Annotated in this window: 99 protein-coding genes, 1 tRNA gene and 2 pseudogenes (1 of these 102 running past the window's edge); 39 read left to right on the forward strand and 63 right to left on the reverse strand. The window is 60.2% G+C overall.

The window, feature by feature from the left end; all coding sequences use genetic code 11:
* The 8 genes from dctM to AC07RO_RS15060 form a co-directional block, all read right to left on the reverse strand.
* A protein-coding gene (gene dctM / locus AC07RO_RS15025; RefSeq protein WP_065989499.1) for a C4-dicarboxylate TRAP transporter large permease protein DctM crosses the window boundary here: on the reverse strand, nucleotides 1–782 show its 5' portion. Its footprint begins 502 nt before the window's first position; 782 of the gene's 1,284 nt are visible here — the first part of the coding sequence; its start codon is at nucleotides 780–782; its stop codon lies off the left edge, out of view.
* Nucleotides 782–1,414: a TRAP transporter small permease gene (locus AC07RO_RS15030; RefSeq protein ID WP_495086397.1), complete on the reverse strand. Its 633-nt coding sequence runs from the start codon at nucleotides 1,412–1,414 to the stop codon at nucleotides 782–784. Before AC07RO_RS15030 ends, dctM begins: the two co-directional genes overlap by 1 nt.
* A 120-nt stretch (nucleotides 1,415–1,534) precedes the next feature.
* Nucleotides 1,535–2,533 (reverse strand): TRAP transporter substrate-binding protein, encoded by a 999-nt coding sequence (locus tag AC07RO_RS15035; protein WP_423574784.1) that lies wholly within the window; start codon nucleotides 2,531–2,533, stop codon nucleotides 1,535–1,537.
* Nucleotides 2,534–2,711: 178 nt separating this feature from the next.
* Nucleotides 2,712–3,536, reverse strand: coding sequence for an HpcH/HpaI aldolase/citrate lyase family protein (locus AC07RO_RS15040; RefSeq protein ID WP_495086398.1), 825 nt, complete (start codon nucleotides 3,534–3,536; stop codon nucleotides 2,712–2,714).
* A 67-nt stretch (nucleotides 3,537–3,603) separates the two neighbouring features.
* The gene (locus tag AC07RO_RS15045; RefSeq protein ID WP_495086399.1) at nucleotides 3,604–4,803 is read right to left on the reverse strand and encodes a CaiB/BaiF CoA transferase family protein; all 1,200 of its coding nucleotides are present in this window, start codon (nucleotides 4,801–4,803) and stop codon (nucleotides 3,604–3,606) included.
* Nucleotides 4,804–5,029: 226 nt separating this feature from the next.
* Nucleotides 5,030–6,379: an MmgE/PrpD family protein gene (locus AC07RO_RS15050; protein WP_495086400.1), complete on the reverse strand. Its 1,350-nt coding sequence runs from the start codon at nucleotides 6,377–6,379 to the stop codon at nucleotides 5,030–5,032.
* A 10-nt stretch (nucleotides 6,380–6,389) separates the two neighbouring features.
* A complete protein-coding gene (locus AC07RO_RS15055) occupies nucleotides 6,390–7,553 on the reverse strand; it encodes an acyl-CoA dehydrogenase family protein (protein ID WP_495086401.1) in 1,164 nt (387 codons plus the stop codon).
* A 63-nt stretch (nucleotides 7,554–7,616) separates the two neighbouring features.
* A complete protein-coding gene (locus AC07RO_RS15060) occupies nucleotides 7,617–8,456 on the reverse strand; it encodes an HTD2 family dehydratase (protein ID WP_495086402.1) in 840 nt (279 codons plus the stop codon).
* A gap of 129 nt (nucleotides 8,457–8,585) precedes the next feature.
* On the opposite strand from AC07RO_RS15060, the gene AC07RO_RS15065 reads away from it, so the two are divergent.
* Complete coding sequence (locus tag AC07RO_RS15065) at nucleotides 8,586–9,530, forward strand: LysR family transcriptional regulator (RefSeq protein WP_495086403.1); 945 nt, start codon at nucleotides 8,586–8,588, stop codon at nucleotides 9,528–9,530.
* Nucleotides 9,531–9,649: 119 nt separating this feature from the next.
* Here the strand turns inward: AC07RO_RS15065 and AC07RO_RS15070 are convergent, their stop codons facing one another.
* The 5 genes from AC07RO_RS15070 to deoC all read right to left on the reverse strand — a co-directional run bounded on the left by AC07RO_RS15070 (nucleotide 9,650) and on the right by deoC (nucleotide 14,556).
* Nucleotides 9,650–10,732: a hypothetical protein gene (locus tag AC07RO_RS15070; RefSeq protein WP_495086404.1), complete on the reverse strand. Its 1,083-nt coding sequence runs from the start codon at nucleotides 10,730–10,732 to the stop codon at nucleotides 9,650–9,652.
* A gap of 470 nt (nucleotides 10,733–11,202) precedes the next feature.
* A complete protein-coding gene (locus AC07RO_RS15075) occupies nucleotides 11,203–11,583 on the reverse strand; it encodes a cupin domain-containing protein (RefSeq protein ID WP_495086405.1) in 381 nt (126 codons plus the stop codon).
* A gap of 267 nt (nucleotides 11,584–11,850) precedes the next feature.
* A complete protein-coding gene (locus tag AC07RO_RS15080; protein ID WP_495086406.1) occupies nucleotides 11,851–12,690 on the reverse strand; it encodes an AraC family transcriptional regulator in 840 nt (279 codons plus the stop codon).
* A 67-nt stretch (nucleotides 12,691–12,757) separates the two neighbouring features.
* The gene (locus AC07RO_RS15085) at nucleotides 12,758–13,711 is read right to left on the reverse strand and encodes an alpha/beta hydrolase (RefSeq protein ID WP_495086407.1); all 954 of its coding nucleotides are present in this window, start codon (nucleotides 13,709–13,711) and stop codon (nucleotides 12,758–12,760) included.
* Nucleotides 13,712–13,875: 164 nt separating this feature from the next.
* Complete coding sequence (gene deoC / locus AC07RO_RS15090) at nucleotides 13,876–14,556, reverse strand: deoxyribose-phosphate aldolase (RefSeq protein ID WP_495086408.1); 681 nt, start codon at nucleotides 14,554–14,556, stop codon at nucleotides 13,876–13,878.
* A gap of 130 nt (nucleotides 14,557–14,686) precedes the next feature.
* Between deoC and deoR the strand changes: the two genes are divergently transcribed.
* Nucleotides 14,687–15,457 (forward strand): DNA-binding transcriptional repressor DeoR, encoded by a 771-nt coding sequence (deoR, locus tag AC07RO_RS15095; protein ID WP_192175005.1) that lies wholly within the window; start codon nucleotides 14,687–14,689, stop codon nucleotides 15,455–15,457.
* Between the two features lie 242 nt (nucleotides 15,458–15,699).
* Here deoR and AC07RO_RS15100 read toward each other — a convergent pair whose 3' ends face one another.
* The 5 genes from AC07RO_RS15100 to AC07RO_RS15120 all read right to left on the reverse strand — a co-directional run bounded on the left by AC07RO_RS15100 (nucleotide 15,700) and on the right by AC07RO_RS15120 (nucleotide 21,265).
* Nucleotides 15,700–16,785, reverse strand: a complete 1,086-nt coding sequence (locus AC07RO_RS15100; RefSeq protein ID WP_495086409.1) for an aldose 1-epimerase family protein — start codon at nucleotides 16,783–16,785, stop codon at nucleotides 15,700–15,702.
* Nucleotides 16,782–18,113 (reverse strand): L-fucose:H+ symporter permease, encoded by a 1,332-nt coding sequence (gene fucP, locus AC07RO_RS15105; RefSeq protein WP_495086410.1) that lies wholly within the window; start codon nucleotides 18,111–18,113, stop codon nucleotides 16,782–16,784. The genes AC07RO_RS15100 and fucP overlap by 4 nt, the downstream gene beginning before the upstream one ends.
* A gap of 68 nt (nucleotides 18,114–18,181) precedes the next feature.
* Nucleotides 18,182–19,102, reverse strand: coding sequence for a ribokinase (rbsK, locus tag AC07RO_RS15110; RefSeq protein ID WP_346629626.1), 921 nt, complete (start codon nucleotides 19,100–19,102; stop codon nucleotides 18,182–18,184).
* Nucleotides 19,103–19,589: 487 nt separating this feature from the next.
* The gene (locus tag AC07RO_RS15115; RefSeq protein WP_495086411.1) at nucleotides 19,590–20,540 is read right to left on the reverse strand and encodes a DUF979 domain-containing protein; all 951 of its coding nucleotides are present in this window, start codon (nucleotides 20,538–20,540) and stop codon (nucleotides 19,590–19,592) included.
* Nucleotides 20,537–21,265, reverse strand: coding sequence for a DUF969 domain-containing protein (locus tag AC07RO_RS15120; RefSeq protein ID WP_463583649.1), 729 nt, complete (start codon nucleotides 21,263–21,265; stop codon nucleotides 20,537–20,539). Before AC07RO_RS15120 ends, AC07RO_RS15115 begins: the two co-directional genes overlap by 4 nt.
* A 306-nt stretch (nucleotides 21,266–21,571) precedes the next feature.
* On the opposite strand from AC07RO_RS15120, the gene AC07RO_RS15125 reads away from it, so the two are divergent.
* Nucleotides 21,572–22,498 (forward strand): LysR family transcriptional regulator, encoded by a 927-nt coding sequence (locus tag AC07RO_RS15125; RefSeq protein ID WP_495086412.1) that lies wholly within the window; start codon nucleotides 21,572–21,574, stop codon nucleotides 22,496–22,498.
* A 6-nt stretch (nucleotides 22,499–22,504) separates the two neighbouring features.
* Here AC07RO_RS15125 and AC07RO_RS15130 read toward each other — a convergent pair whose 3' ends face one another.
* Nucleotides 22,505–23,392, reverse strand: a complete 888-nt coding sequence (locus AC07RO_RS15130) for a LysR family transcriptional regulator (RefSeq protein WP_495086413.1) — start codon at nucleotides 23,390–23,392, stop codon at nucleotides 22,505–22,507.
* Between the two features lie 119 nt (nucleotides 23,393–23,511).
* Between AC07RO_RS15130 and AC07RO_RS15135 the strand changes: the two genes are divergently transcribed.
* Both AC07RO_RS15135 and AC07RO_RS15140 read left to right on the forward strand, forming a co-directional pair.
* Nucleotides 23,512–24,000: a multidrug/biocide efflux PACE transporter gene (locus AC07RO_RS15135; RefSeq protein ID WP_495086414.1), complete on the forward strand. Its 489-nt coding sequence runs from the start codon at nucleotides 23,512–23,514 to the stop codon at nucleotides 23,998–24,000.
* Nucleotides 24,001–24,119: 119 nt separating this feature from the next.
* Nucleotides 24,120–24,557: a carboxymuconolactone decarboxylase family protein gene (locus tag AC07RO_RS15140; protein WP_346628285.1), complete on the forward strand. Its 438-nt coding sequence runs from the start codon at nucleotides 24,120–24,122 to the stop codon at nucleotides 24,555–24,557.
* A 15-nt stretch (nucleotides 24,558–24,572) separates the two neighbouring features.
* On the opposite strand, the gene AC07RO_RS15145 is transcribed toward AC07RO_RS15140, so the two are convergent.
* A complete protein-coding gene (locus tag AC07RO_RS15145) occupies nucleotides 24,573–25,724 on the reverse strand; it encodes an MFS transporter (protein WP_495086415.1) in 1,152 nt (383 codons plus the stop codon).
* Between the two features lie 718 nt (nucleotides 25,725–26,442).
* Nucleotides 26,443–27,084: an HD domain-containing protein gene (locus tag AC07RO_RS15150; RefSeq protein WP_495086480.1), complete on the reverse strand. Its 642-nt coding sequence runs from the start codon at nucleotides 27,082–27,084 to the stop codon at nucleotides 26,443–26,445.
* A 304-nt stretch (nucleotides 27,085–27,388) separates the two neighbouring features.
* On the opposite strand from AC07RO_RS15150, the gene rarD reads away from it, so the two are divergent.
* Entirely contained in the window at nucleotides 27,389–28,273 is an 885-nt protein-coding gene (gene rarD / locus AC07RO_RS15155; RefSeq protein WP_495008984.1) for an EamA family transporter RarD, read from the forward strand.
* 24 nt (nucleotides 28,274–28,297) lie between these two features.
* Here rarD and zapE read toward each other — a convergent pair whose 3' ends face one another.
* Both zapE and AC07RO_RS15165 read right to left on the reverse strand, forming a co-directional pair.
* Complete coding sequence (zapE, locus tag AC07RO_RS15160; protein ID WP_495086416.1) at nucleotides 28,298–29,419, reverse strand: cell division protein ZapE; 1,122 nt, start codon at nucleotides 29,417–29,419, stop codon at nucleotides 28,298–28,300.
* Nucleotides 29,420–29,428: 9 nt separating this feature from the next.
* On the reverse strand, nucleotides 29,429–30,637 hold the full coding sequence (locus AC07RO_RS15165; RefSeq protein ID WP_495086481.1) for an MFS transporter: 1,209 nt from the start codon (nucleotides 30,635–30,637) through the stop codon (nucleotides 29,429–29,431).
* A gap of 203 nt (nucleotides 30,638–30,840) precedes the next feature.
* Between AC07RO_RS15165 and AC07RO_RS15170 the strand changes: the two genes are divergently transcribed.
* The 3 genes and pseudogenes from AC07RO_RS15170 to AC07RO_RS15180 all read left to right on the forward strand — a co-directional run bounded on the left by AC07RO_RS15170 (nucleotide 30,841) and on the right by AC07RO_RS15180 (nucleotide 34,563).
* The gene (locus AC07RO_RS15170) at nucleotides 30,841–32,286 is read left to right on the forward strand and encodes a SulP family inorganic anion transporter (protein WP_495086417.1); all 1,446 of its coding nucleotides are present in this window, start codon (nucleotides 30,841–30,843) and stop codon (nucleotides 32,284–32,286) included.
* Nucleotides 32,287–32,766: 480 nt separating this feature from the next.
* Nucleotides 32,767–33,705: pseudogene (locus AC07RO_RS15175) on the forward strand (sensor histidine kinase); the annotation flags it as partial.
* 129 nt (nucleotides 33,706–33,834) lie between these two features.
* Nucleotides 33,835–34,563 (forward strand): methyl-accepting chemotaxis protein, encoded by a 729-nt coding sequence (locus tag AC07RO_RS15180; RefSeq protein ID WP_407073269.1) that lies wholly within the window; start codon nucleotides 33,835–33,837, stop codon nucleotides 34,561–34,563.
* Between the two features lie 6 nt (nucleotides 34,564–34,569).
* Here the strand turns inward: AC07RO_RS15180 and AC07RO_RS15185 are convergent, their stop codons facing one another.
* A complete protein-coding gene (locus AC07RO_RS15185; protein ID WP_495086418.1) occupies nucleotides 34,570–35,133 on the reverse strand; it encodes a cysteine hydrolase family protein in 564 nt (187 codons plus the stop codon).
* A gap of 112 nt (nucleotides 35,134–35,245) precedes the next feature.
* Nucleotides 35,246–36,169 carry a LysR family transcriptional regulator gene (locus AC07RO_RS15190; RefSeq protein ID WP_495086482.1) on the reverse strand — a complete coding sequence of 308 codons (924 nt, stop codon included), beginning with the start codon at nucleotides 36,167–36,169 and terminating at the stop codon, nucleotides 35,246–35,248.
* Between the two features lie 119 nt (nucleotides 36,170–36,288).
* Here AC07RO_RS15190 and AC07RO_RS15195 point away from each other — a divergent pair, with 119 nt between their 5' ends.
* The 10 genes from AC07RO_RS15195 to AC07RO_RS15240 all read left to right on the forward strand — a co-directional run bounded on the left by AC07RO_RS15195 (nucleotide 36,289) and on the right by AC07RO_RS15240 (nucleotide 44,296).
* Nucleotides 36,289–37,038 (forward strand): 3-oxoacyl-ACP reductase family protein, encoded by a 750-nt coding sequence (locus AC07RO_RS15195; protein WP_495086419.1) that lies wholly within the window; start codon nucleotides 36,289–36,291, stop codon nucleotides 37,036–37,038.
* A 164-nt stretch (nucleotides 37,039–37,202) separates the two neighbouring features.
* Nucleotides 37,203–37,292, forward strand: a tRNA-Ser gene (locus AC07RO_RS15200).
* A gap of 470 nt (nucleotides 37,293–37,762) precedes the next feature.
* Complete coding sequence (locus AC07RO_RS15205; RefSeq protein ID WP_192175023.1) at nucleotides 37,763–38,257, forward strand: helix-turn-helix domain-containing protein; 495 nt, start codon at nucleotides 37,763–37,765, stop codon at nucleotides 38,255–38,257.
* Between the two features lie 67 nt (nucleotides 38,258–38,324).
* Nucleotides 38,325–38,759, forward strand: coding sequence for a DUF4124 domain-containing protein (locus AC07RO_RS15210; RefSeq protein ID WP_495086420.1), 435 nt, complete (start codon nucleotides 38,325–38,327; stop codon nucleotides 38,757–38,759).
* A gap of 162 nt (nucleotides 38,760–38,921) precedes the next feature.
* A complete protein-coding gene (locus AC07RO_RS15215) occupies nucleotides 38,922–39,320 on the forward strand; it encodes a YybH family protein (protein WP_495086421.1) in 399 nt (132 codons plus the stop codon).
* A gap of 186 nt (nucleotides 39,321–39,506) precedes the next feature.
* Nucleotides 39,507–41,009, forward strand: coding sequence for a purine-cytosine permease family protein (locus tag AC07RO_RS15220; protein ID WP_495086422.1), 1,503 nt, complete (start codon nucleotides 39,507–39,509; stop codon nucleotides 41,007–41,009).
* 192 nt (nucleotides 41,010–41,201) lie between these two features.
* Nucleotides 41,202–41,495: a DUF6388 family protein gene (locus tag AC07RO_RS15225; RefSeq protein ID WP_122537871.1), complete on the forward strand. Its 294-nt coding sequence runs from the start codon at nucleotides 41,202–41,204 to the stop codon at nucleotides 41,493–41,495.
* Nucleotides 41,496–41,634: 139 nt separating this feature from the next.
* Nucleotides 41,635–42,324, forward strand: coding sequence for a crotonase/enoyl-CoA hydratase family protein (locus tag AC07RO_RS15230; RefSeq protein ID WP_122537869.1), 690 nt, complete (start codon nucleotides 41,635–41,637; stop codon nucleotides 42,322–42,324).
* A gap of 152 nt (nucleotides 42,325–42,476) precedes the next feature.
* The gene (locus AC07RO_RS15235; protein ID WP_495086423.1) at nucleotides 42,477–43,232 is read left to right on the forward strand and encodes a lysophospholipid acyltransferase family protein; all 756 of its coding nucleotides are present in this window, start codon (nucleotides 42,477–42,479) and stop codon (nucleotides 43,230–43,232) included.
* Between the two features lie 92 nt (nucleotides 43,233–43,324).
* Nucleotides 43,325–44,296, forward strand: a complete 972-nt coding sequence (locus AC07RO_RS15240; protein ID WP_192175029.1) for a magnesium and cobalt transport protein CorA — start codon at nucleotides 43,325–43,327, stop codon at nucleotides 44,294–44,296.
* 259 nt (nucleotides 44,297–44,555) lie between these two features.
* Here the strand turns inward: AC07RO_RS15240 and AC07RO_RS15245 are convergent, their stop codons facing one another.
* The 15 genes from AC07RO_RS15245 to AC07RO_RS15315 all read right to left on the reverse strand — a co-directional run bounded on the left by AC07RO_RS15245 (nucleotide 44,556) and on the right by AC07RO_RS15315 (nucleotide 60,725).
* Nucleotides 44,556–45,278 carry an amidotransferase gene (locus AC07RO_RS15245; protein ID WP_495086424.1) on the reverse strand — a complete coding sequence of 241 codons (723 nt, stop codon included), beginning with the start codon at nucleotides 45,276–45,278 and terminating at the stop codon, nucleotides 44,556–44,558.
* A gap of 149 nt (nucleotides 45,279–45,427) precedes the next feature.
* A complete protein-coding gene (locus AC07RO_RS15250; protein WP_495086425.1) occupies nucleotides 45,428–47,569 on the reverse strand; it encodes a 3-hydroxyacyl-CoA dehydrogenase NAD-binding domain-containing protein in 2,142 nt (713 codons plus the stop codon).
* A gap of 67 nt (nucleotides 47,570–47,636) precedes the next feature.
* Nucleotides 47,637–48,842, reverse strand: a complete 1,206-nt coding sequence (locus AC07RO_RS15255; protein WP_495086426.1) for an acetyl-CoA C-acetyltransferase — start codon at nucleotides 48,840–48,842, stop codon at nucleotides 47,637–47,639.
* 805 nt (nucleotides 48,843–49,647) lie between these two features.
* The gene (locus tag AC07RO_RS15260) at nucleotides 49,648–50,502 is read right to left on the reverse strand and encodes a transglutaminase family protein (RefSeq protein WP_495086427.1); all 855 of its coding nucleotides are present in this window, start codon (nucleotides 50,500–50,502) and stop codon (nucleotides 49,648–49,650) included.
* The gene (locus tag AC07RO_RS15265; RefSeq protein WP_065989404.1) at nucleotides 50,499–51,458 is read right to left on the reverse strand and encodes an alpha-E domain-containing protein; all 960 of its coding nucleotides are present in this window, start codon (nucleotides 51,456–51,458) and stop codon (nucleotides 50,499–50,501) included. Before AC07RO_RS15265 ends, AC07RO_RS15260 begins: the two co-directional genes overlap by 4 nt.
* Before the next feature lie 12 nt (nucleotides 51,459–51,470).
* A complete protein-coding gene (locus AC07RO_RS15270; protein ID WP_074891898.1) occupies nucleotides 51,471–52,880 on the reverse strand; it encodes a circularly permuted type 2 ATP-grasp protein in 1,410 nt (469 codons plus the stop codon).
* A 453-nt stretch (nucleotides 52,881–53,333) separates the two neighbouring features.
* On the reverse strand, nucleotides 53,334–53,672 hold the full coding sequence (locus tag AC07RO_RS15275) for a ribonuclease E inhibitor RraB (RefSeq protein WP_192175034.1): 339 nt from the start codon (nucleotides 53,670–53,672) through the stop codon (nucleotides 53,334–53,336).
* Between the two features lie 249 nt (nucleotides 53,673–53,921).
* Nucleotides 53,922–54,158 (reverse strand): hypothetical protein, encoded by a 237-nt coding sequence (locus AC07RO_RS15280; RefSeq protein ID WP_192175035.1) that lies wholly within the window; start codon nucleotides 54,156–54,158, stop codon nucleotides 53,922–53,924.
* Between the two features lie 167 nt (nucleotides 54,159–54,325).
* Nucleotides 54,326–56,398 (reverse strand): LTA synthase family protein, encoded by a 2,073-nt coding sequence (locus tag AC07RO_RS15285; RefSeq protein WP_495086428.1) that lies wholly within the window; start codon nucleotides 56,396–56,398, stop codon nucleotides 54,326–54,328.
* Between the two features lie 270 nt (nucleotides 56,399–56,668).
* Complete coding sequence (locus AC07RO_RS15290; RefSeq protein ID WP_495086483.1) at nucleotides 56,669–57,871, reverse strand: type II toxin-antitoxin system HipA family toxin; 1,203 nt, start codon at nucleotides 57,869–57,871, stop codon at nucleotides 56,669–56,671.
* Nucleotides 57,872–57,876: 5 nt separating this feature from the next.
* Nucleotides 57,877–58,128 carry a helix-turn-helix domain-containing protein gene (locus AC07RO_RS15295; protein WP_192175037.1) on the reverse strand — a complete coding sequence of 84 codons (252 nt, stop codon included), beginning with the start codon at nucleotides 58,126–58,128 and terminating at the stop codon, nucleotides 57,877–57,879.
* A gap of 125 nt (nucleotides 58,129–58,253) precedes the next feature.
* Nucleotides 58,254–59,114, reverse strand: a complete 861-nt coding sequence (gene speE, locus AC07RO_RS15300) for a polyamine aminopropyltransferase (protein ID WP_495086429.1) — start codon at nucleotides 59,112–59,114, stop codon at nucleotides 58,254–58,256.
* Nucleotides 59,115–59,295: 181 nt separating this feature from the next.
* A complete protein-coding gene (locus AC07RO_RS15305) occupies nucleotides 59,296–59,487 on the reverse strand; it encodes a PLDc N-terminal domain-containing protein (protein ID WP_037009073.1) in 192 nt (63 codons plus the stop codon).
* 109 nt (nucleotides 59,488–59,596) lie between these two features.
* Nucleotides 59,597–60,121: a hypothetical protein gene (locus AC07RO_RS15310; RefSeq protein WP_495008970.1), complete on the reverse strand. Its 525-nt coding sequence runs from the start codon at nucleotides 60,119–60,121 to the stop codon at nucleotides 59,597–59,599.
* Nucleotides 60,122–60,188: 67 nt separating this feature from the next.
* Nucleotides 60,189–60,725, reverse strand: coding sequence for an ankyrin repeat domain-containing protein (locus AC07RO_RS15315; RefSeq protein WP_122624151.1), 537 nt, complete (start codon nucleotides 60,723–60,725; stop codon nucleotides 60,189–60,191).
* A 513-nt stretch (nucleotides 60,726–61,238) separates the two neighbouring features.
* Here AC07RO_RS15315 and AC07RO_RS15320 point away from each other — a divergent pair.
* The gene (locus tag AC07RO_RS15320; RefSeq protein WP_074891912.1) at nucleotides 61,239–61,517 is read left to right on the forward strand and encodes a DUF3509 domain-containing protein; all 279 of its coding nucleotides are present in this window, start codon (nucleotides 61,239–61,241) and stop codon (nucleotides 61,515–61,517) included.
* Between the two features lie 156 nt (nucleotides 61,518–61,673).
* Here AC07RO_RS15320 and AC07RO_RS15325 read toward each other — a convergent pair whose 3' ends face one another.
* The 6 genes from AC07RO_RS15325 to aroC form a co-directional block, all read right to left on the reverse strand.
* Nucleotides 61,674–62,390 carry a helix-turn-helix transcriptional regulator gene (locus AC07RO_RS15325; RefSeq protein WP_282373315.1) on the reverse strand — a complete coding sequence of 239 codons (717 nt, stop codon included), beginning with the start codon at nucleotides 62,388–62,390 and terminating at the stop codon, nucleotides 61,674–61,676.
* A 322-nt stretch (nucleotides 62,391–62,712) separates the two neighbouring features.
* The gene (mtnC, locus tag AC07RO_RS15330; protein ID WP_495086430.1) at nucleotides 62,713–63,396 is read right to left on the reverse strand and encodes an acireductone synthase; all 684 of its coding nucleotides are present in this window, start codon (nucleotides 63,394–63,396) and stop codon (nucleotides 62,713–62,715) included.
* 5 nt (nucleotides 63,397–63,401) lie between these two features.
* Nucleotides 63,402–63,947 carry a 1,2-dihydroxy-3-keto-5-methylthiopentene dioxygenase gene (locus AC07RO_RS15335; protein WP_074891918.1) on the reverse strand — a complete coding sequence of 182 codons (546 nt, stop codon included), beginning with the start codon at nucleotides 63,945–63,947 and terminating at the stop codon, nucleotides 63,402–63,404.
* Between the two features lie 91 nt (nucleotides 63,948–64,038).
* Entirely contained in the window at nucleotides 64,039–64,668 is a 630-nt protein-coding gene (locus AC07RO_RS15340; protein WP_495086431.1) for a methylthioribulose 1-phosphate dehydratase, read from the reverse strand.
* Nucleotides 64,665–65,819 carry an MFS transporter gene (locus AC07RO_RS15345; RefSeq protein WP_495086484.1) on the reverse strand — a complete coding sequence of 385 codons (1,155 nt, stop codon included), beginning with the start codon at nucleotides 65,817–65,819 and terminating at the stop codon, nucleotides 64,665–64,667. Before AC07RO_RS15345 ends, AC07RO_RS15340 begins: the two co-directional genes overlap by 4 nt.
* 31 nt (nucleotides 65,820–65,850) lie before the next feature.
* Nucleotides 65,851–66,942, reverse strand: a complete 1,092-nt coding sequence (aroC, locus tag AC07RO_RS15350) for a chorismate synthase (protein WP_265386404.1) — start codon at nucleotides 66,940–66,942, stop codon at nucleotides 65,851–65,853.
* 127 nt (nucleotides 66,943–67,069) lie between these two features.
* On the opposite strand from aroC, the gene AC07RO_RS15355 reads away from it, so the two are divergent.
* Nucleotides 67,070–68,065 carry an alpha/beta hydrolase gene (locus tag AC07RO_RS15355; RefSeq protein ID WP_495086432.1) on the forward strand — a complete coding sequence of 332 codons (996 nt, stop codon included), beginning with the start codon at nucleotides 67,070–67,072 and terminating at the stop codon, nucleotides 68,063–68,065.
* Nucleotides 68,066–68,199: 134 nt separating this feature from the next.
* Nucleotides 68,200–69,000, forward strand: coding sequence for a hypothetical protein (locus tag AC07RO_RS15360; protein ID WP_495086433.1), 801 nt, complete (start codon nucleotides 68,200–68,202; stop codon nucleotides 68,998–69,000).
* Between the two features lie 259 nt (nucleotides 69,001–69,259).
* Here AC07RO_RS15360 and prmB read toward each other — a convergent pair whose 3' ends face one another.
* Nucleotides 69,260–70,168: a 50S ribosomal protein L3 N(5)-glutamine methyltransferase gene (prmB, locus tag AC07RO_RS15365; RefSeq protein ID WP_192175046.1), complete on the reverse strand. Its 909-nt coding sequence runs from the start codon at nucleotides 70,166–70,168 to the stop codon at nucleotides 69,260–69,262.
* Between the two features lie 253 nt (nucleotides 70,169–70,421).
* On the opposite strand from prmB, the gene AC07RO_RS15370 reads away from it, so the two are divergent.
* The 3 genes from AC07RO_RS15370 (at nucleotide 70,422) to AC07RO_RS15380 (ending at nucleotide 72,267) form a co-directional block, all read left to right on the forward strand.
* The gene (locus AC07RO_RS15370; protein ID WP_282373320.1) at nucleotides 70,422–71,045 is read left to right on the forward strand and encodes a cysteine hydrolase family protein; all 624 of its coding nucleotides are present in this window, start codon (nucleotides 70,422–70,424) and stop codon (nucleotides 71,043–71,045) included.
* A 234-nt stretch (nucleotides 71,046–71,279) separates the two neighbouring features.
* A complete protein-coding gene (locus tag AC07RO_RS15375; protein WP_192175048.1) occupies nucleotides 71,280–71,600 on the forward strand; it encodes a hypothetical protein in 321 nt (106 codons plus the stop codon).
* A gap of 106 nt (nucleotides 71,601–71,706) precedes the next feature.
* Entirely contained in the window at nucleotides 71,707–72,267 is a 561-nt protein-coding gene (locus AC07RO_RS15380) for a Smr/MutS family protein (protein WP_065989376.1), read from the forward strand.
* Nucleotides 72,268–72,343: 76 nt separating this feature from the next.
* Here AC07RO_RS15380 and AC07RO_RS15385 read toward each other — a convergent pair whose 3' ends face one another.
* Entirely contained in the window at nucleotides 72,344–72,532 is a 189-nt protein-coding gene (locus tag AC07RO_RS15385; protein WP_205484118.1) for a hypothetical protein, read from the reverse strand.
* A gap of 632 nt (nucleotides 72,533–73,164) precedes the next feature.
* On the opposite strand from AC07RO_RS15385, the gene folE reads away from it, so the two are divergent.
* Together folE and AC07RO_RS15395 are read left to right on the forward strand one after the other, a co-directional pair.
* Entirely contained in the window at nucleotides 73,165–73,710 is a 546-nt protein-coding gene (gene folE, locus AC07RO_RS15390) for a GTP cyclohydrolase I FolE (protein WP_065989346.1), read from the forward strand.
* A gap of 79 nt (nucleotides 73,711–73,789) precedes the next feature.
* On the forward strand, nucleotides 73,790–74,155 hold the full coding sequence (locus AC07RO_RS15395; RefSeq protein ID WP_282373082.1) for a glutathione S-transferase N-terminal domain-containing protein: 366 nt from the start codon (nucleotides 73,790–73,792) through the stop codon (nucleotides 74,153–74,155).
* A 488-nt stretch (nucleotides 74,156–74,643) separates the two neighbouring features.
* Here the strand turns inward: AC07RO_RS15395 and AC07RO_RS15400 are convergent, their stop codons facing one another.
* From AC07RO_RS15400 to AC07RO_RS15410, 3 genes are read right to left on the reverse strand one after another with little or no spacing between them, the layout of a single operon-like run.
* Nucleotides 74,644–75,030, reverse strand: coding sequence for a lysozyme inhibitor LprI family protein (locus AC07RO_RS15400; protein WP_495086434.1), 387 nt, complete (start codon nucleotides 75,028–75,030; stop codon nucleotides 74,644–74,646).
* Nucleotides 75,031–75,063: 33 nt separating this feature from the next.
* The gene (locus tag AC07RO_RS15405) at nucleotides 75,064–75,666 is read right to left on the reverse strand and encodes a glutathione S-transferase family protein (protein ID WP_369306134.1); all 603 of its coding nucleotides are present in this window, start codon (nucleotides 75,664–75,666) and stop codon (nucleotides 75,064–75,066) included.
* A 60-nt stretch (nucleotides 75,667–75,726) separates the two neighbouring features.
* Complete coding sequence (locus AC07RO_RS15410; protein WP_495086435.1) at nucleotides 75,727–76,893, reverse strand: aminotransferase-like domain-containing protein; 1,167 nt, start codon at nucleotides 76,891–76,893, stop codon at nucleotides 75,727–75,729.
* 81 nt (nucleotides 76,894–76,974) lie between these two features.
* Here AC07RO_RS15410 and AC07RO_RS15415 point away from each other — a divergent pair, with 81 nt between their 5' ends.
* Together AC07RO_RS15415 and AC07RO_RS15420 are read left to right on the forward strand one after the other, a co-directional pair.
* Nucleotides 76,975–77,418, forward strand: coding sequence for a MarR family transcriptional regulator (locus AC07RO_RS15415; RefSeq protein ID WP_192175054.1), 444 nt, complete (start codon nucleotides 76,975–76,977; stop codon nucleotides 77,416–77,418).
* A 127-nt stretch (nucleotides 77,419–77,545) separates the two neighbouring features.
* Entirely contained in the window at nucleotides 77,546–78,733 is a 1,188-nt protein-coding gene (locus AC07RO_RS15420; RefSeq protein ID WP_495086436.1) for a benzoate/H(+) symporter BenE family transporter, read from the forward strand.
* A gap of 412 nt (nucleotides 78,734–79,145) precedes the next feature.
* Here AC07RO_RS15420 and AC07RO_RS15425 read toward each other — a convergent pair whose 3' ends face one another.
* From AC07RO_RS15425 to AC07RO_RS15435, 3 genes and pseudogenes are all read right to left on the reverse strand, one after another.
* Nucleotides 79,146–80,027 carry a methyl-accepting chemotaxis protein gene (locus tag AC07RO_RS15425; protein WP_495086485.1) on the reverse strand — a complete coding sequence of 294 codons (882 nt, stop codon included), beginning with the start codon at nucleotides 80,025–80,027 and terminating at the stop codon, nucleotides 79,146–79,148.
* A gap of 27 nt (nucleotides 80,028–80,054) precedes the next feature.
* Nucleotides 80,055–81,116: pseudogene (locus AC07RO_RS15430) on the reverse strand (HAMP domain-containing protein); the annotation flags it as partial.
* Nucleotides 81,117–81,281: 165 nt separating this feature from the next.
* The gene (locus tag AC07RO_RS15435) at nucleotides 81,282–82,211 is read right to left on the reverse strand and encodes a S66 peptidase family protein (RefSeq protein ID WP_495086437.1); all 930 of its coding nucleotides are present in this window, start codon (nucleotides 82,209–82,211) and stop codon (nucleotides 81,282–81,284) included.
* Between the two features lie 222 nt (nucleotides 82,212–82,433).
* On the opposite strand from AC07RO_RS15435, the gene AC07RO_RS15440 reads away from it, so the two are divergent.
* Both AC07RO_RS15440 and AC07RO_RS15445 read left to right on the forward strand, forming a co-directional pair.
* Nucleotides 82,434–82,910, forward strand: a complete 477-nt coding sequence (locus tag AC07RO_RS15440; RefSeq protein WP_495086438.1) for a hypothetical protein — start codon at nucleotides 82,434–82,436, stop codon at nucleotides 82,908–82,910.
* A gap of 26 nt (nucleotides 82,911–82,936) precedes the next feature.
* Complete coding sequence (locus AC07RO_RS15445) at nucleotides 82,937–83,464, forward strand: hypothetical protein (RefSeq protein ID WP_495086439.1); 528 nt, start codon at nucleotides 82,937–82,939, stop codon at nucleotides 83,462–83,464.
* 396 nt (nucleotides 83,465–83,860) lie between these two features.
* On the opposite strand, the gene AC07RO_RS15450 is transcribed toward AC07RO_RS15445, so the two are convergent.
* Both AC07RO_RS15450 and AC07RO_RS15455 read right to left on the reverse strand, forming a co-directional pair.
* A complete protein-coding gene (locus AC07RO_RS15450) occupies nucleotides 83,861–85,315 on the reverse strand; it encodes a hypothetical protein (protein ID WP_495086440.1) in 1,455 nt (484 codons plus the stop codon).
* Nucleotides 85,264–90,240 carry an NACHT domain-containing protein gene (locus AC07RO_RS15455; RefSeq protein ID WP_495086441.1) on the reverse strand — a complete coding sequence of 1,659 codons (4,977 nt, stop codon included), beginning with the start codon at nucleotides 90,238–90,240 and terminating at the stop codon, nucleotides 85,264–85,266. Before AC07RO_RS15455 ends, AC07RO_RS15450 begins: the two co-directional genes overlap by 52 nt.
* Nucleotides 90,241–91,078: 838 nt before the next feature.
* Between AC07RO_RS15455 and AC07RO_RS15460 the strand changes: the two genes are divergently transcribed.
* The 4 genes from AC07RO_RS15460 (at nucleotide 91,079) to AC07RO_RS15475 (ending at nucleotide 94,391) form a co-directional block, all read left to right on the forward strand.
* A complete protein-coding gene (locus AC07RO_RS15460) occupies nucleotides 91,079–92,659 on the forward strand; it encodes a hypothetical protein (RefSeq protein ID WP_495086442.1) in 1,581 nt (526 codons plus the stop codon).
* A gap of 312 nt (nucleotides 92,660–92,971) precedes the next feature.
* Nucleotides 92,972–93,457 (forward strand): YrhB domain-containing protein, encoded by a 486-nt coding sequence (locus tag AC07RO_RS15465; RefSeq protein ID WP_495086443.1) that lies wholly within the window; start codon nucleotides 92,972–92,974, stop codon nucleotides 93,455–93,457.
* Nucleotides 93,458–93,578: 121 nt separating this feature from the next.
* Nucleotides 93,579–93,884 carry a hypothetical protein gene (locus tag AC07RO_RS15470; protein ID WP_495086444.1) on the forward strand — a complete coding sequence of 102 codons (306 nt, stop codon included), beginning with the start codon at nucleotides 93,579–93,581 and terminating at the stop codon, nucleotides 93,882–93,884.
* Between the two features lie 168 nt (nucleotides 93,885–94,052).
* The gene (locus AC07RO_RS15475; RefSeq protein WP_495086445.1) at nucleotides 94,053–94,391 is read left to right on the forward strand and encodes a hypothetical protein; all 339 of its coding nucleotides are present in this window, start codon (nucleotides 94,053–94,055) and stop codon (nucleotides 94,389–94,391) included.
* 526 nt (nucleotides 94,392–94,917) lie between these two features.
* On the opposite strand, the gene AC07RO_RS15480 is transcribed toward AC07RO_RS15475, so the two are convergent.
* The 5 genes from AC07RO_RS15480 to sseB all read right to left on the reverse strand — a co-directional run bounded on the left by AC07RO_RS15480 (nucleotide 94,918) and on the right by sseB (nucleotide 98,237).
* Nucleotides 94,918–95,208, reverse strand: a complete 291-nt coding sequence (locus AC07RO_RS15480) for a T6SS immunity protein Tdi1 domain-containing protein (RefSeq protein ID WP_495086446.1) — start codon at nucleotides 95,206–95,208, stop codon at nucleotides 94,918–94,920.
* A 402-nt stretch (nucleotides 95,209–95,610) separates the two neighbouring features.
* A complete protein-coding gene (locus tag AC07RO_RS15485) occupies nucleotides 95,611–96,174 on the reverse strand; it encodes a hypothetical protein (protein WP_495086447.1) in 564 nt (187 codons plus the stop codon).
* A gap of 151 nt (nucleotides 96,175–96,325) precedes the next feature.
* Entirely contained in the window at nucleotides 96,326–96,772 is a 447-nt protein-coding gene (locus AC07RO_RS15490; RefSeq protein WP_495086448.1) for a GNAT family N-acetyltransferase, read from the reverse strand.
* Nucleotides 96,773–96,922: 150 nt separating this feature from the next.
* A complete protein-coding gene (locus AC07RO_RS15495) occupies nucleotides 96,923–97,363 on the reverse strand; it encodes a hypothetical protein (RefSeq protein ID WP_495086449.1) in 441 nt (146 codons plus the stop codon).
* An 82-nt stretch (nucleotides 97,364–97,445) separates the two neighbouring features.
* On the reverse strand, nucleotides 97,446–98,237 hold the full coding sequence (gene sseB / locus AC07RO_RS15500; RefSeq protein WP_495086450.1) for an enhanced serine sensitivity protein SseB: 792 nt from the start codon (nucleotides 98,235–98,237) through the stop codon (nucleotides 97,446–97,448).
* 270 nt (nucleotides 98,238–98,507) lie between these two features.
* On the opposite strand from sseB, the gene AC07RO_RS15505 reads away from it, so the two are divergent.
* Nucleotides 98,508–100,709 (forward strand): TonB-dependent receptor, encoded by a 2,202-nt coding sequence (locus AC07RO_RS15505; protein ID WP_495086451.1) that lies wholly within the window; start codon nucleotides 98,508–98,510, stop codon nucleotides 100,707–100,709.
* 200 nt (nucleotides 100,710–100,909) lie between these two features.
* On the opposite strand, the gene AC07RO_RS15510 is transcribed toward AC07RO_RS15505, so the two are convergent.
* Together AC07RO_RS15510 and AC07RO_RS15515 are read right to left on the reverse strand one after the other, a co-directional pair.
* Complete coding sequence (locus AC07RO_RS15510; RefSeq protein ID WP_495086452.1) at nucleotides 100,910–102,382, reverse strand: mechanosensitive ion channel domain-containing protein; 1,473 nt, start codon at nucleotides 102,380–102,382, stop codon at nucleotides 100,910–100,912.
* A gap of 90 nt (nucleotides 102,383–102,472) precedes the next feature.
* Nucleotides 102,473–103,234, reverse strand: a complete 762-nt coding sequence (locus AC07RO_RS15515) for an SDR family oxidoreductase (RefSeq protein ID WP_074892538.1) — start codon at nucleotides 103,232–103,234, stop codon at nucleotides 102,473–102,475.
* A gap of 252 nt (nucleotides 103,235–103,486) precedes the next feature.
* Here AC07RO_RS15515 and AC07RO_RS15520 point away from each other — a divergent pair, with 252 nt between their 5' ends.
* The 3 genes from AC07RO_RS15520 (at nucleotide 103,487) to AC07RO_RS15530 (ending at nucleotide 106,621) form a co-directional block, all read left to right on the forward strand.
* A complete protein-coding gene (locus tag AC07RO_RS15520; protein WP_495086453.1) occupies nucleotides 103,487–104,491 on the forward strand; it encodes an NADP-dependent oxidoreductase in 1,005 nt (334 codons plus the stop codon).
* A 136-nt stretch (nucleotides 104,492–104,627) separates the two neighbouring features.
* Nucleotides 104,628–105,971 (forward strand): CDP-diacylglycerol--serine O-phosphatidyltransferase, encoded by a 1,344-nt coding sequence (gene pssA / locus AC07RO_RS15525; RefSeq protein ID WP_192174743.1) that lies wholly within the window; start codon nucleotides 104,628–104,630, stop codon nucleotides 105,969–105,971.
* Nucleotides 105,972–105,976: 5 nt separating this feature from the next.
* Nucleotides 105,977–106,621 carry a TetR family transcriptional regulator gene (locus AC07RO_RS15530; RefSeq protein ID WP_346628331.1) on the forward strand — a complete coding sequence of 215 codons (645 nt, stop codon included), beginning with the start codon at nucleotides 105,977–105,979 and terminating at the stop codon, nucleotides 106,619–106,621.
* Nucleotides 106,622–106,961: the final 340 nt, after the last annotated feature.

Genomic DNA, 106,961 nt, shown 5'->3' on the forward strand with positions numbered 1-106,961 from the left:
AAGCTCATGTCCTTGTAGACGAACAGCGCGATGAACGCCGAATACACCGCCGCCACCGCCGCGGCTTCGGTCGGGGTGAACATGCCGCTGTAGATCCCGCCGAGGATGATGACCAGCAGCATCAGGCCCCAGAACGCCCGTTGCGCTGTGTGCAGCCATTGGCGGAACGTAACCCGTGGCTGGGCCGGGAGTTTCTTGACCCGGGCGACGATGTAGATCACCACCATCAGGATCACGCCGAGCAGGATCCCGGGCACCACACCGGCAATGAACAACTTGCCGACCGAGGTCTCCGTGGCAGCGGCGTACACCACCATCACGATGGAAGGCGGAATCAGAATCCCCAGCGTACCGGCGTTGCAGATGATGCCCGCGCCGAATGCCTTCGGGTAACCGGAGCGCACCATGCCGGCGACGGCTATCGAACCCACGGCTGCAACGGTCGCGGGCGATGAACCGGACAGCGCCGCAAACAGCATGCACGCCAGCACCGCCGCAATCGCCAGACCGCCGCGGATGTGACCGACGCAGGCGTTGGCAAAGTCGATCAGCCGCTGCGCGACCCCGCCCGTGGTCATGAAGGCGCCGGACAAGAGGAAGAACGGGATCGCCAGAAAGGTGTAGCTGTCGGAGGTTTCGAACAGCTTGATCGCCAGCGAACTCAACGAGTCCGGGCTGAACAGCAGGATCGAAACGGCGCCGGACAAGCCCAGGGAAATGGCGATGGGCACGCCCAGGAACATGAAAACGAACAGCAGCAGGAACAGGCAGATAACGGTCATCAGTGCTGCTCCTCGGCAGGGTTGGCGAGTTTGCTCGCTTCAGCCGCTTCATCGGCCAGACCCAGCCCGGTCTGCCGGTGCGTCCAGATGCGGTAGAGGATTTCCAGGTAACGGGCGATAACCAGAGCAAAGCCGATCGGCACGATGACCGCGATGTACGCGACCTTGATGCCGTAACGATCCAGGTCTTCGGCACCGATGCCGGCCACGAACAACGCTGACACCCACTTGTAACTGGCAACGAGGAGCAGACCGGCGTACGCCAGGCAGCAGGCACAGGCCAGCATCGCCAGAATTCGCTGAACCGGCTTGCTGGTTTTCTTGACCAGCGCGTCGACCCCCAGGTGGCCCGCCGTGCGCACGCCGTAGGAAATCCCGAAGAAGATCAGCCAGCCAAACAGCGCTTTGGTCAGCGCCACGCTCCAGGTCATGCCTTGGGCGTAGCCCATCAAGTGGTCGCCGATGGCGGCGAAAAAGTCGCTGCTCACCGTCCATTGATCGCTGAGGGAATAAAACAGGGTGTAGATGTTGTTCAACGCCATGTAGACGAAAGTCACGAGGGTCATGGCAGCCAGCAGGAAGGCAATGATGCCCTCCTCCAGATGCTCCCAGAGTCGCGTCAGCGGGTGCATAAGCATTCTCCGAACGAAGCCGAATGTAGCCGGGCAGAGCGACGGCCGTGGAGGCAGACCACCCGCGAAACGGGTGGCCGCCGGGCCGTCACGGTCTGTATCGAGAAGCGTAGGAAGGGCTCAAGGCGCCTTGTTCGAATCGTCGGCGGCCTTGATAAGGTCGGCACCGATCTCTTCGGAGAATTTGTCCCAGACCGGCTTCATGACGTCACGCCATTTGGCGCGCTGCTCGGGGGTGAGCGTCACGATTTCGCTGGTTTTGGAATCGATGATTTTTTGCTTGGCCGTCTGGTTCAGCGCCTCGGCCTGCTTGTTCACCTCGACGGTGACCTGATCCATGATCTTTTGCAGTTCGTCACGCACGTCCGCCGGCAGGCCGTTCCAGAACTTGGAGTTGGTGATCACCATGTAGTCGATCAGGCCATGGTTGGACTCGGTGAAGAACGGCTGCACCTCGTTGACCTTCTGGCTTTCGTAGTTCGACCAAGTGTTTTCGGTGCCGTTGACCGTGCCGGTCTGCAAGCCCTGATAGACCTCGGCAAAGCTCATCTTGCGCGGGTTGGCGTGCAGGGCGACGAATTGGGCTTCGAGTACGCTGGAGGCTTGAACGCGAAACTTCAGGCCGCGGGCATCTTTCGGTTCAACCAGCTTTTTGTTGGCGGACAATTGCTTGAGGCCGTTGTGCCAATAGGCCAGGCCATGAATGCCCTTGTCGTCCATTGCGGTCAGCAACGCTTTGCCTTGAGGGCCCTGCTGGAAGCGGTCAACGGCGGCGAGGTCGTTGAACAGGAACGGCAGGTCGAATATCTGCACTTTCTTGGTGTACTGCTCGAATTTCGCCAGGGACGGCGCCAGCATCTGCACGTCGCCGAGCAGCAGGGCTTCCATTTCCTTGCCGTCACCGAACAGCGAAGAGTTGGGATAGACCTCGACTTTGACCTTGTCCTTCAAGGCCGGGTCGGCGGCGACCATCTTCTGGAAAAGCAGCGCGCCCTGCCCCTTCGGCGTGTTTTCCGCCACCACGTGGGCGAACTTGATCGTGATCGGGTCAGCGGCCTGTGCAAGGCCGGCCATAGACACCGCAGCCGCGCAGAAGAGCGCTTGGGTCAGCTTCAACATCGATATCACCTTTTTATTTTTGTAGGAGCTTATGTTTGAAGGAGCAGGTGGAGCGCATGAGCATAGTGCAACCCCACGATGACGAAGCCCCGGTGTTTAGAGAATCAGCATTTGTGTAAGCCGGCGTTCGGGGTTGATGAACGCGATGACGCGTTAACGCGATCGCCGGAGATGGGATTTACCCTGCCGCCAGCGCCAGCAACCGTTGAGCCCTGAGCAGCACCGGCGCGTCGACCATCTGCCCTTCCAGCTGAAACGCGCCTGCCCCATTGGCCGCTGCGCTGGCATTAATCACCTTCTGCGCCCAGTTCAGGTCATCAGTGCTGGGGGCCAGGGCGGCATGGATCACCGGCACCTGGGCGGGATGGATGCACAGCGCGCCGCCGTAACCCATGTCGTAAGCGTGGCGAATGGCGCGGTGCAGGCCTTGGGGGTCGCCGATGGCCGGGTGCACACCGTCCAGCGGTGGCAGCAAATCCGCGCCCCGTGAATGCAGTTGCACCGACATCCGCGCCTGATCGAGAAACATCTGCGCGGCGTGGGTACCGCTGTTGAGGTTCAGGTCCAGCGCCAGGTCGAGCCCGCCAAACGACAAACGCTCGACACCCTCGGCACGGGCGATCTGCTCCAGGGCCAGCAGGCCCTTGGCGCTTTCGATGATCGGCAGGACCGGTTTGCCTGTCTGCCAGACCGCCGCGACGTGAGCAGCGCTTTCGACCTTCGGCAGCAGCACCCCGGCGACGCCCGAGTGGTGTCGGCAAAACGCGAGATCATCGGCGTGTTCGGCATGAGTCGGCGCATTGACCCGCACCCACACAGAGGCTTGGGGGTTGTCGTTCAGGAAGGTCGCGAGATTGTCCCGCGCCTGGCGCTTGAGAGGTTCTTCGACGGCGTCTTCGAAATCGACGATAACCGCATCGGCGCCGGCCGCCAGCGCTTTGGCAAAACGATCGGGGCGACTGCCGGGGACGAACAGAGCGGAGCGGATGAGGGTATGGGCCATGTCGGTGTCCTGAGAATGTCCTGTAGGAAGGGTGCGCCGCGAAAAGAGCCTTTTGCAGAAACAGGCGCTAGACCACCCCGCCCGCCGCCATTCGCGTCTGGTCTTCCGCCGAAAACCCCAGCTCGCCAAGAATGCTGCCGGTGTGTTGGCCCAATCCCGGCACGCCGTCCATGCGCGGTGTGAACGCGGTGTTATGGCCGGGCGGCAGCAGCGACGGCAGCGGGCCGGACGGGCTGTCAACTTCGCGCCAGCGATCGCGGGCCTTGAGCTGCGGGTGGTCCCAGACACCTTGCATGTCGTTGACCCGCGCATTGGCGATCTGCGCGTCTTCCAGACGGGCCACCACGTCATCGACGCTCAAGGACGCGAAGCCGTCGACGATGATCTGCCGCAGCACCTCACGGTTTTCCGAGCGTTTGAAATTCGCCGAAAAGCGCTCGTCAGTGGCCAGCGCCGGATCAAGCAGGACCTTCTCGCAGAACAGCGCCCACTCGCGTTCGTTCTGCAGCCCCAGCATGATCGTGCCGCCCCCGCCGGTGGGAAACGGCCCGTAGGGATAAATCGTCGAGTGGGACGCACCGGCCCGTGGCGGTGGCGGCGCGCCGTTGTAGGCGTAATACATCGGGTAGCCCATCCACTCCACCAGACTTTCGAGCATGCTGACGTCGATGCGGCTGCCCTCTCCGGTCTTGTCCCGCAGCATCAGCGCCGACAGAATCCCGGTGTAGGCGTACATGCCGGCAGCGATATCGGCGATGGAACAACCGGCCTTGGCCATCTCGTCTTCGCCAGGGCCTCCGGTGACCGACAAAAAGCCGCCCTCGCTCTGGATCAACAGGTCGTAGGCCTTCTTCTTCTCGTAGGGCCCGCCTTCGCCGTAGCCGGAAATGTCGCAGACGATCAGGCGCGGGAAGCGTTCGTGCAGGGCGTCGAACGACAAGCCCATGCGTGCAGCGGCGCCGGGTGCCAGGTTCTGCACCAGCACGTCGGCCTTGGCGAGCAGGGACCCCAGAATGTCGCCGGCCTCGTCCTGCTTGAGGTCCAGGGTCAGGCTTTCCTTGGAGCGGTTGGTCCAGACGAAATGCGAGGCCAGGCCGTCGACGCGCTGGTCGTAGCCGCGGGCGAAATCGCCGACGCCGGGGCGCTCGATCTTGATCACGCGGGCGCCCAGATCCGCCAGTTGGCGGGTGCAGAACGGCGCCGCGATGGCGTGCTCGAGGCTGACGACGGTGATGCCGTCCAAAGGACGCGGGGGTTGTTGAGTCATGTTCGTAAACCTCATAGCCCATGGCGGGCAACTCACTCGCGGGAATGGTGGCTCTCATCAAGCGCCGTATGTGCCGCGCAATGAGCAGACGCCAAATAAACTGTGGGAGTGAGCTTGCTCACGAAGAGGCCGGTACATCCGGCACACCACTGCTCCTGATCCACTGCATTCGTGAGCAAGCTCACTCCCACAGAGACCGCATTCCCACAGCTAACCCTGTTTGCTGTTAGATCAAGCCGCTCAAATCCTGCGCATCGCGCAGCTGCCAGACCCGCTGAATCAATGCCGTGCCCTGCTCCACCGTGCGTGCGCCGGAGAACGCCAGCAGGCGCTGAACCTTGTCCTCCAGCTCAGGCCGCGACAGGGTGTTGCCCGGATCGCCTTTCGGCTCATCAATGCCGGCGCTAAGGGTGCGGCCATCGGTGGTGGTCACGATCACTCGACCCAACCAGCGCCCGGGATAGGCGCCATCCACTTCCGGGTCCAGCTCCATCGTGACCTTTTCGCGGAAAGCGGCGACGTCGGCATCGGTCAGGGCCAGGTCGCGGAATTCGATCAATTGCGCGCTGCCGTGAACGGCGATCAGCCCGAGCACCGCGCCCATGGAAAACTTGGCCTGGTGCACGGTCTGCGGCACATCGACCCGGCCGAGCACATCAATGGCGCCTTGATGAACCCGCGTGACCACCTTGGCGATCTGGTCATGGCGCAAGCCTTCGCGCTGCATCAGGTGGAGCAGCGCATCCGCAGCCGGATGGGTGTGGCGGCACGAAGCGTGAAACTTGAACGAGGTCTCGACCAGCGCCCAACGGCTGCCGAGGCGATCGGACAGCTTCGCGGAATCGGTGTCGCTGGACATCCCTGCAGCCATGCCCTGATCGCCTTCGAGAATATTGCGCGCGCCGGTGAGGCCGTCTTCGGTGAGGTACGCTGCCAGCAGGCCATCGGCCGCCGCCTTGGCGGTGTGCAGCTGTTTGGAATCGGCGGCATCACGGAGAAACTCCCACAGCCCGGCGGCCTGGGTGCCCGCCGTGCCCAGCAGGTTGATGAACTGCTCTTTGTCGAAGTTCAGCAGCTTGCCCACGCCCACCGCCGCAGCGAGGGTGCCGACGGTGGCGGTGGTGTGGAAGATGCGGTAGTGGGAGCGGCCCATGAACTCGCCGATGCGAATACCGGCTTCGTAACCGGCGACCGAGGCCAGCAATAAATCCTGCCCGGTCTTGCCGAGGTCCTGGGCCGCTGCGAGCACCGCCGAGAACACCACTGTCGCGGGGTGCAGCACCGAACTGTTGTGCAGATCGTCCTGCTCAACCAGGTGCGAAGACGCCCCGTTGACCAGCGCGGCGAAGTACGCCGAGGTGCCGCGACCGCTCACCAGAATTTTCGCCTTGCCCTCTCGCGGGCCCATGCGTTCGGCGTAGCGCTCAAACAGCGGGATGGGCCGCGCGCCCTGGCTGGCCAGCGCCGAACCGATCCAGTCGAGGAACAGGTCTTCGGTGCGGTCCAGCACGACGCCGGGAATCTGCTCGTAGGTCAGCTCGGCGAGGAAACCCGCCAATGCCTGGGTATGGCTCATTTCGGCGTCCTCAGAAGCTGCGTGGCAGGTCGAGCAGGTGCTCGGCGACGTAGGAAAGAATCAGGTTGGTGGAGATCGGCGCCACCTGATACAGACGGGTCTCGCGGAATTTGCGCTCCACGTCGTACTCGCAGGCGAAGCCAAAACCGCCATGGGTTTGCAGGCAGGCATTGGCCGCTTCCCACGACGCTTTTGCCGCGAGGTATTTGGCCATGTTGGCGCTGGCACCGGCGTTCTTGCCGCTGTCGTATTCCTCGCAGGCGCGCCAGCGCATCAGGTCCGCCGCTTCGATTTCGATGTGCGCCTCGGCGATGGGGAACTGCACACCCTGGTTCTGCCCGATCGGACGGCCAAACACCACGCGATCACGGGCATAGGCTGCGGACTTTTCAATGAACCAGCGGCCGTCGCCAATGCACTCGGCGGCAATCAATGTGCGCTCGGCGTTGAGGCCGTCGAGGATGTAGCGGAACCCTTTGCCTTCCTCGCCAATCAAGCTGTCGGCGGGCAGTTCGAGGTTGTCGAAGAACAGTTCGTTTGTTTCGTGGTTGACCATGTTGGCGATGGGCTGAACGGTCAGGCCGTTGCCGATGGCGTCGCGCAGGTCGACGATGAAGATCGACATGCCTTCGGACTTTTTCGTCACTTCCGCCAGCGGCGTGGTGCGCGCCAGGAGGATCATCAGGTCGGAATGCTGCACGCGGGAGATCCAGACCTTCTGGCCATTAATCACGTACTTATCGCCCTGCTTCACCGCCGTGGTCTTGATCTTGGTGGTGTCGGTGCCGGTGCTGGGCTCGGTCACGCCCATGGACTGCAGGCGCAGTTCGCCGCTGGCAAGTTTGGGCAGGTAATAGCTTTTCTGCGCGTCGCTGCCGTGACGCAACAGGGTGAACATGTTGTACATCTGGCCGTGCACGGTGCCGGAATTGCCGCCGCAGGCGTTCACTTCTTCGAGGATCACCGAGGCTTCCGCCAGGCCCAGGCCGGAGCCGTCGTATTCCTCAGGGATCATCGCCGACAGCCAGCCCTCATCGGTCAGCGCCTTGACGAAGGTTTCCGGGAAGCCTTTCTGCTCATCGATCTTGCGCCAGTATTCGGCCGGAAACTGGGCACACAGCGCGCGCACGCCGTCACGGATGGCATTGAGGTCTTCGTTTTCGTAGGGATTCATGGTGTCCACTCGCATCGGCCGGCGCCCAAGGGGTTGGCGCGCCTGACTGTATAAAGGAAGGATTCAGTCAAAAACGACTTCGGCGCTCTGGGCGACGCCGGCGTCATTGCCGGCCCACAGCTGCGCCTTGCCCGGCTCGACGATTCGTCCGCCGACGCGGAAGGCAGCAGGCACGTTCAACGGGCGCACGCCGCGATAGGCGAAATGCCGCACGCGCTTATCGGGGTTGGCACGAATGAATGCGCGCAGGTTGAAGGTGGCGATCATCGGCCCGTGCACGACCAGCCCGGAATAACCCTCGGTGTTGGTGACGTAGGGGTAGTCGTAGTGAATGCGGTGGCCGTTGAAGGTCACGGCGGAGTAGCGAAACAGCAGCGTCGGCGTCGGCTCGATGACCTCGCTCCAGTCGCCCTGCTCCAGGGCGTCGCCGCTGTTGAGTTTCGGCGGATTGGGCTCGCGGTAAACGATGTCCTGCTCTTCACGCACGCACAGCTCGCCGTGTTGCGAGTAGTCGTGGCGCACCGTCACGAACAGCAGCGAGCCGGTACGACCGTGCTTTTCCTCGATGTGCAGAATGGTCGACAGGCGATGGGCATCGGCGCCGACTTTCAGCGGCTGAATGAACTCGACGCGGCCACCCGCCCACATGCGGTTGCGGTTGTCCGCGGGGGGAAGAAAGCCGCCACGGGCCGGGTGGCCGTCACCGCCGAGTTGCGCTTCGAACACCGGCTCTTGAAAAAAGCACCACTGCCACAGCGGCGGCAACGGGTCGCCGACAGCGGGCGTGGGCTCGCCAAAGGTGGCTGCGATGCGCTTGATCAGGTTTACGCTCAGATGATCCTGGGCTTGTTCGGTGCGGCCAATCCAGTCCGTAAAATCCACGGATGACTCTGCAGCGCTCATGGGCGGGAACCCTCTGGGTTTGTTGTTATGGCCCGATCATGGAAGTGCGCCGGCATTCTGTGAATTTGCATTTGCGTATAGCGGCGTTCGGGTATGCTGAACGCCTTCTGCAACGTCCGGACACCTCCCATGCATTTCGACCTGGCTGACTTGCGCCTCTTCATTCATATCGGCGAATCACCGAGCCTGACCCAGGGCGCGCGCCGGGCGTTTCTCTCTCCAGCAGCTGCCAGTGCGCGGATCAAGGCGCTGGAAGGCCAACTCGGCACGCGCCTGCTGTACCGCGACAGCCGCGGCGTCGAACTGACCCCCGCCGGCCAGCGCCTGCTCAAGCACGCGCGGCTGATCATGAGCCAGGTGGATTACCTGAAAAGCGAGTTCACCCGGTACGGGACTGATTCGGCCGGGCACATTCGTATCTTCGCCAACACCACCGCTGTCACCGAGTTTCTGCCCGAAGTGCTGGCCGGGTTTCTGGCGAAACGGCCCGGCGTCACGGTGGACCTGCAGGAGCGTCTGTCCCGGGACATCGTGCGCGGCGTGCTCGACGGCAGCACCGACATGGGCATCATCGCCGGGCCGGTGGAAGCGGCGGGTTTGCAGGTCATCCACTTCAGCACCGACCGGCTGTTACTCATCGTGCCCGTGGGCCATGAGCTGGCGGCCGAGAAAAAGGTCACCTTCAAGCAGACCCTGGCGTTCCAGCACATCGGCCTGCACGAAGGCAGCACGTTGCTGAGTTTTCTGCGCGATCACGTTGAGCGGCTGGGGCAGAGCCTGTCGTTGCGGATTCAGGTATCGAGCTTCGAGGCAATCTGCCGGATGGTGGAAGCCGGGGTGGGCATCGGGGTGATCCCGGAGTCGGCGGCGTCGCGGCACAGTCGGACGATGGAGCTGGTGACCATCGAGCTCGACGAGCCCTGGGCGGTGCGCGAACGGAGCATTCTGGTCCGCGAACTGGACGCCCTCCCGGGGGTGGTCAGGGCGTTGATTTCGGTGTTGCTGCCCGATACAAGCCCGCCGACGCCGATGCCGATGCCGATGCCGATGCCGATGCCGATGCCGATGCCATAGCAACACGACTTACCTGCCGTGGCGATTCCCCAATGCCACCGGCAACTTGGCTTCTACGAGGCGACGCTTTACCCAATGCTCAGCCCGTATTCATTTGATGTCTCGACGACGAGCACAATTTAAACAACCACTATGTTTATGTCGTGAGTCATCATGAACCCCATGTATTTCAGACGAGTAGCGCCAAATATCCATGTCAACCACTCACCGGACAGGAGTGTGCCGGACCTCACAAACCCTATTTTATAGAACTCAATCCTATTCGTCGTATTGGCATTAGAGTAGGTCGCAACGGGAAGTATGACAGGACCAGGATTACCCGGTGCGCCGGTGTGATAAATGAACTTGAACCCTATGCCCTCAACGTTAGTTGGCCAGATCTCCGACAGAGCCCAGGGTTGAGGGCCTCTTTGATTCACGATTAAACTTGAGCCCGGTTCGTCAAAGCGAACTTGCGTAACAGCAGTGGGTGCGACATTCGCGGTCGTGCCTAACAGGGTGCCGTTGCTCAGCGAGTTGCTCACAACGATTTCACCGGCCGAATATGAAAATGTGTAGTAGGAAGTCGTATACCCTTCAACAAAGTTGGGATGCCCCACTAAAGAATCATAAGTCACCTGAAAAAGGAGCACCGGTGAGCTCACTGGACTTATTTCACCTACTGGAGTAACCGTATAAGACACCCGGACATTCATGCCAATGTTTTCATCGATATAGACTCGGGGGACGACGAAGACCAAATCCACGTTACTTTCAACCAACTTTGTCTGGGACGTAGAAGAGGCCGCCCCATTCCAGTTCATCGTTACACTGTCTCCCACCTGCATATAGGCATATTCGACGACAACGGTTGCAGAGTTGGTGACTTTGGCTAAGTTCAGCGAATTGCCGAATCCGGTCCCACTGTCCATGAACACTTCAACGACCTTCGGCGCTAAGAGTTGCAACGCTTCGCGTACCGTCAGGTTCCATGCATCACTGACGAGCGCATTCGACCTGGCGGTAAAGCGATGCTCACCGGTGGCCAGTGCAGAAGCAGTGAACTGCCATGCGCCATTTACCACCGGCGCTGTTCCAACTTTTGTATCACCATCATATATATCGACTGTGTCCACCAGGATTTGCGCACCCCTGCCAGCAAGGTACGTCCAGGCTGACCCCGGATCATTTGCCACTTCGCAGGCATCGCCGTTATCTACCATTTTTCACCTCTACACGGTAATCAGGATCGATCATTGATGTTACTGTCGCCCACGCAATGACCAAAGCCGGTCTGTATTTGTCGTCAGCCACTGTTTTATCTCGAATCAAACCTTCGAAGTGGTTGCTTCACGCTGCTATCCGGCCATCAACAAATATTTAACGACCTTCCCGACCAATCTAACTTCGTACCGGCAGTACGACTACTGTCATAAGTGACAGTCGCATAGCCATGCACACCGGACGCGTAGCAAAAACTCCGAAAATCAACAGCTTAACTGAACATAAGTGCCATCGAACTAACCCCTAGTCCGAAAAGATCTTAAGGATTGCCAAGTTCAGTAGAGTCAAGTGCAGCTGGTTTGGAAAAATAATGGCTGGTCGACTGAGATGGAGAGAGGCAGCCGGTAGCGTTGCGCGCCTACCACCTCAGACTTCTATATAAGGTCGGCCGAAGTCTCTACATAGCTCTTCATATCCAGACGTCGTTCTGCGCGGTGCGCTCGTTGGTGTCGTCACCGGTGTTGATCACGCCGCTGGGCTCGATCAGCATCAGCTTCACTTCCTTCTCGGCGTAGGGTTTGTGCTCGACGCCCTTAGGGACTACGTACAGCTCGCCCGCGTTGAGCTCGACGAAACCGTCGCGAAAATCGATGCGCAAAAGGCCTTCGAGCACGATGAAGGTTTCGTCGGTGTCAGCGTGGCTGTGCCAGAGAAACTCCCCTTCCAGCCGCGCCAGCTTGAACTGGTAGTCGTTCATCTGCGCGATGACTTTGGGCTGCCACTGCTCGGTGAACAGGCTGTATTTCTGGGCGAAATTGACGGGGGTGTGTTGGGTGGTGGACGTGGACACGAGGGCGGCTCCGAGGGGATTGATGTGGGGCCAATCTAGAGCGCGGGGGTGGGTGGGGTCTTGTACGTTATTGCAGAGTGACGGGTGGGTTGGTGTTGCGGTGCTTCAACTGACGCCTTCCCGGCTAAAGCCAGTCCTACAAAAAGCGCGCGGTGTGTCAGGAGGGATTTTGCGGTGCGACGTCTGACGCCTTTCCGGCTGAAGCCGGTCCCACAAGGTGTACAGCCTTCCCAGCCAAGGCCAGTCCCACCAAGGGCGTTCGATCCGCTATGCGCCTGCTCGCAACATCTTCAACCACCGCCCCGGCGGATAGCCGAAGGTCTTCACGAAATGCCGTGTCATGTGGCTCTGGTCGGAGAACCCCGCCATCACCGATGCGTCGCTCAGCGAAACCCCCAACGCTATCGAATGCCGCACCAGGTCCAGCCGGCGCAGGGTCAGGTAGCGATAGGGCGTGGTGCCGAACAGCACGCGGAAATCCCGCGACAGGCGCCAGCGATCGGTGTCGCTGGCCTGTTCCAGATCGGTGAGGCTCACGCCCTGCTCCAGACTGGCCATGAGCATTTCCCGCGCACGTTGCGCGCCGGCATAGTTGACGCTCTGGCGGCATTTGCGCACTCCGGCGGCCGCTTGCAGCGCAACGGCGAGGTCGTAGATCGCGTCGTCCAGTTCCAGAGGGTCCAGCGCGTTGTTCAGGTCGGAAAGCAGCGCCTGCGTTGCCCTGAACAGGCGCGGATCACTGGACGCCCCGCCCTTGATGAACGGCAGCGGCTTGCCGCCGAGCACCTGCTGAATCATCGCCGGTTCCAGGTAGAACATCCGGTAGCGAAAGCCCTCTTCGGTCCCGGCGTGGCCATCATGGGCCTCGTCGGGGTGCAGCACCATCGTCTGCCCTGGCAGGTTGTTGACTCGTTCCTTGCCGTACTGAAAGCTCTGCACGCCTGACATCGTGTGGCCGATGGCGTAGGTGTCGTGGCGGTGCATCTCGAAGCCGTGGCCATGAAAGTACGCCTCGATCCGCTCGATCTGCGGCAGCGGCGCGGCACGCAGTACCCAATCCCGCGTGGAAGGGGTCGGGTGAGCGTCTTCGTCTGCATGTGTGTCCATCGGCAGCGCTCGCGGCAGTGGACGGCAGGTACTTTGAGAGGACACCGGCCGCCGTCGTGAAAAAGGGCTAACCGGGCTGCTTGAGCAACGCCGCCGATGCATTGGACGCGTGCACCGCCGGAGGCTTCTCGTTGAGCAGGTTCTGGATCGCCTGGCTGTAGGCCTCGCGCCCCAGATTCATGCTGTTGTTGTGGTTGCCGCCCGGCACCATCAGCAGGTTCTTCGGCTCCTGCGCCGCGTCGAACAGCGCTTCGCTGAACTGCGGCGCGACGAACTGATCCGCCGTGCCATGCACGATCAGCACCGGCATATGCACGTCGGCGATCTTGTCGATGGAGTCGAATTTCTGCGAGACCAGCCAGCGCACCGGCAACGAGGTGCGTTTGCTGGCGACGGAGGACGCAGCGTCGGCGAGGTTGGTGAAGGTCGATTCGATGATCAGCCCCCGCGCCTGAATGGGCTCATCACCTTTTTGCGCATCCCGGCCCAGTTCGGCGGCGAGGTCGACCGCCACGGCGCCACCCAGCGAATGCCCGTAGATCAGGCGCTTTTGCGGGTCGGGTTGAATCTGCTTCAAGCGTGCCCAGGCAATGCGCGCGTCTTCATAAACCGACGCTTCCGACGGCAACTGGCCCTTGCTCTGGCCGAAGCCGCGGTAATCGATGGCGAGGATGGAAAACCCAAGCGCCCGCAGTTGTTCAATGCGGAACAACTGGCCGGTGAGGTTCCAGCGCGCGCCATGCAGATAAAGAATGGCGGGAGCGTCCTTCTTCTCCGAAGGCCACCACCATGCATGGATGTTCTGCCCGAGGCCGAACGATGGCCCCTTGAGTTCAAGCTCTTGCACGTCGGACGGCAGGCCGTGGTACCAGCTCGCCGTGCCGGGCTCGATCATGAAGACCAGTTCACGCTCCTTGTGCTGCAGCGCCGCGCAACCGACCGGCAGACCAACGACGATCAGCACCATGCACAGCCAGAAGAACCAGCGGGCCTTGAGCCGCGCCAGGGAGAATGTTCGCATTGAGAAAGGTGTCCGGTGCAGAAGTGAGTGCACCGGCAGTTTGCCAGTCATTGGCGGGGCGGGTCCTGCTCTTTTCGGCGAACGGCCTTCTGTCGAAACGCCGCCGCCTGATCGGGGACGGTGTCACGCCGCAGGCTGCACCGAAACCTGACTCCGCAGCTGAATCAGTAACCCGAGCCCGACGCCGCCGCACCACTGACGATCGCGATCCCGGAGCTGGTCCCCAGCCGCGTCGCGCCCGCTTCGATCATCGCCACGGCCGTCGCGTAATCGCGTACGCCACCGGACGCTTTCACGCCAACGCCCTGCCCCACGACCTTGCGCATCAGGGCGACGTCTTCCAGGGTCGCGCCGCTGCGGCTGAAGCCGGTGGAGGTCTTGACGAAGGCCACGTTGAGGTCACGGCAGATCTCGGCGGCGCGGTTTTTCTGCGCATCGTCCAGCAGGCAGGTTTCGAAGATCACCTTCAGCGGCACCGCGCCACAGGCATCTTTGACGGCAGCGATATCGTCGCGCACGTCGTCAAACAGGCCGTCTTTTAACCAGCCGATGTTCAGGACCATGTCGATCTCGCCCGCGCCAGCGGCGATGGCCTGCTTCGCCTCGAAAGCCTTGGTGTCGCTCAGCCCGGCGCCCAACGGGAAACCGACCACGGCGCAGACCTTGACGGCCTGGCCTTCCAGCAACGAGGCGGCATAGGGCACCTGGCCAGAATTCACGCACACCGAATAGAATCCGTGCTCCTGCGCCTCGCGGCACAGCGTGGCGATCTGCTCGCGGCTGGCGTCGGCGGCCAGCAAAGTGTGGTCGATGTACTGGGCGAGTGCTGCGGGTTCGATCTTCATGGCCAATCGGTTCCTGATAGTGAGGCGGTAACCAGCGACACGCTTTAAGCTTCATGCCTGAGCGCATCATTCTATGTTGTAAATATAACAATGAATGTTATTTTTTTACCATATCCATTCGACAATCGGAATGCCCGTGGACAGTAAAAAATCCGACCGTATCAAGTTGATCCAGCAAGCCCTGCAAGATCAGAAGGCCATTCACCTGAAGGAAATGGCCGCCCTGCTGGACGTTTCGGAGATGACCCTGCGTCGCGACCTGACCCGGCACCCCGACAAATTCCACCTGTTGGGTGGGCATATCACCCTGGCGTTTGATCCGTCAGAGGCCAGTGATTACAAAGTCACGGAACAAGGCACCCGCCACGTCGAGGAAAAGCGCCGGGTCGGCAAGCTCGCCGCAGCGTTCATTCAACCCGGCGACACGGTATTTTTCGACTGCGGCACGACGATCCCTTTCGTCATCGACTTCATCCCGGACGAGCTGGAATTCACTGCGGTGTGCAATTCCCTCAACGTCCTGCTCAAGCTGCAGCAGAAGCCTAACTGCTCCATCGTGCTGTGCGGCGGCACCTTTCATCGCAAGAATCAGGTGTTCGAGCACCACAGCGAAGCGACCATTCTCGACGGCATCCGCCTGACCTGGGCATTCGTGTCAGCGGCCGGGGTCAGCGACGAGCTGGGCGTGACCTGCTTCAACTTCAACGAAGTGGAGGTCAAGCAAAAGGTCCTGCGCCAGGCCCGGCACTGTATGTTGCTGGCCGATCATTCCAAATTTGATGCCGTGCGCACGGCGCATTTCGCCACGTTGCAGGACTTTCATGTGGTGGTGAGCGACAAGAAGCTGCCCAAGGTTTATCGGGATTTGATTGAGGGGTATGGGGCGCGGTGGGTGGTGTAATCGGCCCTGAATGTGTGTCGCCTGCGCCATTGCATTCGTGAGCAAGCTCACTCCCACCGGGTCGATGTCTATCCGCAGATAAGGCAGCGACCCACGCAACGGTGGTCGCTGCCTGATCACCGATTCAGCAGCACGAGCAAGTCAACGCCCACAGGGTGTCGCGTACAGCCGGATTCCCGCGTCGGATACAACATTTGTGGGAGCGACCGGGGTGGCGCTCCACCTTGCTCGCGAAGAGTCCTTCAGCGTTTCAACCCGTTTTCCAGCTGCAACACCTCTTCAGCCCCCAGATAGCCCGTCGTCACGCTAAAAGACGCGCTCTCCCCCGCACCCAGCTGACGCACATTCCCTTTGGCCTTTTCCGCCAGATACCCCTCGGGCTCACAGGTCGCCGGCAGCACAAACGCGGCCACCTGCTGATCAGCGTTGTGCAGGATCCAGCGCGCCGCATGATCGAACTGCGCCGGCTGATAGCGCGTGTAGAACGCCGGGCCTTCCGGGTGCTTGAGCAGGAAATGCGCATGGCCCTGGGCGTCCGCGTGCACGCCGTCGAAGAAGCAGACAATCTCCGGATCGTACAACTCAGGCGTGTTCAGGCTCTCCAGACGCGAAGGGTCTTCCGTCAGTTCGGCCATGTACGCCGACCACGCCGGCGTCGGCTTGACGTGGGCCGGCACGCTGCTGCGAACCCGCGTGCGCGCCATGCCCAATGGCTCGACGAAACGTGCGCCGTCGACGTAGGCGTAGTTCATGTGCGCCATATACATCAGCTCCATCGGCTTGCCGGCCAGGTTGCGCACGTCCATGCCGATGTCGAACAGCGCCGAACCCGGGCGCAAGGTCACGCTGGGCCTGGCGCGATAGTGGTCGCCAAAGCCCATCACGTATTCGTACTCGCCGCCGATGCGCAGAAACCCGCCGCCCGCGTCCTCGCCGGCTTCCAGCCAGGCACTGTCCATCGGCGCGCAGGGCATTTCACCGTGCAGCGGATGATCGTCTTCCGGCGTCGGGCAGCCGTTGCGCAAAATCCCGCTGTGGAACATGAAGCAGCCGTAGGTGCCGATCACCGTCGGGCTCGGGCGTGGCTGCTCGAACATGTTGCGCATGGTCAGGTCGCAGCCATCGAAGACCGCCGACCAGATCATTTGCCCCTGATACGGCAGCACCACTACCCGACCGCGATCGTTCTCCAGCGCCACGGCTTTCACGCCGCTGGGATAGGTCCAGGCCAGCACACGAAAGTCCGCGGATTCAAGCAGCGTCTTTTCGTCGCCACTGAACAGCTCCGGGTACAGCGCAATCGTGGTGCGCTTTTCGGCCGTTCTCATGATGCCGTCACCGCGCCCACCGGTGCCTGGGCCGGCAGCGGATCGCGCATGCATTTGATGGCGTAGGCGACGATCGCGACGAAGCACAGCAGTGGCACGGTGTAGGCGACCTGCATGTTTCCGCCGGTGGCGTCGGAGAGCAGGCCCTGGAAGATCGGCATCACGCCGCCGCCCACAATACTCATCACCAACAGCGAACCGCCGACACCGGTGTCTTCGCCCAGACCGTCGATGGTCAGGCCATAAATGGTCGGCCAGCATGGGCCCAGGAAAATACTCACGCCAACGGCCGCGTACACCGCGCTGATGTTAGGCACCAGAATCGTGTAGGCCAGCAGCACGATGGCCAGCACGCCGTAGATCGCCAGCACTTTGGCCGGGGACATTTTGCGCATCAGCAGGTTGGCGATCATCTTGCCGACGAAGTAGGCGGCGAAGGTGGTTAGCAGGAACCACGAGGCACTGCGTTCGTTCATCCCGCCCATCTGCATCGCCAGGCGAATGGTGAAACTCCACACGCCGACTTGCGCGCCCACGTACAGAAACTGCGCCAGCACGCCGAAGGTGAAGCGCGGGTTGCGCCACAGACGCGACAGGCTCTGACCGATGCTGCTCGATTTAACGTTGGCCGTGACCTTGCCCTTGCACGCCGGAAACTTGGTGAACGCGATTAGCACGAACATCAGCACCAGCACCGCGATCATCCATTTGTACGGCAGCAGCGTCGACTGGATCATCTGCAGTTGCTGGACTGCGGCTTCCGAGGCGCTCATCTGCGTCAACTGCTCGCGGGTGGCGTCGGTGTCCTTGAACATCACGAAGCTGCCGACGTACACGCCGGTCATCGCGCCGAACGGGTGGAACGTCTGGGAGATGTTCAGGCGGCGGGTGCCGGTTTCACGCGGGCCCATCAGCGTCGAGTAGGTGTTGCAGGCGGTTTCGAGGAAGGCCAGGCCGGCCGCGATGACGAACAGCGCCATCAGGAACATGCCGTATTTGGCCATCGACGCTGCGGGAAAGAACAGCGAGCAGCCCGCCATGTACAGCACCAGACCGATGAGGATGGTGGTCTTGTAGCTGAAACGTCTGACGACCATCGCCGCAGGAATCGCCACGAAGAAGTAACCGAGGTAGAACGCCGATTGCACGAAGGAGGTCTGCACATCGCTGAGCAGGAAGGCTTTCTTGAAGTGGGCGATGAGCACGTCGTTCATGCTCGCGGCCGCTGCCCACAGCGCGAAGCAGCAGCACAGCAGCAGGAAGGCGAACCACGGCGTGCGGTTCAGGTAGAACCCGTCCGGTGATTGTTGGAGCGCGGGCTTTGTCATTGTTGTTCTCCGGGAAGTACAGGAAATACCCCGCCCCACCGATCAGGCGATCGGCAGGGCGCGGCGGCTCAAAGGGTGTCGAGAAAGTGACTGAACGCGGCAGCGTCCGGGTAGGAACTCTGGGTGCCGAGGCCGGTGACCGAGCAGGCGGAATAGGCCACCGCGCGGGTCATGGCGTTGCGCATGTCGCCGTCTTCGCTCCAGTGGCGGGCGAAGCAACCAATGAACGCGTCGCCGGCGCCCGTGGTGTCGCGGGCATCGACCTTGATGCCTTCGACGCGAAATTCGCCTTCTTCGCCGACGTACAGCGCGCCCTTTTCACCCAGGGTGACGATGACGTGACGAATCCCGTCCTGCACCAGCTGCAGGGCGGCCGCGCGGGCGGATTCGATGGAGTCGACAGTCTGGCCAGTGATCAACGCCAGTTCGGTTTCGTTGGGAATGAAGAAGTCCAGCTGTGACAGGTGCTCGCGGCTCAATCCCTTCACGGCAGGCGCAGGGTTGAGCAGCACCGGAATGCCGTTGGCCTTGGCGAAATCGATCGCGTAGTAGACGGTTTCCAGCTCGATTTCCAGTTGCAGCACGATGAGCGTGCAGTCGCGCAAGGCGGCCTGGGCAGCGTCGATGTCCGCAGGTTTCAGGTGCGCGTTGGCGCCTTTGACGATGAGGATGCTGTTGTGGGAATCGCTTTGCACGAAGATCGGCGCCACGCCGCTGGAGACGCCGGGAACGCGCTGGACGAACTGGGTATCGATGCCATAACGCTTGAAATTGGCCAGGGTGTTGTCGGCAAACATGTCGTCGCCGACCTTGCTCAGCATCAACACGTCAGCGCCCAGCTTGGCCGCCGCAACCGCCTGATTGGCGCCCTTGCCGCCGCAGCCCATGGCGAAATTCGGTGCTTCGAGGGTCTCGCCCTGCGCCGGCATCCGGTCGATGTAGGTGATCAAATCCACCATGTTGCTGCCGATGACCGCGATCTTGTTCATGTGTGTGAGTACCTTGTTCACGCGCCGGGCCCGAAAGACGGGCCACCTTCGCGGTTTTATTTTTGTTATTTAAATAACATTTTGTGTGACTATTCAACCTATTTCTTCCGAGGCGGACATGCGGCTTGGCGCCCGACACACATGTCGTTCAAAGGAAGCGGGTTGGAAGCCCTGAGGCAGAGGGTTTGCAGCCACTGGTCGTACAGACCATGGATTCGCGCAAACGTTTGCGATGAGGAGCAGACAATGCCGAATTTGAACTGTGGGAGCGAGCTTGCTCGCGAAGAGGCTGGGGCATCCGATACAACTGCGGCGGCTGAACTACCGCCTTCGCGAGCAAGCTCACTCCCACAGGTGGGTGTTCACTCCCCAGCCTCGTGGCGCCTGCACGCCAGTGGATTTGCTGAATAAAATGGCGATCAACCGAGGTAGCGCGCTTGCCCGCGAAAGCCTGCGGGCCTGGCGCTGATACCACATCAGGAAATAACTACATCAGGAAATACAGCAGCAGAATATTCGCCACCAGCATCCCCAGTGCGGTGGGGATTTGCGCTTTGATCACCGCGTACTTGTCGGGCAATTCCAGCAGGGCTGCGGGAATCAGGTTGTAGTTCGCGGCCATCGGCGTCATCAGCGTGCCGCAGTAGCCCGAGAACATCCCGATCGCGGCCATGACCGCCGGGTTGGCGCCGTACATGCCCACCAGCACCGGCACGCCGATGCCGCCGGTCATCACCGGAAACGCCGCGAAACCGTTGCCCATGACGATGGTGAACAGCGCCATGCCGAGCACATACACCATCACCGCGACGAGGCGAAAATCCAGGTTGATGTAAGCCGTTGCCAGATGCGCCACGGCCTTGCCGACGCCCGCGTCATTGAACACCAGCCCGAGCATCGCCAGCATCTGCGGCAGCACGAGCGCCCAACCCAGCGCTTCGGTCAGGCGCCGCGATTCGCGCATGGCCTGCACCGGCGTGTCGCGGGTCAGCCAGCAGGCCAGAGCCAACGCCACCAGACTGCCAATGCCCAGGGACACGAAGGTGCTGTTGGCCGGGTCCAGCAGAAAGACGTCGCCAACCTTGATGTTCTTCAGCAGCACCGCGCCAATCACCGTCACCAGAGGAATCGCCAGCGCCGGAATGAACAGCTTGTTCTTCAAGCGCCCTGCACTCTCCCGCCGCGCCCGGTCGTTGAGGTTCTCATGCTGACCAAAACCCACGCCGCCGAACCCGGCGATCACCGCCATGACGATCACGCCGACGCCCACCCACACCGGCGGCAGCTTCTCGCCGACCAGAAACGCAATGGCGAACAGGCCCCAGAACAGTCCCGTTGACCAGCGTTTGGGATTGGTCCGATCGGTCGCAGTCATGAACGCGGTGATCGCCAGGATCACGCCCGCCAGCCAGTACAGGTATTGAATGGAAATGATCATCGCGCCAGCTCCTTGTCGACAGCGGAGGCCGGCGGCAGCGCCGTCAGCTCACGGTTCAGACGCTGATCGAAACGGTGCAGGCGGATGGCGTGGATGACGAACGCGCAGATGGCTGTCGGGATCCCCCAAAAGGCGATGTGCATCGGGTCGACATCAATGCCGGAGCCGAGCAGGAAGGTGTGCATCAGCGCAATCGCACCGAAGGCGACGAAGATGTCTTCACCGAAGAACAGCCCGACATTGTCGGTCGCCGCGCACAACGCCAGCAGCTTGATGCGCAATGCCTCGGGCAGCTTGCCGAAGCGGGATTCAGCGGCGCCTTCGGCCATGGGCGCGAGCAACGGCCGCACCATCTGCGGGTGGCCGCCGAGGCTGGTCAGCCCCAGGGCTGCGGTGGTTTCGCGCACAAAGAGATACGCGATCAACAAGCGTCCGGCCGTGGCACCGGTGAACCGGGCGATCCAGTTCTGCGCATGCAGACGCAGGCCGTGGCGCTCCAGCAAACCGATCACCGCCAGGGGCAAGAGGATGATCAACGGCAGCGTGCGGGTTTTGATGAAGCCCGTGCCGATGGTCGCCAAAATGGTCTCCGGCGGCATACTCGCGGCAAGGCCGGTGGCCAGGGCGGCGAGCGCCACGACCAGCATCGGGTTGAAACGCAGGACGAAGCCCAGAACGATGACCAGCACGCCAAGCAGCGGCCAGAGGTTAATAGCGGTTTGCATGATGGGGTTCTCGTTGGCAGTGGCGGTACCTTGCTGGGGCACGAATGAGGAACGTGTTCGAGGAACGAGCGGTCGCGGCGCCTGTGCTTAACGAATTGACAGTGCCGCTGCCCCATGGCACCGCAGTCAACGCCGGGGCGTCCAACGGGAAAAACCCGCTATGGCCCATAAGATTTTCTGTTGCCGGGGTGGCATGCAACCTGCTGTTCCAGTGCTCAGTCTGCACAGGTCGTGCCTGCAACGCTGTGACGCTCCCCTGTCATCACGTAGGTGCGCCGGCGCCCAATTGCTCAAGGAAATCCGTCGGTGAATCTCAAGTTTCTGGAAACCTTCGTCTGGGTCGCGCGGCTGAAAAGCTTTCGTCTGACGGCGGAAAAACTGTTCAGCACCCAAGCCTCCATCTCCAGCCGCATCGCCGCGCTGGAGGACGAAATGGGCGTGCGGCTTTTCGTCCGGGATTCCAGGGGCGTGTCGCTGACGCAAGAAGGAGCGCGCGTGCTCGAATACGCCGAGCACATCATGGACACGATGCAAAGCATGAAAGCGGCGATCAAAGACCCCAGCCAGGTGCGCGGCCGCATCCGCATCGGCGCCATGGATACGGTGATACACACCTGGCTCAGCCCCCTGGTAACACGCCTGATGAAGTGTTACCCGAATCTGGAAATCGAGCTCACCGCCGAGACCGCCAGCAACCTCTGCTCGCAGCTGGAAAAGGGTTATCAGGACATCATTTTCCAGACCGACGTGCTGCGTTTCGACAGCGTGCGCAACGCGGTGCTGGCGCGTTATCCCCTGCGCTGGGTTGTGCCGACCGGCTCGGCATTCGACCGCCCGGACGTGACCCTGGAAGAAATCGCCGAAGCGCGCATCGTCACGTTCTCGCGCAATTCGCGGCCGCACCAGGACATCCTCAACATGCTGCACACCGCCAACATCGTCACGCCACGGATCAACTGCGTGAACTCGGCGTCAGCCATTACCCGGCTGGTGCGCGACGGCTTCGGCATCGGCGCGCTGCCGGTGACGCTGGTGCATGGGGAACTGGCCCAGGGCGCGTTGACGCTGATCGAGAACGTCCCGCTGCCGCCGCTGATGGACATCGTCGCCAGCTGGCGCACCGGCGCGGGAATGGAGCTGGTGGAAGACATCGTCAGCCTGACCCGCGAGGTCGTGAGCGCCTTTGCTCAGGAAATGCCGGAGGGGTTTGTGCTGGAAGGCAGACCGGGGTGAGCCGGATCAATACCCTCCTCGCCCCTCCAGCAACGTGTCCAGCAACCAGGTCCCGGCCGGTCCCAGGCTTTTTTGCCGGGACCAGATCACGTCGACCGCCGAGCTGCGCGGCCAACCCGGCACTTTAAGTTCCTTCAACCGGTCCTGCCCGCAGGTGCTGACCAGCCAGCGCGGCAGCGCCGACCAGCCGAATCCGAAGATCGCCATGTCCATCAACAGCAGGTAATTGGGCGCTGACCAGCTACGCCGCGCGCCGCTGGGCAGGTCGTCGGTGGGCACGCTCTCGTCGACGATGGTGTTCAGGCGCAACGCCCGATGCTGCGCGAGATGGCGGTAATCGACGGCTTCTTCTGCGGCCAACGGGTGGCTGTGGGACACGAAGATGCCGAAGTCCGCGCGCTCGACGATGGTCGCGTAGCCCACTTCCGGCGGGTACGACGCCTGGGCGGACAGCAGACCCAACGACGCGCGACCGCTCTGGATCAAGTTGATCGCGTCGCCGTGTTCGGCAAACACGCACTCCAGTTCCAGCTCCGGAAAGCGCTGATCGAGTTCGGTCATGCGCGCCTGGAATTCGGCGAACTGGTTCGCGTCGGACAGCACCAGCGTCAAGCGCGGCTCCATGCCGTCGGCCAGACGCCCCGCCGCGCGGCGCAATGTGTCGGACGCCGCGAGCACGTCCTCGATGCGCCCTTCCAGCGCCCTGCCCGCTTCGGTGAGCGCCGGATGGCGGGTCGAGCGGTCAAACAGTTCCAGGCCCAGGTCGATCTCCAGCCGCGAAATGGCCTCGCTGATGGTCGACTGGCTCTTGCCCAGGCGCCGGGCGGCGGCGCTGAACGAACCCAGCGCGATGGTCTGGGCAAACGCTTCAAGTGCTTCGGGTGAATAGCTCACGGGTGATACCTCTGAGGCGCATGCGACGTCGCCATCGGTTTTTCCGATGGGACCGATTTTCACTCTAGCCCATCGCGCCCCGACAATGCACACCTGCCCGCGACAAAGTGATCACCGCCATGCCTCTGCACACCCTCACGCCCCCCAAGACCGCGAAGCCGGTCGTTGCGCCGAAATCCGTCAAAGAACGCGCCCTGCATGCGCTGCTGTTCGAGCTCATCGGCGTGCTGATGTTCGCGCCCGGGCTGGCCTGGGTGCTCGGCCAGGCCATCGGCAAGATGGGCGCGATGACGGTGATGATTTCCACGGTCGCCATGCTCTGGAACATGGTCTTCAACGCCGGGTTCGACCGTCTGCGCGCACGGTTGGGTTTCGTCCTGAATTTCAAGGCGCGGGCGCTTCATGCCATCGGCTTTGAAGCGGGACTGATTTTCCTGGTGGTGCCGATGGTGGCGTGGTGGTTGTCGGTCACATTGCTGGAAGCCTTCCTGCTGGACATCGGTCTGGTGCTCTTGTATCTGCCGTACACGATGCTGTTCAACCTGGCCTACGACGGTGTCCGCGAGCGTCTGCTCGCCCGTCCCCAGCCATGCGCTGCTGATCGATAGCGGCACAATTGGTCTCCCCTAAACCTCCTTCATTGGCTATTCGGCGTGCGACGGTGCCGACGTAAGATTTCGCCACGTCCAGCGGCTATAGCCGGCAACCTTTGAAAGAGAGCACTGACATGAACCACCGAATCAACTGGGCCCAGAAATCGCCGGAAGCCTACAAAGCCATGGTCGGCCTGGAGACAGCGCTGAGTAAATCCGGCCTGGATCATTCGCTGCTGGAGCTGATCCGTCTGCGGGCGTCGCAGCTCAACGGCTGTGCATATTGCGTCAATATGCACGCCAATGACGCACGCAAGGCCGGCGAAACCGAGGCCCGTCTGCAAACCCTCAGCGTGTGGGAAGAAACCGAATTCTTCACCGAGAAAGAAAAAGTCGTACTCGCCTGGGTCGAAAGCCTGACCCTGCTGCCCGTGCACCGCGCGCCGCAACATCAGTACGAAGCGTTGCTCAAGCACTACAGCGAAGCCGACGTGGTCAACATTACTTTGGCCGCCGCCACCATCAACGCCTGGAATCGCTTCGGCGTGGGCTTTGCGATGATGCCGAGCTGATTCCCCTTATTGACCTCACACCCGCAAGAACCGTCCGCTGACCGCCACACCCAGCAGCATCACGGCGATGATCATGAACGCCGCACCGAGGCTGCTGAGGTGGGCGACGAACCCGATCCCGGCCGGCCCCATCAAAATGCCGATGTAGCCCAGCGTGGTGATCGCCGGCACTGCCACGTTCTCCGGCATGGTTTTCTGCCGACCGACCGCGCTGTAAAACACCGGCACGATGTTGGAACAGCCGATTCCCACCAGCGCGTAGCCGCACAGCGCCGCTTGCCAGACCGGGATCAACGTCGCAACGGTCATCCCGGCGGCCGCGCACAGCCCGCCAAACAGGATGATTTTGTGCACACCGAGGCGCCGGACAATCGGATCGCCGCACAGACGCCCGATCGCCATGGCCAGCGCGAATACCGCATAACCGAATCCTGCGTAGGACGGTTCGACGCCGCGCTGGGCGCTGAGGAACACCGCACTCCAGTCGAGCATCGCGCCTTCGGTGAGAAACACCGTGAAGCACATCAAACCGATGAACAGCACCACGCCGCGAGGGATGGCAAACGCCGGGCCGCCCGGTTCGCTGCCGTACGGCAACAAGTGGGGCGCGGCTTTGTACAGCGCGATCGCGATGAACAACGCAACGACGGCCATTGCCAGCCACGGCCAGACGCCAACGCTCAACAACGCCGAAACCCCCGCCGCGCCCACAATCCCGCCGCAACTGAACAGCCCGTGAAACCCGGACATCATGGTCTTGCCGCTGGCCCGCTCGACGATGATCGCCTGAATGTTGGTCACACACCCCAGCGCACCCATGCTCGCGCCGTAGACAAACAGCGTGGCGACCATCAGCGGCACCGAGCTGAGGCTGGCCAATAGAGGCAGGCACACACAGGCGATCACGCCCGTCATCACGATCAAACGCCGACAGCCATAACGCACCGTCATCGCCCCGGCTAACGGCATGGAAACGATCGAGCCAATGCCCAGACACAACAGCAACAACCCGAGGCCGGCGTCGTCCAGACCCAAACGGCTTTTCGCATAAGGCACCAGCGGCGCCCAGGCCGACATGCTGAACCCGGTGACAAAAAAAGCGATCCGCGTCGAGAACTGCTCCAGCCGCCCCGGTACCACGGGCGCTGCGGTGCTGATGGAAGTCATTGCCGCTCCGTTGAATGCTTGGACGGGGACAGATTCATTTACGGTGAAGCGCTGTAAATAAATCAGTCCCCTCGAAATAGGGACCAGCCTAACAAAGCTTGAAACAATGCCGAAGAAGGGATGTTGAAGGAAGTGGCCTCAGGAACGCCTCACTCGCCCTCGAAGACATCGACGCGGAGCGTCAAAGGATGCATTCCCACGCGGAGCGTGGGAACGATCGATTGCTTCAGTGGGACCGGCTTCAGCCGGGAAAGAGGCCTGTGCCTACACCCATCATTTTGCAGCGCGGCGCCCGACGCCTTCCCGGCTAAAGCCGGTCCCACTATTCGAACGCGCACGTCGTAGGACCGTCTTCAGCCGGGAAGCAGTTGATCTGCTCCGCGCTTTTGATCTTGATCTTCAAACACAAAAATTCCAGACACCGCAAAACGCGACTTGGGTGCAGGCTGAACGCAGACGACGCGCAGTGGGCCGTGCCGCATGGATGCGGCGAGAGCGCCGTCAGGACATGGATGTCCGTTCGGCGCGGGCCCACGGAGCGTCGTCGGAGTGAGGGTATTCCGACGAAGGAGGAACCCAACCAGGAGCAAGCACCCTTGGTTACTTGGGGTGCTTTTCCAAGTAACTCGCCGAAGGCGAAACCCGAGGCCGTTAGGCCGACGCCCTTGATCTTGATCTTGATCTTGATCTTGATCTTGATCTTGATCTTGATGAGGGATCACGCCTTCCAAGGCGACTGCCGAATAATCTCCACAAAATTCAGCGGCTTGAACGTCGGATCCTCATCCACCAACACATCCGCATTCACCGTACCAAACGTCGTGTCCGGCTTATGCCGAAACCCACCAGCAAACGCACACAAAATGCACCCCTTGAAATCCTCCCCGCGCGGGTGAGCATGGGTCACCACCTCCCGCTGCTCATCGCTGAACTCCCCATAATTGATCCCCAACACATCCATCTCCACGCCCGCCGTCACCAACGCCACGTTCGGCCGCAAATGCTCCGGCACGCCCGGCGTCGTGTGCAGCGCAATCGACAACCACACCTGCTCCACATCCCCCTCGGACAACCCAAAGGGCTGCATGAACGCCCGCGCCGCATTGGCCGAATCCACCTCGAAACGCAGGTCCGCACTGCGATGCCGCTCCACCAGCCCCACGTCATGAAACATCGCCCCGACGTAAAGCTGCTCGGCGTCATATTTCAGCCCCTTGCGCTCCCCCGTCAGCGCCCCCCACAAAAACACCCGGCGCGAGTGATGGAACAGCAAATCGTCCTCCTGCTCGCGGATGTACTCGGTCGTAGCGCGGGCCAGCGCGCTGTCGGGGATCTTGATGCCAGCAATTGATTGAGTCATGGGAAGTCTCTCCAGCGGCCGCGCCGGTGTGGCGCGTTGAAGAGAAGTCTGGGCGACAGCGCATACCGGCTCAATCGGCACGCGGTCTCGATCTCTGCCAAACGTACATCGTTTACTGCCAACCCACCTGCGGTTTACCAGATTGCTGCGGACCGCCCGCCTGACCTCGGATAAACTCTGCGCCGTTGCAGTGCGCTACGCCTCAAAAAGCGCTTTAAAAAGTGCCCTCAAAGCGCGCCGTCAGAGCCCGCCGATCAAAGCATTCCTGCACCCACACCCAATGCATCGAAAACAAGGAGCCCCCGTGTACAAGGGCGTTGCGTTATCGGTCATGGCCTCCTGCCTGTTCGCGGTCATGTACTACTACACCTCACTCCTCACGCCGTTGAGCGGTGAAGAAATCTTCGGTTGGCGCATGCTGCTGACCCTGCCCTGCGTGACCCTGTTCATGCTCTCCAGCGGCGACTGGAGACTGGCCCGCGCCCTCGGCGTCCGGGTGCGCCAGACGCCTGCATTGCTGGCGGGCATGGCGCTGTCGGCGACGTTGATGGGCGCGCAGTTGTTGCTGTTCATGTGGGCGCCGCTGCACGGCCGCAGTCTGGAGGTGTCGCTCGGGTATTTTCTCCTGCCGCTGACCATGATCCTCACCGGACGCGTGGTGTACGGCGAGCACCTGTCGCACCTGCAGAAAATCGCCGCCTGCTGCGCGCTGGTTGGTGTGGGCAACGAGCTGCTGCGCCTGGGCAGTTTTTCCTGGGAAACCCTGGTCGTCTGCCTGGGTTATCCGCTGTACTTCGTGCTGCGGCGCAAGCTCAAGACCGACAACCTCGGCGGTCTGTGGTGGGACATGCTGCTGATCCTGCCCGTCGCCGTGCTGTTCATCTGCCAGGGCAACCCGTCGGTGGTGGAACAATTCCCACGCTTTTATGTGCTGATTCCGGTGTTGGGGGCGATCAGTGCGTCGGCCCTGGTCAGCTACATTCTCGCCAGCCGCCTGCTGGCGTTCAGCGTGTTCGGCCTGCTGAGCTACGTCGAGCCGGTGCTGCTGGTCGGTGTCGCCCTGCTGCTGGGCGAATCCATCGGCCGCGACGAATGGATGACCTACCTGCCCATCTGGCTGGCGGTCATGGTCCTGGTGGGGGAAGGCGCCAAGCATGTGTTGGCCCAGCGCCGACGCAACAGCGTGTGAATTGAAGTTTGCGTCTTAGCAGCGTTAATGACCGAACCGCGCCAGCTGCATCTCCTGCAAGCGGCTCAGCGTGCGTCGAAACGCGAACGCCAGATAGCCTTCGGTATACAGCTCGGCCATCGGCATCGCGGCTTCGATGTACAGCGGCACCTTGCGGTCATAGCACTCGTCCACCAGCGCAATGAAACGCCGCACGCCATCGTCATAGGGCGACAGCTGCGGCAGTTCGCGGTCCCCCGCGGTGACCTGTTCAACGCCATCCTCGGTACCACGGGCAATGCGCCCCTCGCGCTGGGGTGCGCTCAACGCCGGCACTTCACTCAACAAAACGGCCTTGTAGCGATCGCACAGCTCAATGAAATCCATCGCTGCCAGCGGTTGCTCGCACACGTCGGCATAGCGGCACCAGATCACCGTTCGACTGCTGCGCACCACCGGCACATGGCGACGACCCAGCGGCACCGGCTGAATCGACACCGACTCACCGCTGCTCAATGTCTCGAACACCTCGACCAACGCGCTCGGCCCCTGCTCCGCCTTCACCCAGTAGCGCTGCTGCGCCTGACCGGGATGCAGCCGGTGGTCCTCGCCGCCGTCGACCGACACCACCTCCATGAACTGGTTGATCGCCGTGATCGCGGGCACGAAACGCTCGCGATTATGACCCGTGGCGTACAGCTGTTCGGGCAATTGATTGGACGTGCAGACCACCACCACGGCCTCATCAAACATGGCGCGCAACAGGCCGCCGAGAATCACCGCATCACCGATGTCGTTGACGAACAACTCGTCGAAGCACAACACGCGCACGTCCTGGGCCAGTTCCCGGGCCAGCACCTGCAGCGGTTTGGCCACGCCGGTGAGCTGGAACAGGCGTTGATGCACCCATCGCATGAAGTGATGAAAATGCTGGCGCCGGGCCGGGACCTGCAGGCTGTCGTAAAAACGGTCCATGAGCCAGGTCTTGCCGCGCCCCACCGGGCCCCACAGGTAAACGCCTTTGACCGCGGCGCCACGCTTGCCGTCATTCAGCGCCTGCCAGCACGCCTGCAAGTGCAGCGCGGCATTGCGCTGCGCCTCGTCCGGCTGAAAACCCTGGGCATCAACGGCCTGCTGCCAGGCCTCAAGTGGAGACAGAACGGTCATCAAAACGCTTCATTCGGCAGTGAAAGATTGATCGTGGCGTCTGGAATAAGAGGCGCCCAGCAGATAGAAACAGCCGCCGGCGATGATGAAGGCCGCCAGCATGTAAAACATGAAATGCGCCGACCGGGTCGCCAGGGCGAAGCCACACAACACCGGCCCCAGCGCGCCGCCGAGGTTGGAGAGGTTCTGCGCGCCGTAATACATGCCGCGCAAATGGGTCGGCGCGATGCGGTCGATGAACATGTACTCGGCCGGGAACACGATGATCTCGCCGAGGGTGAACACCGCCACCGCCAGCGACCAGTGCAGCACCGTGGTCGAAAGCGCAAACCCGACCACGCCCATCAGGAACAGGCTGAAACCTGCGGTCAGCCACTGGTTCAGGTACTGATGGCTGATGCGTTTGCCGACCAGGTACTGCAAGCAGATCACCACCGCCGCGTTCACCGCGACCACCGAGCTGATGACCTGATAGGTGAATTCCGGCGTGCTGGTGGTGACCAGGTATTGCGACAGGTACGCGGTGAACTGCCCGAACACCACCGCGCTGAGCACGCCGCCGACGGTGAAGCACACCAGCCGGTAGTCCTTGAGCAGGATGCGTCCGACGGCGATGAAGGAAACTGGCGCATTGGCCGGGTCCGCTGAACTCAGCTTGCGGTCCCCGTACATTGCGTAGACCAGCAAGAAGCCCAGGCCCAGCGCCGCCGACATCACAAATGGCAGCTTCATGTTCCAGTGGGCCAACCCGGCGCCAATGAACGGCCCGACCGCATAGCCGATGTTGATCAGCGTGTAGCGCACCGAGAAGACTTTGCTCTGATCGCCCACCGGCAACAGCTTGCCGAACGCGGCCTTGACCACAATATCGATGACCGAATACGCGAAATTGAACGACACCAGAAACAGGAAAAACAGCCACAGCTTGTTGGTCACGCACATGCCGATGAAGCCGGCGACGAAGAACCCGGTGAAGCACAGAATCAACCGGTAGCTGGACAGTTTGTCGGTGAGGTAGCCGCCGTAGAGGCTCAGCAACGAGCCGACAATCAGCGCCCCGCCGACGACCATGCCGATGTCGCTCATGCTCAATACGAAATTCGAAGACAGGTAAATCACCAGATACGGCAGGGTGATCGCCCTGCCCAGCGTCAGAAAAAGCGAGGACGAAAGCAGGAGATTGACTGAAGCCGGGTAGTGTCTGAGCGCAGCGAGCATCCGTGTTCTGTCCTTGATGACGTGCCGAGCCTTGATCACAGGAATCGGCGAGCTGTTTGAGTCAAACATCGTTACACAATCGGCCGCGACAGGACACCTGAAGAATGAGTGGACCTGGCAGGGTGCGGCATTTCCCCAACTGGCCGTCTGCGTTCACATTCCGTAACATCCCCTCCTTTTGCACGCCGCCCGCTAGGTACTCAATGAAACCCGCCCGTCTTCGCGCCGATGTCCTCGCCGGACTCACCACCTCTTTCGCCCTGGTGCCCGAGTGCATCGCCTTCGCGCTGGTCGCGCACCTCAATCCACTGATGGGCCTGTATGGGGCCTTTATCATCTGCACGCTGACCGCTCTGTTCGGCGGGCGTCCCGGCATGGTCTCGGGTGCGGCGGGTTCGATGGCCGTGGTCATCGTGGCGCTGGTGGTGCAGCACGGCGTGCAGTACCTGCTGGCGACGGTGTTGCTGGGCGGGTTGGTGATGATCGCGTTCGGGCTGCTGCGCCTGGGCAAGCTGGTGCGGATGGTGCCGTATCCGGTCATGCTCGGGTTCGTCAACGGCCTCGCGATTGTCATCGCCATGGCGCAGCTGGAGCATTTCAAAAGCGGCGAAACCTGGCTCAGCGGTACGCCGCTGTACCTGATGATTGGCCTGGTGGCGATGACCATGGCGGTGGTGTATCTGCTGCCGCGCCTGACCCGATCGGTGCCGCCGGCGCTGGTCGCCATCCTCGGCGTCGGTGTGCTGGTGTACCTGTTCGACCTGCCGACGCGCACCCTCGGCGACATGGCGCACATCGCCGGCGGTCTGCCGGGCCTGTCGCTGCCGGACGTGCCGTGGAATCTGGACACCCTGCGCATCATCGCGCCCTACGCGATCCTGATGGCGCTGGTCGGCCTGCTGGAAACCCTGCTGACCCTGAACCTCACCGATGAAATCACCGAAAGCCGTGGCTACCCCGACCGCGAATGCGTCGCCCTCGGCGTGGCGAACCTGGCGTCCGGCCTGTGCGGCGGCATGGGCGGCTGCGCAATGATCGGCCAGACGGTCATCAACCTCAGCTCCGGCGGCCGCGGTCGCCTGTCGGGCATCGTCGCCGGCGTGATGATCCTGATGTTCGTGCTGTTCCTGTCGCCCCTCATCGAGCGCATTCCGCTGGCGGCGCTGGTCGGCGTGATGTTCGTGGTGGCCCAGCAGACTTTCGCCTGGGCCTCCCTGCGGGTGCTGCGCAAAGTGCCGCTGAACGATGTCTTCGCAATCATCGCCGTGACCATCGTGACTGTCCTCACCGACTTGGCCACGGCCGTGCTGTTCGGCATCCTCATCGCGGCGCTGAACTTCGCCTGGCAACAGGCCCGCGAGCTGTACGCCGACAGCCACATCGAGCCCGACGGCAGCAAGATGTATCACCTCCACGGCACGCTGTTCTTCGCCTCCACCACGCCATTCCTCGATCAGTTCGATCACCTCAACGATCCGCAGCAGGTCACGCTGGATTGCCGACATCTGATCTTCGTGGACTATTCGGCGATCGCCGCGCTGAAAACCCTGCGCGAGCGGTATCAAAAGGCGGGCAAGCACCTGCGCGTGGTGCATCTGTCGGAGCGTTGCAAAAAACTGCTCAAGCGCGCGGGCGTGCAGCACGCTTGAGGCGAGTCACCCGCCGAAGAATGCGCGGCGCAGGGCCTGACGGCTCGGCACTGCGCGTCAGGTAACTGGCGCAGGCCTCACCCAATGACGAGGGACCGCCACTTTTCTGCGCACCGGCCAGGAATTTGTTCCAAAAAGACTCACTTTTTGTACACAACCCGCCGCGCAGTCTTTTCATAATCATCCGCAACGCCCTCACATTCAGGCCCTAAGTGGCGCAAGGCCAGCCGCCCGCGGCAAGTTGACCACTTGATCAGCTCCGTGGCCCGGTAATTGCTCCGGGCAAGCCATCAGCACTGTTCCGTTCTGGTTGTGCGCTTTGGTTTTGCGGAGTTTTCTATGCCTGTCTGGCGAAAGAGTATTCAGTGGCAGCTGACATTGAGCATGGGGGCCGCTTTGGTGATCAGCAGCCTGATCGTGATCGCCATCTATGCATTCGCGCTGAACAAACTGACCGACCGCTACCTGTTGCAGCAGGCGATGCCAGCCAGCGTCGACGCGATCCGCAACGATCTCGAACGGTTACTGGCGGCTCCCCTGACGGCGGCCAGCGACATCGGTGACAACACACTGGTTTCCGAATGGCTCGCCAACGGCGAGGACGCGGCCCAACAGCCTGCATTCATTCGTTATCTGGCGAAGGTGCAGCAACAGCACAACGCGCTGACGACCTTCATCGTCGCCAAGGACAGCGGCCACTACATCACCAACAAAGGCGCCGATCGCACCCTCCAGCGCGGCCCGGCGGAGAACGGCTGGTTCTACGGATTTCTCGACAGCAACAAGCAGCGCTCGCTGGACATCGATATCGATGCCACGACCAAGGTGCCGACGCTGTTCATTAACCAGCGCATCGAGCACAACGGCACCGTGGTCGGCGTGGCCGGACTGGGTTTCAGCATGAGCGCGCTGTCGCAGATGGTCCGTGACTTCCACTTCGGCGAGCACGGCCAGGTGTATCTGGTCAGCCAGGACGGACAGGTCAAGGTCCACCCGAACGCCGAGCTGAACGATCGCCAATCCCTCACCCAATTGGTGGGCGACGCTGCAGCGCGCAACCTGCTGGCAGGCAACGGAAATGGTCAGGCGCTGGAATTCGAACGCAATGGCGAGGCCTACGTGGCGGTCGCCAAACCCGTCGCCTCGCTGGGGTGGACGCTGGTGAGCGAGGTGCCACTGGCCGAAGTCTATGGCCCGGCCAAGGATGCGTTGCGGACCATTTCGGCGATCAGTCTGGCGGTGGTGTTGTGCTTCCTCGGCTTCGTCGCCTGGATTGCCCGCGGCATTGTCCGTCCGATCCAGCAGGTGACGACGGCGCTGGTGGACATCGGCGGCGGCCAGGGCGACCTGACCCGACGTCTGGATGAGAGCCGTGCAAACGAGCTGGGCGATCTGGCCCGTGGCTTCAATCGATTCATCGAAAGCCTGCGTTTGCTGATCGGCGATGCGCTCAGGACCAGCGAGCAATTGCGCCACAGCGTGGTGGACGTCACCCGCGTGGTCGACAGCACGTCCACCCGTGCGATGCAGCAACAGCAGATGACTGACATGGTCGCCACCGCTGTTCATGAAATGGGCCTGACCGTGCAGGAAATCGCGCGAAATGCGGGCGCCGCTGCCGACGTCTCGCGTAGTACCCATCAGGAAGCGATGTCCGCGAAAAAGGTGGTGGGTGAATCCCTCGGGCATATTCAGAGCATGTCCGACGGCGTCGGCACGGCGGCTGGCGCGGTGGAAACCCTGGCGACGCAGATTTCCACCATCGATCAGGTGCTCAGTGTCATTCGCAGCATCTCCGAGCAGACCAACCTGCTGGCGCTGAACGCGGCCATTGAAGCGGCCCGTGCCGGCGAGATGGGCCGGGGCTTCGCCGTGGTCGCCGATGAAGTTCGCACCCTCGCCGGCCGTACCCAGAGCGCTACATCGGAGATCCAGCAAATGATGGGCGAGCTCAAAAGCGGTGCCGACCAAGCCGTCACCTCGATGCGCGCCGGACAAGCGGCAACCGGCACCGGCGTCGAAGCCAGCCGTCGCACCGGTAATTCGCTGGATGCCATTGCCGGCCATGTCGAAGAACTCACCGATCGCAACCAGCAGGTCGCTGCCGCCACCGAGGAACAAAGCACCGTGACGGAAGAGATCAACCGCAACGTGCAAGGCATTGCCGACCTGGCCCAGTCAACGGTCAGCGATGTCAAAGCCTGCCGGGAAGATTGCCTGAAGCTGTCGGAACAGGCCGAACACCTTGGGGCGCAGATGGCGCGCTTTCGTCTCTGAACACGGTCACGGTGCGCAGGCGCGCAAAATAGCCTCGGTCGCCACCACCTGCGCGTATTCCCCGTGCAGGTTGGCCAGCGACATGGCGTGGATGTCCTCGGCAGTGCGTGGCAGTCCGAAAAAGTCCGCGCCGTCGAAGGTGAAACAGGCGTCGTGGGGCACGATGACCTCGAAGCCGAGATTGCCGCCAGTGCGCGCAGTCGACTCCACGGAATTGTTGGTCACCACGCCAACAATCACCACCTGATTGATCCCGTCCGCACGCAACCAACCTTCCAGCGCCGAATGGCAGAACGCATCGGGCACCTGTTTGTGCAGCTCGCCTTCGTCGACCCACGGCATAAACGCCGGTTGAAACTCGACACCTGATTGCTGCGGCCAGAACACCGACTCCGGTGAGCGGGAGAAATGCCGCACATGAATCACCGTTCGCCCGCTGTCGCGCCAGGCGCTCAGCAGTTCCAGCATCCGCTGCTCGGCGTCAGGGTTGTTGCGCCGCCCCAGCTTGGGATGGTTGATGCCCTGCTGCATGTCGATGAGGACCAGCGCGGCTTTCGGTTGGATGTCCACTGCTCTTCCTTTCATGACTGGAGGGGCGTACCCCGCTTTGCTGATCGTTTGACGCTGAATTCACTGTGACCGCACTCCTACGGGGCTGCGTCAGCAGCTATTGTTTGCCTAATTAAACGGCACTGAAATGCCGAGCCCATTGCTGTTCGGCGAACTGCTCGATGATGAAGTCGACGAATGCACGGGTCTTGCCCGGCAGTAGCTTGTGCCCACTGTAATAGATGGAAATGTTGCCGTCCTCGACATACCACTCCGGGAGCACCCGTTGCAGCGCACCGCTGCGCAGGTACGGCAGGGCAAACGGCATGCTCACCAGCGCGACGCCCAGACCCTGACTCGCCGCGCGGCAGGCAGCCTCGGAATCACTCAGGGTCATGCGCACCTTTATGCGCAGCGGGCTCTGCTCATGGCTGCGATGGCTCAACGGCCAGGAGCGGATCCGCCCGGTTTGCGGCGAACGGATCAGAATGCCGTCGCAGTCGTGCAAATCGTCCGGGTGAGTGATGCCTTCGTGGGCGTCCACCCATTCCGGCGACGCCACCAGCACGCGGTGAGCGGGCGCCAGGTTGCGCGCGACAACGCCCTGGGGCAGATCGAATCCACCGCCGATGGCGGCGTCAAAGCCTTGGCCGATCAGGTCCACCTGCCGGTTATCGAAATGCCAGTCGGGGGTGATGGCCGGATAACGCTGCAGAAAATCGGCCAGCAGCGGCACTAAATACAGGCATCCGAATACAGTGCCGACGCTGACTTTCAACGTGCCGGCGGGACTGCCCTCGGCGCTGGCCAGGTTGGCGACAGCGCTCTGGATGGTGTTGAGGCTGGCGCTGACTTCGCCGAGAAACCGATGGCCCGCTTCTGTGAGCGTCAACTTGCGCGTGCTGCGCTGGAACAGTCTCACGCCCAGCTTCGCCTCAAGTTTGGCCACGCTCTTGCCCACGGCAGCGGGGGTCAGGCTCAGGCGGCGCGCCGCCTCGGCAAAGCTGCCGACCTCGGCACTGCGCACGAAGCATTCGATGCTGTTGAAGTTCTCCATCGCACTCACTCACAACTTCCGGTTTACACAGACTATCTCGATTACCGGCTACCGCGCGGGTAATCGTCGGCAGATACTCGTGCCCATCCACCCACTCCTCACATTCATCGGAGATCGACATGACGCATCCCACCAATTTGATCGGCAAAACAGCACTGGTCCAAGGCGGCTCACGCGGCATCGGCGCAGCGATCGTCAAACGGCTGGTCGAACAAGGCGCAGCAGTGGCCTTCACTTTCGTCAGCTCGGAAGCCAAAGCGCAAGAGTTGCAGGACAGCATCACCTCAGCCGGCGGCAAAGCACTGGCCATCAAGGCCGACAGCGCCAACGCCGAAGACATCCGCAGCGCCGTCGCCAAGACCGTTGGAACGTTCGGCGGCCTCGACATCCTCGTCAACAACGCCGGTGTGCTGGCCATTGCGCCGCTCGAAGAGTTCACCCTCGAAGATTTCGACCGAACCCTGGCCATCAACGTACGCAGCGTGTTCATCGCCAGTCAGGAGGCGGCGCGGCACATGAAAGAAGGCGGTCGCATCATCAACATCGGCAGCACCAACGCCGACCGCATGCCCTTCGCCGGTGGCGGCGTCTACGCCATGAGCAAATCGGCGCTGGTCGGCCTGACCAAAGGCCTGGCCCGCGACCTCGGCCCGCGCGGCATCACCATCAACAACGTCCAGCCCGGCCCGGTCGACACCGACATGAACCCGGCGGACAGCGACTTCGCCGAAACACTGATGGGCCTGATGGCCGTCCCTCGCTACGGCAAGTCCGAAGAAATCGCCGCCATGGTCGCCTACCTCGCCGGCCCCGAAGCGGGCTACGTCACCGGCGCCAGCCTGACCATCGACGGCGGCTTCGGCGCCTGATCCTGGCGCTCTCGCCTTCAACGCAAAGCCCCGGACCTTTATGAGCACAAGGGGCTTCGCGCTTTTTGCTTAACCGCATGAAAATTCTGAAAAAAAGTTTTGCCTTCGCCAAAGCTTTCGACTACATTAGCGCGCCTCGACAGACTGAACGTCTGAAGAGATACGGTGAAGTGTCCGAGTGGCTTAAGGAGCACGCCTGGAAAGTGTGTATACAAGAAATTGTATCGAGAGTTCGAATCTCTCCTTCACCGCCACATTAAAAAGATCCCCGCAGCGCTTATGGCGTGCGGGGATTTTTGTTTGTGTCTCTCGACACATTTCGTCTATGTGGGAGTGAGCTTGCTCACGAAGGCGGCATGTCGACCGCCACATCTTCTCCGGCCAAAACTTCTCTTCGCGAGCAAGCTCGCCCCCCCAGTTCCTGCATCGACTGGTAGACCAGTGATGTGTCTGCTCTTGCCCCGCGCCACCCCACCCAGCAAACGACCACGTGACCCCACCCACCGGAATAACTAGAATCGTCCCGCGTTGATTTTTCCACGCAAAGCGTCGGAAAAATCGCCATTTGGGTGTCTGAGCAGCTAAGGTCTACCCGTCGTACTGTGTGAATGAATTCAATTCCTGTACACGACTAGCGCTACACACAAAAAAACAGTCCGTATTCCGGCCCCCATTGCGCACCCGCGAGAGACACACGCAGGGTGCGAATTCGCAGGAGAAGGTGATGAATGGCATCGGTAAACGTTTGCGCCAAGAAAGAAAACGTCTGAAATTGACACAAAGCGCACTGGGCGCCATTGGTGGCGTGGAAGCCAACGCTCAGGGGCATTACGAAAGCGGGCAGCGACTGCCCAGGGCGGATTATCTGTTCAAGATCGCCGCCGCCGGCGTGGACATTACCCGTGTCGTCACGGGAGTAGAGGCCTCGGCCCGCGTTGAATTGCCCTCGTTTTCGACGATGCAGACCCATGAGGAGTCGGAGAGTGAAGCCGATCTCGACAGCTCGGAAAGCATGGTGAAAATCATCAGCCAATTGCGCCAGAGCCTGTGGATCACGGCGAATGCGTTGTGCGAAGTGACCCGACTGGTTGACTCCGAAGCGCCCCGCTCGAGCGCCGATCATGTCGAAGATCACCTGAAGGTGTTGCAGGGCGACGCTGACATGTTCGCGGCCCTGGCGTTGGCGAAAGTCCAGAAAGCTGCCCACGAAACCCACTGATCCCGATCAGGGTCACTGACAACTGCACCTTCCGGATGGTAGCCTTGCGCCATCCAGGGAGGTTTCGATGATCAGATTTTCAACACTGTCCGCAGCGGTCATCACGTTGCTCTTGTGCGACGTGACGCACGCCGACGTATTCAAGTGCGTCGCCGCCAACGGCGCGATCAGTTTCGCCCAAAGCCCTTGCCCGACCTACGTGGGCGAATCCACAGCTCTGCGCCCGCCTCCGTCTCGACTTTCCAGCGAATGGGAGGAGACCGACTTCCCCTATCGCCTGAACAAGAACGCTACCGAGATTTTGCAGGTCAGCCGGCGCAGAAAGCTGATCATCACCAACGAGCGGGAAATCGCCGATCGCCTGCAAAGCATTCGCCCGCCTCCCCCTGGCCTGCCCTCGACGTGCGTCGCCCCTCGCTATGAAAGCGCCTGCTTCGATCCTTCCGGCGGCCGTGTTCGTCAGCCCGTCAAACGCGGACTGATGAAATCCTCGGGAAACTGACTGCGCACCGCTGCTCACCACTTGCAGCTTGTCGCTTAAGGCTTGCCGCTCACCATTACTTCTCAATTTTCTGAACTAAGTTTTTACCGGCGCCGATGTGACGCCCCGTGAGAGCTGCTTACAGTCGGGCCCCATCGCCAGAATCACAAAAACGAGCCGGCCATGACCTCCACCGACACCCGCCACGACGCCGTTCAACACGCCGCACAAGCGCTGATCGACGCGTTCGCCCGCAACGACACCGAGACCTACTTCGCCGCATTCGCCGAAGACGCCACCTTCCTCTTTCACACCCTCCCCGCCCCCCTGCTGTCCCGCGCCGCTTACCGCGATGTGTGGGCGGGCTGGCAGGCAGACGGCTTTGCGGTGCTTGGTTGCCAATCGCGCAACGTGCACATCAGCGTCCAGGGTGATGTGGCGATATTCATGCACGACGTCGACACCCACGTCCGCTTCGGCGATGAAGAAAGCCATTTCAGCGAGCGCGAAACCATTGTCTTTCGGCACTATGGCGCGCGCTGGCTGGCCTGCCACGAACACCTGTCGGTGAAAACGGGCTAGCCCGGACGTGCCATCAAATGGCGAGCGGCCCTCAGAGGCTGCCGCCCGCACAACCCACTGCTTGACCTGATTCATGGTCCCAATGCCGACCACTGCCAATGCCACGATCGGGTTCACCGGTCGAGATAACGGGCCAGCGCTTGTGCGCCGGCCTTATAACAACACGACAGCGCGCAGGAACATCCCATGGCTCACCCCACCACCACGATCGAAACCTTCGGGGTCGAACAGATCCCTGACCATCAGCGCGACGCTGCGCCCCTCGACCTGTTTCGTCTGACCTTCGGCGGCGCCAACACCTTCGCCACCGCCGTGCTCGGCAGCTTTCCGGTGCTGTTCGGCCTGTCGTTCCAGGCCGGCGTCTGGTCAATCCTGCTGGGCGTCGTGCTCGGGTCGATCATCCTGGCGCCAATGGGTTTGTTCGGCGCCCTCAACGGCACCAACAATGCGGTTTCTTCCGGCGCGCATTTTGGCGTTCACGGGCGCATTGTCGGCTCGTTTCTGTCACTGCTTACGGCGGTGGCGTTCTTCTCGCTGTCGGTCTGGACCTCGGGCGATGCGTTGATCGGCGGCGCCAAACGCATGGTCGGCCTGCCGGAAAACGACATCACCCTGGCGCTGGCCTACGGCATTTTCGCCGTGCTGGTGCTGGTGGTGTGCATCTACGGTTTCCGCTTCATGCTGTGGGTCAACAAGATCGCGGTGTTCGCTTCAAGCCTGTTGTTCCTGCTCGGCCTCTTTGCGTTTAGTGGCAGCTTCGATGCGGGCTTCGCCGGCACGGTCAATCGTGGCAGCGAGGGCTTCTGGGCGGCATTCATCGGAGCGGCGCTTCTGGCGATGAGCAATCCGGTGTCGTTCGGCGCATTTCTCGGTGACTGGTCGCGCTACATCCCACGCCAGACATCGAAAAAACGCATCATGGCGTCGGTGTTTCTAGCCCAGATCTGCACGCTGATTCCGTTTCTGTTCGGCCTGTGCACCGCGACCATCGTGGCCACCCAGGCGCCGCAGTACATCACCGACAACAACTACGTCGGCGGCCTGCTGGCAGTCTCGCCCAGCTGGTTCTTTCTGCCGGTGTGCCTGATCGCGATCATCGGCGGGATGTCGACAGGCACGACGTCGCTCTATGGCACCGGGCTGGACATGTCGAGCATGTTTCCGCGCCTGCTCAATCGTGCTCAGGCAACGATTCTGATCGGCATCGCGGCCATCGCCTTCATCTTCATCGGCCGTTTCGCGTTCAATCTGGTGCAAAGCGTCTCGACCTTCGCGGTGCTGATCGTCACCTGCACCTCGCCGTGGATCGTCATCATGGTGCTCGGCCTGATCGTTCGCCGTGGCTTCTATCACCCGGCGGACCTGCAAGTGTTTACGCGGGGTCAGAGCGGTGGCCATTACTGGTTCGAACACGGCTGGAACTGGCGCGGCCTGGGCGCGTGGCTTCCGAGCGCGGCGGTGGGCCTGTGCTTCGTCAACTTGCCGGGGCAGTTTGTCGGTCCACTGGGCAATCTGGCGGGCGGCATCGACATCAGCCTGCCGATCACCCTTGGCCTGGCCGCGCTGCTGTACATCACCTTGCTGCGCACCTTTCCGGAACCGGTCGGCGTGTATGGCCCCCACGGCCCTCACCCGCTGCTGGGCGATAACGCACACCGCAATGTGAAGAAGCCGATGGCGATCGGTTGATATTCCGACGCCGTTGACCGAGGGCTCGCTGCAAAGCGGGCCCTTTTTGTTCGGCGGCCTGCGCACGGGGCTACCCCGACCGACGGGGCGTGTGCCGCTGGCGCCAGTGATTTACATCACGCACAATCGCCCCTCACCTCAGCATCCACCCACAGCAACACGTCAGCTCGACCCACAGGAGATCACCCCCGCATGAACGCAAACGACTGGACCGAAGCTGCCTTGGCGAAGTACATCGTGACCAATCCGATGTTGCAGGCTGAGATCCAGGATTTGAGCCCGAAAGAGCAGCAACAGCAGACCCTCTGGGCCTTCGAAGACGAAGCCGAAAATCTGGGCATCCCGACCTGGGAGCTGGCGCTGACTTTCATTGCCGAAACCCCCGAGCAGTTGAAGGAGTTGCGCCTTGCTGCACACAAGGAAGCGGCCGAGGCACTGGACATGGACTGGGAAGAGTACTGCGAACTGAACGAAGTCGAGGTTTAACCGCGCCCTCTCCGCTTGATCTCAGGGTCGCCAGGCCTGGCGACCCGCCCCCTGACTTGCCAGTCATCCTTTGCGCTTTACCTTGCCCTGCCGGGTGGGTAACGTCTGCGCCACTTCAAAACAAAAAAGGACTCGCTCCATGAGTGATTTGGTCGCCTATCAACTGGATGACGGCGTTGCGACGCTGACCCTGGCCAACGGCAAGGTCAACGCTATCAGCAACGAGGTGGTCGCCGCGTTCAATGCCGCACTCGACCGCGCCGAGCAGGACCGCGCCGTGGTGATCATCACCGGCCAGCCGGGGATTCTCTCGGGCGGGTACGACCTGAAAATCATGACCTCGTCGCCGGAAGCCGCCATGGCCCTGGTCGCCGAAGGCTCCACGCTGGCGCGGCGCATGCTGTCGTTCCCGTTCCCCGTGGTGGTCGCGTGCGGCGGTCATGCTGTCGCGAAAGGCGCCTTCCTGCTGCTGTCGGCGGATTACCGCATCGGCGTTGAAGGTCCGTTCAGCATTGGTCTGAACGAGGTGCAAATCGGCATGACCATGCACCACGCCGGCATCGAACTGGCCCGTGACCGCCTGCGCAAAAGTGCCTTCGGTCGCTCGGTGATCTGCGGCGAAATGTTCGACCCCAAGGGCGCGCTGCAAGCCGGCTTCTTCGACAAAGTGGTCGCCCCGGAAGAACTCACCGAAGCCGCGCGCACCGTCGCGCTGCAGATGAAGAAGATCAACATGCGCGCCCACAAGCAAACCAAGTTGAAAGTACGCAAGGAATTCCTCGAGACCCTCGACCGGGCGATCGAGCTGGATCGTCAGATCCCGCTCTGAGGCATCACCGACAACGCGCTGCATTCCCCTGCAGCGCATTCCCCCGAAACATCCCGTTAAATTCCTGACCCTCCGCCCGGCCCGTGGCCGATTGCCGATTCCAGTGCACATCCGTACACTGCGCGGCTTTTCGCCTACCGGGTGGTTTTTGCATGCTGTTCGTATTGCGTATGTTGTTGATGGGCCTGCACTTTCTTGTCGCTGGTGCGCTGGGGCTTTTGCTTGGCTTGTGCCGCCCGTTCAACCCTGACAACAGCCGCCTGTGTGCTCGCCTCTACGCCCTCCCCGCCATGGGGATTCTCGGGCTGCGCCTGAATGCGCAGCTCAGCCCGCAGTTCGAGCACGCCAGGCCTTGCGTGATCATCTGTAATCACCAGTCCAATTACGATCTGTTTGTCCTCGGCAACATCGTGCCGCCGCGCACGGTCTGCATCGGCAAGAAGAGCCTCAAGTGGGTGCCGTTCTTTGGCCAGCTGTTCTGGCTGGCGGGCAACGTGTTAATCGATCGCGGCAACCCGCAGCGGGCACGCCGCGCTATTCTCCAGACCACCGAAACCCTGCAGCACAAAGACACTTCAATCTGGGTGTTCCCCGAAGGCACACGCAACGAAGGCGCGGAATTACTGCCGTTCAAACGCGGGGCTTTTCAGATGGCGATCGAGGCCGGCGTGCCCATCGTGCCCGTGTGCGTAAGCACGTACGTGCGCAGCATGGATTTGAATCGATGGAACAGTGGCGAGGTGATCATCCGCACGCTGCCCGCGATCCCGACAGCGGGCCTGACCAGCGAAGACATTCCGCAGCTCATCGGGCTCTGTCACGGCCAGATGCAGACCTGCATCGCCAGCATGGACGCGCAGGTCCGCGGGTCCGCTGCTGACATCCGAACAGACGCTGAACAGCACTGAAAAAACCTGCGAACTCGTTTAAATCCGCCGACTCTGATCTGGGAGCGCGCTAAGCTGCGCGTCAGTTTTTCCTAAAAGAAGAAGCAGACATTATGGGTCGAGTGGTTGCCGCTGCCGTTTACAGCGCCGGAAAGAAAGTCACCAACATCTCCCTCGACGAAGGCGCAGCCTGGGCGGCGAAACCCGGGCATTTCGTCTGGATCGGTCTTGAGCAGCCAGACCTTGAACAACTGACCACGCTGCAGCGGCAGTTCAATCTGCACGAACTGGCCATCGAAGACGCGCTGGAAGTCCACAGCCGGCCGAAACTGGAGACCTTCGGCGACGCGCTGTTCATCGTGACCTACGCGCCGATCCGCGAGAACGGCAAGCTGATCTTCATCGAAACCCACATCTTCGCGGGCAAGGGCTACGTCATCACCTCGCGCAACGGCGATTCGAAGTCCTACGGGGTGGTACGTCAGCGCTGCGAGGCTCGGCCATTGCTGCTGGAGCACGGGGAAGACTTCGTCCTGTATGCGCTGCTGGATTTCGTCACCGAGAACTATCAGCCGGTCACCGAATCGATTCACTGCGAGCTGGAAGAGCTTGAGCACAACGTGCTGCGCAAGGACCTCAACGAAGCCGACATCCACCGCATCCACGCCCTGCGTCGTGACCTGCTGCGCCTGCGCCGCTACGTGGCGCCCATGGTGGAGATCGGTGAAGAGCTGCAGAAGCTGAGCTTTCCCTTCATCGACAAGAACATGCGGCCGTACTTCCGCGACGTGGAGATCCACGTCAAACGGCAGATGGAAGACCTCTCCAACCTGCGCGACATCGCCAGCCAGACCATCGAAATCAGCCTGCTGCTGGAGTCTTCGCGGCAGAGCCTGACCCAGCGCAAATTTGCCGCCTGGGCCGCGATTCTGGCTTTCCCCACCGCCATCGCCGGGATCTACGGGATGAATTTCCAGAATATGCCGGAGCTGACCTGGCATTACGGGTATTACATGGTGTTGGGCGTGATCGTCGGCGGGTGCGGGATTTTGTTCGCGAGCTTCAAGCGGTCGGGTTGGCTTTGAGGCATTCGCATAGGCCTACGACTGTAGGACCGGCTTCAGCCGGGAAGAGGCCTGTCCGAACACCGTCAATTTTGCAGCGTGGCAACTGACGCCTTCCCGGCTGAAGCCGGTCCCACAGGTGGAATACTTGCTGTCAGTAGGACCGGCTTTAGCCGGGAAGAGGCCGGTGTGAGCGCCATCCATTTTGCAGCGTGGCGACTGACGCCTTCCCGGCTGAAGCCGGTCCTACAATGATCACATAACCCGGCAAAACAGCGCTTTAGCTCACCGGCCGCTTGTTCGCCACAAACCGCATCATCCATTCCGCCACCGCCGTGCCGTGATGGTCTTCTTCCAGGCTGGCGATGCCCTTCCCGTAGACCTGCTCACCCAGCGCGTCCTGACGGATGTCGAGCAAGGTGCGCGAGTAGTCGTGGATGAACTCCGGATGACCCTGGAAGCACAGCACCTGATCGTTGATGTGATACGCGGCGAATGGGCAGAACTCGCTGGTGGCAATGACCGTCGCGCCTTCGGGCAACGCCGTGACCTGATCCTGGTGGCTGATCAGCAGCGTGAGTTTGTCCAGCGCCGGCGTCATCCATGGCTGGGTCGGTGAGAGGTTGTAGTGATGAATGCCGACGCCCCAGCCTTGGGATGCGCGCTCGGTCTTGCCGCCCAGCAGCAGCGCCAGCAACTGATGGCCGAAACATACGCCCAGCAGCTTGTCGCCGCGCTTGTAACGGTCGAGCAGATACGTCTTGAGGGTTTCGATCCACGGATCGGTGCCGAAGGAATCGGCCTTGGAGCCGGTGATCAGATAGGCGTCGAATTGCTCGTCATCCGGCGGGTAATCGCCGTGCATGACGTTGTAGACGACGAACTCCGCAGGCACCGGCTGTTGAGCAAAGAGTTTTTCGAACATCCGTCCGTAACCCTGGTATTGATCGACCAGCTCCGGGCGAAGTACGTCGGTTTCCAGAATGCAGATGCGTAACGACATAAAAATTCCTGAAGCGACAAAGCGAAAATGCGTGGGCTCAAGCCTGCCTTGAAGGCCGGGGCAAGGCAAGGCCCAGTTGTGCCCACGCGCTGTCGTCAACTGAACCCTCGCTGTCCCAACCCTTGATATGGCACAGCGAGGAGTCTTCGCTAGAACAACGTCCCCTCTTCGGCTTTCTCCAATAGCAACGCAGGCGGCTGAAAACGTTCGCCATAGCGCTCGGCCAAGGCCCGGGCGCGGGTGATAAACGGCTTCAGCCCGTATTGATTGACGAACTGCAATGCCCCGCCACTCCATTCCGGAAAGCCGATGCCAAGCATCGAACCCACGTTGGCGTCCGCCGTCGATCGCAGCACACCCTCCTCCATGCAACGCACGGTTTCAAGGGCCTGAATGAACAGCAGCCGGTCGCGAATATCCTGGCCGCTGATCTGTGCGTCGGGCTTCTCGAACCGGGTTTTCAACTCCGGCCACAAGTGCTTGGGCCCGCCGTCGGGGTAGTCGTAAAAACCGCCGCCGGAGGTTTTCCCTGCGCGATCGAATTCATGCAACAGCTGCTCGATCAGCGCGTCGGCCGGATGCCCGGCAAGCTCGACGCCCTGTTCTGCCAGGTCCTTGCGCGTTTGCTGGCGAATCTGGCTCATCAGCCGCAACGACACTTCATCGGACACTGCCAGCGGCCCCACGGGCATCCCGGCCTTGCGCGCCTCGGTCTCTATCATCGGCGCACTGACGCCCTCGCCGAGCATGGCAATGCCTTCGTCGGCGTAGGTGGCGAACACCCGCGAGGTGAAGAAGCCGCGCGTGTCATTGACCAGAATCGCGGTCTTGCCGATCTGGCGAACGAAGTCGAAGGCCCGCGCCAGGGTCATGTCGTTGGTGCGTGCGCCCTTGATGATTTCCACCAGGCGCATCTTCTCCACCGGGCTGAAGAAATGCAGACCAATGAAACGCTCCTGCCGGCTGATGGCGCTGGCAAGGCCTGTGATTGGCAGCGTCGAGGTATTGGACGCAATCACCGCATTGGGCACGACCACTTGCTCGGCGGCGGCGCTGACCTGAGCTTTCAACTCGCGGTTCTCGAACACCGCCTCGATGATCAGGTCGCAGCCTTCAAGGTCGCTGTCGCGGCCTGTCGGCTTGATACGGCCCAGCACGGCATCGCGCTGAGCCTCGGTGATGCGGCCTCTGGCAAGCTGCTTGTTCAGCAGTCGCGCCGAGTAATCCTTGCCCTTCTGCGCCGCGGCCAGATTGATGTCTTTGAGGACCACGCTGACGCCCGCCACCGCCGTGACATAGGCAATGCCGCTGCCCATCAGCCCGGCCCCGAGGATGCCGACCTTGCGCATGTTGAACACCGGCGGCGCCTTGGGCCGCGCCTCTGCGGCCTTGACCCGGTTGAGCTGAAACCAGCTGCCGATCATGTTCTTGGCGACAGGTCCCGTGGCGAGCTCGGTGAAGTAACGCGCCTCGATTTTTTCTGCTGTATGGAAATCCACCTGGGCGCCTTCCACGGCTGCGGCCAGGATCTTCTCCGGCGCCGGATAGCAGCCCCAGGTTTTGCTGCGCAACATCGACGGCGCGATGGCCAGCATCTGCGCCACTTTCGGGTGCGCAGGCGTGCCGCCAGGCAATTCAAACCCCGGTTGATCCCACGCTTTGATCGGCGCCGGGTTGGCCAGAATCCATTCACGCGCCTTGGCCATCAGGTCATCGGCATCGCTGGCCAGTTGATCGATCACACCTGTTTTCAAGGCGTGCTCGACGCCCATGGTCCGGCCTTCCATCAGCAGCGGCAGCGCTTTCTCCAGCCCCAACATGCGCACCAGCCGCACGGTGCCGCCCCCGCCCGGAAGCAAACCGAGGGTGACCTCCGGCAGGCCCAGTTTCACGTAGCCACCGTTGATTGCGATGCGATGGTGACAGGCCAGGCACAGCTCCAGCCCGCCGCCCAATGCAGAACCCTCGATGGCGGCCACCACCGGTTTGCCGAATGTTTCCAGCGCGCGAAGCTGGGCCTTGAGGTCCATGGTCATCTGGTAGAAGGCGGCGGCGCGGGTGGCGTCGACCTGACTCAGCTCATTGAGGTCGCCGCCGGCAAAGAAGGTCTTCTTCGCCGAGCGGATGATCACACCGGCGATGGCCTCTTTGTCCGCCTGCAGGCGCTCGAGCGTCTCGGCCATGGCCTGGCGATACGCCGCGTTCATGGTATTGGCTTGCTGGCCGGGCATGTCGAGGGTCAGCGTAACGATCTGATCCGTGCCGGTTTCGTAGCGGATGGCATCGCTCATGCGGTCGTTCTTCCTGAAACGGTTATCGGGTAAAGGCGGTCGGCGTAGCGGTTATCGTGCTCCACGTTCATACCCGCTCGATGATCGTCGCGATGCCCATCCCGCCGCCGACGCACAGGGTCGCCAGGCCGTAACGCAACTGCCGGGCTTCCAGCTCGTCGAGCAGCGTGCCGAGAATGATGCAGCCCGTGGCGCCCAGCGGGTGGCCGAGGGCAATCGAGCCGCCGTTGACGTTGACCTTGTCGGGGTCGACACCCATGTCCTTGATGAACTTGAGCACCACCGAGGCGAAGGCTTCGTTGACCTCGAACAGGTCGATGTCATCAATGGTCAGCCCCGCCCGCGCCAGGGCTTTGCGCGTGGCGGGCGCAGGTCCTGTGAGCATGATGGTCGGATCGGTGCTGGTCACCGCCGTGACCACGATGCGCGCCCGCGGTCGCAGGCCCAGCGCCTGACCTTTTTGCGCGGTGCCGAGCAGCATCAACGCGGCGCCATCAACGATGCCGGAGCTGTTGCCCGGCGTGTGCACATGCTCGATGCGTTCGACATGGCTGTAGACGCGCAGCGCCGTGGCGTCATAGCCCATTTTGCCGATGGCCTCGAAACTCGGGCGCAGGTTGCCCAGCGCCTCCAGTGTGGTGTCGGGGCGGATGAACTCGTCATGGTCGAGCAAAAGCAGGCCGTTCCGGTCCCTGACCGGCACCAGCGAACGGCGAAACGCACCCCGCTCCCGGGCCAGCGCCGCCTTGTGCTGGGATTGCAGGGCGAACAGGTCCACGTCATCGCGGCTGAAGCCTTCGAGGGTGGCGATCAGATCGGCGCCGATCCCCTGAGGCGTGAAGTGGGTGTGCAGGTTGGTGTGCGGATCAAGTACCCAGGCGCCGCCGTCACTGCCCATCGGCACGCGCGACATCGACTCGACCCCGCCGACCACCACCAGATCCTCGAACCCGGAACGGAGCTTCATCGCTCCCAGATTCACCGCTTCAAGCCCCGATGCGCAGAACCGGTTGATCTGAACCCCGGCCACGCTGACGGCCCAATCGGCGACCAGCGCTGCGGTTTTGGCGATGTCGGCCCCCTGATCGCCGATGGGCGTAACGCAGCCCAGCACAATGTCATCGACGTGGTGGGTGTCGAGGTGATTGCGCACTTGCAGTTCTCTCAGCAGCCCTGCCACCAGATCCACCGGTTTGACGCTGTACAACGCGCCATCCGGCTTGCCCCTGCCCCGCGGCGTGCGCAAGGCATCGTAAATAAACGCTTCGGTCATGCTGTCCTCGCTAAACCGATGATCTGTCTTCTTATATGTCCGGCCGATAGTCGAACTGTCATGGGAGCACTATCTATCACAAGCGATATCACAGAGCGCGCTCTTTCACCGGATCGATTGACAGGGTAGCTGGTTGTGAGAAGTTTCGGACTCGGACGAACGGTAGCGGGCTATTGAAAGCAGGCAGTTTTGGTCGCAGGTGTCTAGCAGGCGAATATCTGAGCGATGGCTATTCGCCAATCCTAACGAAGTTATAAGAATTGGACTGGATAATCCTCAATGATCTAAACCGCACAGCACGCGGGCTCTAAGGTTAAGTCAGTAGCAGTGGCGCCATAACAAAATCGATTCACCCAGCGCCCGCCGTCCACGATCTGCTGATCGGGGCACCTGCTCTTTTGCCTCACCTTTGCCAACCCCCGTCTTGGTCTCGACCAAAGCCCATGGGTTTCTGTCGCTCAGGAATAACAAGAAAAGGCATTTACCATGTTCAAGTTCAAGTTCAAGCGCTCGAAAATACGTCAGGCCGGACTCATCGTTTTCGCCACTACGCTGCTGCTGATCTTGCCGAACATGACACGGTTGTTTGGCTGAGCAGCCCGCGCTCGGCACGTGCAGCATCCTGCGACGGCGTCGCCTGATTCCCTGTCTCATACAAGGTGAGCGGCGGTCGTATGGGTATCAGGTCGTTGTGTTGCGGAGTGTCGGCTTTTTCTGTGGCGGGGGGAGTGGCTGCCTGGCGCACTGAATAGCGCGCAAGTGGTGGGAAGGCGGCCGAGCTGAACGCCCGACCGCTAGGGGCTGATCAACCCTGGCGTTGCACCTGAATCATCGGCGCGGGGACGGGCTTTTTCTTCGCAGCGGCCGGAACAGCAATCGGCGCTGACGGCGACACGACTACCTTGGCGTGCATCTGCTCGCAACCACCGCCACGGCGCATGCCGCGTACCGGGCAGGCATCCAGATAATCCAGACCGACCGCCAGCTTCAGATGCCGTTCCGGGATCGCCAACTGATTGGTCACATCAAAGCTGTACCACGCGTCGTCAATCCACGCCTCCGCCCACGCATGGCTGGACAGGTGTTCGCTGCTGTCACTGTAGAGATAACCCGACACATAGCGCGCCGGCACCCCGAGACTGCGGGCGCAGGCCAGAAACGCGTGGGTGTGATCCTGACAGACGCCAACACGGCTGGCGAACGCTTGGGCGGCGCTGGTATCGACGGCTGTGGAGCCCGGCGTGTAGGTGATGTGCTCGTTGAGCGCGTGCATCATGTCGATCAGCGCGGTGCGGTCGGTGCGCTTGTGGGTCTGCGCGATGGCAAAGGCGCGAATCGCTTCGTCAGCCTCGGTCAGGCGGGTGAAGCGCAGAAACGGCAGCGACGACTGAGTCTCGTGTTCCGCCTCGCGCTTCTCGTCGATCTCGACCTGGCCGCGCGCACCGATGATGATGGCTTCGTGGGGTTCGTCCAGGGTCAGCACGTGGAGAATATTGCCGAACGGATCGATCTGCGCACGCACCGGGCGCGGCAATGCCAACTGCCAGCTCAACACCTGCTGGCGCTCGCTGTCGTGGGGGGTCAGACGCAAATACTGGATGCTGGCGCGGACCTGATCGTCGTAGTGATAGGTGGTCTCGTGGCTAATTGAGAGTCTCATGCAGCCTCCAGGTAAGAAGTGTGAATGACGCTTCCCAGTTGGGCCAGAAGTGGAATGAATTCGTTCAACCACTCATGCAGGCCTTCATCGAGGATCTCGTCGATGCCGGTGTAGCGCAGGCGAGCGTCCAGCTCGGCGGCCAGACGCTGGGCGGGACGGCCATTGGCCCCCGGCAGACTGGCGAGAATGATGTCCAGCTCCTCAAGGCACGCGCGCAATGAGCGCGGAATGTCCGCACGCAACAGCAGCAATTCGGCGACCTGACGGGCACCCGGTGCATCGCGATAAACCTCTGTGTACGCCTCGAAGGACGACAATGCGCGCAACAGCGCACTCCATTGATAGTAGCCAGCGGCGGAACTGTCTGCCGCCGCGTTGGCGGACGGGCCGCGCAATTCGAGCATTTCATAGCGCGCATCGAGCATGCGCAGGGTGTTGTCGGCGCGCTCGATGAACGTCCCCAGACGAATAAAACGGAACGCGTCGTTGCGCATGATGGTGCCGTAAGTCGCGCCGCGGAACAGGTGCGAACGCTCCTTGACCCACTCACAGAAACGGCTCATGCCGTAGCGGCTCAAACCCTGCTCGGCGATGCCGCGAATTTCAAGATACGTGGCGTTGATGTTTTCCCACATGTCCGCAGTAATGCGCCCACGCACCGCATGGGCACTGGCCCGCGCCGCGCCCAGGCAACTGAAGATGCTCGCAGGGTTCTCGGCGTCCAGCGCGAAAAAGTGCAGCAAGCGCTCGGCATGCAGGTCGCCGTGGCGCTCCAGGTAATCGTCCAGGGTTCCGGTGATCAGCAGGGGCATGGCGATTTCATTGAGGCCATCCCCGCGTCCGTCCTGGGGCATCAGCGACAGCGAATAACTGACGTCGAGCATCCGCGCGAGGTTCTCGGCGCGCTCCAGGTACCGCGACATCCAATATAAATCCGAGGCAGTTCTACTTAGCATTGGCAGGCATCCTTAATCCTCGACCACCCAGGTGTCCTTGGTTCCGCCACCCTGCGACGAGTTCACCACCAGCGAGCCTTCGCGCAGGGCAACACGCGTGAGACCACCGGGCACTACACGGGTTTCGCGGCCAGCCAGGACGAACGGGCGAAGGTCGATGTGGCGCGGGGCGATGCCGTTCTCGACGAAGGTCGGACAGGTCGACAGGCACAAGGTCGGTTGCGCGATATACGCGTGGGGCTTGGCTTTGAGCCGCGCCCGGAACGACTCGATTTCGGCGGCGGTGGCTGCAGGGCCCACGAGCATGCCGTAACCGCCGGAGCCCTGGGTTTCCTTGACCACCAGATCGCCCAGATTGGCGAGCACGTGGGACAGCTCTTCGGGCTTGCGGCACTGCCAGGTCGGCACGTTCTTGAGAATCGGCTCTTCGTCGAGGTAAAAACGGATCATGTCGGTCACAAAGGGATAGACCGACTTGTCGTCCGCCACGCCGGTGCCGATGGCATTGGCCAGCACCACATTGCCCGACCGGTACGCCGCCAGCAGGCCCGGCACGCCGAGCATTGAATCCGGATTAAACGCCAGCGGATCAAGAAACGCGTCGTCGAGCCGGCGGTAAATCACGTCGACCGCTTTCGGGCCGTCGGTGGTGCGCATGAACACGCGGTCATCGCGCACGAACAGGTCGGCGCCTTCCACCAGCTCGACACCCATTTCCCGGGCCAGAAACGCGTGCTCGAAAAACGCGCTGTTGAAGCGCCCGGGGGTCAGCACGACGACGCTGGGGTTATCCAGCGGGCTAGAGCTCTTCAGGGTGTCCAGCAACAGGTTCGGGTAGTGATCGATCGGCGCGATGCGTTGCGCGGCAAACAGTTCGGGGAACAGCCGCATCATCATCTTGCGGTCTTCGAGCATATAGCTCACGCCGCTTGGCGTGCGCAGGTTGTCTTCGAGCACGTAATACGTACCGTCGCCATCACGCACCAGATCGACGCCGGAGATGTGCGAATACAGGTCGCGATGCAGATTCAGGCCCTGCATCGCCAACTGGTATTGCTCGTTGGCAAGGACCTGTTCGGCAGGAATGATCCCGGCCTTGATGATGCGCTGATCGTGATAGAGGTCAGCGAGAAACATGTTCAGCGCCTTGACGCGCTGAATGCAGCCGCGCTCCACCACCCGCCATTCGCTGGCCGGAATGCTCCGTGGAATGGTGTCGAAGGGGATCAGCCGCTCGGTGCCCTGCTCGTCCCCGTACAGCGTGAATGTGATCCCGGCGCGATGAAACAATAAATCGGCCTCACGCCGACGCTGAGCGAGCAACTCAGGCGGCGCTTCACCCAACCAGCGGGCGAATTCCCGATAATGCGGACGAACTATGCCGCCCGCATCGTACATCTCGTCATAAAAGGTGCGGATCATGCCGTACTCCTTGTCACCATGGACACCAGAGCCTTCGCAAGGCCCGTGCCATCGGCATAAACGCTTTAATATCAATGGGTTGAATTAAACAGCCGGAGCGTCCGCACCATTCCTGTGCACGATGCGCCCTAACCCGTTCCCCGACGCCTCATGGCGAAGCGTCGTTAACTTTGAAAATCTATCGCTGGCATAGCGACAGTTCATTTCCGTGCGGTTCAGAGGCTGAGCATAATCACCCCATACCGCAGACCAACCCGCCGGATCACACAAGGCGATTGGCTCAAAACCTTATTGGCAACGCCACCCGATATTCCCTTTCCGCCGCTCCGAAGAGAGCGGCTTTTTTTTGCCCGTGATTCAGCTCGGTGCATCTCCCGCTCCACACTTGGTCGTGGAGGCGGGAGACATTTCCAACGATCGGCGCCTCGCTTCGGCGCATGACGGTTGATCAGCTCAATGAAGGCGCTTGAGCTCCTGTTTGACGCCCCAGCCTTCAACCTCCCCGTCCAGACCGAAAATCGCCGTCTGGAAATCCTGCTCGAAGTCGCCTATCCCGTCGTAGGTTGCGTACATCAACTTGCTCAGTTCCAGGTGCCAGGCACCGTCTTCCAGTGCATTGAGCTGGACATTCACTGACTCGCCACGAAATTTTTCCGCAGCCTGACGCGCCCGGTCCTCATCCGGAAAGGTGGCATAGAACTCGATGGGGTGAATGCGTGCGAAGTCGAAACCGCCTTCTTTCATGCAGCGCAGAACATGGCTGCTGATGTCTTCTTGATAGGCTGTGCTCATGAAACGTCCTCCTATGCAACGATAGATAGAGTTTCAACTATCCCGAAACACCCCTCGATGGCGAGGCGTGTAGCGGCAGGTCATCTGCCGCCCGGGACTCAAGCATGTCGCTGACAAGGCCGGTGCGTTTTACAAAACGGGCATACGTACGCGAGCGGACTCGGGTAGATGCATCACCGACCTCGATCGCAGAGTACGCCCATTGCCAGTGCGTTGCCAATTGGCAGGATGGCGGGAAATGCAGGCTTCTTACGAAGCCTCGATGATGGAGATGATCTGTACCGCGTTCTGCTCTTTGAGTGTCTTCACGGTGGGCTCGGCAGTGCGACCGTCGAGGTCGTTCAGATCAAGATCACTGGCGACCGGAAACAGGATCGGACGGAGTTGCTGCGCAGCCTCTTCTTCACTGGGACGGTGATCGGATTCAAGATCGAGGGTTTGCTGCACACCGTCTTTGTCCAGAAACGAAATAGTCCACACTTTCATCAATGTCTCCTCAGTAAAGGCCTGACAACGGCCTGATGATCTTGACCCTTGCAGCGCAACGACGTTCAACCCGAATCGTCAGCGCACAGCTGACGTTGGCAGCCTGAAGCCGAGGATTCGCAGGCAAAAAAACGCCCCGGTCTCGGGGCGTTTTCATCAGGCTGCGGTCATTGTGGCTTGGCGTCTTTGACCCCTGCCGTGTTGTCCAGCAGGCTCTTGGTCGCGGTCTGCAGGAAGCTGTCGAGCTTCTTGCGCAACTCGGCGACGTCCGGCGCATCCGGCATCAGCTCGGCATGGGGCTTGGTGCCCAACTCGTAGCTGTAGACCTTCGGCTCCATTTCCTTGGGTTCGATCAGGATCCGGTTGCCGGTGACCAGCGCCACGGTCTGCTCGCTGCCCGATGGCTTGATTACGCCAAAGCCCTCGTCTCCCGCTGGCAGATTGAGCAGGTCGCGGCCCCAGCACTGGTGCACGGTGTCGCCACCCAGGCGGCCCATGATGGTCGGCACGATGTCAATCTGCGTACCGACGATGCTGCTGCGCTTGCCGAACTTGTCCTGCAGGCCCGGGGCGATCATCAGCATCGGCACGTTGAAACGGCCAAGGTCCATCTCGGTGATCTGCTCGTTGTTGCCGAAGCCGTGGTCACCGACGACCACAAACAGCGTGTCCTTGTAGTACGGCTCTTTCTTGGCCTTCTCGAAGAACTGACCCAGCGCCCAGTCCGAATAACGCATGGCGGTGAGGTGTTCATCCAGCGTGCCATGCCCGGTGACGCGCTCGACCGGCAGATTGGCCGGCAGTGCGTACGGCGTGTGGTTGGACAGGGTTTGCAGCAAGGCATAGAACGGCTTGCCTTTGGCCTCGCGGGCTTTCAGCTCCTCGGCGCCACGGTCGAACATGTCCTGATCGGACACGCCCCAGGTCGGGTCCGAGAACACCGGGTTGACGAAGTCGTTGCGGCCAATGAAGTTGGTCATGCCCTGGTTGCTGAAGAAGCCTGACTGGTTGTCCCAGGCGAAGTCACCGTTGTAGACGTAAACGTCGTCGTACTTGCGCGCGCTGAGCAGCTGCGGCAGACCCGACAGCTTGTGGCTGCCTTCCGGTGTCTGCATCAGGTATTCAAAGCCCGGCAGGTTCGGGAAGCACGCCATGGTCGCGAACATGCCCTGATGGGTGTGCGTACCGTTGGAGAAGAATCGATCAAACAGCAGACCTTCCTGGGACAGTTTGTCGAAGTAAGGCGTGATGTTCGATTCGTCACCCAGCGCACCCACCGAATGGCCGGCGAAGCTTTCCATCAGGATCACGACGACGTTCTTGATCGGCAGCGTGTTGGCCGGCGGCGGTGTGAAATCACGACGGACAGCGGCTTTCTCAGGATCAATCAGCTTGTCGTTGGCGGTCAGCAGCATGTCGCGGACCGTCTGCTGGGCTTCAGCCACAGGCAGGGTCGCTTTCCAGATGTTGTCGCGGTCCTCGGACATGCGGCTCTTCGCCGCCGCGATCAGCGTCAGCGTGCCGTTCAGGCCAAGGGTGTTGGCGAAGTTGGAGTCAGTGGTGTAGGCATCGCCCCAACGCAGCGGCGGGCCCTGGCGCAAGGTGCCGCGAGCGGCGATGACGGCCACCACCAGACACAGCAGGAAGACCACGGCACGTTTGTACAACGGCGCGACCACACGGTTGTCGGCGCTGGCGACGTTGAACCCGCCACGGGGACGGGTCACGCGATCGACGCCTTTGAAGACAAGGCTCAGCAACCAGGTCACCAGTGCCCACGCCAACAGATAACGAACCACCGGGTAGCCGTACCAGATCATGCTCAGAACGGTTTTCGGGTCTTCTTTGACGTATTGGAAAACCAGGCCGTTCAGGCGCTGGTGGAATTCACGGTAGAAGTCCATCTCCATCAGGCCGAAGAACGCGGTCAGGCTCGCAACCAGCGTTAGCCAGAAGCGAAACACCCCACGGGCCGCCATCAGGCGCGCGCTGAACAGGGACAGCAGAAGGGGAATCAGGATGTACACGACCAGACGCAGATCGAATCGCAGGCCATTGCCGAACGCCTCGACAAACGTCGAAGCCGGCGTCGCGCCGATGCCTTCGCGGTTATAGACCAGCAGCGCAACGCGCAAAAGGGTGTACAGGACCATCAGCACCAGGCCGCTCAGGAGCGTATAGGCCAGGTGCGATTTGACGGTAGGTTGCGGCGCGCGCGCCGGGGCGTCCGTTTTGGCCATGTGTTGTGGGATCCGTTGGATTCAGGTTTAGGTTCAAAAAGCGGTGCGCCCGACCACATCGAAATGCCGGTCCGGGCTGCGGGGGCCAAATATTACGTGAACCCTCGCGGTTTACCACCGATCCCGCGCATTCTTCATGACGGATCGGCTCAAACATTTATCTCAATCAGTGGGTAGCCTTGGAACGGCGCGAATCTTCCCGAAGAAACGGTGAAAATTCCGTTCATTAACGACGCCACTCATATTTTCTTACAAAGCCTTGAATAGCGCTCACACCTTGAACGTCTGGGCATACCGCTCGACGGCGTGTTCGATGGCGTCGAAAACAGGGGGTGCGTGGGCGTTGAGCGAGGCGTTTTCCTGCAGCGACGCCTGCACCGCTGCAATCAGCCGTTCGATGCGCACGTTCGGTTTGCGGATGTCGCAGGTCGACGCGAGGGTCAGAATGCCGAGCCTCGAGCCGAACAGGCTCTTCGAGCCATCCAGGCGCAGGGCGAGCGCGTCGTCCTTTATGTACGCGGTGGTGTTGACGATGTCGTAGGCTGGCGCCAATTGAGCGTCCGCCCCCAGCGGGTCGCGATACAGCACCCCGAAGTTCTTCAAATGGGCATCGCCGTTGCCGACCATGCAACTGAGCGCGACGATGTCGAAGAACCGATCCAGCGAATCACGCACATGCTCAGGCGCGCAGAACAGGCGAATGGCCTTGGCGATGTTTTCGTAGCTGGAGTCGTACTTCTGCTCCGTGCCCAGGCCCATCAGCACGGCCATGTCCTCGAAGCCGATGGCGCGCTGGTCAGCGTCCCGATCAAAGCGACGCATGACGAACAGCTGGCGGTTATCCGACAGATAAAATTCCGGTACCGGCATGCCGGCTCTGCGCGCCGCGTCCATGCACACGTATTCGTTGACAGCCAGCCCGGGGAAGTCCGCCCTCCCCGACTTGACGATCAATTCGGGCATCAACAGTGTGGCTTTCGGGTCCGTAACGAAGTCCGAATCGGGCACGATGACTTTGGGCTGAACGCCTGAAATCCCGGTGCGCAAAATGTACTGATCGACCAGTTCGGCAAACAGATCCTGCGTCCCGTCCCAACTGAGTATCTGCCCCAGGCTTTTGCCTGCAACGGGGCCCGCCCCACCCAGCAAGCCGTCGATCATTGGAGACACCACGGCGACGCGGCCGACGGGCGAACCGCTACCGGTCAATGCCATGAGCAGCATGGGGTTGATGGGCGTGGTTTTGGCGAGGCGATTGCGCAACTGCTCCAGCACGAAGCCTTCGGGCAGGTTCATCTGGAAGACGGGATGCAGGCTGCGCGAGACGTAAGCCGCATCGCGAACGCCCATGGTCAGGCTGATCTGCGACGCCGGGCTGGCGTCCAGGCCATAGCGAAACAGGTAGTCGCCGGACTCAGACGCCGACAGCTCACCGCTCTCACCCTCAGGCGTAAAAATGCGTACACGATCCAGCGGTTTCACTGGAACACCTCGCGCAGCTCTTCAAACGTCGGGCGTCGGGCGGAAACGACTTTTATCTCGGCATTCAACGCGGCGAGCACCTTGGCGTAGAAATTCACCGCCACGGTCGGGCTGCCTTTTTCGACTTCTGCAAGCTTTTGCCGTGTCATGCCCGACTGGTAGGCCAGCTGCACCTGAGTAAGGCCTCGGGATTTGCGCATCTCTTCGATCTGGCTGCCCAAGCGCTCGAGCAATAACGTCGCGTCCATTTGTCACGCCTGCATAACATTAAACAATCAATGGAATCTATACGTGACATGACTGGCGAGCAAGGAGAAGTTACGCAAACCTGACATCGCCTGGCTAATGTCATGCTTGCGTAACATATCAGCCGTCAGAAGTTGCTGGGCTTGTTGATCGCCTGAAGCACGTACTGCGGCAATGCGAAGGCGCCGATGTGAACCTCAGGGTTGTAATAACGGGTGACGATGCCGCTGCCGGCGAATCGCTGACGCAGGGTATCCAGCGAAAGTTTGCGGTGCTCGGAATCCGTCGAGCCCCAGGCAAACGTCATCGCGCCACCAATATAGGTGGGCACCGCTGCCTGATAGAAATGCCAGTCGGCGAACAGGCCATTCATGCGCCCTGCCGTGGTCTGCACTTCGCTCAGCTGCATGAACGGCGTGCCGTTCTGCGTGACCAGAATCCCGCCTTCGTTGAGGCAGCGATGGCAGGCCTGATAGAAGTTTTCCGAAAACAGCACTTCACCCGGCCCGATCGGGTCCGTCGAATCAGAAATGATGACGTCAAATTTTTCCTGAGTGGTGGCAACGAAGCGCATGCCGTCGTCGATGACCAGGTTCAGACGCGCATCATCGAAAGCGCCTTTGGAGTGGTTCGGCAGGTATTCCTTGCACATCTCGACCACAGTGCCGTCAATCTCGACCATGGTGATGTGCTCGACCGTCGCGTGCTTGGCGACTTCGCGCAGCATGCCGCCATCGCCACCGCCGATGATCAGCACACGTTTGGCGCGGCCGTGGGCCAGAATCGGCACATGGGTGAGCATCTCGTGATAGATGAATTCGTCGGCTTCGGTGGTCTGAATCACGCCGTCCAGCGCCATGACCCGGCCCATGCGCGGGTTCTGAAAGATCACCAGATGCTGATGCTCGGTGCGCACTTCATGCAGCATCTTTTCCATGCGAAAGCGCTGGCCATAGCCTTCATACAACGTTTCTTGATAATCGCTCATGGATGGAGTCCCCGATAACTACTGATGACAGGACGGCAGGCCGCCCACAAGAAGGCGCGCATTCTACGTCGCGGAGCATGACAGGTCGAATGTCGTGGTGGCGCGGGTGATCTGGCAAAACAAAAACGCCCGACGGGCCAGGCCAGTCGGGCGTCATGTGTTCTGAAGCCTTGCTGCGATACTAGATACGCACGTTGCCACGCGGGCCAGCGATTGCCCAGATGATCAGGCCCAGCACCGGCAGGATAACGATCAGCAAAATCCAGAGGATTTTCTTCCCGGTTTCCGCGCCGCTTTTCAGCACGTTGATGATGGCCCAGATATCCAGCGCCAGAATGATCAGGCCAATCAGACCGTTGAAGGTAGAACCCATGGTGTTGCTCCTAATTGAAGGCTTGCTCACTTGAGAGTGGCGGGTTGCAATCAGGGTTCCATTGGTCGGGAGGGATATTTCTCGGCGCAGCAAAACGCGGTGCCGGAGATCAAACCTGCGCCTTGAGCGCCTCCAGCGCGGGCTCTATCAATATGCCGAGCTCGACGCCGAGTGCCATGACCCGCTCAACGTCAGCGCCGTAGACCAGCACCGTTTGCAACACGTGGTCCAGCGGCTCGCTGATGTCCATCAGCACATACCCGCCCATGTCCTTGTTCATGCTGGAAAGCTGAATCTGAATACGGTTAAGCGCGGCCAGGGGTTCAGCTTTGGTCAGCTGTTTGGGCTTGATGTTGAACGGCACGTTGGGGCCGAACGACGCCATGATCTCGGTGAGCAGATCAGGATAGGTATCAGCCTGAAGCAAGACGGTATCAGGCAGGCTGCCGATGACGACCCACTCGCCCAGCGGGATCGGGAAGGTGTCGTCGAAATTGATGTCGGGGTTGGCGGTCAGAAATGCGTCGGGATCGGCGTAAGCCTGGGCGGCTTCGTCGGCGATTTTTTCGATTTCTTCATCGCTCATGCAGCCGGAGCTGATCTTGCTGATGAATTCGATGAGTGAAGCTTTCATGGCAGATCGTCCGGGGGCTGAAAAACAGGCGCGCAGGATAGCTGGAAATGCTGCGCGCCTCTATCGCTTACGCCCCCAGACGTGTGAGCTGTTCGGCGGTCTCGGTCGCGCCCATGGTCTGTGCGGCCATCAGCGGGGTGACGCCCTTGGCATCCTGGATGTGAGGGTTGGCCCCCTTGGAGATCAGGTAGTCGACGATCGCGGTACGGTTGAACATCGCCGCCATCATCAATGCGGTACGGCCGTCGGCTGATGCGCCTTCCACGTCTGCACCGCCTTCCACAAGGATCTTCACGGTTTCCAGATCGCCCTTGAACGCAGCGCCGGCGATCGGGCTCTGGCCATTGTCGTTGCGCAGTTCCGGGTCAGCCTTGTGCTTGAGCAGCACCCGCACGGCATCTTGATGACCGTGGTAGCTGGCCAGCATCAACAACGTGTCGCCTTTATGGTTGCGAAGATTGGGGGTCAAGCCGTTTTCCAGCAGCCGGTCGAGCATCGGGGCGTCACCGGCACGAGCCCGGTCGAACACCTGCTCGGCAAATTCCAGTGCCTCTTCGTCTGTCATGCGCGTGGCAGAACCGGGCGTGGTGGGGGCTTCTGACATTTCTTAACTCCAGTAGCGCAAGGCATTGCGCGGGACAAAATCAAAGGATGCGGCGATTCACGGGCCAGGCAATCTATGAGCCGTGGATAAAGCCTGTAGTTCCACTGATGACGCCATCACTCATGGCGCACCGTCGACAGCGCCGCCGCAGATGACACCAACGATGCCAGCTTCATCAACCGGCGCCAAACGATCAGTTTCAATGAGCCCGATAGCGCCAGCTGACAGCCCGGCGAGAAAATTTCGCAACAAAACGAAATAAATCCCGGATACCGCTGTCTCAGTTATGTCCGCAAAGCGCGACTCCCGCCCCGCAGCACCCCTTCACCACCCCTCAACTCCGGTAAATTGCAGGATGCACGAGAGGCATTCATGCAAATTGCACGAAGCAGAATTTTTGTAAAACCTTTAAGCCCTTGATTTTATTGACATTTATTTAGCGTCAAAAGCTGGCACAGTCACTGCACTAGTCATTCCAAGCTTGTTATCCCATGAGCAATGGAGCCTCTAGACATGACTTTCATCCAAGAAAAATTCGCATCCGTATTTTCCGATTTCGAAGTCACCACCCAGCCGCGTCCGGACGGTGGCGTTCTGTTGACTCTGCGCAACGAAGAAGGCACCAACATCCGCCGCTGCGTGTCTTACGCTCAACTGCACACTCCAGTGCAACTGGAATGGGTGATCAGCGCTATTCGTCGCGACCTGGCCGCACAAGCCAGCGAGCTGCCCGCTATCTCGATGTTGCAAAGCCAGCACCGTTTTGATCTGCCTACTTATCACACCCGATAAGTACGAAGCCGGAACCTGGCGTTCCGGCAGCAACACGTTTCACTCTCATCGAAGCATCCCTTGTAGATTCCCGCGATAGTCGATGCTATCGCGGTTTTTTTTGGGGCTTTTTTTGCTGAGTGCGACATTAGACGCTGGCGCGCATCCAGCTTCCTTCTACTGAATGATCCCCCGACACAATGCCTCGCCCACGGCCTGAGCGCGGTTGGTAACCCCGAGCTTGGCGTAGATGCTCTTGAAGTGATGCTTGACGGTTGCCTCCGAGACTTCTTTTATCAGCCCGATCTCCCACGCCGTCTTGCCTTCCCGCGCCCATTTGAGGATCTCCAGTTCTTTCGGAGACAGCGCCCGCGTCTGCAGTTGTCGGCCCTTCCCCGCCACGTGAAGCATCGGCACCAGACTGGTGAGCAGGTAGCGATCGTTGTGGCTCAGCGGTCGCTCCATGCCGTTGAGCGTGCAGATGGTAACGACGCCCTGATTGGCGCGCGTCTGGCTGCTGTAGCCATAGGAAAACGCCGGAAGCAGGTCGCAATCCTCAACAGCAGCCATGTAGGCAGCAGACGGCGGGTAGGTCTTGAAGGCCTCCTCCCAGTTCAGAAAGCCCATGGTGTGGCGGTAGCAACGGATAACCGGGTCTTCGATCATCAGGCGTCCCTGGCAATAAAGATCCTTCCAGTAGCTGTCGACGTTCGACGTGATGCAACTGAGCAGCACGCCGTTGCGATACTGATAAAGCATGGCCCGTTCGCTGCGGCATTCAGCCCGTAGCCAGTCAAGTGCGTTGGCAATGGCCGCATCGCCATCCTGTTCAGTGATGCTGGTGACCATTTGTTGTATCAACGGACTCAGCGTCCCTGTCTGTGCGTTTTTCATGTTCCCCTCCCGTTTAAAACCATCAAATTCGCAGCCCTGATGCCCCTTGGATTTTTTATGCATGGCAGCTGAAAATGGCGTCAGGTGCTGTCGTCAACACGACCGCACGAGGCGCATTCAAAAGCTGTCAGGGTGCGACAGGCGAAGGGTTACACAGTCGAGGAGGGTTAAACACAGCGTCGAAAACAAACAGGCATGCCTGACCGTGAAACAAGCAACTTCCCACAAACGAACAAAAACCAACTTACATTTTTCCGCATTTGGATACAAAAACGGCCAATGTCAGAGACATCGGCCGTCGGTTTTCAGCACACCAGATTCATCAGAAAGCGCTGGGCTCTATCGCCGTAAAATTGCTCACGTTGATGTGCCCGTTCAGTTCTCCGCCATCGCGCACCAGTGCGCAAGTGGCCATGCCGGCCTGTTGCGCGGCATCGAGTTCTTCGACGATGTCGGACAGAAACAGGATCGCTTCCGCCGGATGCCCGATGCTCGAAGCAATCGATCGATAGGACGCCTCCTCGCGCTTGGGCCCGGAGGTGGTGTCGAAGTAGCCGCTGAACAGCCCGGACAGATCGCCTGCCTCGGAGCAGCCAAAGATCAGCTTCTGCGCCTGGATCGAACCCGAGGAGTAGACGTACAACGCGTACCCCGCCTGATGCCAGCGTTTCAGCGCCTCGACGGCATCCGGGTAAACGTGTCCCTTGAGCTGCCCGGCCTGGTAACCCTGCTGCCAGACCATGCCCTGCAATGCCTTGAGCGGCGTGGCTTTACGGTCTTCAGCGATCCATTGCAACAGGATCTCGATGACCCGATCGACACTCGCGTCAGGTTCAGCACTGTCGTTGCGCACGGCCTGCAACTGCGCGGCCACGTCGGGTTCGCTGGCATGCTGCCGAACGAACCCGGGCAGATGCTGCTTGGCGTACGGAAAGAGCACGTCGAAGACGAAGCTCACCGCGCTGGTGGTGCCTTCGATGTCAGTCAGGATCGCTTTGATGGTCATGTTGGTCAGTCTTCCAGGCGCGGGAACTGGCTGGCGATGCTTTCGCCGGTGAACTTGGCCACCCAGCCTTCCGGGTTGTTGAACAGGCGAATGGCAACGAAATGCGGATGCTCGCCCATGTCGAACCAGTGACGGGTGCCGGCCGGAACCGAGATCAGGTCGTTTTTCTCGCACAGCACGGCGTAGACGAAATCGTCGATGTGCAGGGTAAACAGCCCACGGCCGGCGACGAAGAACCGCACTTCATCTTCGCCATGCTGATGCTCCTCGAGGAACTTGGCGCGCAGTTCGGCCTTCTGCGGGTGGTCACTGTTGAGGCTGATCACATCGACGGTCACGTAACCGCGCTCGGTCATCAGCCTGTCGATCTGGGTGCGGTAGGCCGCAATGACCTCCTCCTGACTGGCGCCGGGGGTGATCGGCGTTGCGGCCTGCCAACGGTCGAAGGCCACGCCATGCTCGGCCAGAGTCGAGGCGATGTCTTCCAGGTGGGTCAGGACCTTGTTGGGCAGTTCGGGGGATGACACGTGGTAAACGGACAGACTGCTCATTGCGGGGCTTCCTCGGTTCGGTCCGCGTCTGTCGGCTCTAGGGCCAATCAAACACGTTTGATTCAGGCAGTGGGGACGCTGCGTGCAACCATCAACGCTGCAGCGATGAGCGGTTGAGCACGGACAGGGTCTTGAGCTCGCATTCGAACAGGAATTCGAAGGCTTCGATCTGGCGCAAGGCATCGCTCATCTTCGCGCCCCAAGTGTACAAACCATGACCGCGAATCAAGTAACCGGCGCAGTCAGGGTGCTGATCCAGCCAGGGCTGAACCTTGCCTGCCAGCCGGGCAATGTCCTGATCGTTGTCGAAAATCGGCACCACCACTTTTGATTCATGGGTGGAAACGCCGCTGAAGGCTTTTTGCAGCTCGTAGTCCTCGAACACCAGACGATCACCGGCAGTGAGCCGGGACAGCACGGTGGCGTTGACCGAATGGGTGTGCAGCACAGCCCCCACCGCCGGCTTGCAGCTATAAAGCTGTGTGTGCAGCAGGGTTTCGGCCGACGGCTTTTTGCCCGGTTCCAGGCTGTGGCCGGCCAGGTCGGTGGCCAGCACGTCGTCGATGCCCAACTGGCCCTTGTGCTTGCCGGAGACGGTCAGCAGCGCTTCGGTCGGCGACAGGCGCACGGAATAATTGCTGCTGGTGGCGGGCGACCAGCCCCGGGCGTACAGGAACCGCCCCGCTTCGATGATTTCCCGAGCCAGTGCTTCGCGACTCATACGCGCTCCTCTTTCATACATGTGGCGGTCAGGACAGCAGCGGCCACGGCCGCCAGACTCGCAATGGCAAAGGTCCAGCTGGCGCCCAGCGCGTTCCAGCTGTAACCGGAATACAAAGCGCCCATCGCCCCGCCGGTGCCGGAAAGGGCGGCGTACAACGCTTGACCCTGACCTTGCTGGCGTGGGCCAAAACTGCGTTGCACGTAATGCACGGCCGACGCATGAAAGCTGCCGAAGGTGGCTGCGTGCATCAGTTGGGCGACGATCAGAATCGCCAGATGATCGGCCAGATTACCCAGCAAAAGCCAGCGCAATGCGGCGATCACGAAGCTGGTGATCAACACCTGACGGACACTGAAGCGCTGCAGCACACGGCTCATCGCCATGAACATCAAGACTTCGGCGATCACCCCCAGCGCCCACAGCAGGCCAATCATCCCGCGGCTGTAGCCAAGATGTTCCAGATGCAGGGTGAGAAAGGTGTTATACGGCCCGTGGCTCAGTTGTATCAATGCGACGCTGACATAAAACGCCAGCACACCCGGCCTGATCAGTTGCCTGAGGAAGCCCTCGCCCGCAACCCGCACGCCCGAAGCCACCGGCTGCGCGTTCGGCACCCACCAACTGCTGGCGATAATGCCGAGCAGGATCAACAGCAGCAGTTGCGGGTAGTAATCCAGGCTGAACCACTCCAGCATCCGGCCCAGCACGACCACCGAAAGAATGAAGCCGATGGATCCCCACAGCCGGATCTGGCTGTAGCGGGAAGTCTGGCCCTGCAAATGCGTCAGCGTGATGACTTCGAATTGCGGCAGCACCGCGTGCCAGAAAAATGCATAGAGGGCCATGACCATCGCCAGCCAGGCGTAGGACGTGTCGACGAGAATCAGGCTGAAACAGGCCAGTCCGCAAATGGCGCCGAAGCGCACGATGGTCAGGCGTCGGCCGGTGTAATCGCCGAGCCAGCCCCAGACGTTGGGCGCAACGCAGCGCATCAGCATCGGGATTGCCACCAGTTCGCCGATGCGGGCGGCGGAAAATCCCAGGTGGCTGAAATACAGCGCCATGTAGGGCGCAGTGGCCCCAAGCAGGGCGAAATAGAACAGGTAGAAGCTGGCGAGCCGCCAGTAAGGGAGCGCCGCCACGCTCAGATGACCGCGGCGGCAACGCGCGGCTCAGGCATTACAGCTGACCCAGAATCGGCGTCGTAACACGCACGTCAGCGTTTTGCCCGCGGTGGCGCAGCAGGTGGTCAACCAGCACGATGGCCATCATCGCCTCGGCAATGGGCGTAGCGCGGATGCCGACGCACGGGTCGTGACGGCCTTTGGTGATGACCTCGACGGAGTTGCCATCGACGTCGATCGAGTGCCCCGGCGTGGTGATGCTGGAGGTCGCTTTCAGGGCCAGATGCGCAACGATCGGCTGGCCGGACGAAATCCCGCCGAGGATGCCGCCGGCGTTGTTCGACAGAAAACCTTCCGGGCTCATTTCGTCACGATGCTCGGTGCCGCGTTGGGCCACGCAGGCAAAGCCGGCACCGATCTCGACGCCCTTGACCGCGTTGATGCTCATCAACGCGTGAGCCAGTTCGGCATCGAGACGGTCGAAAATCGGCTCGCCCAGGCCCGGCATCACCCCTTCGGCCACGACCGTGATCTTCGCGCCCACCGAGTCCTGATCGCGACGCAGTTGGTCCATGTAGGCTTCCAGCTCCGGCACCTTGCTCGGGTCAGGGCTGAAGAAGGCGTTGTCTTCCACCGAATCCCAGGTCTTGAACGGGATTTCGATCGGGCCGAGCTGGCTCATGTAGCCGCGAACGGTGATGCCCTGGGTGGCGAGAAACTTCTTGGCGATGGCCCCGGCGGCGACGCGCATGGCCGTTTCCCGCGCAGAGCTGCGACCGCCGCCACGGTAGTCGCGGATGCCGTATTTATGGTGGTAGGTGTAATCGGCGTGGGCGGGGCGGAACAGGTCCTTGATCGCCGAGTAGTCCTTGGACTTCTGATCGGTGTTGCGAATCAGCAAGCCGATGGACGCGCCGGTGGTCTTGCCTTCGAAGACGCCGGACAGGATCTCGACCTCGTCGGGCTCCTGACGCTGGGTGGTGTGGCGACTGGTCCCCGGCTTGCGGCGGTCGAGGTCACGCTGCAGGTCTTCCAGCGACAGCTCGATGCCCGGCGGGCAGCCGTCAACGATGGCAACCAGTGCAGGACCGTGGCTTTCGCCGGCAGTGGTGACAGTGAACAGCTTGCCGTAGGTATTGCCGGACATGCGGGAGGCTCCGAGGACGTTCAAAAACTCAAGCGCGCCAGTATACGCAGGCTTATGGCGCAGTTCATCCTCGAACCTTATTCATTTGCCCGCGTCCAATTGACACTTTATTGATGACGGTCCTGCAATGCTAAGCGCCTTACCCCTGATTCGCGGCTTCTGGCCGCTGCGAGCGATCATCTTGAGCCTGACCCTGCTGTCATCCATCGCCCACGCCGGAACGCCCGTCGTGCTGCAGCGTCCCATCAGCCTGGACACCGGCACCGGCGAGCTGTTCGGCACGCTGCTGCTGCCCAAGTCGCCCAATCCCGTGCCGGTGGTGTTGATCATCGCCGGCTCAGGCCCGACCGACCGTGACGGCAACAACTCCGACGGCGGACGCAACGACAGCATGAAGCGTCTCGCCCTGATCCTCGCCAAGCACAACATTGCCAGCGTGCGTTACGACAAGCGCGGCGTCGCGGCCAGTCGCCCCGCCACCCCGGACGAGCGCGATCTGAGCATCGAGAAGTACGTCGACGACGCGGTCGCCTGGGCCGCCAAACTCAAGACCGACTCGCGCCTGGGCCCTCTGATTCTGATGGGCCACAGTGAAGGCGCACTGGTAGCCACCCTGGCGGCAGAGCGCGCCGGCGCCGTGGCGCTGATTTCCGTGGCGGGCACCGGTCGCCCGGTGGATCAGGTGGTCCGCGAGCAACTGCAGGATCGCCTCCCTCCTCCGCTGCTGGCGCGCAGCGAGCAACTGATCGAAGAGATCAAAGCCGGCAAGACCGACAACGACGTGCCCGAGCCCCTTCAGGTGGTGTTCCGCCCAAGCGTGCAGCCTTATCTGATTTCGTTGTTCCGGCAGACCCCGACGGCGGCGTTCGGGCGATTGAAAATCCCGACGTTGATCATTCAGGGACGCAACGACATGCAAGTGGGCGTGGGCGACGCCGAGCTGCTGCACAAGGCCAAACCCGACTCGCAACTGGCGATCATCGACGGCATGAACCATGTGCTGCGCATCGTGCCGATGGATATCAAGCGGCAGTTGGCGTCCTACAAGGATCCGCAGTTGCCGTTGGCCAGCGAAGTCACCGACCGCATCCTGAAATTTCTCGACTCGGTACCGGCCGCCTGAGGCCGGTGCTCTTCTCGTCGACGCGCGAGTCGACGCACGATCCCTTTAGCTTCGTCAGAAACGGCCGATAGCTGTCTGCTGGCATCGTGTGCCGGTGCCATGTGCCGGGCAATGTCGATAACAGGATCGCCGTGATGACAGAAGCAACCATGCAAACCGACGCGGTCGAGCCGACCGATGCCAAAGAAGGCGAAGTCGCCGCGCCTGTCTTGTGGGAAGAAGTACACGCGGAGCACTTCTCGATGCTGCGTCTGGCGCCCCTGCCGACCGACCGCGCGACCGGCGCCCGCCCGCTGCGCTTCGTTGAATTCGGCAAGGCCGAGCGCCACAACAAGGAATTCAGCCTGCTGCGCATGACCTATCAGTTGCCGGGGCAGAAGACCCGCAAAGAACAGAATTGTCTGGATATCTGGGTGGATCATGCCAATCGCAGCGTTCGCGTGGGCCCGGCGTCCGGCTTGCAGATCGATCCGTGGAACCGGGGGCTGGGCCGTTTCATGCTGGCCCAGGGCATCGCCTGGGCGCAGAAACGATGCGCCGAGTACAAGATTGAAGGCGTCGCGCTGGCGAATAAGGATGCGCTCAACGAGGACACGCGCCTGCGTCGCGATCACTTCCTCAAGACCCAGGGTTTCGAAGTCGTCTACGCCGATGCGCAGCACCTGAAAGGCGCCATCAAGGACGCCAAGGTCGGCAACCTCAATAACACCTGGAACGCCGACAAAATCCAGATCGTGCAGATCCTCGACGCCGCGCAGATGTTGCAACAGGCCGAACAGAGGATTCAGGAACAGGACGTCACGATCAAGAAGTCCGAAGACAAGGTCAGCAAATACCGCCGGGACGACGCCGGCTTGCGCTTCACCATCGCCTGCCTGGTCACATTCGCCGTGTTTCAGGCCGGCCTGCTGATCTGGATTGCGACCCATCGATGACCCGGCGTTAACAGGGCAAAGGCCGGTGTGTTCGAAATCAGATTTAGGGTGTAACGACCGACGCCTTCCCGGCTGAAGCCGGTCCCACTGTTTGACCGCGTATCCATAGTAGGACCGGCTTTAGCCGGGAAGAGGCCGGTGTGTTCGCCATCAGATTTGCGGTGTGACTGCCGACGCCTTCCCGGCTAAAGCCAGTCCTACCGTTGCACGCGGTCAGTAGGACCGGCTTTAGCCGGGAACAGGTCCGCCGATTGCCTGACTAGACCCGCGCTGCAAACAGATCCTGATGAGTGCGGCACTGCTCGGCTGTCAGCATGAACACGCCGTGGCCGCCACGCTCGAATTCCAGCCAGGCGAAGTCCACTTCCGGGTACAGCGCTTCGACGTGAACCTGGCTGTTGCCGACTTCCACGATCAACAAGCCCTTCTCGTTCAGATGGTTTGCGGCCTGGGCCAGCATGCGCCGCACCAGATTCAAGCCGTCGTCACCGCAGGCCAGCGCCAGCTCGGGTTCGTGCTGGTATTCGTCAGGCATGTCGGCGAAATCTTCGGCATCGACGTACGGCGGGTTGGACACGATCAGGTCAAAACGCTGGCCCGGCAGGCCGTCGAAACCATCGCCCTGCACGGTGTACACGCGCTGGTCCACGCCATGGCGCTCGATGTTCTGATTCGCCACTTCCAACGCCTCGAACGACAAGTCGGCCAACACCACCTCAGCGTCGGGGAACACGTCGGCGCAGGCGATGCCAATGCAGCCGGAGCCGGTGCAGAGGTCGAGGATGCGGGCCGGATCGCTGGCCAGCCAGGGTGCAAACCGCTGCTCGATCAGTTCACCGATGGGCGAGCGCGGAATCAGCACGCGCTCGTCAACGATGAATGACATCCCGCAGAACCACGCTTCACCCAGCAGATACGCCGTGGGCACACGCTCTTCGATGCGTCGCTTGATCAGGTGTTGCACCGCGACCAGCTCTTCGTCTTCAAGGTTGCAGTCCAGGTAACTGTCGGCAATTTCCCACGGCAGGTGCAGGGCGCCGAGCACCAACTGGCGGGCCTCGTCCCACGCGTTGTCGGTGCCATGACCGAAGAACAGGTCTTCCCCGTGGAAACGGCTGACGGCCCAACGGATATGATCGCGCAGGGTGCGCAGGCGGGAAGTGATCACGGCAGACTCCTTGAAAAAACGACGGGCGATTCTATCAGCCATCCACGCAACAAACGATCCCGCACCGGGCCCGGCGGCCACCCTCAAAACTTTCCGCAGTCTTTGCCTCGTTTTGCAGGCACTATGACAGCAACCGCGACCTGCTCGACGGCTTGAAGCCCGGCAAAAAAGCGAGGTCTGTGAGCATGGCGATTCACAGAATCGCTCTGCCAGTGGACAATGTGGCAAAAGCCCCACTCGAAGGAGCCCCCCGATGTCTGTTTCAAACACTGGTCCCAAGACCATGTTTCAACTCAGTGGCCGTGAATACGCAGCGGCCACATTGAGTAATGCCACCCTGATCATCATCGATGCGCAGAAGGAATACCTCAGCGGCCCTCTCGCCCTGACCGGCGTTCAGGACGCCATCGACAACATCGTCAAACTGGTCGCTGCCGCGCGTGCAGCGAAGTCGCCGATCATTCACGTGCGTCATCTGGGCACCGTGGGCGGAATGTTCGATCCCCAGGGCGAGCGCGGGCAATTTGTGCCTGAACTGCAGCCGCAGGGTGACGAAATCATCATCGAAAAACGCCTGCCGAACGCGCTGAACGGGACCGTCTCCACCGACGACCGCACCACGCTGCACAGCCTGCTGGAGAGCCGTGGCCGGCTGGATCTGGTGGTGTGCGGTTTCATGAGCCACTCCAGCGTCAGCACCACCGTGCGCGCGGCCAAGGATTACGGGTTTCGCTGCACGCTGGTGGAAGACGCCTGCGCCACCCGCGATCTGCCGACCCCGAGCGGCGTCATCAAGGCCGAGCTGGTGCAGCAGGCGGAGATGGCAATCATGAACGACAACTTCGCCAAACTGGCGCTGACCAAAGACCTGATCTGAATCCTCCCTCGACAGGAGCTGTTGCAACGAGCTGACTGCGCATGCCCCTCGCGCGGATCATTTTCCGGCAGTTCCTGAAGAAAAGGCGTACAAATGCAGTCGTCAGGCGGGGTTAACCCTGTTCACCTGACCGCCTATCCGTAATCGATTCGTAATGCCCCTGAAACCTGGCCAGGCGGGAACCACCCCCACGCTGTGCGGGTCAGAGCGCCGATACCCATAGAGGAAATCGGAATGAAAATATCCGATGGTTTTGATGCCCGTCGCCTGCGCCCCAAGGGCCAGGGCAGCTGGCGGATGCGCATTATTGCAGCGATGTCGGCCGTTCTGGCCACCGCTGGCGTGCTGCTGGCAATGGCCGGTGTTGCCAGCCTGATCGGCAACCCCGTCGCACTGGGCGAACTTAATGCCAGTCCGGCGGGCGCTGCGGTCACAGTCATCGTCGGTTTGTTGATGCTGTATGTCGGCATCTGGTTCTGGCGCCGCAGTCGCCGTCGCCGCCGTCGTGCCGGCGAACTGAACATGTCTCCCCACCTGATGAAGAAGCACGACTGACCTTCGCGTCATCCGCTGCCGTTTAATCATCGAAAGCCCTGATCATCGATAGTCGCGCCGATTCTGGCGTGACGCGGTTAAACTGGCCCCCTTCGCGGAGACCACCATGCAAGACGACGATTTTTCCCTGTTCAGAAGTGAGATTCGCGGCGTAAAGCCCATCAAGACTGAACATGCGGACGTAGGAAAACCCAAAACCGACCGTAAGAACCTGGCCAAGCTGCGTCAGGCGGCCACCGTGCGCTCCGATGCGACGATTACCGTTGATGGTCTGTCAGACCAGTTCGTGATCGATGTCGGCCCTGAAGACACGCTGTACTGGGCCCGTGACGGGGTGCAGGAAGGCCAGATGCGCAAGCTCAAGCTGGGGCAGATCAGCTTTGAAGGCAGCCTGGACCTGCATGGCATGAGCGTCGAAATGGCGCGCGAGACGATGTGGGAATTTCTCGCCGAGGCGGCCAAGCTGGAAGTGCGCTGCGTGCGCATTACCCACGGCAAGGCGGTGCGGCTGGACGGCAAGCGGCCGATGATCAAGAGCCACGTCAATACGTGGTTGCGTCAGCATCAGCAGGTATTGGGATTTGCTTCCTGTATTGCCAAGCATGGCGGCGCAGGCGCGGTGTACGTGATCCTCAAGCGGACCATGATGGAAGGACGTGACGAGTAAGACAGGCGTCTGCCGACCAGTCCTTGTGGGAGCGACACCCCCGGTCGCTCCCACCGCTCATTAAGCGCTTATCCGATCAACGCGGGCCAGGACCGCCGCCACCGCCACCGCCGCCACCCGGGCCACCGCCTTCATAGTGACCGCCGCCACCACCGCCTCCGTGACCGCCGTGGCCTCCCCCGCCCGGGCCCCAGAATGGCCAGCATCCGGACATGGCCGACATCACCGCGATGACCATCGCGACTTTCGCTATACGACTCAACATTTCGATTTCTCTCTTAAAGCGGGCTTGATCACAGATATTCATCACCTGTTGCTTCTGACAGCACAAGCCTGCGAATCCGCGTCGTGGTTTGGTACCGATCAGGTATCGAGCCTGATACGAAACTTGCACCCAACAAAAAGGCCGCGAGGGATGGGTCTTCCCTTCGCGGCCTGTGCTTCATGCGTCAAATGATCAGTAAAAATCAGCGGCGGTAGTAACCAGGTCCAGGTCCAGGGCCGTAACCGCCCCGTCCGCCATCGTATGGGCCACCGTCGTAATAGCGGTGTTCATGCCAGCCACCGCCGTGGCGGCCCCAACCCGGTCCGAAAAAACACCCCGAAACCGACGACGCCAGGGCAATCACCAGTGCGATTTTCGCGATTCGGCTAAACATCATAAGCACTCTCTTCATCCGGGCATCTGTCACCCGTTACTTCAGACATCAAGCCGACACATTCCGACATATCCCCTCGGTAAAGGTTGGGTAAAGGTCGGCTGACACAGTCACGGCGGCGCCATGCCGCAGGCGTCTCGGCCGCCTGCCGTACCCCTGCGCGTCCAGCTACGCTACTATGTGCGCCTTTGCAGGCCCGCAACCCTGCGTTTTTTGAACCCACACGGAACACACCCCTGTGACTCTGGAACAGAACTACACCGCCATCCTCGGTCAACTCGGCGAAGACGTCTCCCGCGAAGGCTTGCGCGACACCCCGAAACGCGCAGCCAAAGCCATGCAGTACCTTTGCCGCGGCTATGAGCAAACCCTCGAAGAAGTCACCAACGGTGCGCTGTTCAGCTCCGACAACAGCGAAATGGTGGTGGTCAAGGACATCGAGTTGTATTCGCTCTGCGAACACCATTTGCTGCCCTTCATCGGCAAGGCCCACGTCGCCTATATCCCGAGCGGCAAAGTGCTGGGCCTGTCGAAGGTCGCGCGCATCGTCGACATGTACGCTCGTCGCCTGCAGATCCAGGAAAACCTCAGCCGCCAGATCGCCGAAGCCATCCAGCAGGTCACCGGCGCGCTGGGTGTGGCAGTGGTCATCGAAGCCAAGCACATGTGCATGATGATGCGCGGCGTCGAGAAGCAGAATTCGTCGATGATCACTTCGGTGATGCTGGGTGAATTCCGCGAAAACGCTGCGACCCGCACCGAGTTTCTCAGCCTGATCAAGTGATCCCGGCGTCCTGAAGGCCGCAGCATCAGGCTGCGGCTGTCTGGCGGTTCGTGCCGCCGAGTGAGGTTTTAGCGTGTTGATGAAAGCAGTGAGAGTCGGTCTCGGCCAGCTCGTAATCGCGGGCGATTTCCTGACCCGGCCGAGCAAAAAGAAACGTTCTCCCGAAGCCCAGGCTGCCGTCGATGCGTCGGCGAAAGCGCTGACGCTGTATCAGTTCCACGCCTGCCCGTTCTGCGTGAAAACCCGCCGGGCGCTGCGCCGTTTGAACGTGCCTGTGGCCCTTCGTGATGCGAAGAACAACGAGCCCGATCGTCAGGCGCTGCTCAGCGGCGGCGGCCGGATCAAGGTGCCTTGCCTGCGGATCGAGGAAGAAGGCCAGACGGTGTGGATGTATGAATCGAAAGTGATCGTTGATTACCTGGAGAAGCGATTCTCGGCGGTTTGATGCAGTCCACTCCCACGGGATCGGGGGTCAACTCATCCTCTCAGCCATTCCGCAAAACCTGTGGGATCGGGGGTCGGCTCACCCTCTCAGCCATCCCGCAAAACCTGTGGGAGTGAGCTTGCTCGCGAAGGCGGCGTGCCTGCCGATGGAAATTCAGTGCGTTGACTGGCCAATTCGCGAGCAAGCTCGCTCCCACGGGATCGGGGGTCAACTCACCCTCTCAACCATTTCCCAAAACCTGTGGGATCCGGGGTCAACTTACCCCCTCAGCCATTCCGCAAAACCTGTGGGATCCGGGGTCAACTCACCCTCTCAGCCATCCCGCAAAACCTGTGGGAGTGAGCTTGCTCACGAAGGCGGCGTTTCAATCGCTGAAGATTTAGTGAATGTACCGCCATATTCGCGAGCAAGCTCGCTCCCACAGGTTTTGCTTCATCGGCGTGTCAACGTGGTGTCAAAGCCACAAAGCCAGCCTAAAAATTGAGCAGTTACTTCGGGCAGCCTTCCTGGCGACACGCCGTATACGCCTTCAATTGCTCAACCCGCACTTTGGTCTGCGCTGACAGGCATTGCGCCTGCACCAGCGGCCACATGCTCCCGCCCTCCTCCCGCTTGCCGGCCTGATACTGGCAATCGGCGTCGCGAAACGCGATCCACTTCTTCTGCGCATCCTGCAGCGCTTTCTTGCGCGCCGGGGTCTTCAGGTAGCCCATCTGCGCGTTGTATTGGGTGTTCAATTCGGCGTCCAGCGCATTGTATTCCTGGCTCGCACACTGGTTCATCGACGCCTGATTGGCGTCGCAGTCCTGAGCCTGGGCCGAGCAGCCGATGCCCAGCGCCATCAACATTCCGACCGCGATCATCCTGTACTGCATGTCTCATCTCCTTATAACTGAACTGCGCTGAAGTCAGTCCAGCATGCCGACGTAACCCGGCTGCTGTTTGACCCGCGCGAGCCAGGCTTGAATCGCCGGGAACTGCGTCAGGTCGAAGCCGCCCTGATCGGCGACGTGGGTGTAGGCGTACAGCGCGATGTCGGCGATGGAGAAGTTGTCGCCCACCAGAAACGGCGTGCGCAGCAGCTGTTGCTCCATGACTTTCAGCGCCTTGTTACCGCGCCGGTGCAACGAGTGGTATTCCTCCATCCGCTCCTCTGGCATCCCCAGATAAAACTGAATGAAGCGCGCCACCGCCAGGGTCGGCTCATGGCTGTACTGCTCGAAGAACTGCCATTGCAGCATTTGCGTGCGCAGGCGGGGCTCGGTCAGCAGGTAAGGCGTGCCTTCGGCGAGGAAGTTGAGAATCGCGTTGGACTCCCACAGGCAGGTGCCGTCTTCGAGCTCAAGGACCGGAATCTTGCCGTTCGGGTTCTTCGCCAGAAACGCTTCGGTTTCGGTCTCGCCCTTGAGGATATCCACCGGCACCCACTCGTATTCCGCGCCGAGCAGGTTGAGCATCAGCTTGATCTTGTAGCAGTTGCCCGAGTTGTAATCGCCGTAAACCTTGTACATCAGCCCTCTCCCCTCAATCGTGTGCCGTCAGTCGTGCCGGTCGTGCGTGTGCGTAATGTATCAGGCCGCCTGTGAAAGCTGTGTGTGCCGAATGACGGCGGCCAGTCGTTTCAAGCCTTCGTCCAGGCGCTCGGGGTCGATGTGACTGAAATTGAGCCGCAGGTAACCCGGATTCGCGTCCGGATCGGCAAAGAACGGCTCGCCCGGCATAAACGCGACATTCTGCGCCAGCGCGCTGTCGAGCAACGTGCGGGTGTCGATTTTGTGCTTGAGCGTCAGCCAGAAAAACAGGCCGCCCTGGGGACTGTTCCATTCCGCCAGATCAGCGAAATGCCGCTGCAGCGCGGCTTCGAACGCATCGCGACGGGTGCGGTAGAAGCTGCGCAACTCCAGCAGATGCTTCTCGTAATGCTCGCTGCCGATCCACTGCAACGCCTGCCATTGGCCGACTCGATTGGTGTGCAGATCCGCCGATTGCTTGAGCTTGAGCAAATGCGGGAACAGGTCGGGCGTGGCGATCAGGTAGCCGACGCGCAAGCCCGGCATCAGGGTTTTCGACACGGTGCCGGTGTAGATCCAGCTGGCTTTTTTCAGGCGGCTGACGATGGGCCGGGCGCTGCCGCCATCAAACGTCAGCTCGCGGTAGGGCTCGTCTTCGATCAGGGTGACGCCAAACTCGTCGAGCAACGCCGCCACCGCATCCCGCGCAGCTTCGCTGTAACGCACCGCCGACGGGTTCTGGAATGTGGGAATCAGGTAGGCGAACGAGGGCGAGTGCTGCTCCAGTCGCTGGCGCAGCGCTGCAAGGTCCGGGCCTTCGGCGAGCAGCGGCACGGTCAGGCAGTCGGCGCCGAACAGCTGGAAGATCTGCAGTGCGGCCAGATAGGTCGGCGCCTCGAGCAGGATCTCGGTGCCCTTGTCGATGTAGAGCTTGGCGGCCAGGTCCAGCGTTTGCTGGGAACCGCTGACGATCATCACCTGACTCGCGTCGCAATCGATGCCCAGCGCCCGCGCCTGAGCGGCCAACGCCTCACGCAACTGCGGCTCGCCTTCGCTCATGCCGTACTGGCCGATACTGCTCGGCATGTCAGCCCATTCACTCTTGGGCAACATGGCCTCGGCCGGCAAGCCGCCCGCGAAGGACATCATCTCCGGGCGCTGGGCGGCGGCGAGGATTTCGCGAATCAGTGAACTCTTCAAACGGGTAACGCGTTCGGAAAATGGCATGGGATCACCGCTGGCGGAAAGAAAGGGGAATACGTCAAACTGGTTGACCGAAATTACGATGCCGCACACGGATACGTCAATATGCTTGACCTTAAAAATTCATCCACCCAGCAAATTGCCATGGAAGCGTTTTTCTTCGGCTACCAGGCGTTCACAGCCAAGGCCGATGAAATGCTCGACCGACGTGGGCTGAGTCGGGTGCACCAGCGCATCGTGTTTTTCATCGCTCGCTACCCTGGCCTGAGCGTGAAGGAATTGCTCGGCAAGCTCGGGGTGAGCAAGCAGGCGCTGAACACGCCGCTGCGGCAGTTGATTGAGATGGAGCTGGTGCTGAGCGTTGCGCCCGAGGACGACAAACGTAAGCGCCTGCTGGAGCTGACCGCCGAGGGACGCAAATTTGAAGAGTCGTTGCGCCGCGAGCAGGTCAAGCTGCTGCAACGGGTGTTCGCCGAAGCCGGGCAAGACGCGGTGGATGGCTGGATGGCGGTGAATCAGGCGTTGGGCAACACGATGACCCGCGGCTGACCCGCCGTTTGCAGACCGCGGCCGAAACTGTGCCGACCATTGCGCCGATGGCTGTATTGCAACGGGGCATGACCACTGCGTATAGGCTGGCAGCTCTGTTCAACCGCTGCGCCAAGGATAGACCCGCATGACTGACGTGCCCCTCGCGCCATTGCGACCGCTGACCGACTCCTCGCCCTCCGCCATCGTCGCCGGCTTCATCGCCATGATGACCGGCGTCACCAGTTCGCTGGTGCTGATGTTTCAGGCCGGTCAGGCCGCCGGGCTGACCTCGGCGCAGATTTCCTCGTGGATCTGGGCGCTGTTCATGGGCATGGCGGTGTGCAGCATCGGCCTGTCGTTGCGCTATCGCTCGCCCATCACCGTGGCATGGTCGACGCCGGGCGCGGCGCTGCTGATCACTAGCCTGGGCGGCGTTGCCTATCCGGAAGCCATCGGCGCATTCATCACCAGCGCGGTACTGGTGATCATTTGCGGCGTGACCGGCAGCTTTGAACGGCTGGTCAAGCGCCTGCCGACATCACTGGCAGCGGCCCTACTGGCGGGGATTCTGTTCAAGATCGGCAGCGAAATCTTCGTCGCCGCGCAACACCGCACCGGCCTGGTGCTGGGCATGTTTTTCACCTACCTGATCGTCAAACGCTATTCGCCGCGCTACGCCGTGCTGGTCACCTTGCTGGTCGGCGTCGCGCTGTCGGGCATGCTCGGCCTGCTGAACTTCAGCGGCTTCGCCCTGGAAGTGGCGATGCCGGTGTGGACCACGCCGTCGTTCTCCATCGCTGCGACCGTCAGCATCGGCATTCCGCTGTTCGTCGTTGCCATGACCTCGCAGAACATGCCGGGCGTTGCGGTGCTGCGCGCAGACGGTTATCAGGTGCCCGCCTCGCCCCTGATTACCGCCACCGGGATCATCTCGCTGATCACCGCGCCCTTTGGTGCCCACGGCATCAACCTCGCGGCCATCAGCGCCGCCATCTGCACCGGCCCCCACGCCCACGAAGACCGCGACAAACGCTACACGGCGGCAATCTGGTGCGGGATTTTCTACGCCATCGCGGGGGTGTTCGGCGCGACGCTGGCGGCACTGTTCGCGGCGTTTCCCAGGGAACTGGTGCTGTCGATTGCCGCGCTGGCGCTGTTCGGTTCCATCATCAACGGCCTGACCGTGGCCATGAACGAGCCAAAGGAACGCGAAGCCGCGCTGATCACCTTCATGGTCACAGCGTCAGGCCTGACGCTGTTTTCCATCGGTTCGGCGTTCTGGGGGATCGTCGCGGGGGTGTTGACGCTGGTGATTCTCAACTATCGCAAATGAGCGCTAGCGGCATGCCACTCTTATGCAGGAGCGCGCTTGCCCGCGATTCGCGGTGAGTCAGTCGACATCAATGGCAGCAGGCAGATTGCATTCGCGGGCAAGCGCGCGCTCGTCAAACATACCAACTCCGCCGATGTATCTGGCGACCTACGGATTGTGGGAGCGAGCTTGCTCGCGAAGAGGCCGGGATATCCGCTGAGTCTTCAGTGGCTGAAATGCCGTCTTCGCGAGCAAGCTCGCTCCCGCAGAAATTGTGTTTACTGCGCCACAGCGCGGCTGTCTGGACGATGGGGATCATCTACAGGTGGCACGTTGGACACCGGGTTCGGGGGTGGACCTCAGCGACGACTGAACTGCAAAAGCGCGGGATCATGCTCCGGCTGAGCAGCGGAGCATGGCTTGCAAGCCCGACTCATAATTTGAAATGCCCGACCATGCCTTTCAGTTCCAACCCCAGCGAGGCCAGTTCGATGCTTGACGCCGCGTTGCCCTGCATCGCCAGCGCGGATTGATCGGCACTGGCGCGAATGCTGGTGACGCTGCGGTTGATCTCTTCCGCCACCGAACTCTGCTCTTCCGCCGCAGCGGCAATCTGTTGGTTCATCTGCTGAATCATCGACACGGCCGCGGCAATGCTGCCCAGCGCGCTCTCGGTCTGCAGCGCATCACTCACCGCTAGTTTGACCAGCTCGCCGCTGCTGCGGATTTGCACCACCGACGCCTGGGCACCGCTTTGCAGACGGCTGACCAGCCGCTCGATTTCTTCCGTGGACTGTTGCGTGCGCTTGGCCAGCGCGCGGACCTCATCGGCCACCACCGCGAAGCCTCTGCCCTGCTCCCCCGCCCGCGCCGCTTCGATGGCGGCGTTCAGTGCCAGCAGATTGGTCTGCTCGGCGACGCTTTTGATCACGCCGAGCACGGTGCCGATGTTCTGGATTTCCGCGCTGAGGTTCTCGATGGAATCGCTGGCGGAGCTGGCCGACGAGGCCAACTGTTCGATCCGCTGCATGCTCTGGCGCACCACGGCCTGGCCCGAATCGACCTTGTCGTCGGCAGTCTGCACCGCGAGCGCGGCTTCTTCGGCGTTGCGTGCAACGTCGTGGACGGTGGCGGTCATCTGGTTCATCGCCGTCGCCACCTGCTCGGTTTCTTCCTTCTGGCTGCTGACTTCCAGATTGGTCTGCTCGGTCACGGCCGAAAGGGAATGGGCGGACGTCGCCAACTGTTCAATGCCCGCCTGCAACCCGCTGACGATAGTGCTCAAGCCCGCGCCCATCTGCTGCATCGCTTGCATCAACTGGCCGATTTCGTCCTTACGGGTGACATTTACGGTGCGGCTCAGGTCGCCGGCCGCAATCCGCTGAGCCGTGGCAATCACGCTGCGCAGCGGCGCGACGATCAGGCGCGTGATCACCAACGCCGCGATCAGCCCGACCACCAGCGCCAGCACGGAAGAACCGATGATCATCATCGAGTTGGCCTGCAACTCACTCTGCATAGACTGGCCTTCGGCGTCATAGGCCTGATTGACCTGCTGAACGACGATTTTGGCGTTGCTCGCCAGTTGTTGCGAGACCTTCGCTTCCGACTCCAGCAGCCCGGTGTATTCGTTGAGCTTGTCGCTGAAATTGCTGATGTGCCCGCCGACCTCGGTCAGCACCGTGAGGTAACCGGCGTCCTTGATCACGCCCTTGAGCTGCTCGGCCAGTTCCTGCGCCTGAACCGCCTGCTCGATCTTGCCGGTCTTGACCTCCTCGCCCGAGCCCGTCTTGCGGCTCTTGTCGAGGCGCACCCGGGCCTCGTCCATGGCCTGCATCATCAGTTTGGACACCTGGCTGACCTGACCGGCCTGCTCGATGAACTCCGCGCCCTGCTGGCCCTGGGAATCCTTCAGCGTGTAGGCGCCATCATCGGCCAGCCCCGCCTGCAACACATCGAGATTATTGGCGACGCTAGACACCGACCAACTGGCCATTTCCAGCGCCAGATCCTTGCTCTGACTGATGCTAACGAACTCGTCAAACGACGCGCGATAGGCCGCCAGCGCCTGCTGCACCTGGCCCATCACCTGCTCGTTGATCGGCGCGCCGGCCTTGAGCTGCTCCGCCTGGGCATTCAAACCATCGAGCCCGGCGTGAACCTGATCGACCACCTTCGGGTCGCCGTGCAAGGCGTAATCCTGCTCCAGCAGCCGCACGCGATTCACGTCGCTGTTGAGCGCGGTCATCGCCTTCAGGCTGTCGAAATGCGCGCTGATGGAACGCAGCGACCAGACACCGATGGCCGCGACCAGCGCCGTCAACAGCAGCACCAGCACGAACCCGATGCCCAGCTTCTTGGCCATCCCCAGATTGGCGAAACGCGTCTTCACAGCCGACATCATCAGTTTCCGCTCCACAGCTTGAGGGCGCGCATGGCAAGGCCATCCGCGCGAGGCCAATCAATATCCGTGAAGATTCGCAATGCCCACGGGGCAAAACAAGGTCTTGACGTCAGAATGATGGCAAATAGCTAGAGCGAGGTCGCTTACAGAACGGTGATCGTCGTACTAGCGCGTGGCCGGGGCCACCGTCAGCGTGCCCGCCTCGGTATCCAGCACCGCATGACTGCCCAACGCCACCGCAAGATTGCGGTCGCCATGGCCGATGGACAGACCGCCAAGCACCGGAATGCCCAGATTGCCCAGACGCTCGATCAAGACATCGGGCGGCCGGATCGGGTTATTGCCATGACCCGGCTCGCTGAACTGACCCAACGCGATACCGCCGAGTCGTTGCAGAATCCCGCAATTGAGCAGGTGAGTGATATTGCGGTCCACCCGATACGCCAGCTCGCCGACGTCTTCGAGCAGCAAGATCGCGCCCTCGAGATCCGGCATGAACGGCGTGCCGATGCAGGTGCTCAGCATGCTCAGATTGCCACCAAGCAAGACGCCCTCCACCGCCCCCGACGTACGCACGGTGAAGGTGGGTTCTGATGGGTCGGCATGAATGACGGATGGCTCGGTACTCATCAATGCCTGCTTGAGCGTGCTGGCGAAGATGCCGCCCTTCTCCAGCTGCGCTGCCACCGGGCCGTGAACCGTGGAGAGACCTGTGTGGGTCCAAAGTGCGGCGTGCAAGGCGGTGATGTCAGAGAAGCCGACGACCAGTTTCGGGTCGCGGAGCACGGCGTCGTAGTCGAGTTGGCCGAGGATGCGCTGAACGCCGTAGCCGCCCCTATTACAAAGGACAGCGCGGATTTCAGGGTCGGCCAGGGCGTCGTTTAGGTCGGAAATGCGATCGGCGTCGGTGCCTGCGAGGAAGCCGATGTTGTCCAGTGCGTGGGGGTAAACGCGGGGGCGTAAGCCCCAGGAGGTTAGTTCCCGCACGGCTGCTTCCACCCGGGCTTCGGCGACCGGGCCGGCTGGGGACACCAGCGCCACGGCGTCGCCAGCGCGAAGGACTTGGGGGTGGAGGGTTGGGCGGGAGGCAGGCATTTTTGGAGGCTCGGCGGGTGTTTGGTGATGGTGCAATGTAGAGCACTGGGGGGAGTGAATCTAGTGGGGGATGCCTACGTGCTTTCTAGGAGCGGCTGGAGACGTGGTTGCGAATTAGTGGGTGCGCGCTGTAGATTCGAGCCGCTCCAGTGGGCGAAACCGACGTTGTGAATCCCGCCACTCCTAACATCGACCCTCACTCTCTGCTTACAAGGCTGTGCCATGTTGCCCCAACGTATCCATTCACCTTCGTTGCACGACCTGCAAACCACCGTGGCCGAACTGCTCGGCAATGGTGATGAACACGTCGTGGTGCAGTTCTTGGCGCCCGAGCAATACCCGGCACCGATATTGGCTGCGCTGGATTCCTTGTGCGCACAATACGGCCACCGCCTCGACGTACGCTTCTACGGGCACTACGCGGCCGACCAGCCCTTCGACGGTCGCACACTCGAAGCCCTTCCTCATGTGCAGGTCTTGACCCTCGACTGCCTATATCACGCCGAACGGCTTGAGCCGCTGGCAAGCCTTGCGCACCTGGGCGGCCTGGCGCTTGGGGTGAACAAGCTTGACCTGAACCCGATATTGGCCTTGAGCAACCTGCAAAACCTAACCATGCTGCGCCTTTCCAAGAGGAGGGGCCAAAGCTGGACCTCGCTCCGGTCAGCCGCCTGCCCCACCTGCGAGCCCTGCACCTGAGTGCGAAAACCCAAGGGCTGAAGCCGTTGGAGGCACTTACCGGACTGACCAAACTCAGCCTGTACCGACAGCCGGCCACTACCACATTTGAGGTGATCTCGGAGTTATCTAGTTTAGAGACTCTTTCAATCGGTTTTGGCAGCCGTGAGGCGATGCCGGAGTTGTTCAGTGACAGCGTTACGCACTTGAGCCTGCTCCGGGTGCGCGGGTTACAAGCGCTGGAGCTTGGACGCTTTCCCAGGCTTGAGGTGTTGGAGATTGAGGATCAGCCGCACTTAGGTGAGCTGGTTTTGGGGCCGGGTAGCAGGTTGCGGGCGCTGCGTTTGGCTAATCTCAAGTCACTTGGGCGGATTGACGGGTTGGGCGAAGTGCCGGTGGGCAAGTTGTCGATTTATAAAACGCCGGAGTTGGATTTGCTGGCTTTGCTTGATCAGCCGTTGCCGGAGTTGAAAGCTGTGCGGTTGGTGAGTGGTATGAGGGGGATTGATCGGGAGATTGAGGCTAGACGTGAGACGCTAGGGCTCGCATTGGCAAATGGGATTTTTGAAGAATGAGAGATGTTGGTTTACCGGACTTTGCAAGAGCATATTCTGCCCGCTTATTTGCTATCAGATGACGATTACTACCGGACGCAAGGCTGCCAAGGAGCGTGACTACTTCGTTCCATACTTACCATTCGCGGAGTGCAGCTAGATGACTCAGCAGGACGCATACTGCTGTAGTGGATTTTGAGGAATCGAAGCTGTAGATGCGTGAATTAGACAATTGCGGCATGCGGTGTGGAGGGACTGACGTAGTTCACATACGCTTGCCCGACCGACGACAGCGGACATAGTGTCGCATAAACGCTAGGCCGATGTATGGAGCCCCAGCCGCTCCGCGATCCTATATGAGCGCTAACTATCGATCTAAAGCGGGCACACAATTTTTTGTCGAACTCGGGGAGTTCTTTACCTACCACAGGGCAGAGCAGCCTTCTCTTCTTCCGTCCAGCACCTCTCATAAAACACACAAGCTTGGCAGCAGGTGCGGCTATCGATACCCTTGATCAGACAGCGGTTTTCACGTCGATCATGCACAACTTGATGTGCACAGTGGTGAAGCTGATTGTCGACAAAGAATGAAGGTGGGTTAACAGAACGAATGCTGATTGCGGATTGCAACGCAGCTTCAGTACCGCACTCGTTCCAGCTGTGGTACCGACAATCGCGAACACGAGGTTCTAGCAAGAGAAAATGCGCTGTACCTCCTGTGGCGACGAGCCACTCGTCCCCCACCGCTCCGATCGACTTCACTGCCTTCTGTGGAATTTCATTGCTAGGAAAACCAGGAAACTGTGCAAGTTCAGCTACGACAAGCGCACCACCCAGTTCAATCTCGCATGATTCGACCAGCGCCTCGGCGTGCCGGCGAACTTCATCCAGATGCAGAGCCAGGGTTTCAGCTCCATCCAAATCCCGTTTATAGTCCAGTTCACAAAGGGTTGCACCCCGGATCACCGTGTAAACAACATCATCCTTGCGGACAATGAATACTGCTGGATAGACCAAGATGCGTGGTCTAGGAGTAAATAGCGTACTTCCGCTTCGCTCATAGTGGACATGCACCCCCATAAACGCTCCAGCTACGTCACTCAACTCCAAATACTGTGTCAATTGCGCCGGGCGTAAGGGCACGGGAGGCTCTTCGGTAAGCACAGAACGATGGAGAAGATCGAATAGCTCGTCTGCCCGCTCTATGATCTGCGGACGATGAAAAATCACAATATCGTCCGGCAACGCGGAGCCTAGAAACGTTTCATCCGGTGCGCGAAACACCACTATCCACTCGCCACTGATAATGACGGCTCTTGGCAACGCATGTTGGTATCTGGTCTTAAGAGTTTCAAGGTATCCGCGAACTTGGCGCAGATAGGCGTCCCACTCTCCGATTATCGGCGACGTGTCCGCGGGTTTTCCGTCTTGAATATGTTGAATCGCAGCCACTACGAGTGCAGCCTCGCTAGCGTGCGAACCGTCCCCCCGAGGCAAAACTGCAGGTTTATCCCAAGCTTTAGCCTCTACTAACAAAAGGGGTCTTTGAGTTGCTTCGACCACTCCAACATAATCTATAAACTTCGTGGTATTGGCTTTTAGACGAGCTTCCTCACGGACATTGCCCCGTGCACCGAGCCTCCAATCAAGAAGGATGAGCAGTTCATTCACGAAAAGAAGACGCGTGTCATGCTCGTGGGGTCGGCGTTCCGGATCTGGCTCTGAATAAGGATCCCGGTCTGGCCTCTCAAGCGCCCGCGCTACTTCATTGAGGAGATCATTGAGTCTCACCCTAAACCGATTCTTTTCCGCGAGACGATTCACTGAATAAATTCCGGCAAACGATAAAGTAAGCGTCTCGCTGCCGGCCATCCAGCGTCCATGAAGATTTCTAAGCAGTCGATGAGTGCTCTGCGCCTAGCAGGGTCCTCAAATATCCCCTTGTGATCAGCAAGAAAAACACCCACGAGCTTGACCAGTAAGTCCACGCCCAACGTATCGTTTTGATATCCCGATCGGGTACTAGATTGCAGAATACTGACTGCTAAATCAAAGGCAGCACCAGCATCGACATTGACCAACCGTTCGACCACTTGAAGCAGGTAATAGGTGGTGTGCGGCTGCGCATACTCGCCAATCCGCCTTAAGAGATCGGCGTTTTCTTGTAGGAGGACATCGAGACCTCGGCGGGGATTTGAAGGATTATCCTCCGAACGATCACTGCCGGCACCAGTTGCAAAAAACATTTGCATACCTGCTGTGTCGATCAGACGCGCGCAGTCCACGAGCTCTTCCTTCTCTGCTGCGTCCAAATCTAGCGCAGTTGCATATCTTGCAAGGCGTTTATTCGCCGCATCCACGATATCCAGCACGAGAGCACGCGAGCGATGGCGAAGACCAAGGTATTTGTCAGGTATATCGCCGACTCCGGTAACCATGGCGTTGCCCAAGACCGCCAAGATTTTGTTCGCGGATGCTACGTGCCTCCAGGGCTCCCCTATCCACTGGTCAATAATCCTCTTGGCTTCCGTCGACTCATGGGTAATCCAGAGGATCGCAAGTTTATCTGCGACAGCTTCTTGTAGGCGTTTTTCTCGTTCAGACCCACGCGTCTCACGCTGTGACAGCATCCGCAAAAGATTTAAAGTTTGTTCTTGATCCGAATGTATTAAGCGCGAGACCACGCCGCCTAGAAGGTGCTCGATAATCGCTAGGTTGGATTCGTTCGTAAGTCTTTCTTTCAAAAGATGCCAGAAGCGCTCACGATCTACCTCCCAAATCCTGATCAAACGGATCGCTCCACTTAGCCGCACTGCCGGATGAGGATCGGAAAGTAGCTGTTCCGCTTGTGCGGCCATTTTTGGGTAAAGGTCTGGTCTTTGAGGGAAGAGGTCCCAGTAGGCCTGCGCAGCTTCAACCCTCGCTGCGGGGCTCCCCCAGGCAGCAGACTTCTCAAATTGAGCCTCGATGTCCTCGTCCATTTCTGGGTTTTCGGACCCTGCGACAATCTCCAAGAGTGTTGTAAATGAGAAATCTTGCTCAGCAGTCGGCGGTATTGGCGTGGATGCCAACAGCTTTCGCGATACGATCGCCTCACAACCTTGACCGATAATCCCCTCAGCGTAACGCTTCAGACCGATGTGCACATCGCCACCCAATCGGACTAATATGGAAGTAAGAGCTGCGAGCAACTCTTCCAACGAGGCATCCGTCATACGAACAGCCTTTGCCCGCGGCTCGAGTAATTTTTTGGCGCTTTTTATCGCCTCAATAGCCGAAGCATTTCCAGGCAGGTTTCTGTCTAGATCTCTGAACCAAAAAAAGTCTTCCGGATCTACCCAACTGGTCTGAACGGAGAATAGCCTTTCGTTCGCCTCCGCCGCATCTTGAGGAGAGGCATCCAGGGTGCGACGAGCTGCCTCGGTAACCAAGTTTTCTTGTCTGATCGCGCCAAAGATTCGCTTTAGGAAGGTTTGGCGAGCTTCGGAATATTTGAAGTTCGAAAAGTCAAATTGAAGCACACGCTCTTCCAACCTTCGACGCTCTTCTATGGGCTGTCGACTAATGCCCTTCGCTACTAGGTCAATGGCATCTTTGCGAGTGTCGGGGAGAACCAAGAAGGGCTCTGCCGCCGCGATAGGCCAAAGCAGGTCTACCAAGCGATCAGAACGCTCAACAGCACAGAGAAACATCCGAGACCAAAAGATCGCTAGAGAAGCCTCTGTGCGCAGAACTTCTACTACTGTAAGAGCTTTCGCCTCGGGCGCGCTTTTCAGATACTCTCGCAACTTCCCGACTAAGAGGCTTGCGTCACGCTCATGAGGATCATCAGGATCGTGCGCCCAGATGTAGCTACGGTCCTCTCGCAAATGGACAGTTCTGCCATAGACCTTAAGCTGTACGTCTAAGGCGTTATCCGCGATTGCGTGTTCGCTTGCTACATATCCTTCAACCGCATTGATTAAAGCCCTGATCGCTGCTTCAGGATGAAGTTCTAAGAACTTCGGCAAATACTCCCCCAGCGACCAGCGCGCCATTCCGTAGTCTTGACGAGCGTTGGAGGTCAGGTTAAGGATTTGGCTATGAGTAACCCTAGTCAGCTGATCGTCTGTGACCTGATAGGCAAAGACCACTGGATAGACAACTGTGCTAACGAACTCTGGATCGATCTCTCCTATAGTCGCAATCTTATAGCAGACGGCTGGGACCTCGTCGTGACCGAACTGATCTAGTCGGTCGCGGGTAAATATCTGAGTCAGCAGCTCCTTGGAAGCTACGACGTCGCTGCCGTAGGTAGAGATGACGAAATCGATAGCCGTCCTTACCATGAAACCAGGTTCAGGCTGATTTAACGCGAACCTCAGTAGCGAGCGGGCAGCTCGGCCAATCATTGGTTTGAACTCATCCGTCGCTCGTGCAACAAGGTTGTGAAGCAGGAAGCGAAAAGTGTTCGCAACCTCCCCTGGGGAAATGGCCAAGCAATCCGCAAGGTGCACCCAAGGCTCCAAAGATGGAGTTCTCTCATCTTCTAATTGTATAGCCAATGCGCCGGAGACATGCGAGAGCGTACCCTGCGCTATCTTGTCCCCCGCTATAGCCAACTGTCCAAGTTGTAGGCAGTCCTCTGCCGCAACTGGAAACTCGGCGCCTAATCGGCCGGCTGTGCTACGGATGATCGGGTCTCCCTGCTCGTCATTGATGAGTGTGCCCAATGACGCCCAAAAAAGCTTGCGGTCCTCATGTAACTCCCAAATCTCACGCAATACAAATCCCAAAGCGGGCGACAACATCAATCCCAGTGCATCTGACTTTTTAAAACGATAAATTCCCCTGCTAATAGCGTCCGGATCTAAGTAAAGCTGCGCCGCCGCATAGTCAAACAGGAGGTGATGGCGGAACTGCACCCATCGCTTGTTATCTACAACTAATATCACTCCCTGTTGGCAGAGAGTGTCGATCATAGCTGGGTTTTCAGCTGCCACTTCAGTCAGTGGTGCGCGAAGCGCACGCGCCTCCACCATCAGTTTAACCATGTGCTTAAGGCTAATTTTTGCTGGCGAACCGTAGCCTTCAACGCGGTGGTCCCAGTAGAGTTCCAACAAATCAGCTTGGGATGAGATGGTATCTAGGTTTTTGACGGCGTTAGCTGTGATCAGCTCGCCTAGCAACCGGGTGTTGAATGGCACCATGGCCAATTCACGCAAACGCGCCGGAGATTTGTCCAGACATGTGGCCAGTGTTGGGGACTGGCGGAGGAGTTGCTCAAACTCCGATTCTGACCAAGGCGGCACTTGAATGTGTGCAACATTGGGAAAGGATGGATCCGCAAGCGACGCCTGTGGGGGTGTTCCTTTAAACAGAGTGCGAAGTTGCTGGCCCATGCGCAAGTCGAAATTTCGAATCGACGCAACAACAGTCCAGCGATCCTTCCGTTCGAGAACCCGCTCGATAAGCGCCCTAAACACGCTCTCACCGCGCCCCCCCCTTGTAGCGTCCAACGCATCAATAATGAGATAGGCAGGGCCTGCCCCCTCCCAAGCCTCGATAACATCAAGAAGTGGATGCGCTAGGCCGAGTTCAAGAGACAGGCCTTCAAGGCTTTCAATCGAATAGCGATCCACGGCGAGCTGGAGAACATCCACCCCGTCATCGAACAGTTTCTTTGCAAGCGCGTTTAGAACTCCGCTTTTACCAGCTCCTGGCTCACCGATGATGAGGAGCGGTCCGTTGAGCACTGCGGCCTCAACTTCGACTTGGCATTCACGACGTACAGACAAAGAATTGCCACTGCCCATATCGATTTTTTCATAGCTGGTCAGGGCACTCGCGATCGCCTTGGAATGTCTCTGGAGAGCCTCGATATCTCTGAGATATTCTGGGGGCGCGCTGAGCGCAATCCCTCGGCCAGCAAGGAGCTTTCGCCAAGCAGGCACGTCTCCCCCGCCCCGCTCCGTCATTAACTGGCCGCTGAGATCGGTAAGAGTGGTGAAGATGGCTTCGACATCTACATCTTGACCCAAAGCTTTAAAAAGAGACCTGCTTGCCAATACATGACCTGTATCGCCGTCGAAGGTGAACACAGTGATCAACTCTGCTAACTGTTGCGGAAGACCTGTCTCATATTTGTCTCTGGTAATGCTCGCCCAACTTTGCTCGACTAAGCTTGAGAACACCTGATACGCGTGCTGTTGCGCTTTAGTCAACGCGCCTCCTCCGGGCTGTGCAACGAGGCGCAACGCGGTAGGTAAATCAAGTTTGATCTGGTTGGAAGCTTGAGGCCCTACCGCCAGCACCAATCGGTCGCGACTAGGCTCAAGAGGCCTGTTCCACCCCAGTGAGGCATCGCCTTGCTGAGCGACAAACCAATGGCGAACGAACTGAGAGACTGTCTTGCCGAACGGAGAGGCCAAGTCTTCACTAAGGCTTGCACTTGTCTTAGCTTGGACAGCCACATACCCGCCGTCGCTGGTCTTGATCAAAAGGTCATCGACCGGCGCTTCGGTTTCGAACCGTATCCATTCAGCCGATGCTGCTCCAAGACGGAAGGTGCTATGCAGTCTTTCGCCCGACAGAATCCAGGACGAAAATAGCGCTCCCAACTGTTGTTCAAAACGAATGCCGGCGCTGGTCGCAGCGCCACCACCACCTATCCGGTCACTGAAGGAAGGAGATTGCGGTGTCTGGGTCAAAGGACATTTCCGTTCTAAATCTGAGATCGAATATTGATAGCTGGGTTCAGGCCCGTTAGCAACCTGTCCGGCACATACTCCCAATTCTAGACTGGACGCTTTGCCCATATTAATGCTCCGCCGCTAATTCCTTCCATCTGCTATCTGTATGACTACGCACTTAAAACATTTTTTAGCGTCTGCTTCTGGCCGGTAGCTGCCGGTGCGGAGTTGCGTAGTTGCGGCAGCCAAGCTCGCGACTGATCTTGGGTGGTGAATGCTTCCACACGTTTCGCTAGCGCCCGCTGAATCAACCTTACGTCTTCGCTGATGCAACTTTTTTAGGGAACTGCCAGTTAGCTGGGGGTGATAGGTATCGGGGCATTTTGCATACCATCTGAAGACGTTGCCTTCAACTGTTTCGCGTTGGGGCTGATGCGATGCAGTGCCCTATGAGCAGGACGTGGTTAGTCACTCCTTACCTAAGCGTCGATCAAACCTAGGTCACCTCCGTCAAGACTCGTTCAGGCATGCCCAGCACTCTGAAAACGTTCTGAATAACCCGCTTGTCATCTTCCGCTGGTGTCATGGAACGCCTCCCGTGAACGCACCCACGCGGCATTTACGCCGCATCGCGCTCCGTTCACGCGCCCTATCGTCAACAGAAAATCGTCATCACCCTGAAACACAACCGTCAAATACCACCGGTTGAACAGGAACCGGAATAGCGCGCCAGGCCACACACCCTCTGGAAAAACGCCATTGATAGCAGCGATGTCGTGCTGCATCCCCATATCCAGAGGACCTCACCATGCGCGTGTCTGGCCAGCAACCCCCCGTTACCTCACCCTCCATCGAACTTCAGCAACGGTCAAACTCGACGGCCGCAACCGGCCACGCCTCCGTGGGGCAGGGTCATCCTCAATCCGCCGAGGTCAGCGCAGCGGCTCTGAACCAAGCCCAAAGCATGAAGCATTTGCTCACTACCTACGTGAGCAATCAGTTCCAGCCCTACAAAGATCGTCTGGATCCGGAATCGGGGCACCGGGGAGAAATCGATCGAATCATAGAGAGCCGAGTCAACAAGCTGATGGAGGAGAACATCTCCTTCAAGGAACTTGGAGACTTGATGGAAAAGGCCAAGAATATGGACTGCAACGCTTCAATGGTGTCGGGTACAACGGGCGGCGTGCCGTTTGCGGTGGCGTCGTCGCTCCAGGCAGCCATTCCCGTGATCACGGGAATGGGGGCAAACATACAAAACCCGGTGGCAAAAGCGGCAGCACTGGGGACGATTTCGCTCGCCGCGGCATCCGCGATGGATCAGGTCGGCGGCGCTTCCATTAAAAAGCTTCGGGAAGACGCGTACTACCTGCATGCGCCCGCGGACAAACTGCATGAGTCGTTGAATGCCGCGCTGGCGACTATCGATACCACCGCGAACCTGGCCATCCAGAACGCCAAGGAGGCGCAGACGTTCACTATCCGGAATGGGATCAGGACGGTGGTAGGCCCGGTGGTGGCGGCGATTAATCCGAAGGCCGAGCCTATTGTGGACACAGCCCTTGCGATTGCGGGTGGTCTCGCTTCCGGTACCGGTACTGGATACCTCGCCCACAATCGGCGCACCGAGCAAGGCACCAGTGGGCCGGCGCTGCTGTTGGGACGCAGAGATGCCGACGCCAAAGAGGATCTGAGTCAGGAAACCGAATGGATCGACGCGTTGAAGGCATTGCGGGACGCGACAACCATTCGTACGCCGCTCGCCAATGGAGTGGGACGTCTGGCGGACGCTGGCCGCACCCTGGTAACCGATCCGCTCGGAGCAGTATCGAGAACCGCCAAAGCCACTTTCACCCCTTCCGGCGCCGCCAACGTCAGCACGCTGACCGCTGGCTTCACCGCACTGGAAGCCGGTAAAGGCGCTGCGGTCAACGCATTGAGCAAACAGCACCCCGCCCTGAGTTCATTTGCAAAACACGCCATCAATACAGCAGGCGGCTCGGTCGTGTTCGGCAGCAACGCTGCGGGTGTGGCAGTCGGGGACAAGCTGGTTGACGACTTCAAATCGCGACGCAAGACAGCGGCGGAACCCACGACAGGCGCTACAGAGACCGCTCAATCCGTGCATGAAGACTTGGCCGACGCTCCCGAGACTCTCGGCGAAGCGCCAGGCCGTGTCAGCAGACCGTCCAGTCAACGGTCCCAACGCGCGGGGTCAGATGCGGGCTCTCTTCCGCGAACCAGCCTCACCGGCAACCGGATCACGAATGCCGAGAACTCGGCGCCCGGCTCTACCAAGTCTCCAGCAGGCAGTGTTCGGGCGAGCCTCAAGGGCGAACAAGCGCAGCCCACGATAAGCGGCGGCCCCTCCAGCGAGGCAGTGCGCCCTAGGTCGGCATCATCGGCGGCACCTGCCCCGCTCCAGGTTCAAACCCCGGTGCCGGTGGATGATTCCTCGGATGACGACGCCAGCTATCACACTGCGACGTCGGGTTCTTCAGATAACGGATCGGTCTACCACACTCCGCCGCAAACGCCGGCTTGAGCGAGCCATACAACTAAAGTGTGAAACCGCCGGCCGCCGTCGTCAGAGGGCTGCTGGCAGGTCTGATGTTCCTGCAGCTAGACCGAGACCCCCGAGTGCAGCGACAGACAGGAAGCTTTAGCGATCCAGGAAATCAAGATGTGGCAGATCCTATTGCTTAAGTTCAGAAGCTTCCTGCGTCCTCGCTGGAGGTTGGGACCTAGGGTGCCCGCTTGGGTCATGAAATACTCGCTTTCCAAATTTCTTGCATTCGCTTAACCATGATAAAAAGCGAGCGGCGTCCCAAGCTGGGCATTGTCAGGGAGACGTTGAGTGTTCTTGTGGCATATCGTGCCCTCGTGGCATCAGATCGAAGATCGAATAAGGCAGGGAATGGGCTACCAAGGTGGTGCTCAGTTTAGAAATCATTGGGGCGAGCCCGCCCCGTCCCTCAGCCTGAATATCTGCCGTGTCGAAAGCGTCAGGTCTGCGTTTTATCAAGCTGAATGGCAAGCGGGCATTGCAGTTGTTGAGGACCAATTGATGTTCGACTATGAATATGCTCTGACTAAAGCGAAAGAGTATCTTGAGGATTCAGAGATACCCTTGCAGATTACGTATGAAGGTGAGTTCGCGGAGGGATGGTTCTTTTGCTATCAGTCAGCTGAGTATTCACGAACTGGTGATTCGTCTGATCAGTTAGCGGGAAATAGCCCATTTCTGATTGACCGGAATACCGGTGAGTTGTTCGAATTGGGTACGGTTAAGCCTATAACAGAGTACATTGACGATTACCTTCAGGAGCGCTATGCGTCGTAAATATGAGCGGCTACATGACAGCTCTTCGAGGCACGAGGGTGTAGGTATAAGAGTGGTTTATGCTACGGCGATAGACCGGGTGGTGACCGGACACCCGGCAGACACTTAAAGAACATATGCTATGAAGACAGATTACCGATTCATTGAAAACAACCTCAGCTTCGTTCTTGCAGAGCTCGGATCTCAGCCGGAGGTAGGTTCGTTCTTCCCCCCTGAATCCTTATCTTATCAGGAGCAAATTGGTCAATTATATGAGTGGATGAATGACGCGGGAGAGTATGGTCTGGCGTATGAAAACGTCGTTTCCATGCTTGAAGTGTTTCCTTTTAAGTTATCTGGAAACGCGGCAATAAAACTTCTGGAGGTCGGTTTGATTTTTGGTTTCAAGACTGAGTCAGAGTCAGATAAAGGCTTCGACCGACGTTAATCGCAGAAATCGTGATTCGCTCTGTGTGTCAGACAGCGCGCACCCGTGCCGCGTGGATCGCTAGCCTTGGATCATTTAGAAAAGGCAAAAGTGATTCAGAGGCTGGAGGCTGCGCAGTTTGGAACCAGAAGAGCCCTTACGTGACTAGGAAGCGAATTTTAAGTCGATATGATGATAAAAAAATATACGGCAGCCTTTTTGATTCCTGTCGGCGCATGTAGAACTTTAGGCGAGGATGGTTGGGAGTTTGACAGCCCTGAGCGGCTATCCAAGGAGGTTTCAGAACACCTGATTGCGGCATTCAGGCTCAACTTTGTTGAGATGTACTCAGGGATCAAAAGATACGTAGGCGACGATATTGGTATGTCTATATTTCTTGATGACATGAATGAGGTGGAGAATATTTACTTTCAAGTTTCCGGGGATTCGCTGAAAGCGCTTGCAGAGCTATGCCAAGATACCCAAGTTTTTTCTAAAGCAGAAATGTTCGTGCCTGAGAAAGAATGAATACCGTCTGCGGGTCCCAGCTGTACAGAATTGCAGGACGAGATAAGGGGACTGATTTATTTTGGTTGAAAAATCACTCCGTCCCCTTTTTGCTCGTCTGAGTTAGCTGTTGCTTAAGCACATTACGTGGGTCGCATGGTCATGGTCTGTTCGCATGAAGCCGCACTTCAGATAAAACGCGTTGCCGGCGGCGGTATCGGTGAATAGGCATAGGTTCTGGAACCGCAGAGCGGCATGTGCAACAAGCGCATTTACCATCTTCTGTCCCACGTGCTGCCTCTTTGACCCTCAGTTCCACTCGTCAATCAGACGGGAAAGGAACCTGAAGCCTTGTCCAACCGCCTCTTTCGCTGGCCTGAGTCTGCGGGGGAGATGGGTGATCACTTGAATGTCGACTTGGCTCATGCATCGTCCTTGATGGGTGCAGACCTATCTTGCTGAAAAGGGGTCTTGCGGACTGGTCACACAGGATAGGATGCCCGGCCGCATATGACCCCAACGCCTTTCGGCGTCATTGGGCGGCCTTTCAGGCGCCGCCGTCAAGACCATGCATGTGGGCGACAACGTGCATAAAGACCCAGGCATCACCTTTTTCGTACGTCTCGAGGGCTTCGCTGCCGCCAAGAAACGGGTACGGCTGCGGGATATAGACCTGGTTTTCAGCAAGGGGGCCCAGGTGCCGGAACAACTCGGCGACGTGATCCGAGTCTAGGACATACAGTTCGAACCCCGGCTCTTTCAGTACCTCCGCTTCAAAGTCTTCGACTGACGGGTGGCTTCCGTACGACTTCGCCGCGCACTTGAAAGGGTGCAGCACGAGGTACTCCGAGTCGTGTGGATTGCGAAGAAAGAAATGGCCGAGGCTTGAGTAACCAACAACCTCTGTATGGTTCGGGAAGCTGGCGGCCCACGCTCCCAAGTCGCTCGAGGGTCGAACCGAAAAGAGTGTGTAGAGAACAGGTCCGGAGGGCTTTCCGAATATTTTGGAGAAAAGTCCCAAGGTGAAACCTCAAGTTGAGCGCTTGGTAGCAAGAACGCGCGTGTAAATTTTGTGGTCGAAAACGACGGGAAGCCCTATTCGATTTGGCGGCCTGCCGCAGATCTCACGTTTCGTCGCAGCGACTTTGAAGTCGTCCTGGCTTGAGCCTGAAACCGCGATTTGCTTTGCAAGGCCATATGCCGATGCTCGGGCTCCTTAAGGCGATTACCCTGCGGGGTCCTAACGCAACTCCACCTCAAAGCGATAGTTGATATCCACCTTGCTGGCATCTACCGGCAGAGCGGTTTTGGTCAGTACAAACTCGAATGCCGGCTCGAAGTATTCATCACGCAGGATTTCACCCGCCAGCACTTCCACCTCATACCAACCATTCTCGACTTCAATAGTCGGCCTGTTTGATTGCTCATAACGCTCGAGCAACTCATCGAGATTCTCATCCGTGAACGCCTGCAGAATGCGCCACGTGAACAAATGTATGCGACCGTGCTCGACACGCAGGGAATAACCGCCGCGACGATGCTGCACCCGACCTTCGTGCCGGGGCATTTGAGGTTCAACGCCGGCCAACGTGAAAACAACGGTGTAAGGATGGTTTTCCACACCGGCGAGCGGGATGAGGACGCCATCAAGAACGGCCTTGTCGCCGCTTTCACTGGATACAAACTCACCAGCCAGATCGTCTGCAAGTTGATGCTCTTGCTTGAAGCGCCTCAACAGTTGAAGGTCACCGAGCAGGAAGTAGTCGATGAGGTCATTAAGGACTTCGGAAAACATATACTGCATGAGGGGGTATCCTTAGCCTCACAGTGCCAAAGTAAAAATGCAGCCAGTCAGCACTATCCCGCTAATTCATCGCCTAATATGGGTTTGCATGCACCCTAACGGTCCAGGCACCCGCGCTGCAATCATCAATCTTAACTTACAATTGCTTGAGTCAGATGTTGCTCAAGCACATCACGTGCGTGGCATGCTCATGATCTGTTCGCATGAAGCCACACTTCAGATAAAACGCGTCGCCAACAGCGGTATCGGTGAAAAGGCACACGCTCTGAAAGCGCTGCGCGGCATGTGCAACAAGCGCCTTGACCAACGTCTGTCCCACGTGATGCCGCCTTGATGAGGCGCTGACATAGACCCGTCGCAGTCTCGCCATGTTCTTGTCGGCGTAGGGATCAACTGAAAGGCCCCCGATGCCTATCAGCTGTTTGTTTCGATACGCAGCCATAAGGCATTCGCCGGGGGCATTGAAGCGATTTGCCCCGGAGTTCCATTCGGCAATCAGCCGGGTCAGAAACCTGAATTCCTCTTCAACAGCCTCTTTTTCCAGCACCCGAATCTGCGGGGGCAGATGGGTGGTCAGTTGAATGCCAATTTGGCCCATGGATCTTCCTTGATTGGGTGGAGAGCTATCTGGCTATCTGGCTTAGTAGAGGCTCTTGAAGTGCGTTGCTATTGACAATGCAGATAGCGGCTGTTCGACTCAGAAGACCAGCGTTCAATTTGAGGGCAGCACGCTTCTTCAGGAGAGGCGTCAGTACAAGCCTGTCGCGCTATCAGGTTCGCGTACCGGAACCTGGTGCACGCTGACCATGTTGTAGTTGAGCATGAAGCCAACACCACCCTCGGACTCCATCACCTGAGCCACCCAGCCAATAGGATTGATGAACAATGAGTTGTCGTGGTTGAGCACTCCTACAGCAGCAGTCGTCTCATCATAATCCCAAACGACATCGCCCCAGTGCCAGCCCTGGCCTTCTACGTACTGGTTACCTAGCAACGCTCCAAGCGCGTACATTTCCTCCTCGGACAGCGTTGTGCCAGTCGCTTTGCAATTGCGCACCCGCTCCGTAATCGCCGCAACCACATCGGCCGGCTCATCATCTCCGGTAAGGCCGAGTAAGGCGAGTCCCTCGCGACTTAGCACTTTGATCTGTTCTACCAACTCGGCGGAGACTTTGCTTATTTCAGCCATTCTTGTTCCTCCATTAGAAAACTGCACAGCCCAACCAAGATTTCGCAAGCCTGCTCTGCGCTGAGCCCGGGCTTGATCGCTGTCACGCTTTGCCAATACCAAGCAATGACCGCAGCCACCCTGCCGACTTCCGTTCATAGAAAGGCGTTGTTTCCTTGTGGAAGTAATCGCTAAGGCCTTCCCCCCCTTCGGTTACGCGATAGAGGTCGACGGGTTCGCCTTCCGGGGCGGTATCTCCGGCGACGTTACCGGCTTCGCGCATGACCCGTTCAAAATCTCCGTCCGCTTCAATACCAATGATCAGATGAGGCTTTTGATCAACCGATGGGTCATGCATCAACGCCAGAAATGCACGTTTTACGTTGCGATGTTTGGCGAGTAACTGCGTGAGTGAGTGGATCATCCTGGACGGGTATTGCGACGGCTGTCCGAGCAGCACGGTCGTGTCTTTTTCGACCGTGCGCTGCGCTGGCTTCTGGCCGATCCCGTCGGAGAGCAGATGGCGCACTTCCTCCGGCAAAAACTCTTTCCCGTACGGAGACTTAGGATTGAGAAAAAGAGGGGCGCCCCGTGTGATTTCAAACAGCGATCTGGCCGGGATTTCTACGTAGGATTCTTCGCTGTCTATGGACCCTTGCAATATTTTCAACGAAGAAAAAAACGGGATGACAGGTGAGCCGTCAGCCTTGTGCCAATTCGCGATGCTGACATTGCTACCCGCTTGGAGTGTGACATGACCTTCGCCAGTCCCGGCCGTGCCGAGGACGTAGACAGTGGAATCCAACAGAATCTTGAAAAACTCAGGTCGATGGGCCGGCTCATCCGCCGCCAGCCTGAGTGATTGTTCGAGGGCGTTTTCTTGCTGGGTATCCATGCTATCCATCCGTGGCTCCATCAAATCAGACAAAAAGTGAGTGCAAAGCACGCGTAGCTTTCCACGGGACTGTGAAAACAGGAAGAACAGAAGGCTCCGCTGTTGGCAGCGCTTTGCATCCAGCATCGTCAGGGCGTTTCACGCGATGTGAAAAAATGTATCGTCAATGGCAACATACTTGAAAGCCCTCTGATATCATTCTCACCTGCGAATACTTCGCATTGCCAAGGAGGCTTCAACCCTTTCTGATCACCTTCCTGGTAGCCCGTAATGTTTCTTTCGCATCCGTTTCGCCCCACCGTGCTTGCGCTTTGCTGCTCTGCGAGCTTCATCGCCAATGCTGCCGACTCTGCGGTGGAGCTCGGTGCTACTGACATCAACGCGGATGCCGTCAAGGCCAATTCCAACACGCTGCCTGAGGTCTATGCGGGTGGTCAGGTCGCTCGTGGCGGGCAGATGGGTGTTCTGGGTAATCAGGACAACACGAACGTCCCTTTCACCATGACCAGCTATACCTCCCAGCTTATCGAGGATCAGCAGGCTGAAGATGTGGGAGACGTACTCCTCAACGACCCGTCGGTGCGCCAGTCTTACGGCTTCGGTAATCAGTCGCAGATATTCGTGATCCGCGGTTTGCCGCTGGCAGGTGACGATATCTCCTACGGCGGTCTGTACGGCGTCCTTCCCCGGCAAATTCTCTCCACGGACGCGATTGAGCGGGTGGAAGTGTTCAAAGGTCCCAACGCTTTTATCAACGGCGTGAGCCCCACCGGTACGGGCTTGGGTGGCAGCGTGAATCTGCAGCCCAAGCGTGCTGAAGACGTGCCGACTCGCCGTTACACCCAAGACATCAGTTCCGATGGCCGAATTGGTGAGCATCTGGACCTTGGCCAACGCTTAGGCGAGGGCAATCGATTCGGAGCGCGAGTCAACCTTAGCCAACGTGAAGGCGACACTGCGATTGATGACGAAAACCAGCGCACCAAGTTGTTCGTCGCGGGGCTCGATTATCGTGGTGACACCTTTCGCGTCTCTACCGACTTTGGCTACCAAAAACAGCGCATCAACGGTTTACGCAACACCGTGCAATTGGGTAATGCGACCAAAATCCCGACCGCCCCTGACGCCAGCCACAACTACGGCCAGGACTGGACTAATACCGAAACCGAAGACACGTTCGGCATGATGCGTGGCGACTGGGACCTGAATGAAAACTGGACTGCCTACCTTGCAGGGGGCGCCAAGCATACGCGTGAAACTGGCGTATACGGCACGCCAACCCTCGTAGGTAATAACGGAGTTGCAACTGTCGGCGGCTCCGAGATCCCGCACAATGAGGACAACACCAGCTTTGCAGCGGGGCTTAACGGTCATGTTCAAACCGGGCCGGTCAGTCATCAGATCGCGATTGGCGCCTCCACTATCTGGACCCAGCAAGAGAACGCCTACACCTTCTACCGCTCGGTCACCGGGAATACCAATATCTACACCACACCTGACCTGCCCAAGCCAACGGCGGTTTCCCTCACCGGCGGCGATATGGGCGATCCGGGTGTCACCGGCAAAACCCGTAACCGAAGCCTGGCCGTTTCCGACACTGTTGGCTTGTTCGACGATAGTTTGCTGCTGACATATGGCGTACGCCGTCAGCAGCTGCGCGTAGAGAACTACTCCTACGACGGCACCACCTCCAACGGCGTGGCTAATCCGGCCAATGACGGCAGCCGTACTTCGCTTTACGACGAATCCATCACCACTCCGGTGTACGGCATCGTCTATAAACCGACTGACACCGTTTCCCTGTATGCAAACCGCATTGAAGGCCTGGCCAAAGGGCCGGTCGCGTCCGGTACCAACGTCACCAACCTTGGGGAGGCCTTCCCGCCTGGCCGCACCAAGCAACTGGAAGCGGGTATCAAGCTGGACATGCAATCGTTCGGCGCAAATCTCGGCGTGTTCCGAATCGAGAAGCCCAGCGATGGCTACGTCGATGCGACCCAGCGCCTCTACATTCGCGACGGCGAGCAGGTGAACAAAGGCGTTGAGCTGAGCGTGTTTGGTGAGCCCATCGAAGGCCTTCGCCTGATGGCAGGCGGCACGCGCATGACCTCGGAGCTGAAGAACACCGCGGGCGGGCTCACTGATGGCAATCATGCCATCGGGGTGCCCACCTTCCAGCTAAATGCGAGCGTCGACTGGGACGTTCCTGGCCTGGAGGGAGCTGCCCTCAGCGCCCGTATGCTACGTACTGGAGGCCAGTATGCGGATCAGGCCAATAACCTGAGCCTTCCCACCTGGAATCGGTTCGATGCCGGCGCGCGCTACACATTCAAGGTCGATCAAAAGGACCTGACGTTGCGCGTCAATGTGGAGAACATCACCGACAAGAACTACTGGGCCTCCGCCAACGGTGGCTATCTCAGCCAGGGCGACCCGCGTCTGGTCAAACTCTCGGGCACCATAGACTTCTGAGTCATCGCTCCCAAGGGATATGCATCATGATTCCCTTGGGATCATGTGGCTTTCGATGAGTCGAATTCAGGTCAGCCAGCGGATAGACCCAAGCGCCCAAGGCATAGCTCAGATCAAGCGTTCAGCAGCATCTGAGGTACGCCTCGGCGAAGCGTCAGTTGCCTGCGAGAGTTTTACTTCTCGACAACCCGCTGTCTTTGTCAGCGCTTCTTGTCATCCGGCCCCTGCCCGCGCGTCACCTCAAACCGCCTCACATTCTTGCGCAACCAACCGAGAAAACCATTGGCGTCAGCCACCACCGGCTTGGCCTCCAGCATCGCCGCCCTCGCCTTCGCCCGAAACTTAGCCAACCCCGCCAACGCACCAATCAGCTCGGGATGCTCCGCCAACCACGGCTCCAGATCGGCCTTGTCGATGCGATAAATCATGCAGTCGGTATACGCGCAGAACCGCGCCAGCGTCGGCGTGCCGTCAACAAACCCGCTTTCACCCAGCAGCTCACCCGGCCCCATACGCCCCACTTCCAGCCAGCCGTCCGGCCGTTGCAGCGACGCCGACACCACCCCGGACTCGATAATGAACAGCGCATCAGGCACCACGCCCTCGGCGAGCACGATGTCTTTCGCCGGATAAGCGCCCAGGCGCATGTGCTGTTCCAGTTGCGCGCGGTCGGCGTCGCTGAGCATGCGCAGCGCATTGACGGTGTTGAGCACCGCAGACTGTCGCGTCGAAGGGCGTTGCTGGTCCTGGCGGGTTTCGGTCGACGCGAGCTGCCGGTGAATGAGGTCGAACAGTTGGTTACGCACCGCTGAACGCCGATCCCGGGATTTTACGTAGCCGGTGACTTCGTACTCGACGATGCGCAGGCCGGACTTGACCACCACCGCCGACGGCGCGGGCTGGGCCAGTAATTCGCGGCAGCCGAGCAGCGCTTTCTCTAGGGAGTCCAGCACCAGGCTGGGCCGCAGGCGGGTCGACAGTTCGATGGACAGGGTGACCGAATGGAAATGATCCGGGCGGCTGAAGTTGACGATGCGGGTCTTGGCAGCCATGGCGTTGGGGATCACGGCCATGCTGCCTTCGGAGGTCAGCAGGTGGGTGGAGCGCCAGTCGATTTCGATGACCTTGCCTTCGATGTCATCGACGCGAATCCAGTCGTCCACCCGGAACGGCTTGGTCGCGTTGAGGACGATGCCGGAGAACACGTCGCCCAGCGTGCTTTGCACGGCAAGGCCGAAGATGATCGCCACGGCGCCGGAGGTGGCCAGCAGCCCTTTGACCGGCAGGTCGAGCACATAGCCGGCCGCCGCCACTGATGCGACGAGGAAGATGATCGCGCCCATGACGTCTTGCAGCAGATGGCCCTTGCCGCCGATCCGAGGCTCCATGACCATGACGGCGAGCACGGTGAGTGTCCGCGCGCCGAACAGCCACCAGGCGATGTTCAGGATGGTGCCCAGCACATGCCGGGGAACGGACCAGTCGGCGGGCACCGGATACAGCGGGCTGAGTCCGCCATCGAGCAGCGCCATGCTGAACAGCACGAACAGCACCAGCCGGCACGCCAGCTTGCGCCGCAGCCAGCGCGGGTGCAGCCATTGCCAGAGCGTGAGGTCGATGACCAGCAGCACGGCAGCGCTGATCAGCGGATAGGCGAACCACAAATGATCCATCGACATTCCCTGGGGGTGGACAGCCCGTGGAGCTTAGCTGAATACCTCGCAGGAGCGCCGGTCTGCTTTTTCGCTGAACGGTCTGACCGATCAGAACGCCGTGACGCCCCCATCCACTGCCAGTGAATGCCCGGTGGTGAAAGCAGCGCCGTCGCTGCACAGGTAGAGCACGGCGGCGGCGATTTCTTCGACTTTGCCGATCCGCCCGACCGGGTGCATGGTCGCGGCGAATTCGGCCTTGCGCGGGTCGGCTTCGTGGGCGCGGCGAAACATGTCGGTGTCGATCACCGCCGGGCACACGGCGTTCACGCGGATGTGTTTTTTGGCGTATTCGATGGCAGCCGATTTGGTCAGCCCGATCACCGCGTGCTTGGACGCGCTGTAGATGCTCATCTTCGGCGCCGCGCCCAGCCCGGCAACCGATGCGGTGTTGACGATCGCCCCGCCGCCCTGGGCCAGCATCAGCGGCAACTGGTATTTCATGCACAGCCAGACGCCCTTGACGTTGACGCCCATGATCGCGTCGAACTCGGCTTCGCTGCCTTCGGCGAGGCGGCCCTTCTCGATTTCGATGCCGGCGTTGTTGAAGGCGTAATCGACGCGGCCGTAGGCGTCCACGGCTTGGGCCATCATTTGCTGCACTTGGGCGTCCTTTGTTACGTCACACGGTAGAAACAGCGCTTCGCCGCCCGCCTGACGAATCAGCTCAGCCGTGCCCTCGCCGCCCGCGCTGTCCAGATCCACCACCAGCACTTTCAGGCCGTGTTCGGCAAACGCCAGCGCGGTCGCTCGGCCAATACCCGCCGCGGCGCCTGTGACCAACGCGACCTGGCCGGAAAACGTCATGCTCATGGGATCGTCCTTTTTGTACTTATAAATGGAAGGCTCGGCACACGCCGGGCATGCGCCGCAGCTTAGCGGTCACGACACAATCAGCGTCAGCACTATCAAAAGGCCGGTTGCCGGGCCATTGGTGGCGATGATGATCCGTGAAGAGCGCCATCATCAGCATGGATCGGCGGGCATTCGGTGCAGTGGCAATCCTTGCTGTCCGGGCCGTTCCGGTCTATCACTGCCGCTTCGCCGATAATCGAGAGCCCTGCCATGACCGCCTTGAATAACCGCCAATTCCTCCTCGCCCGCCGCCCTGTGGGTGCCGCCAGCCGTGAAGATTTCACCTTCCAGACCGTGCCTGTTGCGGAACTCGCCGAAGGCCAGATCCTGGTGAAAAGCGAATACCTGTCCCTGGACCCGGCCATGCGCGGCTGGATGAACGAAGGCAAGTCGTATATCGCGCCGGTCGAGCTGGGTGCGGTGATGCGCGCGTTGGGTGCGGGCAAGGTCATTGAGTCGCAACACCCGAAATTCGCCGTGGGCGATTACGTTCAGGGCGTGCTCGGGGTGCAGGATTATTTCGTCGGCGAGCCCAAGGGCTTCAACAAGGTCGACCCCAAACTGGTGCCACTGCCGGTGTACCTGGCGGCGTTGGGCATGACCGGTATGTCGGCCTACTTTGCCCTGCTCGAAGTCGGCCAGCCCAAGGCCGGTGAGACTGTGGTGATTTCCGGCGCCGCCGGTGCGGTGGGCAGCATCGCCGGGCAGATCGCCAAAATCAAAGGCTGCCGGGTCATCGGTATCGCCGGCGGCAAGGAAAAGTGCCAGACCCTGATTGATGAGTTCGGCTTCGACGGCGCCATCGATTACAAGAACGAGGACATTCATGCGGCGCTGAAGCGCGAATGCCCCAAAGGCGTGGACGTGTATTTCGATAACGTCGGCGGCGACATCCTCGATGCGGTCCTGACCCGCCTGGCGTTGAGGGCGCGGGTGGTGATCTGCGGCGCCATCAGCCAGTACAACAACAAGGAAGCCGTCAAAGGCCCGGCCAATTACCTGTCGCTGCTGGTCAACCGCGCGCGCATGGAAGGTTTCGTGGTGATGGACCATGCGGAACACTTCGCCAAGGCCGGGATGGAAATGGCCGGCTGGCTGGCCCAGGGCAAGCTGAAAAGCAAAGAGCACATCGTCGAAGGCCTGGAAACCTTCCCCGAAACCCTGCAGATGCTGTTCAAGGGCGAGAACAGCGGTAAGTTGATCTTGAAGGTGTGAGCTGAATGGGTGGGCTCAACCTGTGACCCCTCGCTGATAATCCGCTGAACAACTCACGGATAACACTGCCAAAACCACCAGAGGGCGCACTCTGGTGTAAGCTCGTGCGCTGTTGATCCGACCCATCGAGAGGCTTATGCGGGCTCCCTTCCGACGTTCTACCCTTGCAGCGCTGCGTGGTTTTGAATCCTCCGGCACGGCGATCACGATTCTGCCGAGTGCAGCCGACTATCGGCAGACACTGCTGGCGAAGATTGCCGCCGCCACCCGACGGATCTACATCGTCGCCCTGTACTTGCAGCAGGACGAAGCGGGTCAGGAAATTCTCGATGCGTTGTATGCCGCCAAGGCTGCGCGACCGGAGCTGGACGTCGTGGTGCTGGTCGACTGGTTCCGCGCCCAACGCGGCCTGATCGGCGCCGGCAAGCAGGCCGGGAACTCGGCGTGGTATCAGGCGCAGAACCTGGAACACGATCAGGAAGTGCCGGTGTACGGCGTGCCCGTGCAAACCCGCGAGCTGTTCGGCGTGTTGCACCTCAAGGGCTGCGTCATCGACGATTGTGTGATCTACAGCGGCGCCAGCATCAATAACGTCTACCTGCACAAGCTCGGCAAATACCGGCTCGATCGCTATCACCTGATTGACAGCAAAGGCCTGGCCGACTCGTTCCAGCGTCTGGTCCAGCAGGACATTCTGCCGTCCGACGCGGTGCATCGCCTCGACCTGCCCTCGCCGCCCAGCTCTCGCAGCCTGCGCGGGGAAATTCGTCAGTTCCGCCAGCACCTCAAGCGCGCCAGTTACGACGTCAATGATGGCGTGCGAGACAACGGCGAGATGCGCGTCATCCCGCTGCTGGGCATCGGCAACAAGAACCCGCTGAGCAAAACCCTCTGTGATCTGATTGCCGCGACCGATGAGCAACTGACGCTGTGCACGCCATACTTCAACATGCCGCTGGTGGTGAAGCGCGAGATCAATCGCGCGCTGAAGCGGGGCGTTAAGGTCGACATCATCATCGGCGACAAGACCGCCAACGACTTTTTCATTTCGCCGGAGGAGCCATTCAAGGTGATCTCCGCGCTGCCGTATCTGTACGAGATCAGCCTGCGTCGCTTCATGCAGAAGCATCAGACGGCGATCGCCAAGCACCAGCTGAACATCCATTTGTGGAAAGACGGCGACAACACCTATCACCTCAAGGGCCTGTGGTCGGACGACCGCTATACCTTGCTGACGGGGAATAACCTGAACCCGCGGGCCTTTCAGCTGGACCTGGAAAACGCCGTGCTGATCGATGACCCCAAGGGCGAATGGCTGAAGCCTCGCGCCGAGGAAATCGCGCTGCTGATGCGCAATACCCATCGGGTCGGCAAGTTTGACGAGCTCGATACTCTGAGCGAATACCCGGTTGGCGTGCGCACCTTTCTGCGCCGGGTCAGCCGGGTCCGCGTCGAGCGCCTGCTCTACCGGATTCTCTGACGACCATGGGCAAAAGCACTGGCGTTCGCGCGCAACAGGCCGATCAAACCCGCGCGCGCATTCTTCAGGCGGCGATCACGGTGTTCACCCGCGACGGCTATTCCGGCGGGCGCATCGAAAAGATCTCCGCCGAAGCCGAATCCAACGACCGGATGATTTATTACTACTTCGGCAGCAAGGAGAAGCTGTTCGTCAAAGTGCTTGAGCACACCTACGAGCAGTTCAACCGCGCCGAAAGCCTGCTGTCACTGGACCCGTCGACGCCGGTGCAGACGCTGCGCCAGTTGGTGGCGTTTGTCTGGGACTATTACGTCAGCCACCCGGAGTTCGTCGCCATCCTCAGTATCGAAAACCTGCACAAGGGCAGGCACGCGCGCCAGTCCGGTGAGCTGCGACGCCTGTCAGGCGAAGCCGTCGGCGTGCTCAGACCGATCATCGATGCTGGTCAGGCACAGGGTCTGTTTCGGCAGGATCTGGACATCAAGCACGTGTATTTGATGATCGCGTCGCTGTGCTACTTCTATAACTCCAACTTGCACACCCTCAGCTCGTTCCTGGGTCAGGACATGGCCGCGGAGGGGGAGCGCACGGATTGGCTGGCGTTTATTCAGGACCTGGTGATGCGTGGCGTTAGGGTGTTGCCGGAGTAGGCCGACTGGTGCAGCACCTGTGGGAGCGAGCTTGCTCGCGAAGAGGCCTGTACATCCGCCAGATATCTAGCGGTTGAGATGCAGTCTTCGTGAGCAAGCTCACTCCCACAAGGGCCAGTACATCCGCTAGATATTTAGCGGTTGAGATGCAGTCTTCGTGAGCAAGCTCACTCCCACAAAGGCCAGTACATCCGCCAGATATTTAGCGATCGAAATGCAGTCTGTGGGAGCGAGCTTGCTCGCGAAGAGGCCAGTACATCCGTTAGATATTTAGCGGTTGAGATGCAGTCTTCGTGAGCAAGCTCACTCCCACAAAGGCCAGTACATCCGCCAGATATTT

This window comes from Pseudomonas sp. GW821-FHT07F05 (genome assembly GCF_059418765.1).

What these genes read in the sequence shown, in the direction of transcription:
- deoR (WP_192175005.1), top strand. Translation starts at nt 14,687, where the DNA reads ATGCCCGTGGACAGTAAAAAATCCGACCGTATCAAGTTGATCCAGCAA.
- AC07RO_RS15230 (WP_122537869.1), top strand. Translation starts at nt 41,635, where the DNA reads ATGAGTGATTTGGTCGCCTATCAACTGGATGACGGCGTTGCGACGCTG.
- AC07RO_RS15435 (WP_495086437.1), bottom strand. Translation starts at nt 82,211, where the DNA reads ATGCCTGCCTCCCGCCCAACCCTCCACCCCCAAGTCCTTCGCGCTGGC.
- zapE (WP_495086416.1), bottom strand. Translation starts at nt 29,419, where the DNA reads ATGACCGTTCTGTCTCCACTTGAGGCCTGGCAGCAGGCCGTTGATGCC.
- AC07RO_RS15520 (WP_495086453.1), top strand. Translation starts at nt 103,487, where the DNA reads ATGACCGCCTTGAATAACCGCCAATTCCTCCTCGCCCGCCGCCCTGTG.
- AC07RO_RS15410 (WP_495086435.1), bottom strand. Translation starts at nt 76,893, where the DNA reads ATGCCATTTTCCGAACGCGTTACCCGTTTGAAGAGTTCACTGATTCGC.
- mtnC (WP_495086430.1), bottom strand. Translation starts at nt 63,396, where the DNA reads ATGACCATCAAAGCGATCCTGACTGACATCGAAGGCACCACCAGCGCG.
- AC07RO_RS15035 (WP_423574784.1), bottom strand. Translation starts at nt 2,533, where the DNA reads ATGTTGAAGCTGACCCAAGCGCTCTTCTGCGCGGCTGCGGTGTCTATG.
- AC07RO_RS15295 (WP_192175037.1), bottom strand. Translation starts at nt 58,128, where the DNA reads ATGGACGCGACGTTATTGCTCGAGCGCTTGGGCAGCCAGATCGAAGAG.
- AC07RO_RS15150 (WP_495086480.1), bottom strand. Translation starts at nt 27,084, where the DNA reads ATGACTCAATCAATTGCTGGCATCAAGATCCCCGACAGCGCGCTGGCC.
- AC07RO_RS15470 (WP_495086444.1), top strand. Translation starts at nt 93,579, where the DNA reads ATGAAGACAGATTACCGATTCATTGAAAACAACCTCAGCTTCGTTCTT.
- AC07RO_RS15320 (WP_074891912.1), top strand. Translation starts at nt 61,239, where the DNA reads ATGACTTTCATCCAAGAAAAATTCGCATCCGTATTTTCCGATTTCGAA.
- AC07RO_RS15310 (WP_495008970.1), bottom strand. Translation starts at nt 60,121, where the DNA reads ATGAAAGCTTCACTCATCGAATTCATCAGCAAGATCAGCTCCGGCTGC.
- AC07RO_RS15195 (WP_495086419.1), top strand. Translation starts at nt 36,289, where the DNA reads ATGACGCATCCCACCAATTTGATCGGCAAAACAGCACTGGTCCAAGGC.
- AC07RO_RS15040 (WP_495086398.1), bottom strand. Translation starts at nt 3,536, where the DNA reads ATGGCCCATACCCTCATCCGCTCCGCTCTGTTCGTCCCCGGCAGTCGC.
- AC07RO_RS15120 (WP_463583649.1), bottom strand. Translation starts at nt 21,265, where the DNA reads ATGCAAACCGCTATTAACCTCTGGCCGCTGCTTGGCGTGCTGGTCATC.
- AC07RO_RS15495 (WP_495086449.1), bottom strand. Translation starts at nt 97,363, where the DNA reads ATGGCTGAAATAAGCAAAGTCTCCGCCGAGTTGGTAGAACAGATCAAA.
- fucP (WP_495086410.1), bottom strand. Translation starts at nt 18,113, where the DNA reads ATGACAAAGCCCGCGCTCCAACAATCACCGGACGGGTTCTACCTGAAC.
- AC07RO_RS15455 (WP_495086441.1), bottom strand. Translation starts at nt 90,240, where the DNA reads ATGGGCAAAGCGTCCAGTCTAGAATTGGGAGTATGTGCCGGACAGGTT.
- AC07RO_RS15050 (WP_495086400.1), bottom strand. Translation starts at nt 6,379, where the DNA reads ATGAGCCATACCCAGGCATTGGCGGGTTTCCTCGCCGAGCTGACCTAC.
- AC07RO_RS15170 (WP_495086417.1), top strand. Translation starts at nt 30,841, where the DNA reads ATGAAACCCGCCCGTCTTCGCGCCGATGTCCTCGCCGGACTCACCACC.
- AC07RO_RS15335 (WP_074891918.1), bottom strand. Translation starts at nt 63,947, where the DNA reads ATGAGCAGTCTGTCCGTTTACCACGTGTCATCCCCCGAACTGCCCAAC.
- AC07RO_RS15420 (WP_495086436.1), top strand. Translation starts at nt 77,546, where the DNA reads ATGACTGACGTGCCCCTCGCGCCATTGCGACCGCTGACCGACTCCTCG.
- AC07RO_RS15280 (WP_192175035.1), bottom strand. Translation starts at nt 54,158, where the DNA reads ATGAAAGTGTGGACTATTTCGTTTCTGGACAAAGACGGTGTGCAGCAA.
- AC07RO_RS15225 (WP_122537871.1), top strand. Translation starts at nt 41,202, where the DNA reads ATGAACGCAAACGACTGGACCGAAGCTGCCTTGGCGAAGTACATCGTG.
- AC07RO_RS15060 (WP_495086402.1), bottom strand. Translation starts at nt 8,456, where the DNA reads ATGAGCGCTGCAGAGTCATCCGTGGATTTTACGGACTGGATTGGCCGC.
- AC07RO_RS15165 (WP_495086481.1), bottom strand. Translation starts at nt 30,637, where the DNA reads ATGCTCGCTGCGCTCAGACACTACCCGGCTTCAGTCAATCTCCTGCTT.
- AC07RO_RS15250 (WP_495086425.1), bottom strand. Translation starts at nt 47,569, where the DNA reads ATGAGCGATGCCATCCGCTACGAAACCGGCACGGATCAGATCGTTACG.
- AC07RO_RS15210 (WP_495086420.1), top strand. Translation starts at nt 38,325, where the DNA reads ATGATCAGATTTTCAACACTGTCCGCAGCGGTCATCACGTTGCTCTTG.
- AC07RO_RS15285 (WP_495086428.1), bottom strand. Translation starts at nt 56,398, where the DNA reads ATGGCCAAAACGGACGCCCCGGCGCGCGCGCCGCAACCTACCGTCAAA.
- AC07RO_RS15235 (WP_495086423.1), top strand. Translation starts at nt 42,477, where the DNA reads ATGCTGTTCGTATTGCGTATGTTGTTGATGGGCCTGCACTTTCTTGTC.
- AC07RO_RS15510 (WP_495086452.1), bottom strand. Translation starts at nt 102,382, where the DNA reads ATGGATCATTTGTGGTTCGCCTATCCGCTGATCAGCGCTGCCGTGCTG.
- AC07RO_RS15265 (WP_065989404.1), bottom strand. Translation starts at nt 51,458, where the DNA reads ATGCTAAGTAGAACTGCCTCGGATTTATATTGGATGTCGCGGTACCTG.
- AC07RO_RS15400 (WP_495086434.1), bottom strand. Translation starts at nt 75,030, where the DNA reads ATGCAGTACAGGATGATCGCGGTCGGAATGTTGATGGCGCTGGGCATC.
- AC07RO_RS15375 (WP_192175048.1), top strand. Translation starts at nt 71,280, where the DNA reads ATGAAAATATCCGATGGTTTTGATGCCCGTCGCCTGCGCCCCAAGGGC.
- AC07RO_RS15355 (WP_495086432.1), top strand. Translation starts at nt 67,070, where the DNA reads ATGCTAAGCGCCTTACCCCTGATTCGCGGCTTCTGGCCGCTGCGAGCG.
- AC07RO_RS15205 (WP_192175023.1), top strand. Translation starts at nt 37,763, where the DNA reads ATGAATGGCATCGGTAAACGTTTGCGCCAAGAAAGAAAACGTCTGAAA.
- AC07RO_RS15405 (WP_369306134.1), bottom strand. Translation starts at nt 75,666, where the DNA reads ATGTACAAGGTTTACGGCGATTACAACTCGGGCAACTGCTACAAGATC.
- AC07RO_RS15080 (WP_495086406.1), bottom strand. Translation starts at nt 12,690, where the DNA reads ATGGACACACATGCAGACGAAGACGCTCACCCGACCCCTTCCACGCGG.
- speE (WP_495086429.1), bottom strand. Translation starts at nt 59,114, where the DNA reads ATGAGCGATTATCAAGAAACGTTGTATGAAGGCTATGGCCAGCGCTTT.
- AC07RO_RS15245 (WP_495086424.1), bottom strand. Translation starts at nt 45,278, where the DNA reads ATGTCGTTACGCATCTGCATTCTGGAAACCGACGTACTTCGCCCGGAG.
- AC07RO_RS15215 (WP_495086421.1), top strand. Translation starts at nt 38,922, where the DNA reads ATGACCTCCACCGACACCCGCCACGACGCCGTTCAACACGCCGCACAA.
- AC07RO_RS15260 (WP_495086427.1), bottom strand. Translation starts at nt 50,502, where the DNA reads ATGAGACTCTCAATTAGCCACGAGACCACCTATCACTACGACGATCAG.
- rbsK (WP_346629626.1), bottom strand. Translation starts at nt 19,102, where the DNA reads ATGAACAAGATCGCGGTCATCGGCAGCAACATGGTGGATTTGATCACC.
- AC07RO_RS15145 (WP_495086415.1), bottom strand. Translation starts at nt 25,724, where the DNA reads ATGACTTCCATCAGCACCGCAGCGCCCGTGGTACCGGGGCGGCTGGAG.
- AC07RO_RS15505 (WP_495086451.1), top strand. Translation starts at nt 98,508, where the DNA reads ATGTTTCTTTCGCATCCGTTTCGCCCCACCGTGCTTGCGCTTTGCTGC.
- aroC (WP_265386404.1), bottom strand. Translation starts at nt 66,942, where the DNA reads ATGTCCGGCAATACCTACGGCAAGCTGTTCACTGTCACCACTGCCGGC.
- AC07RO_RS15440 (WP_495086438.1), top strand. Translation starts at nt 82,434, where the DNA reads ATGTTGCCCCAACGTATCCATTCACCTTCGTTGCACGACCTGCAAACC.
- AC07RO_RS15360 (WP_495086433.1), top strand. Translation starts at nt 68,200, where the DNA reads ATGACAGAAGCAACCATGCAAACCGACGCGGTCGAGCCGACCGATGCC.
- AC07RO_RS15305 (WP_037009073.1), bottom strand. Translation starts at nt 59,487, where the DNA reads ATGGGTTCTACCTTCAACGGTCTGATTGGCCTGATCATTCTGGCGCTG.
- AC07RO_RS15255 (WP_495086426.1), bottom strand. Translation starts at nt 48,842, where the DNA reads ATGACCGAAGCGTTTATTTACGATGCCTTGCGCACGCCGCGGGGCAGG.
- AC07RO_RS15370 (WP_282373320.1), top strand. Translation starts at nt 70,422, where the DNA reads ATGTCTGTTTCAAACACTGGTCCCAAGACCATGTTTCAACTCAGTGGC.
- AC07RO_RS15045 (WP_495086399.1), bottom strand. Translation starts at nt 4,803, where the DNA reads ATGACTCAACAACCCCCGCGTCCTTTGGACGGCATCACCGTCGTCAGC.
- AC07RO_RS15460 (WP_495086442.1), top strand. Translation starts at nt 91,079, where the DNA reads ATGAAGCATTTGCTCACTACCTACGTGAGCAATCAGTTCCAGCCCTAC.
- AC07RO_RS15135 (WP_495086414.1), top strand. Translation starts at nt 23,512, where the DNA reads ATGCCTCTGCACACCCTCACGCCCCCCAAGACCGCGAAGCCGGTCGTT.
- AC07RO_RS15475 (WP_495086445.1), top strand. Translation starts at nt 94,053, where the DNA reads ATGATGATAAAAAAATATACGGCAGCCTTTTTGATTCCTGTCGGCGCA.
- AC07RO_RS15270 (WP_074891898.1), bottom strand. Translation starts at nt 52,880, where the DNA reads ATGATCCGCACCTTTTATGACGAGATGTACGATGCGGGCGGCATAGTT.
- AC07RO_RS15220 (WP_495086422.1), top strand. Translation starts at nt 39,507, where the DNA reads ATGGCTCACCCCACCACCACGATCGAAACCTTCGGGGTCGAACAGATC.
- AC07RO_RS15065 (WP_495086403.1), top strand. Translation starts at nt 8,586, where the DNA reads ATGCATTTCGACCTGGCTGACTTGCGCCTCTTCATTCATATCGGCGAA.
- AC07RO_RS15530 (WP_346628331.1), top strand. Translation starts at nt 105,977, where the DNA reads ATGGGCAAAAGCACTGGCGTTCGCGCGCAACAGGCCGATCAAACCCGC.
- AC07RO_RS15070 (WP_495086404.1), bottom strand. Translation starts at nt 10,732, where the DNA reads ATGGTAGATAACGGCGATGCCTGCGAAGTGGCAAATGATCCGGGGTCA.
- AC07RO_RS15450 (WP_495086440.1), bottom strand. Translation starts at nt 85,315, where the DNA reads ATGGCCGGCAGCGAGACGCTTACTTTATCGTTTGCCGGAATTTATTCA.
- AC07RO_RS15055 (WP_495086401.1), bottom strand. Translation starts at nt 7,553, where the DNA reads ATGAATCCCTACGAAAACGAAGACCTCAATGCCATCCGTGACGGCGTG.
- AC07RO_RS15190 (WP_495086482.1), bottom strand. Translation starts at nt 36,169, where the DNA reads ATGGAGAACTTCAACAGCATCGAATGCTTCGTGCGCAGTGCCGAGGTC.
- AC07RO_RS15490 (WP_495086448.1), bottom strand. Translation starts at nt 96,772, where the DNA reads ATGGGCCAAATTGGCATTCAACTGACCACCCATCTGCCCCCGCAGATT.
- AC07RO_RS15485 (WP_495086447.1), bottom strand. Translation starts at nt 96,174, where the DNA reads ATGCAGTATATGTTTTCCGAAGTCCTTAATGACCTCATCGACTACTTC.
- pssA (WP_192174743.1), top strand. Translation starts at nt 104,628, where the DNA reads ATGCGGGCTCCCTTCCGACGTTCTACCCTTGCAGCGCTGCGTGGTTTT.
- AC07RO_RS15340 (WP_495086431.1), bottom strand. Translation starts at nt 64,668, where the DNA reads ATGAGTCGCGAAGCACTGGCTCGGGAAATCATCGAAGCGGGGCGGTTC.
- AC07RO_RS15395 (WP_282373082.1), top strand. Translation starts at nt 73,790, where the DNA reads ATGAAAGCAGTGAGAGTCGGTCTCGGCCAGCTCGTAATCGCGGGCGAT.
- AC07RO_RS15240 (WP_192175029.1), top strand. Translation starts at nt 43,325, where the DNA reads ATGGGTCGAGTGGTTGCCGCTGCCGTTTACAGCGCCGGAAAGAAAGTC.
- AC07RO_RS15100 (WP_495086409.1), bottom strand. Translation starts at nt 16,785, where the DNA reads ATGAGAACGGCCGAAAAGCGCACCACGATTGCGCTGTACCCGGAGCTG.
- AC07RO_RS15140 (WP_346628285.1), top strand. Translation starts at nt 24,120, where the DNA reads ATGAACCACCGAATCAACTGGGCCCAGAAATCGCCGGAAGCCTACAAA.
- deoC (WP_495086408.1), bottom strand. Translation starts at nt 14,556, where the DNA reads ATGAAGATCGAACCCGCAGCACTCGCCCAGTACATCGACCACACTTTG.
- AC07RO_RS15515 (WP_074892538.1), bottom strand. Translation starts at nt 103,234, where the DNA reads ATGAGCATGACGTTTTCCGGCCAGGTCGCGTTGGTCACAGGCGCCGCG.
- AC07RO_RS15115 (WP_495086411.1), bottom strand. Translation starts at nt 20,540, where the DNA reads ATGATCATTTCCATTCAATACCTGTACTGGCTGGCGGGCGTGATCCTG.
- AC07RO_RS15380 (WP_065989376.1), top strand. Translation starts at nt 71,707, where the DNA reads ATGCAAGACGACGATTTTTCCCTGTTCAGAAGTGAGATTCGCGGCGTA.
- AC07RO_RS15425 (WP_495086485.1), bottom strand. Translation starts at nt 80,027, where the DNA reads ATGCAAGCGATGCAGCAGATGGGCGCGGGCTTGAGCACTATCGTCAGC.
- AC07RO_RS15325 (WP_282373315.1), bottom strand. Translation starts at nt 62,390, where the DNA reads ATGAAAAACGCACAGACAGGGACGCTGAGTCCGTTGATACAACAAATG.
- AC07RO_RS15180 (WP_407073269.1), top strand. Translation starts at nt 33,835, where the DNA reads ATGGTCGCCACCGCTGTTCATGAAATGGGCCTGACCGTGCAGGAAATC.
- sseB (WP_495086450.1), bottom strand. Translation starts at nt 98,237, where the DNA reads ATGGATACCCAGCAAGAAAACGCCCTCGAACAATCACTCAGGCTGGCG.
- AC07RO_RS15385 (WP_205484118.1), bottom strand. Translation starts at nt 72,532, where the DNA reads ATGTTGAGTCGTATAGCGAAAGTCGCGATGGTCATCGCGGTGATGTCG.
- AC07RO_RS15415 (WP_192175054.1), top strand. Translation starts at nt 76,975, where the DNA reads ATGCTTGACCTTAAAAATTCATCCACCCAGCAAATTGCCATGGAAGCG.
- AC07RO_RS15275 (WP_192175034.1), bottom strand. Translation starts at nt 53,672, where the DNA reads ATGAGCACAGCCTATCAAGAAGACATCAGCAGCCATGTTCTGCGCTGC.
- AC07RO_RS15085 (WP_495086407.1), bottom strand. Translation starts at nt 13,711, where the DNA reads ATGCGAACATTCTCCCTGGCGCGGCTCAAGGCCCGCTGGTTCTTCTGG.
- AC07RO_RS15030 (WP_495086397.1), bottom strand. Translation starts at nt 1,414, where the DNA reads ATGCACCCGCTGACGCGACTCTGGGAGCATCTGGAGGAGGGCATCATT.
- AC07RO_RS15315 (WP_122624151.1), bottom strand. Translation starts at nt 60,725, where the DNA reads ATGTCAGAAGCCCCCACCACGCCCGGTTCTGCCACGCGCATGACAGAC.